Source organism: Pseudomonas lurida (assembly GCF_002563895.1).
GTDB lineage: Bacteria > Pseudomonadota > Gammaproteobacteria > Pseudomonadales > Pseudomonadaceae > Aquipseudomonas > Aquipseudomonas lurida.
Window position 1 is genome coordinate 2,108,552 of the sequence record NZ_PDJB01000001.1, and the last position, 115,343, is coordinate 2,223,894.

A 115,343-nucleotide genomic window follows, 5' to 3' on the forward strand; every position below is an offset into this window, starting at 1 on the left:
ATCAGCAGTCCGTCGAATTCCTTCAGCGCCTGGTCATGGTCCTCGCGACCGGCCAGGGCCATTTCCTTGAGCACGAACGGATGGCAACGGATCGCACCCTGACCGAAGATCATCAGGTTGCGCGACAGGATATTCGCGCCTTCCACGGTAATGAAGATCGGTGCGCCTTGCCAGTTGCGTCCCAGGTAATTGTTGGGACCCATGATGATGCCCTTGCCGCCGTGCACGTCCATCGCATGGCTGATGCACTCGCGACCGCGTTCGGTCAGGTGATACTTGAGGATCGCCGAAAGTACCGAGGGTTTTTCCCCCATGTCCACGGCATTGGCGGTCAGCATGCGCGCACTGTCCATCAGCCAGGCGTTGCCGCCGATGCGGGCCATGGCTTCCTGGATACCTTCGAACGCCGACAGGGGCACATTGAATTGTTCGCGCACCTGGGCGTATTGGCCAGTCACCAGGCTGGTGAACTTGGCCGCACCTGTGCCGACCGCAGGCAGGGAAATAGAACGGCCCACCGAGAGGCAGTTCATCAACATCATCCAGCCCTTGCCGAGCATTTCCTGGCCGCCGATGAGGAATTCCAGGGGAATGAACACGTCCTTGCCGGAGTTGGGGCCGTTCATGAACGCCGCGCCCAGGGGCAGGTGGCGACGGCCGATTTCCACGCCGGGGGTGTCGGTGGGGATCAGCGCCAGGCTGATGCCCAGGTCTTCCTCTTCACCCAAGAGGTGGTCCGGGTCATGGGCCTTGAAGGCCAGGCCCAGCAGCGTCGCGACCGGGCCGAGGGTGATGTAGCGTTTTTCCCAGTTCAGTCGCAGGCCGAGGGTTTCCTTGCCTTCCCATTCCCCTTTGCAGATCACGCCGGTATCAGGCATGGCGCCGGCATCGGAGCCGGCCAGCGGGCCGGTGAGTGCAAAACAGGGGATGTCATCACCACGGGCCAGGCGTGGCAGGTAGTGGTTGCGTTGTTCGTCGGTGCCGTAGTGCAGCAGCAGCTCGGCAGGGCCGAGGGAGTTGGGCACCATCACGGTGGAGGCCAGGTCACCGCTGCGGGTGGCGAGTTTCATCGCCACCTGGGAGTGGGCGTAGGCGGAGAAGCCCTTGCCGCCATATTCCTTGGGAATGATCAGGGCGAAGAAGCCATGGGTCTTGATGTGCTCCCAGGCAGCGGGTGGCAGGTCCATGGCTTGGCCGATTTCCCAGTCGCTGACCATGGCGCAGAGTGCTTCGGTAGGGCCGTCGATGAACGCCTGTTCTTCTTCGGTCAGTTGCACCTTGGGGTAGGCCAGTAGCTTGTCCCAGTCGGGGCGCCCACTGAACAGCTCGCCGTCCCACCACACGGTGCCCGCGTCGATGGCATCACGCTCGGTCTCGGACATGGGCGGCAGGACTTTCTGGAACCAACTGAAGAGCGGCTTGGTGAAGTATTGGCGGCGCAGGTCGGGCAGCAGCAGGGGAGCGGCCACGGCGGCGATCAACACCCAGAAGATCAGCAGCAGCCAACCCGGTGCGTGGCTCCACGCGCCCATCGCCAGCAGGTAGACGGCAACCACACCCAACGCGGGCAGGGGGGCGACGCGGCGGTGTGCGAGGTAGGCAATGCCGACCACCAGAACCAGTATCCACAACAACAGCATATTCAATCCTCCGTGAAACCAGGGGCGAAACCACCAGGGAGCTTAGTCGGCATCCGAACAAGCTGGGTGATCAGGGTGTTACAAGTTGTACTGGGAGCACCTGGCTTCAGGCGCCGACATTTGGCCGAATCGTCGTTATCGCTGTGGCAGACCTGTCGTTAAACTCCAGGCTTATCCCGGAGATCACGCGCATGGATACGTACCTGAGTCCCAGCCGCTTCATCGATAGTGACCACCCTGCGGTGGTGGAGTTCGCCGAAAAACACCGCGGAACCCGCGCGGCTGCAAGTGACCAGGCAGTCAGCCTTTATTACGCCGTGCGCGAAGCGATTCGCTACAACCCCTACACTTTCAGCCGTGATCCGGACACGCTGAACGCCAGCTTCGCCCTGGCCACCGGCGAAAGCTATTGCGTGCCCAAGGCCACTTTGCTGGCTGCCTGCGCCCGGCATTGCGGGATCCCGGCGCGCATCGGCCTGGCGGACGTGCGCAATCACTTGTCGACGCCGCGCCTGATCGCCTTGCTCAAGAGTGATGTGTTCGCCATGCACGGTTATACCGAGCTTTACCTCAATGATCGCTGGGTCAAGGCCACCCCCGCGTTCAACCAGCAATTGTGTGCGGTGTTCGACGTGCCACCGCTGGACTTCGACGGCATCCATGACAGTGTCTTCCACGCGTTCAACCGTCAGGGCCAGCGTTCGATGGAGTACGTGGTGGACCACGGGCAATTTCCTGATGTGCCCGAGGCATTTTTCTTCGCCCATATCCAGCAGTGCTACCCCCACCTGTTTGGCGAGGACATGCCCGCGCTGCTCGGCGACATGCAGAGCGATTTAAGCCGCGCGTGAACCGGCGTATGCTGCTGCGTTCATCAAGCCATGTTCATCAACAATAAAAGGCGCGGTCATGCTGAAAATCTGGGGTCGTAAAAATTCATCAAACGTCAGGAAGGCACTGTGGTGCGCCGAGGAGCTCGGCCTGGACTATGAGGCAATTGATGCGGGCGGGGCTTTTGGTGTGGTCGACACGCCGCAGTACAGGGCGTTGAACCCCAACGGTCGAGTGCCGATGATCGAAGACGGCGACTTTGTGCTGTGGGAGTCCAATACCATCGTGCGTTACCTCTGCGCCAAGCAGGCCTCGAGCTGGTACCCTAGCGACCTGAAGGCCCGCGCCAACGCAGAAAAGTGGATGGACTGGACCACTTCCACCTTTGCCGAACCGTTCAAGATCGTGTTCTGGGGCGTGTTGCGCACCCCGGTGGAAAAACAGAACTGGGACACTATCCACGCTGGGCGCCAAGCCTGTATCGATGTGCTCAAGACGGTCGACCAAGCGCTCGCCACACAGCCGTATCTGTCGGGCGAAGAGATCGGCATGGGCGATATCCCCTTGGGCAGTTTCATCTACGCCTGGTTTGAAATGCCCATCGAACGGCCTGCAATGCCCCATCTAGAGGCCTGGTACCAGCGCCTGCAACAACGTCCAGCCTATCGCAAGGCGGTCATGACTGCGTTGACTTAATACCCACTATTAATACGGGTGACTGTACTTGTGCGGCGCGGGCAAGCACCATGCTTGTCATGCGCCGCCGTTGAACTACCTGGGCTGCGCCCCCATCTACTCTTTCTATTCCCTTCTTTGGTGCGTAATCCGATATGAGTTCCGCTCTGTCCATCCGGCAGCTAACCAAAACCTACGGCAACGGTTTCCAGGCCCTGAGTGGTATCGATCTGGACGTTGCCGAAGGTGACTTCTTCGCCTTGCTCGGCCCTAACGGCGCCGGCAAATCCACCACCATCGGTATCCTCTCCACCCTGGTCAACAAGACCAGCGGCTCGGTGAATATCTTCGGCCATGACCTGGACAAATCCCCGGCGGCGCTCAAGCGTTCCATCGGCGTGGTGCCCCAGGAATTCAACTTCAACCAGTTTGAAAAGACCTTCGACATCGTCGTGACCCAGGCGGGCTACTACGGCATCCCGGCGAAAGTTGCCAAGGAGCGCGCCGAGCAGTACCTCACTCAACTGGGCCTGTGGGACAAACGCGATGTGCCTTCGCGTTCGTTGTCCGGTGGCATGAAGCGCCGCCTGATGATCGCCCGAGCACTGGTGCACGAGCCACGCCTGCTGATCCTCGACGAGCCCACTGCTGGCGTGGACATCGAGCTGCGTCGCTCGATGTGGACCTTCCTCACCGAGCTGAACGAGAAGGGCATCACCATCATCCTCACCACCCATTATCTGGAGGAGGCTGAGCAGCTGTGCCGCAACATCGGCATCATCGACCACGGCACCATCGTCGAGAACACCAGCATGCGTAATCTGCTGGGCCAGTTGCATGTGGAAACCTTCCTGCTCGACCTGAAGAACAACCTGTCGGTGTCGCCACAATTGCTGGGCTACCCGAGCCGTCTTGTCGACAGCCACACCCTGGAAGTGCAGGTGGACAAGGCCATGGGCATTACCGCGCTGTTCACTCAGTTGGCGGCCCAGAACATCGAAGTACTGAGCCTGCGTAACAAAACCAATCGCCTTGAGGAGTTGTTCGTGTCCCTGGTGGAGAAAAATCTGGCGAAGGTGGCGGTATGAGTTCCGAACTGCAACCCAACCTCGTCGCGCTGCAAACCATCGTTTATCGCGAAGTGAAACGCTTTACCCGGATCTGGCCGCAGACCCTGCTGCCGCCGGCGATCACCATGGTCTTGTACTTCGTGATCTTCGGTAACCTGATCGGCCGGCAAATCGGTGACATGGGTGGCTTCACCTACATGGAATACATCGTGCCGGGCCTGATCATGATGTCGGTGATTACCAACTCCTACGGCAACGTGGTCTCCAGTTTCTTCGGCAGCAAGTTCCAGCGCTCCATCGAAGAGCTGATGGTGTCGCCGGTGTCGCCGCACACCATCCTGATCGGCTACACCCTTGGCGGCGTGCTGCGTGGCCTGATGGTCGGCGTGATCGTGACCCTGCTGTCGCTGTTCTTCACGCACCTGCAGGTGCATCACCTCGGGGTCACCATTCTGGTGGTGGTGCTGACGGCGACGATCTTCTCGCTGCTGGGCTTCATCAACGCCGTGTTTGCGCGCAACTTCGATGATATTTCGATCATCCCGACGTTTGTGCTGACGCCGCTGACGTACCTGGGCGGGGTGTTCTATTCCATCACCCTGCTGCCGCCGTTCTGGCAGACCGTGTCGCTGGCCAACCCGGTGCTGCACATGGTCAACGCCTTCCGCTATGGCATTCTGGGTGTGTCGGACATCAAGATCAGTGTGGCGATCACTTTCATGATCGTGGCCACCGTGGTGCTGTATGTCGGCTGCGCGCGGTTGCTGGTGAGCGGGCGCGGGATGCGTACGTAAGCGGCGATCCGCAATGAAAAACGGCCTCAAATGAGGCCGTTTTTTATTGTTTCACGACCTGGCGAAGGCGGCCCGACAGCCAACCACTATCTAACTGTCACCCCGCGATCCAAAAATGTGGGAGCGGGCTTGCTCGCGAAAGCGCTCTTACAGCCGACCACTATCTAACTGTCACCCCGCGATCCAACTGTGGGAGCGGGCTTGCTCGCGAAGACGGCCTGACACCCAACCACTGTCTGCCTGTCACCCCGCGATCCAAAATGTGGGAGCGGGCTTGCCCGCGAAAGCGGCCTGACAGCCAACCACTCTCTGCCTGTCACACCGCGATCCAACTGTGGGAGCGGGCTTGCTCGCGAAGGCGGCCTGACAGCCGACCTGAATGTTGGATCAGACCGGGTACATATCCGTTATCTAGGCAACGGCTGCTATGGGTTCCGCTCTTACAGCGGCTCACTTTTGAACAGCGCAAAAGTAAGCAAAACGCTCTTGCCCCAACACTCGGCACCTCGCCTAGGCTCGGTGTGCCCGTAATCCGACAGTGATTTGGGGGGCCGCCGCCACGCGCCCTCCATGGCGCGGGGCGGCTAAACCGGCATCCCTGCCGGTTTACCCCCCAAATCCCTGTCGAATTCCGGCCAGCGTGTTTGATGGGGCGCCTGAGATCAAAAGCAAGATCACGATCAACAGCGGCTCGCTTCGCATCGTGGTTAGGCTTGGTGCTACGCAGTTGTGTAGAGGCCGCCATCTTCCCACCGGGAAGTGTCAGGCGTTGAGCGCCAGTTCGATCAGGGCGTGCAGTTCTTGCACCGTCAGCGGCGCGTTGGAGAACAGGATACGAAACACCGTCGGCGCCGCCAGCAGGTTGATCAGGTGGTCCACGCTCGGTGGCGCCGCGTCTGGATAGCGATCGACGATGGTCTGCAATTGCCCACTCAGGATGCTCACGCAGTACCCTGGCGTGATCATGCACTGCAAGTCGCGCATCATGTTGCGACCCGGCTCCGAACTCATTTCATCCAGGTATTGCTCGGCCCAGGCCTGCAAATCGCCGCGCAGGCTGCCGGTGTTGGCGGGCTCGCTATCGGGGCGCATCCGCGCCAGGGCAACGTCCGCGAGCAACACGGAGAGGTCGCCCCAGCGGCGATAGATCGTCGAGGGCGTGACGCCTGCGCGCGCGGCAATCATCGGCACGGTGACGCTGGAGCGCTCATGGGCTTCCAGCAGTTCTCGCACCGCTGAATGGACGGATTCTTGTACCCGGGCACTGCGGCCTCCCGGGCGAAGGCCTTCTTTTATCGCCATGAGTGTGACCTTAACACAAAGAATTTGCTTTAAGCGCTGGGAGGTCGCACACTCCGCAAAAGCAAAATATTAGCTTTAGCGGAGCGTGCCCATGTCCAGTCCTGTTTCTCATCGTTCCAGCCTGGTGTTCCTCGCGATCACGTTGCTGACGTTTCTCGCGGCCTCCAGTGCACCGACGCCGTTGTACCACCTGTATCAGGAAGGCCTGCATTTTTCGGCAGGCATGCTCACGCTGATCTTCGGTGTCTACGCCTTGAGCCTGCTGGCGGCGCTGTTGACCGTCGGTTCACTGTCGGATCACCTGGGACGCAAGCCGGTGATTTTTGCCGCACTGATCCTGGATATGTTGGCGATGCTGCTGTTTATCAATGAAGACAGCGTGGCCTGGCTGATTGCCGCGCGAACCTTGCAGGGGTTCGCTACCGGTATGGCCACCGCCGTACTGGGCGCCGCATTGCTCGATACCGACCGCCAGCAGGGCCCGCTGGTCAACAGCGTGGCGCCGCTGCTCGGCATGGCCTGCGGCGCGATGGGCAGCAGTATGCTGGTGGAGTTCGCACCATTGCCGACTCAATTGATCTATTGGACGTTGCTGGCCTTGATGCTGGTGCAGGCCCTCTACGTATGGCGCCTGCCGGAAACGGTGAGCCGCATCCCCGGCGCACTGGCGTCGCTGCGCCCGACCTTGCATGTGCCGCCCCAGGCGCGCCGGGCGTTGTGGCTGTCATTGCCGGTGGACGTGGCGGTGTGGGCGATGGGCGGGTTCTACCTGTCCCTGGCGCCGTCGCTGGTGCGGGCAGCCACCGGGTCCACCTCCAACCTGATCGGTGGCGGCCTGGTGGCCGTACTGACCCTGAGCGGTGCGCTGATGATCTTCACCCTGCGCAATCGCCCGGCCGACAAGGTGCTACGTCTCGGCGCCGGGTTGCTGGCCATCGGTGTAGCGCTGATCCTCACGGCGGTGCACAGCGCCAGCCTGCCATTGTTCTTCATCGCCACCCTGATCGCCGGCAGCGGCTTTGGCGCGGGCTTTCTCGGCGCCTTGCGCAGTGTGGTGCCGCTGGCCTTGCCCCATGAGCGCGCGGGGTTGATGTCGGCGTTCTATGTGCTGAGCTACCTGGCCTTCTGCTTGCCTTCATTGCTGGCAGGCAACCTGATTCGCAGCTTTGGCCTGATCGCCACCACCGACGGCTACGGTGCGGTCCTCATGGTGCTGGCCCTCGGCGCATTGCTTGCGTTGCTGCTGCAGGAGTCGGCGCGCGTGCGGGCGACGACAGGCGGCTGATGAGTAATAATCAGTGCCCCGTATCCGCCTGATCGAGATTCGAGCATGAAGATCATCCGCAGCAAGGACTTCACTGGCAGCCGTGCCTGGGAAGCGCTGGACATCGCCACGATGAACGGCATCACCACGCGCCTGCACTGGACCGACCAGCCCTATCGCTGGCATATCAACGACGGTGAAGAAGTGTTTGTGGTGCTGGACGGCCGGGTGCAGATGCACTACCGAGACAATGGTTTCGAACAGGTGGCTGAGTTGGGCGTGGGCGACATCTTCTACGCCAGTGTCGGCACCGAGCACGTGGCCCACCCGCAAGGGCAGGCGCGGATTCTAGTGATCGAATGCGAAGGCAGCGTCTGACGCTATATTGACAAAGTAGATAACAGATAGAGATATTACCCGTTATATAGATATTCGATTCGGTTCTACCATGGTCTCAACCTCATGCGAGGAAGAGGATTGCCATCATGACCTGCTCGAATAGCATCAGCTACAAACCCTTCAGTCACCTGACCCGTCCACGGGAAGTGATACGCCAGTTCACGCCGAACTGGTTTGCCGCCACCATGGGCACTGGTGTGCTTGCACTGGCCCTGGCGCAACTACCGGTCAACCTGCCAGGCCTGCACGCCATCGCCCAAGCGCTGTGGTTGTTCACCATTGGCCTCTTTGTGTTGTTCAGCGTGCTGTACGCGGCCCGTTGGGTGATGTTTTTCCACGAGGCTCGGCGGATCTTCGGGCACTCCACGGTTTCGATGTTTTTCGGCACGATCCCCATGGGGCTCGCGACGATTCTCAACGGCTTGCTGCTGTTCGGCCTGCCGCGCTGGGGCGCCGACGTGATACCGCTCGCCGAGGCCCTGTGGTGGCTGGACGTGGCCATGGCGCTGGCCTGCGGTGTGCTCATTCCGTTCATGATGTTCACCCGCCAGGAACACAGCATCGACCAGATGACCGCCGTCTGGCTGCTGCCCGTGGTCGCTGCGGAAGTCGCCGCCGCCAGTGGTGGCCTGCTCGCACCGCACCTGGCGGATGCCCATTCGCAACTGGTGATGCTGGTGACCAGCTACGTGCTGTGGGCGTTCTCCCTGCCGGTGGCGTTCAGCATCCTGACCATCCTCATGCTGCGCATGGCCTTGCACAAACTGCCCCACGCCAATATGGCCGCGTCGAGCTGGCTGGCCCTGGGGCCCATCGGTACAGGGGCGCTGGGCATGTTGCTGCTAGGGGGCGATGCGCCGGCTATCTTCGCGGCCAATGGTTTGCCCGGTGTCGGCGACATGGCCAACGGCCTCGGGTTGGTGGCGGGCATTACGCTGTGGGGCTTTGGCTTGTGGTGGATGCTGATCGCGGTGTTGATCACCCTGCGTTACCTGCGCGCCGGTATTCCGTTCAACCTCGGCTGGTGGGGTTTTACCTTCCCTCTGGGCGTGTATGCCCTGGCGACGCTCAAGCTGGCGAGCCTGCTGCACCTGGCATTCTTCAGTGTATTGGGCAGCGTGCTGGTGGTGGCGTTGGCGCTGATGTGGCTGATCGTCGCCAAGCGCACCGTGCAGGGCGCCTATAAAGGTGAGCTTTTTGTTTCACCGTGCATTGCGGGACTAGCGAATAAGTAAGCAGGATTAGGTAAAGTCGTGGCCTGAATCGATAACAGGCCACGCAGGAACACGGACGATGAGCCACCCCTCGCAATTCACCTTGCTGCGCACACGGCGCTTCCTGCCGTTCTTCATCACCCAGTTGCTGGGCGCTTTCAACGACAACATCTTCAAGCAATCGCTGATCCTGGCCATTCTCTACAAGCTCACCATCGACGGTGACCGTTCGATCTGGGTCAACCTCTGTGCGTTGTTGTTTATCCTGCCGTTCTTCCTGTTCTCGGCATTGGCCGGGCAGTTTGGCGAGAAATTCAACAAGGATGCGTTGATCCGCGCGATCAAGATCGGCGAAATCGTGATCATGGCCGTGGGCGCGACGGGTTTCCTGACCAACCACCTGGAGCTGATGCTGCTGGCGCTGTTTGCCATGGGCACCCATTCGGCGCTGTTCGGCCCGGTGAAGTACTCGATCATGCCCCAGGCGTTGCACGACGATGAGCTGGTCGGTGGTAACGGCCTGGTAGAGATGGGCACGTTCCTGGCGATCCTGGCCGGCACCATTGGCGCTGGCATCATGATGTCGTCCACCCATTACGCACCCGTGGTGTCAGTGGCGATTGTTGGCGTGGCGGTATTGGGTTACCTGGCCAGCCGCAGCATTCCACGGGCAGCGGCGTCGACCCCGCAGCTGCGGCTGAACTGGAATATCTTCAGTGAGTCCTGGGCCACCCTGCGCCTGGGCCTGGGGCAGACGCCCGCCGTTTCGCGCTCCATCGTCGGTAACTCGTGGTTCTGGTTTGTCGGCGCGATCTACTTGACGCAGATCCCGGCCTACGCCAAGGAATGGTTGTACGGCGACGAGACCGTGGTGACGCTGATTCTCACGGTGTTCTCGGTGGGTATCGCGCTGGGTTCGATGCTCTGCGAAAAGCTTTCCGGGCGTAAGGTCGAAATCGGCCTGGTACCGTTCGGTTCATTCGGCCTGACCGTGTTCGGCCTGTTGCTGTGGTGGCACTCCGGCGGTTTCCCTCAGAACGTCCAGGCCAACGACTGGCTGGCCGTGCTCAGTTACGGCCAGGCCTGGTGGGTGCTGTTCGATATCCTCGGCCTGGGTGTTTTCGGCGGCTTCTATATCGTGCCGCTGTATGCGCTGATTCAGTCGCGTACCGCCGAGAACGAGCGCGCGCGCGTGATCGCAGCCAACAACATTCTCAATGCGCTGTTCATGGTGGTCTCGGCCATCGTGTCGATCCTGCTGCTGAGCGTGGCCAAGCTGTCGATTCCCGAGTTGTTCCTGGTGGTGTCGCTGCTCAACATCGCGGTCAACACCTATATCTTCAAGATCGTCCCTGAATTCACCATGCGTTTCATGATTTGGCTGCTCAGCCATTCCATGTACCGCGTGGAGCATCGCAACCTGGAGGCGATACCGGATGAAGGCGCGGCGTTGCTGGTGTGCAACCATGTGTCGTTTGTCGATGCACTGTTGATTGGCGGCGCGGTGCGTCGGCCGATTCGGTTTGTGATGTACTACAAGATCTACCGCTTGCCGGTGCTCAACTTCATCTTCCGCACCGCTGGGGCGATCCCGATTGCGGGGCGCAACGAAGATATCCAGATCTACGAAAAAGCCTTCACGCGTATTGCGCAGTATCTGAAGGAAGGGGAGTTGGTGTGCATCTTCCCGGAGGGCAAGCTGACCGCCGATGGCGAGATGAACGAGTTCCGTGGCGGCGTGACGCGCATTCTGGAAGAGACGGCGGTGCCGGTGATTCCAATGGCGCTGCAAGGGTTGTGGGGAAGTTTCTTCAGCCGCGATCCGAACAAAGGGTTCTTGCATCGCATCTGGTCGAAGGTGGTGTTGGTGGCGGGTGAGCCGGTGACGGTAGAGGCCGCTACGCCTGCGCAGTTGCAGGAAAGGGTGGGGGTGTTGAGGGGCAGTGTCAGGTAGTTTTTTTACTGGCTTCAAGACCCTCATCGCAGGCAAGCCCGCTCCCACTTCTGACTGTATCTATACATCCAAATGTGGGAGCGGGCTTGTCGGGTCGCCGCATCGCCGCGATAGCGGCAGTGGCTCAGGTGCTGATCTTGAGGCCGATAAGCCCGCAAATGATCAACGCCACACTGGCCAAACGGAACAACGCCATGGACTCTCCAAACAGGATAATCCCCGCAATCACGGTGCCCACCGCACCCACGCCGGTCCAGATGGCGTAGGCGGTGCCCAGCGGCAGTTCTTTCATGGCCAGCCCCAGCAGGCCAAGGCTGATGGCCATGGCGACAATCGTCAGGGCGGTGGGAAGCGGCTTGCTGAAGCCGTCGGTGTACTTCAGGCCAACGGCCCAGCCGACTTCAAACAACCCTGCGAAAAACAAAATGACCCAGGACATGATGACCTCCTAACACTAGGTGGGGTCGTCCCCGGATTAGGCGCTTGAGAGCGTCGCGGGGTCGTCCCCGCGAAGCTCGGTAGAGTGCCGAAAAGTGCTCGGCTGATCAAGTTTGTGGCGTGTTCTCGAGGACGCGACGGTCTTCCTTTTCGCTCATGCGGCGGAAGTAAGTCGACAGCAATGCACCGGAAATGTTGTGCCAGACACTGAACAGCGCACTCGGTACCGCCGCCAGTGGTGAAAAATGTGCACTGGCCAACGCGGCACCCAGCCCGGAGTTCTGCATGCCCACTTCCAGCGCCAGCGACTTGCGCTGCGCCAGCGGCAGCTTGAACACGCGACCGGTGAAGTAACCCAGCAGGTAGCCGAAGCTGTTGTGCAGCATCACCACGGCCATGATCAACAGGCCTGACTCGGCGATCTTCGCCTGGCTGGCGGCAACCACCGCCGCAACGATGATCACGATGCTCACCACCGACACCAGTGGCAGCACCTCGACCGCATGGCGAACCCGATCACCGAGCACGCGTTGCGCCAGTACGCCGAGCACGATCGGCAGCAGCACCACTTGCAGGATCGACCAGAACAACTCCATGAACGAAACCGGCAGCCAGGCCGAGGCCAGTAGCCAGATCAGCGCCGGGGTGAGCAGTGGGGCGAGGAGGGTGGTGACGGCGGCGATGGCCACCGACAACGCCAGGTCGCCTCGGGCCAGCCAGGTCATCACGTTGGACGAGGTGCCGCTTGGGCAGCAACCGACCAGGATCACGCCGACAGCGATTTCCGGGGGGAGATGGAATGCCTTGCACAAAAGCCATGCCACGCCCGGCATGATCACAAAGTGCGCCACCACGCCCAACGCCACCCGCCATGGATGACGGGCGACTTCGGCGAAGTCATCGAGTTTGAGGGTCAGCCCCATGCCGAACATCACCAGGCCCAGCAACGGGACGATGGCGCTTTTGAGGCCGATGAACCAGCCGGGTTCGAGGAAGGCGACGACGGCAAAAATCAACACCCAGTAAGCGAAGGTGTTGCCGACGAAGCGGCTCAAGGCGGCGAGTGCGCGCATGGGGGTGTCCTTGTTATTAGAGAGGTGGTCGGATTGGAAACCGGATCCAATGTGGGCGCGGGCTTGTGTGGGAGCTGGCTTGCCTGCGATAGCATCAACTCGGTTCAACTGAAGACCGAGGTGCCTGCATCGCGGGCAAGCCCGGCTCCCACACAAGCCCGCTCACACACTGACTGTGCCCACTTGGGAGCTGTGTTGCTTAGATACCCTGTGGGGTCTCTTCACCGCCGAGTGCTTCGACCAGCGCAGGGATAAAATCACCAAACGTCAGCATCATCAGGGTAAAGCTCGCATCCAGTTGGCCCAGGGCTTCTTCACCGCCGTCCTGTTCCGCCTGGTCTTGCAGCAGGTCTTCGAACTTCAGGCGCTTGACGGTCATCTTGTCGTCGAGCATGAAGGACAGCTTGTCCTGCCAGGCCAGGGACAGTTGGGTCACGACTTTGCCGGTGGTCAAGTGCAACTGGATTTCTTCGCCGGTCAGGTCCTGGCGCTTGCAGCGCACGATGCCACCGTCTTCGTGGGTGTCGCGCAGCTCGCATTCGTCGAGGACGAAGAAGTCATCGGCCGGCTTCTGGGTGGTAACCCAGTCGGTCATGATCGCTGTCGGTGCGGTCTTCACGGTCAGTGGGCGAACCGGCAGGGTGCCGATCACTTCACGCAGGGTCGACAGCAGGTCTTCGGCGCGTTTCGGGCTGGCGGAGTTGACCAGGATTAGGCCCTGCTTCGGCGCGATGGCGGCGAAGGTCGACGAACGACGGATAAAGGCGCGTGGCAGGAAGGCCTGGATGATTTCATCCTTGATCTGGTCGCGTTCTTTCTTATAGACCTTGCGCATTTGCTCGGCCTCGATCTCTTCGACTTTCTCCTTGAGCGCGTCACGTACCACGCTGCCCGGCAGGATGCGTTCTTCCTTGCGCGCGGCGATCAGCAGGAAGTCACCGCTGACGTGAACCAGGGGAGCGTCTTCACCCTTACCGAAGGGGGCGACGAAACCGTACGTGGTCAACTCCTGGCTGGCACAAGGGCGCGCCAGTTTGGTGGCCATGGCCGCTTCCAACGCCTCGGCATCAACAGGCAGATCTTGGGTCAGGCGATAGATAAGCAGGTTCTTGAACCACATGGGGTGAGTCTCTCCTCTATACAAAGGGGGGCATTATTCTCTTGATAACGTCTCAGGCCAACCCTGCCTAAGCCATTGGAAGCTATCAAAAAAAAGATTTAAGAAAGTGCTTGCCAGACCCAGGGTCGCTCCGTAGAATGCGCGCCACACCGAAACGAAGGGTGATTAGCTCAGCTGGGAGAGCATCTGCCTTACAAGCAGAGGGTCGGCGGTTCGATCCCGTCATCACCCACCATTCGCTTCAAGTGTTACGCGCAGCGGTAGTTCAGTCGGTTAGAATACCGGCCTGTCACGCCGGGGGTCGCGGGTTCGAGTCCCGTCCGCTGCGCCATATTCGGTAACCTGGAACACTGAACGCCAGGTCACCACAGAAAGCCCGCTCATTGAGCGGGCTTTTTGCTGTCTGGGCTTTGCACAAGCCGAAAAAACGCCGCCGATCATTTCCGATGATCGGCGGCGTTTTTTATTGGGAATCTAGAAATCCCAGCGAGTGGTCACCATGAAGTTGCGCGGCTCGCCGTAAGCGGCGGAGTTATAGAAGCCGATGTTGGTGTAGTAGTGCTTGTCGAACAGGTTGTTGACGTTCAGCGTGGCCGACAGGTTCTGGGTGACCTGATACTTGGTCATCAGGTCCACCAGCCAATAGGCGTCCTGGGAGAACTCTTCGTATTGCTTGCGCGGGTTGTTGTAGATGTCCTGCCAGCCCACGCTCTGCCAGCGCACACCACCGCCGACGGTCAACTTGTCCAGGTTGCCCTTGAGTGTGTAGGTGGTGAACAGCTTGACCTGGTCTTCAGGTTCGAAGGTGGAGATCTTCTCGTCCTTGTCGTCGCGCACCACCTTGTGGGTGTAGCCGGCCTGGAGTTGCCAGCCAGGCGCGATCTCGCCGGACATTTCCAGCTCGTAACCCTTGGTGACGGCCTTGCTGCTCTTGTAGGCGTAGTTGTTCGGGATGGGCGTCTGGTTGTTGTACTGGTCATCCGACAGTGCGCGATTGGATTCATGGATTTCGAAGTAGGCTGCGCTCGCGTTGACCCGACCGTCGAGGAAGTCGGCTTTCAGGCCCAGCTCCCAGTTCTGGCCTTCATCCGGCTCAAGCAGCTTGTTGTCGCGGTCGCGGTTGTAATTCTCCTGCGGCATGAAGATGTCGGTGTAGCTGGCGTACACCGAGTACGTGTCGTTGAGGTCGTACACGGCACCGATGTAAGGGACGAAACGCCCGGACTCACGGTAGTTGGGGTTGTAGCCCGTCACCTGGTAGTTGACCACGCGGCCACCCAGCAGCAGCTTGAGGTCGTCGGCGAGGTTCAGGCGCGTGGTCACATAGGCGCCTGTCTGGCGCACGGTGTCATCGGTCAGCGATTGCGCCTGGCCCCAGTCGGGTATCGCGGCGTGGCCGCGCCAGTTGTTGAAGTCGACGATATTCGGGGAGAGGTTCCAATAGCCTTTGCCTTTCCATTCCGAGGCGCTGATGGAGCCGCCCATCACCAGTTCATGTTCGCGACCGCCCAGGCTGAATGGGCCGCTCACGTACAGGTCGGCGGAATCGCTGACGGTTTCCCCGGTGTACTTGCCGGAGGTGAGTTGCGCGGTGCCGTCCGGTTGCGGCTGGTCGCCCTGGATCGAGCCCATCAAGGCGTGGTAGCCGTTGATTTTGTGATCCAGTTGCAGCTTGGTCACCCAGCCATTGCCCAGGTCGTGTTCGAGCATGGCAAATACGGTGCGGGTGTATTGCTCCCAACTGCTCCAGTCGGCAGCGTTGTTGAATGAGCGCTTGACGCTATTGCTGTCGCCTCGGGCGTTGATCAGCGGGAAACTGCCCGACCATGAAGAGCCTTTTGGCAAGGTGTCCTGATAGTCGCCGCCTACGGTCAGCAGGGTATCGGGTGACAGGTCGAACTCCATGATGCCGTAGTAGGTCGGGCTCTGGCGCGAGTAGTGATCCATGAAGGAATGCTTGTCCTGGTAGGCCGCCACGGCCCGGCCACGGACGTTGCCGCTTTCGGTCATCGGGCCGCTGACATCCAGCTCGCTGCGGTAGTTGTCCCAGGAGCCGGCACCGAGGGTCGCGTGCCCCTGGAAGTCTGCGGTGGGCTTCTTGCGCACCAGGTTGATCGTCGCGCCCAACGAGCCGGCACCGGTGAGCAGGCCAGTGGCACCCTTGAGCACTTCGACACGGTCGTAGATCGCCATGTCGCTCAGGGTGTTGCCCGCCGAATAGGCGACGTTGCGCGCCGTGGACGGGATGCCGTCGTACTGGAAGTTGTTGATGGAAAAGCCCCGGGCATAGTAGTTGGTACGCTCGGTGTCGAAGGCTGAAACGGTGATGCCGGGTGTGTGGCGCATCACGTCGTCGACGTTGTTCAGGCCGAAATCATCCATGTGCTGGCGGGTGACCACCGAGACTGACTGCGGGGTTTCCTTGGGCGTCAGCACCAGCCGGGTCGAGGTCGCGATTGTGCCGGGCGTATAGGAGCCGGTGCCTTCGGTGACGTTACCGAGCTGGTTACCGCTGACCTGGGTCGGGCTTAGCTCCATGGTGCCGTCGCCGGTGGTGGGGGCAGGTTGCAGCGCATAGACCTGATCGCCTCTTACCGCGCGGTAGCCGCTGCCCTGCAGCAAGCTGTCGAAACCGTCCTGGAGTGTGTAGGTGCCTTTCAAACCTCGTGCTTTGCGGCCTTCCAGTTCCTGGGACTGGAACACGATGGCCACGCCTGCCTGCTGGGCAAAGCGGTTGAGCGAGCTGCCCAGCGGCCCGGCTGGAATGTCGTAGGTCCGGGTGGTGATGCTGGTGGCGTCTGCCAGGGCCAGGCTGATGTGCAATGGGGTGGCAGTGAGCAGCGCCAGGGACAGCGGCGCGCTTTTCAGTAGCCGAAAGCGTCCGCGCGGGTAGGCAGGGGTGTGCATGGTGAAGGCAGTCCTTTATGTGTCGAATTACCTTCCTTGACGGGCAGCCTCGAAAAAACCGGAAGCAAATGCGAATAATTATTTATTGGGCCGTGGCTCCGGGCTTACCACGATCAGCCATGGGGTAAAGGCCTGCAGGTGGATCGGTAGCGTTTGCGCCAGTAGTTGCAAGGCATGGTCGCTGTTGTCCAGCGGGATGACGGCAGACACTCGCAGGTCTTGCAGCGCGCGCCGATCAAATTGCACGCGGCCGGCGCGATGCCGGGCGATTTCGTCCAGCACTTCGGGTAACGGCCGGTTCTCCACCACCAACTGATGGCGGCGCCACGCCTCGTTGATACTGCTCGGGTCGACAGTGCCGGTCAGGCGTACGTCATCCGAGCGCATCCTGGCCTGCGAGCCTGCGTCGACTTCCAGCGTTTGCTCGCCGTTGGCGCTGTGGGCGGCCACGCGGGACTCGAGCATGCTCAGCACCGTGACATCACCGTCACGCTTGACCACAAACCGTGTGCCCAGTGCACGCAGCGTGCCTTGAGGCGTCTGCACGACAAACGGCCGCGTGCGGTCGTGGGCCACCTCCACCAGGATTTCGCCTTGCAGCAGTTCGATGCGGCGCTGCTTGCCATCGAAATGCAGGTTTGCCGCGCTGATACCGTTGAAGGTCAGCGTTGAGCCATCCGCCAGTTGCAGGGTTTGCCATTGGCCCGGGCCGTTGCGCACGTCGGCCATCCACTGTGGCGGGTAAGGGCTGGCCAGCCATGCCGTTGCAGGAATTGCCAGGCTGCACGCCAATACCAGTGTGCGCACGGCGTTCTTGCCGCGACGGTTTTTGGGCCGCGCAAACGCGGCGCTCAATGCCGCCCGTGCCGGGGCTTTTTTGCCGCGCAAGGCCTGCAGGCTGGAAATGACCGCTTCCATTCGGGCGGCAGCCGCGGCGTGATGCGGGCCTTGCTGTTTCCAGCACTCGAACGCCCGTCGCTGGGCCTCGTTCAGTTCGCCGTCGTGCAGGCGCAGCAGCCATTCGGCGGCTTGTTCTTCGATCTGCTGGTGGGTGTCCGGCATGCTCAGTCAAGTGTCCATACTGTGGCCGCAGTGCATGAGCGCCTGGATCAGGTATTTGCGCACGGTGCGTTCCGACAGGTTGAGTTGCCGGGCGATTTGCTGTTGGGTCATTTCTTCGAGGTAATACAGCACGAAGGCCTGGCGTGAATACTCGTGCATGCCTTCCAGGATAAACGCGATCTGTTCGAGGGCCTCGAGGGTGGTGTGGATCTGCTCCGGGGACTGAAACCCCTCGAGTGCGTCAACCGTGAGGGCCAATGCCTGCAGGTAAGCCTGTTCTATCTGCTTGCGCCGCGCCTGGTCGATGAGCAGGCGCCTGGCCGTGGTGCTCAAATACGCTCGGGGTTCGCGGATGCCGGCGACGGATTCGCGCGCATTCAGGATGCGTGCAAACGTATCCTGCGCCAGGTCGGCAGCATTGTGTCGGCAGCCCAGTTTGCGTCGCAGCCAGGTGAGCAGCCAGCCATGATGCTCGCTGTAGAGCTGGGTAATTTCCCGTTGAAATGGCGGTTCACCCACAGGCATAGGCGTGGCTCAGGCGTTATTGAGAATGGTTTTTAATTGTGCGGCCAAGCCGATGGTAAACGCAATAGACTCGCGTTTAAGGGGGCAGGAGCCCGTTTTTATGGGGGTTTACCCATGACGAGAAAATATTTCAAATAAATTGCATTTAAATCAAGACATTGCGGATTTTTGGTGTATGATGCCGCCCACACCGAAAGTGAAGGGTGATTAGCTCAGCTGGGAGAGCATCTGCCTTACAAGCAGAGGGTCGGCGGTTCGATCCCGTCATCACCCACCATTCGCTTCAAGTGTTACGCGCAGCGGTAGTTCAGTCGGTTAGAATACCGGCCTGTCACGCCGGGGGTCGCGGGTTCGAGTCCCGTCCGCTGCGCCATATTCGGTAACCTGGAACGCTGAACGCCAGGTCACCACAGGAAGCCCGCTCATTGAGCGGGCTTTTTTTCGTCCGCGATTTAGCCTCCCGGTGCCTTGCCGTTGTGCACTGCATGTTCGTCCTGAACTGTGCTGGTGCGCCATGACGTGAGGGAATACCCCCATGCAGATTGGTTGATTGCGCCCTCGGCCGCTTAAACGGTTATCTATAGCCACGCGAAGACTTCCAGGCGAGTGACTGGCAGCAGGATGCTGCCGTACCCGCTCATTCACATAAAAATAGTCTGCAAGGGGAATGGCTCTAGATGAAATATCCACTGCGTCCGTTGGTGTTCTGGCCAACTTTCCTGATCCTGCTGGCGGCGGTGATTGTCAGCTACATCGACCTGAATGCATTCCTTGCAGTCAGCAAACAACTGAACAACCTGATCCTGAAAAACTTCTCATGGCTGTTCAGCGCTGGCTCGTTTGCCATGGTGGTACTGACCGCCATCGTCTACTTCTCTGCGCTGGGCAAGGTGCGCATAGGCGGTGAAGACGCCCAGCCGTTGCTGAGCAAATGGCGTTGGTTCATGGTGGCGCTGTGCACCACGCTGGCGGTGGGTGTGCTGTTCTGGACCACGGCTGAACCGCTCTATCACCTGTACGGCCCACCCACCAGCCAGCCCATCCAGGCGGGCAGTTCGGCGGCCAAGAGCTTTGCCATGTCGACGATGTTCCTGCACTGGACCATCACCCCCTACGCCATCTACCTGGTGCCCTCGCTGGTGTTTGCGCTGGTGTTCTATAACCGTCGCAGCCACTTCTCCATCGGCGCCATGCTCGAGCCGCTATTGGGCGAGGCGCGCGTCAAGCGCTACGCGGGGCTGATCGATACCCTGGCGATGTTCGCCCTGGTGGCCGGCATGGCCTCGTCCCTGGGCACGGGCGCGCTGACCCTGGCCGGTGGCCTGGCCCAGTACATCGGTGGGGAAACCACGCCGTTCCGCCTGGCCATCATCATTGCAATCATCGTCATCACCTTTGTCGCGTCGGCCGCCAGCGGTCTGCAGAAAGGTATTGTAATGCTGTCATCGTTCAACACCTGGATCATGCTGGCCCTGGGGTTGTTCGTGCTGCTGTGCGGGCCGACCTTGTACATGTTCAGCCTCGGCGTCGAATCCCTTGGCGTGTACCTTGACACCTTCTTCAGCCGCAGCCTGTTCACCGGCGCTGCCAGCGGCGACACCTGGCCGCATAGCTGGACGGTGTTCTACTGGTCGGTGTGGTTTGCCTGGGCGCCCGTGAGTGCGCTGTTCCTCGGCAAGATCGGCCGTGGTTACACCGTGCGCGAATTCATCCATATCAACATGTTCTACCCGGCGTTGTTCACCGCGGTGTGGATCTGCATTTTCTCCGGCACCAGCCTGTACTTCGATGCGCTGGGTGATGGCAGCCTCAACCGTGTGCTGAACGAGCAGGGTGTGGAGCACGTGCTTTACCAGATGTTCCAGCAATTGCCGGCCAGTGGCCTGATGATCGCGTTCCTGCTGTTCGTGGCGTTCATCTCTTTCGTCACCGCGGCCGACTCCAGCACCGACGTGATTGCCAACCTGTGCAGCAAAGGCGTGACGGCTGATTCCGACCTCGACGGCAACCCGCTGCTGAAGATCATCTGGGGCCTGATCATCGGCTCGGTGTCGTGGGTGATGGTCGCGTTCGTGGGCATCGACGGCGTGAAGATGCTCTCCAACCTCGGTGGCTTGCCGGGAATGATCCTGGTGTTGCTGGCCAGTACCTCACTCATCTTTTGGCTGAAGAACCCGGCGCTGCTCACTGTGAAAACCGTCGGGCCGGCGACTGAGCCCGAGCCGAGTGGCGCCAGGCCCGTCGCGGAATTCGCCCGCTAGGCGCCACACCCTGTGTGTCTCCCCGCGCTCCCGTCCGGGCGCAGGGGAGCTGTTTGTTCGCAATGAACGTGTTTGGAGTTACCGATGGAAATCGTTACCGAGTTTGCCTACAAGGTCCGCGAAATCGAGCACTGCCTTATCCCCCTCAAAGACGGCACCCAACTGGCCGCCCGCATCTGGCTGCCAGAAGTTGCCGGCCTGCAGACCTTCCCGGCAATCCTGGAGTACCTGCCGTACCGCAAACGCGATGGCACGGCTGTGCGCGATGCGTTGACCCACCCGTGGATGGCGGGGCAGGGCTATGTGTGCGTACGCGTCGATATGCGCGGCAACGGCGAATCCCGGGGGCTGATGGCCGATGAATACCTGCTGCAGGAACAGGAGGATGCCCTCGAGGTGATCGACTGGCTATGCCAGCAACCCTGGTGCGATGGCAACGTCGGCATGATGGGCATCTCCTGGGGCGGCTTCAATGGCCTGCAAGTCGCGGCACGCCAGCCCGAGGCGCTGAAGGCAATCATTACCCTGTGCTCCACCGATGACCGCTTTGCTGACGACATCCATTACAAAGGCGGCAACCTGCTGATGGAAAACTTCGGTTGGGCCGCCACCATGCTCAACTTCAGCGCTGCCGTGCCCGATCCCTTGTTGGTCGGCGATGACTGGAAAACCCTCTGGCACCAACGTCTGGACGCCATGCCGTTGCTTGCCGAAACGTGGCTGCAGCATCAGACCCGCGATGACTACTGGCGCCATGGCTCAGTGTGCGAGGACTACGCGCAGATCAAGGCCGCGGTCTATGCCGTGGGCGGGTGGGGCGATGCCTACCGCAATACCGTTTCGCGCCTGATGGAAAATCTGCCGGGGCCGAAGAAGGCCATGATCGGTCCATGGATCCACAAGTACCCGCATTTCGCTGTGCCTAATCCGGCCATCGGTTTTCTGCAAGAAGCCAAACGCTGGTGGGATCACTGGCTCAAGGGCATCGATAATGGGGTGATGGATGACGCCGCCTGTACTTTTTACCTACAGGATGTTCTGCCGCCAAAGGGCAGTTATGCCGAACGGCCGGGCATCTGGGTGCAGACGGCCGGCTGGCCGGATCCGCAGGTGCAATGGACTGATTTCAGCCTCGGCGAACACGGCCTCAATGCGGGCGCGGACCTTCTGGTCACGCCGCGCAGCATTTGCTCGCCGCTGAATACCGGGCTGCATCAGGGCGAATATTGCGCGATCTGGTTTGGCCCCGATGGCCCGACGGATCAGCGTCGCGATGATGCCCACTCGCTGTGCTTTGACTCTCAACCGTTGACCGAACCTCTGGCACTGCTGGGCGACGCGCGCCTCAAGCTGCGGGTGGCGAGTGACACATCCTGTGGTCAATTGATCGCCCGGTTGAATGCAGTGGCTCCGGATGGGCAGGTCACGCAGATCAGCTATGGCGTGCTCAATCTCACGCTTCGAGAGGATGTTTCCTATGTAACACCTGTAGTTCCGGATGAGCCGATGGACGTGCAATTAAACCTCGACCATATTGGCATGCGCCTGCCCGCCGGCTACCGTTTGCGCCTGGCCCTGAGCACCGCGAGTTTCCCGCTGTTGTGGCCGAGCCGCGAGTTGACCACCCTGACCTTGCTGCCGACCCTGCAAAGCCTGCAACTGCCGGTGTTCAAGGGCGAAGCGGTGGCGTGTCCGTTCGAAGCGCCACAATCGGCGCCTCCGGCCAACCTGGAAGTACTGCGCGCCGCCGCGCCGAAACGCACCCTGGTCGAAGACGTGGGCAGCGGTGCCGTCTGCGTGAAGATCGAAGATGACCTGGGCGCGGTGCGTTTTACCGACCATGGCCTGTCGGTGGATCAGCGTTGCACCGAGCAATATCGCACCCTGCCCTGGGATCCGCTGTCGACGCGTGCTGATATCGAATGGCACTACCGAGTTGGCCGCGATCAGTGGGCGGTAGAGGTGGAGAGTCGCTTGAGCGTGCACGCCGATGCCGAGTGGTTCTACATCGACGCGGAGCAGACCGCCTGGGAAAACGGACAGCTGGAGCACCGCCGGCAATGGAGCAAACGCGTGGCGAGGGTCGCACTGTGAGCGGGCAAATGGCAGGATGCCTGCCAACGTGATCTCTGCGGGCCTGGGGAAACCTGAGCCCGTGACTGCCAATGGAACTGCCCATGTCGCGCCGAAACGTCGATCTTCCACCCCTCAACTGCCTGCAGACCTTCGAGGCGGCGGCCCGTCATTTGAGCTTCACCCAGGCGGCCCATGAACTGAACCTGACCCAGAGTGCCGTCAGCCGCCAGGTCAAGCGCCTCGAGGAAGACCTGGCGCGCCCACTGTTTTATCGGCTGGCCCAGGGCTTGAGCCTGACGCCCGCCGGTGTGCGTTACTTCCGTACCATCCAACGCCTGTTGCGCGAACTCGACCGCGAGTCCGCCGAGTTGCGCCGTCGCGGCGCCGATCGCCAGTTGACCCTGGCCAGCACCCCCACCATCAGTTCGATCTGGCTCGCCGGTCTGTTGCCACAGTTCCAGCGCGAACACCCGGATCTGGATATCCGTATCCTGTGCAGCGAAAGCCCCAGCCACCTGGACGTCAGCGAATATGACCTGGGCCTGTTCTATCACCTGGATGACCTGCCGGCACCACACGGCCTGGAGTTGTCGCCAGTGTTCGATAGCGAGCAGGTCATTACCGTATGCAGTCCCGGCTACGTCGAGCGTCACGGTCCGATTCGCGACCTGCAACACCTGTTGCACGCTCACACCTTGTTGATTGTCGAGGACCATTATCACGACTGGCTGACCTGGACCGACTGGTTCGCTGACGCCGGCGCCGACTACTACACCCCGCGTCATGCGCTGCGTACCAACAGTTATCAACTGCTGATGCAGTCGGCGGTGATGGGGCATGGTGTCGCGTTGGGCTGGAAGAGTCTGCTGGAGGACGACCTCGCGTCCGGCCGCCTGCAAATGGCCTTGCCCCACACCATGCATAGCCGCGGCCGCCTGCATTTGATGCAACCCCATCATCGCAACCCGCCCTTGGCGGTGCGCAGTTTTCGCCAATGGTTGCTCGCCCATGGCGGTCGCATGAACAGCCATGAGCCCGAGCCTACACACCCACCAGCCGGTAACCCACTTGCAGTTCGGTAATGAAATGCTGTGGCTGGGCAGGGTTCGCCTCGAGTTTTTGCCGTAAATGCGCCATGTGCACGCGCAGGTAATGCGCGCGGTCGACGTAATCCAGCCCCCAGACTTCCAGGAGTAACTGCCGGTGTGTCAGCACCCTGCTTTGGCCGCGAATCATGGCGCAGAGCAAGCGGTATTCGATGGGCGTCAGGTGCACTGAGTGGCCTTGGCGTGACACTTCATGGGTCGCCAGGTCAACTTCGATTTCGCCGAATGCCACCTTGCTGGTGGCTACCACGTTACCGGTCTGTCCATGCCGGCGCAGTTGGGCACGGATGCGTGCGAGCAACTCGGGCACGCCGAAAGGTTTGGTCAGGTAGTCATCGGCACCTGCATCCAGGGCGGCGACTTTCTCTTCTTCGCGATCACGGGCCGACAGCACCACAATCGGCACCGACAGCCAGCCACGCAGTTCGCTGATCAGTTGTTTGCCGTCGCCATCCGGCAGGCCAAGGTCGACGATCACCACGTCAGGTTGGCGGCTCGCGGCGTGAATCAAGGCGCGTTTGACGCTGTCGGCCTCGAACACCTGAAAGCCTTCATCCTGCAAGGCGATCCCGACAAAGCGGCGAATATTGGCTTCGTCCTCGACAATCAAAATACGTGCAGTGCTCATAGGGGTTCCATGGAGGGCGGGCTACCCGCCGGTAGCGTGATGATGAAATGCATGCCGCTTTGGTGGCCGGGGCTGGTTTCAATATGGCCGCCGTGTGCCTCGACGATGCGTTTGGCCAGTGCCAGGCCCAGGCCGATGCCCGTGATGGACGACTCCTGCTGGCCGCGTGCAAAGGGTTCGAACAGATGGGTCGGCGCGTAGCCGGGGCCGGTATCGCTGACCTCCAGCACGATGCTGCCCGCCGTCTTGTCGGCGCTGACGGTAATGGCCGTGCCGGGCGGCGTGTACTTGGCCGCATTGTCCAGGAGGTTGACCAGCACCCGTTCGATCATCAGCGCGTCAACCTCCACCAGTGGCAAATGCGCGCTCAGCCTGGTGTGCACGACGTGTCGCGCCAGCGGTTCACGCAACTGGCGCAGTGCGCTGCCGACGATCTCTTCCAGGGAGTGCCATTGGCGGTTCAGGCGCACGCCGCGCTCTTGCATGCGTGCCATGTCCAGCAGGTTTTCGATCAGGCGCTGCATCGACGTGGCTTGTTCGTGAATGCCCTGCAGCAGCTCGGCCAATGGGCCGGGCGGGGCGTGGGGCAGGGCGGTGTCGGCGGCGCCGATCAGGGTGGTCAGCGGTGTACGCAGGTCGTGGGAAATGGCGGCCAGCAGGGTGTTGCGCATTTTTTCACCCTCCATCTGCACCAGGGTGCTCTGGGCGACTTCGACGAAGTGCACCCGCTCCAGAGCGATCGCCAATTGGCTCATGCACGCCTCCAGCAGGCGGCGCTCCTGCGGATCGTTAAGGCGCTCGCTCTGGGCGAGTTCCAGCACCAGCACGCCACGTACACGCATCGGTGCTTTCAGCGGCAAGTAGCAGCCCTGAGCTGCCGACAGCGTGTCGGTGCCGTGACCGGCGGCCTGGCCATGGTCGTAGGTCCATTGGGCGATACTGTCGTCAATCGGCAGCCCGCCTCCGGCGACACTGTGCACGCCATCGGCGGCGTCTGGCAGTGCCAGGCCGACACGCGCCTCGAAAACGCCGCTGAAGGTGCGCAATGCCACTTCGCTGATTTGCTCCACCGTCAGCGCCGCCGACAGGTCGCGGGCCAGGCGGGCCAACGAGGTCGCCCGGCGTTCCCGAGCAGCGGCGGTTCGGGCCTCATGGCGCAGGCGGGCGGTGAGTTGCCCGGTGATCAGGGCGATGCCGAGCATCAGTGCAAAGGTGAAGAAATATTGCGTGTCGTTGACGGTGAACGAGTAGCGCGGCTGCACGAAAAAAAAGTCGAAACACAGCACCGCAAGCATGGCGGCCCACACGCCGGGGCCGCGTCCGTAGCGCAAGGCCACCAGCACGACAGTCAGCAAAAACACCATGACCACGTTGGCCAAGTCGAACACCTGGAGCAGCAGCGCAGCGATGGCGCTGGCAGCGAAACAGGCGAGGCTGGCCCAGAGGTAGGCCAGCCGTGTACCGGGTTGCGGTGCGGGTTTTTCGATCACAGGCGGTTTGCCCGGCAGTACCCCGTGGGCAATCACGATCTGGTCGATTTGCGGATGATGTCGGCTGATCCGATCACTGACCGATTGGTGCCACAGCCGCCACGCCTGGCGCGGGTGATGGCCGAGTACCAGGCGATTGGCGTTGTGCTCGCGGGCACAGGCGGCCAGGGCTTCGGCCACGTCCATGCCCGGCAGCGTCGCAGTGTCGGCACCGAACTCACTGGCCAGGGCCAGGGTTTTCATGGCGGTCAGGTAACGCTTGGCGCCGTGCCCTTGCTGCGTGGCCACATGCACCACGATCCAGTCGGCTTCGAGTTTTTGGGCCAGGCGCGCGGCTTCCCGCACCAGTCGCTCATCGCCGCTGTCGCCGGCTACGCCCACCAGCAAACGCTCGCGGGCCGGCCACAGCGTATTGATCGAGCGTTCGCGGCGGTAGGTGCGCATCTGCATGTCGACACGGTCGGCGGTGCGTCGCAAGGCCAGCTCGCGCAAGGCCAGCAAGTTGCCCTTGCGGAAGAAGTGCCGCGACGCGCGCGCCGCCGCAGGGCCCAGGTACACCTTGCCATCCTTGAGGCGTTGCAGCAGATCATCGGGGGGCAGGTCGATCACCACCACTTCGTGGGCGTTGTCGAACACGTGATCCGGTACGGTTTCACGTACGCGAATACCGATGATCCCGCTGACCAAGTCATTCAAGCTTTCAAGGTGCTGGACATTGAGCGTGGTCCACACGTCGATGCCAGCGCCCAGCAATTCTTCGACATCCTGCCAGCGTTTGGGGTGGCGTGAACCAGGGGCATTGCTGTGGGCGAGTTCGTCGACCAGCACGACAGCGGGATGCCTGTGCAGTGCGGCGTCGAGGTCGAACTCTTCGAGTGGGAACTCGCGGTGCAAGAGGGCGGCGCGGGGCAATTGCTCCAGGCCATGGAGTAGATCAGCCGTCTCCGCGCGGCCATGGGTTTCTACCACGCCCGCCAGTACGTCGCGGCCCTGCGTGACTGCACGTTGCGCCGCCGCGAGCATGGCGCAGGTCTTGCCCACGCCTGCGTTGGAGCCAAAGTAGATACGCAGTTTGCCGCGCAAGGCGGCCTGTTCTTCCTGCTGGACCCAGGCGAGCAGGGCGTCGGGGTCGGGGCGTTCGTCGGGTGGGACGTCGAGTCTTTTGATAGTTGCCATAAACCTGCCTGTATGTCGAAGCCGTTCAAAGTCCTTTTAGGCATCGGCTTGCCGAAGATGAGGCCCTGGAGGACGCCATCGCCGGCAAGCCGAGGCCACAGCGCGCGGTGTTACACCAGGCCCAGCCCCGTCAGCAGCATGTCGATCAGCTTGATCCCGGCAAACGGCACCAGCACTCCGCCCACGCCATAGACGAGCAGGTTGCGGTTGAGCAACGCCGCCGCGCCGATCGCCCGGTAGGTCACCCCGCGCAAGGCCAGTGGAATCAGCGCGATGATGATCAATGCGTTGAAAATCACTGCGCTGAGGATCGCTGAGTTAGGGCTGCCGAGGTGCATCACGTTCAGGGCGCCGAGCTGTGGATAGGTGGCCACAAACGCCGCCGGAATGATTGCGAAGTACTTCGCCACATCATTGGCCACGCTGAAGGTGGTGAGGGCGCCACGGGTCATCAGCATCTGTTTGCCCACCTCGACCACTTCGATCAGCTTGGTCGGGTTGCTGTCGAGGTCGACCATGTTCCCAGCCTCTTTCGCCGCCTGGGTCCCGCTGTTCATCGCCACTGCCACGTCAGCCTGGGCCAGCGCTGGCGCATCGTTGGTGCCATCGCCGGTCATGGCCACGAGCTTGCCCTGTGCCTGGTAGTCGCGGATCAATTGCAGCTTGTCTTCCGGGCGCGCCTCGGCGAGGAAGTCATCCACACCGGCCTCGACGGCGATGGCGGCGGCGGTCAGGCGGTTGTCGCCGGTGATCATCACGGTCTTGATGCCCATGCGTCGCAGCTCGGCGAAGCGCTCCTTGATGCCGCCCTTGACCACGTCCTTGAGCTCGACCACGCCGAGTGCCTTAGCACCGTCCGACACCACCAGTGGGGTACTGCCGCGACGCGAGACTTCGTCGACTTTTGCCTGCAGCGCTGCCGGGAAACTCCCACCCAGAGCTTCAATATGGCTGCGAATCGCATCTGCTGCGCCCTTGCGAATCGCCCGGCCCTGGGGCAGGTCGACGCCGCTCATGCGAGTTTGCGCGGTGAAGTGCACAAAGCTTGCGCCCAATGCGTTGATGTCCCGCGCGCGGATATCGAACTTCTGCTTGGCCAGCACCACGATGCTGCGGCCTTCAGGGGTTTCGTCGGCCAGCGAGGCGAGTTGCGCAGCGTCGGCCAGATCGGCTTCCTTCACGCCCGGTGCCGGCAAAAAGTGGCTGGCCTGGCGGTTGCCCAACGTGATGGTGCCGGTCTTGTCCAGCAGCAGCACGTCGACATCCCCCGCTGCCTCGACCGCGCGGCCTGAGGTAGCGATCACGTTCGCTGACATCATCCGGCTCATGCCCGCCACGCCGATGGCCGAAAGCAGGCCGCCGATGGTGGTGGGGATCAGGCACACCAGCAACGCCACCAATACCGTGGCACTGATCACGCTGCCGCTGCCGCTCATGGCCACGGCGAAAATCGAGTAGGGGCTCAGCGTGGCAATCACCAGCAGGAACAGCAGGGTCAGGCCCACCAGTAAAATCGTCAACGCGACTTCATTGGGGGTCTTCTGCCGCTTGGCTGACTCGACCATCGAGATCATACGGTCCAGGAAGGATTCGCCGGGGTTGACGCTGATGCGCACCACCAGCCAGTCCGACAGCACGCGCGTACCACCGGTGACCGAGGAAAAGTCGCCCCCGGCCTCGCGGATCACCGGGGCCGACTCGCCGGTGATTGCACTTTCATCCACCGACGCGACTCCTTCAATCACCACGCCATCCAGCGGCACCAAGTCGCCGGCCTCGATCAATACCACGTTGTCCTTGCGCAATTGGCTGGCTTCCAACGGCAGCCATGCGCTGCCGTGACGGGGTTGCTGCAGCAATTTGGCCAGGGTCTGGCGCTTCATGCCTCGCAGGCTGGCAGCCTGGGCCCGGCTGCGACCTTCGGCCAGGGCCTCGGCGAAGTTGGCGAACAGTACCGTGAACCACAGCCATAACGTGATGCTGAGGATGAAACCACTGGGTGCTTCACCCTGGCCGCCCAGGGACTGCAGCCACAGCAGGGTGGTGAGGATGCTGCCCAGGTACACCACGAACATCACCGGGTTTTTCCATTGGGCCTGGGGCAGCAGTTTCTTCAGCGCATCGAGACCGGCAGTGAGCAGGATGCGTCGGTCGAACAGGGGTAGACGGGCGTTCTTCATCATCTCTTACTCACTGACCGCGATGGCGGGCTGACGAGCATCCAGCGCCAGGTTGAGTTGCAGTACATTGACCCGTGGCTCGCCGAGCAGCCCCAAGGTGCGGGCGCTGGTGTGCTCGCTGAGCAGTTGCAGCAGTTCGGGTTCCGGGAGGTGCCGCAGGCGAGCCACCCGTGCCAGTTGCAGGCGAGCGTTGGCCACCGAGATATGCGGGTCAAGGCCGGAGGCGGAAGCGGTCACCGCATCGACTGGCACGGGGGCATCGGCGGCGAGGGCGTTTTCCTGGCGATAGGCCTGCGCCCGCGCGGCGACCTGGTCTACCAGTTTCTGGCTGGTCGGGCCTAGGTTGCTGGCGCCGCTGGAACCTGCGTTGTAGGGCTGCGAGATGCTCTTGCTTGGGTCCTGCGGGTCGGCCCCGAGGGTCATGCTCGGGCGGCCATGGAAGTACGCGGGTTGGGTGAAGTGTTGGCCAATCAGGGTTGAACCGATCACCCGCCCGTCGTGTTCAATCAATGAACCGCGGGCCTGAAACGGGAACAACAGCTGGGCGGCAACGGTGGTGAAAGCCGGGTACGCCAGCCCCGTCAGCAGCATGAAAAACACCGCCGAAACCAGCACCGGGCGCAACAGCCCTTTAAATATCGATTGCGTTGTCATCCACATGTCCTCAGTTGTACGTCTGGCCGGACAGCAACTGCAGTTGCTCTACCAGCGGACCGAGCGCGAGCGCCGGCAGGAAGGTCAGGCCACCGACCACCAACACCACGAACACCACCAGCAGCATGAACAATGGTGTGGCGGTCGGGATGGTGCCGGCACCGGCAGGCACGGTCTTTTTCATCGCCAGGGAACCGGCCACGGCCAGCATCGGCAGCATGGTGAAGAAGCGCCCGATCAACATCGCCAGGCCGATGGTGGTATTGAAAAACGGCGTGTTGGCATTCAACCCGGCAAAGGCCGAACCGTTGTTGGCGGTGCCGGAGGTGTAGGCGTAAAGCACTTCGCTGAAACCGTGTGGGCCGAGGTTGTTGAGGCTCGCCAGGGTGTCCGGCCACAGGGCGGCGAGGGCTGTGAAACCAAGGATGCTGATGGGGTGCGCGAGTACCGAGAGCATCACCAGTTTCATCTCTCGGGCCTCGATCTTCTTGCCGAGGAATTCCGGGCTGCGGCCGATCATCATGCCCACCAGGAACACCGTCAGCAGGGCGTACTGGATCAGGTTGATAAAGCCCACGCCGTCGCCGCCGAACACGCAGTTGAGCATCATCTGCGCCAAGGGCACGAAGCCTCCCATGGGGGTCAGCGAGTCGTGCATGGCGTTGACCGAACCGGTGGTTGCCGCTGTGGTGGTCGCGATGAAGAGGCTGCTGTCGGCGATACCGAAGCGCAGTTCCTTGCCTTCCATATTGCCGCCGCTTTGTTCCAGCGACAGGGCCTGGTTTGCGCCGGCCTGGGTCAGCAGCGGGTTGCCACTTTGCTCGGCACCGTACACCAGCGCGAGAAAGCCGATGAACATCACCAGGAAGGTACCGAAAAACACCCAGCCCTGACGGCGTTGCAAGAGCATGCTGCCGAAGGTGTAGGTCAGCGCTGAGGGAATCAGCAGCATGCTGAGGATGTGCAGGATGTTGGTCAGTGGCGTCGGGTTTTCGAACGGGTGTGCAGCGTTCATGCTGAAGAAGCCGCCGCCATTGGTGCCGATATGCTTGATCGATTCAAAGCTGGCGACTGCGCCGACGATCAACTGTTGCTGCGCGCCCTCCAGCGTAGTGGCCAGGGCCTGGGACGCAAAGGTCTGCGGCATGCCCTGCCACACATAGACCAACGCCATGCCGACACACACTGGCAGCATCACACGGTAAAGCGTGCGCGTGAAGTCGACCCAGAAGTTGCCGATATCGGCCGAACTGGAACGACTCAATCCGCGGATGAAGCCCGCAGCCGCGACCACGCCAGAGGTGGCGCCGACAAACATCAGAAAGGTGATGACCGCCATTTGGCTGAAGTTCGACAGGCTGGTTTCACCCGAGTACGCCTGCCAGTTGGTGTTGGTAATAAAGGAGGCGGCGGTGTTGAACGCCAGGTCCGGTGTTTGTGCGGCGAGCCCCAGGGGATTGATCGGCATCACTGCCTGCAGGCGCAGGACCACATAGCCGAGCAGCATCATCGCCGCATTCGCCAGCAACAACGCTGAGCCGTAGCGGGCCCAGCCCATGGTCTCGCGTGGGTCAATACCCAGCAGGCGATAGGTACAACGTTCCGGCAGGGCGTGGTGAACCCCGGTGAACACCCGGGCCAGCCACTTGCCCATCAGCACGGCGAGCCCGGTCATCAACCCCAGGACCAACGTAAATTCCAGCAAAGTGCTTAACATGTCGTGGCTCCGTTCAAATCTTGCCCATGGCGACGATGGCCATGGCAGTCGCTGCAAAAAACATCAGGCAGAGGCCGATAAACATCAGGTCGTACATGGCCAACTCCCTAGAACTTTTCAGCACGAATGAGGGCGTAGCCCAAGTAAGCGAACAGCCCGACAGCACATAAGCCGCTGGCGATGTAAATGAAGGTCAGTGTGAACACGGTGAAACTCCCCTTGATGAATAAGCCGGGGAGGTTAAGCGCTCGGGTATCAAGTCCGGACACTGATTGCGCGGGTCGGTATTAAGACGGCATAGAGATAAAGTGTTGCCCGACAAACAAAAAAAGGGATAGCCCGCCGCCCGGGTATCCCTTTGAAACTGGGGTGCTGCTGATGTTTGACGCGCCGCTTACTTGGCCTTCTTTTTCTTCTCGCTGCGGGTGGCAAGGTGTTCGAAGCAAAACGCAGCCGTGCCGAAGAGCGCAATCATTGACAGGACGACCATGCCTAGAGTTGAACTTTCCACGATGACTTCCTACGGGTGTTGGGGGTAGGAGGTGACGGTAGAGCGTGGAGGGTTAGTTGCTCAATAGGGACGACGTAATCGTTATGGGGAATGAGCGATTTATACGGGTTCTTTACGTGGGGGGCTGCCCGTTAGTTGGGTGATGGCCGCTTACGGTCCCGCCTTGACGGCAGGTTAGTGTGGAAAAGCCGGAAGCCCAGCCTGTTTGAAGGGCACCTGCGATCAAGACCACAAGCACGGCAGCCTGAGTGGTGTATTGCAAAAACGGCTGGGTGTGCGCCGCAGATGGCTGCTCTGTGAGAGCTGGCTTTGACCGAGTTCGATGCTCAGTAACCGGTCGGTTTCAAGGCCGCCGCGCTTGTGCGCTGGATCTCGGACACACTGCGTGTCGGGGTGACTGGGCCGGCATCTCGGCTGTTCAAAAGTGCGCCGCTTCAAGAGCGCAAACCCTACCCGCCATCCCCCAGATAACGGATAGGTGTGCCTCCAAAAACTACAAGTTACGACTATGCCGATAGTCGCTGACCGCCTCATACACCGCCTTGCGCAACCGATTGATCCCCCCGATCGGCCGATGCTCCCCCACCCCAAACCACGGATTGAACGACTGGTTATCGCACGCCAGGTTCTGCTCGGGCGTGTCGAAGTCCTGCGCCGGGATACGCACCTTGGCCACGCTCTCGTAGGGCGCATCGCTCTCTTTCCACTCGATGCTGGTGTCTTCGATGGGCATGAACTTCTGCGGGTTCTGCCGCTGGATCTGCAACACAAAACACGCCGGTACACGGTCGGTAGACAGTTGCTGGCTCAAAGCACTACGCAGAAAATTCGGCAGGTCCTGGTTCTGTTTGGGCAACACATACTCCGGGCAGCTTTGCGGGTCAGGCGCGACACGGAACTTGGCGTTGGCGGCACCGAACTTGTAGGGCGAGACCGAAAAATACGTAGTCTGTGTAGGGCTCGCCGGTGCTGGCGCCAAGGTGGCCAGGGCGATGAACAAGTGGCGTACCTGCCAGGTGCGCGGGTCGGCCTTGGGGAAGAACGCCAGCACTTTCTTGCCATCCGCTTGCGCGCCGATGTTCTGCGCATATTCCGCCACATCGCTGACAAAGAAGTTCGGGTGGCTGAACATCACGAAGTCCTGTTCCGTGCGCGCCTGCTGGTCGGCCAGCAATTGCTTGCCCGGTACGTCCAGCAGCTTGAGCGCCATGCCCCGTGCGTCACGAATGCTGTCGAACTGCGGATAGGCGTTGCCATTGGACAGTCGGATCAGCGCCTGCCAGGTCTTGCCCGGCTCGGCAAACACGCCCTGGCGCAGCGCCGGGTCGAGATCGGCCAGCACGCTGACGTCGGCCTTCACGCAACCATGCGCCTTGGCGTGGGCATCGCGCAGGTAGCGGGTGCCTTCGCGATGCTGGTCAACGATGCGCACCGCTGTCTGGATAATGCCCTGGGTCATCGCCGCTTCGCCTGGCGGGATCTGCTCATTCGGCGATACCGGTCCGCTGTGTTGCCAGGCGTACCAGGCGGTAGCGGCCAGCCAACCGAGCAGGCCGAGGCCTACCAGCCACAGTAGAGTCTTGCCGAGAAACGCGCCGATGCGCAGCCAGAGGCGGGCGAGCAGGGAGGGTTGGTCGTATCGGGATCGAATCATCATGGCAGTTGTTGCTCCAGCGGGCCGCCCAGCACTTTGAGGTATTCCAGCAGCGCCCAGCGTTCCTGCGGCAGCAGGCCACGGCCGATGACGCCGTTGCCACGAGCGCCTGCACGGAATTCGTGGCCGCTGTTGTGGTTGCCGGTGATACGGGTATCGAACAGGAAGGCATTCTTGAACGACGCGGTCTCGAAGCCGAGATGGCGCGGGTCGTAATTGAACGTGCCTTTATAGAAGGTGGTGCTGCGCTCGTCCTGGGGCGAGAGCAACTGATAGATCGTCGGCACCGAGCCGTTATGCAGGAACGGTGGTGTTGCCCACACGCCGGCCAGCGGCCGCGCTTTGTAGGCGCGCAATTCACGCACGCCGATGGGTAGGCCGTAGCCGTCCAGGCGCGGACGTTCGGCCGGGGTCACGCCCGCGGCGCGGTAGGCATGCTCTTCGACGAAGGCGGTGACGTAGGCGAGGCCCTTGGCCACGGACATTTTCTTCAGGTCCAAGGGTTCCGTCGGTGTCGGGTGCAGTTCGACATTGAGCCTGGCCAGTTCTGCCGGGTCCCACTGCAGCGCGCTGAGGTCGTAGCGTTGGTCGGCAATGTTGCTGGCGGTGCCCGGGTCGGTGCCCATGTAGTCCACCGGCAGCATTTTCAGCTGCTGCACTGGACGACCGTTTTCCTGGGTCACGCTGGGCACGTGGCAACCGGCGCAGTTTTCGCTGAACAGGGCGCGGCCCTGGGCTGCAAGGGGTTTGTCAATGGCGCCGAACAGGGCCTCGGGCCAGGTCGGCGGCTTGAGCCGTTGCAGGGTTTCTTCGATGAGATTGAGGTCGCGCACGCGCACGCTGGACGGGTAGCGCGCATCGCCCTGGAGCGGCTGGCCGGCGGCGTCGAAAAAGGTCAGTGTCGCGCCTACACCCAGGGCTTCACCGATGTTGCGGGCCATGGGTTGCTGGGCCGAGCCGTTCCATTGCACCCAGTCGAAGGTCCAGATATCCCACAAGTGCGGGTAGTCCACGGGTGCATTGGCGACGCGATAATTGTCCGGGGAAATGGCGTCGCCAAAGCTGGCGTTGGCGATCCGGCCAAAGGCGTCCGTGCGGCCGGGGCCTTCTTCGGTGGGGTAGAGGCCGCGGTGGGTATCGTTCCAGGCCACTTTCAGAAACTGATTGAGTGACTGCTTGAAGTCCTGGCGCAGGTGTTTGTGTTCCGCGTCGTAGCGCTCGCCCAGTACGTGGCGGGCGAAGCGCTCGAACTTCCATGGGTTGTAATAGGTGGCGGCAAGGCTGGCAACCAGGGCCTGGCCAAAACTGCCGCCGCGCAGGGTCGGTACACTGGAGGGCAATACATGCTGGGCCGAGCCACCGTCGATGCGCAGGGCCTGGCCTTTGAAATGCAGCTCGCCGGTATGGCAGGCGGCGCAGGTGATATCCAGGTAGTCAACGTTGCTGCCGGCGTTCTTGTGCCGGGCGAAACCCACGGGCAGGTTGCCCGGATTCTGCGCGGTAGGCACTTGCTTGGGGTCGACCAGGAAACCGAAGCGCGCCAAGTACTCCGGCGTGGCGAAGCGTTGCTCGGAAAAGGGCAGCTCCAGGGCGGTGAACCAGTCGTAGTGCAGGCCTTTTACTTGAGTGCCCTGGGGCGTGAAGTAGTAGGTCTGGCGGTCGGCGGTACTCCATTGGTCCTGGTAGTGCACCTGTTCCACGGGCACGTAGTCGGGCAACTTGGGGTTGACGGTGTAATAGAGCACCACGGCCAGCAATAGGGCCACCGTGACGAATATCAGGAGTAAAACACGGGAAAAAATGCGCAAGATAACTATCCTTGTCGAGTTGTCGCGTTGTTATGCCACTACGCCACAGGTGCGGCAAGTGGCCATGAGCCTGGTAGTAGGCGGTCCCACGATCCATCGCGGGCCCCCATCATGAATGAAAATGCTTTTAAACACGTGAACTTATCAGAAGTTTCCTGCTCACATGCCGGTAGCCATTGGTCGTGGCCGCCTGATAAGCTCGCGACTTTATTCGAATGCCCTATTGGCGCATGAACAAGGAAATAGCATGAAACAGCATCGGTTGGCGGCGGCGGTGGCCCTGGTTAGCCTGGTACTTGCGGGTTGTGATTCGCAGACCAGCGTAGAGCTGAAAACCCCGGCGCAGAAAGCTTCCTACGGCATCGGCCTGAACATGGGCAAGAGCCTTGCCCAAGAAGGCATGGATGACCTGGATTCCAAAGCAGTAGCCCAAGGCATCGAAGATGCCGTCGGCAAAAAAGAGCAGAAGCTCAAAGACGACGAGCTGGTTGAAGCGTTTGCCGCACTGCAAAAGCGTGCTGAAGAACGCATGACCAAGATGAGCGAAGAGTCGGCAGCCGCCGGCAAGAAATTCCTCGAAGACAACGCCAAGAAAGACGGCGTCGTCACCACTGCTTCCGGTCTGCAGTACAAGATCACCAAGAAAGCCGACGGCCCTCAGCCTAAGCCGACTGACGTGGTGACTGTTCACTACACCGGCAAGCTCACCAACGGCACTACCTTTGACAGTTCCGTGGACCGCGGTAGCCCGATCGACCTGCCGGTCAGCGGCGTGATCCCGGGTTGGGTCGAAGGCCTGCAACTGATGCACGTGGGCGAGAAGGTCGAGCTGTACATTCCTTCTGACCTGGCCTACGGCGCCCAGAGCCCGAGCCCGGCGATCCCAGCCAATTCCGTGCTGGTATTCGACCTGGAACTGCTGGCCATCAAGGACCCAGCCAAGGCAGAAGCACCTGCAGCACCAGCCGCCAAGAAGTAATCGGCGCCTGAACATACAACGCCCCGTCTAGACGGGGCGTTGTTGTTTCTGGGGGCACCGGCTTCAATGTGGGGGCTGGCAAGCCAGCTCTCACATTGAAGCCTGTGCAGATCCAAACGAACGTCTGTGGCGCGTAACAGTCAGATATAAGACTCGAGTACGGGTAGCCGCACATCAACGCCAAGTCAATGAAATCTTGGGTTTTTTTTATGTGCGCAAAAAACGCCCGATCTGACTGTAGGCCTTGTACCACGTGGCTTTCAGCCCGGAAAATAGGCTCTGTTCACAAGGTTATCCACAATTTGTGTGGATAACCTTTTCTGTCGCCTGGAACTGGAGTGACGAATGAAACCACCCTTCAATTTCACCCGTTTTCTGCCCATGGCCGCGCGCTTGCTCGGACGTGGCCGGTTGCCCACCTTGCTGTTTGCAGTGGCTGCCAAGGGCTCGAGCCAGGGCAATCGGTTGGGCAAACTCAAGGATGATCTCAAATTGCTCCAGGCCCTGTGCCTGGCCTACTGGCGCGGCGAGTACCGTGCGATCAGTCCTAAAGCGTTGATCTCGGTGGTGGCGGGGCTGATGTATTTCTTGAGCCCGATCGATGCGATCCCGGACTTCATCCCCATGTTCGGCATGCTTGACGACATCGCAGTGCTGGCGTGGGTCATGAAGACCCTGGAAGGCGAACTGAGCGCCTTTCGTGCCTGGCGTGACGCCCAGCGCCCGGAAAAGCTCGCGGTGGTTGAGCGCTTGCCAGCGACGCCAGCGCTGCTGTCCAAGGAAAATCCGCAAAAAAACTAATGGCACAGGATATCCCCCTGCGACCTTTGTGGCTGTTAGGATTACACTCCTAAGGAAAGGGCTTACATAGTAAGTGTTGTTATCCTACGGGGCAGTCATGGATATTCAGATAATTTCACGGAATGGCGAACCCGAATACGCGGTGTTGCCATGGGATCAGTACCAGGCGCTGCTAAAAGCTGCCGGTCAGCAACAACCCACGCTACCTTCTCCTGCATCGACTGCCCAAGCCGCCCCCGGAGAGGAACTGCGCCCACTCGCAGACCTGCGCGGCTTGCGCGAAGCCAAGGGCCTGGCTATCGAGACCCTGGCGCGCACCGTGGGTATCAGCCCCTCATATCTTGGATTGATTGAAAGTGGTGAACGCCAGCCGGATGCCGCGATCCGCCGCAGCCTGGCCTGGGAATTGGGCGTTGCAGGTTGGAGGGATGAATCTTGAGCCTACGTATCAGCCGTCAACACTGGGATGGGTTACTCAACGAACTGGACCAGGCGCGTCGCCAGCGCCATCTGCTGACCTACCGTGCGCTGTTGGAGCGCCTGCAGTTCCCCACGCCGGCCATGCAAACCTTGGCGGCGGCCCTTGAGCACCTGGCGGCGCTGGACGCCAAGGCCGAGCAGCCATTGCGCAGCTCGCTGGTGATCAGCCAGGGCGCCAGCCGCTTGCCGCGTACCGGTTTTTTTGAATGCGTGGAGCGCCTGGGGCGTTTCAGCGGGCCATCCGATGGTGTGGCCGCTGCCTCCTGGCACGCTTCGGAAGTGGTGCGGGTGTTCGAATACGAATATCCCGAGTCTGCCGAAGCCTAGAGCGCCTGGGTTAGCACGTCCATGCTGTCGATTACATGGATGCTGTAGCCCGCCACATCCTTGGCATGGTGCTTGGCTTTCGACGCCAGTTCCGCCAACTGGCTGGCATCGAGTTGCCCACAGGCCTGTGGGTATAAATGCACCACGCCGATAGACAGCGACAACAGCGCGAATTCCTGCCGCACGCCTTGGCGGTTCAACGCCACGAAACAGCCAGCATCCAGGTGTTCGGCACGGTAGAAGCGCCGGCATTGGGTGTGGAAATCATCCAGCAGTTGGTTGAGCCGCTTGCGCCAATCCTGCGGGCCCAGCACCAGTAGAAAGTCATCACCACCGATATGCCCCACAAAGTCGCGGCTGGGATCGACGCGGTCGTTCAAGCACTGCGCCAGGCACAGCAACACCTCATCCCCACGCCCGTAGCCATAGATATCGTTGAATGGCTTGAAGCTGTCGATATCCACGTAGCAGATCACCGACTCCCGTTGTTGTTGCAACAGGCGTGTAAGGCACTGCTGGATCGGCACGTTGCCCGGTAGCAGGGTGAGCGGGTTGGCGTAGCGCGCCTGCTGGATCTTCAGCTCGGTGATCAGCTTGAGTACGTCGATCACCCGGCCCAGTCCCAGGTAGTCGCCATTGAGCGTGATGATGAAGTCTTCTTCGATGCGTTGCCGTGCGCGACTGGTGAGCAGGCGGCTGACTTGCTGCAGCGACTGGCTCAGTTCCACCGCCAGGAAGTCGGTGCTCATCAATCGGCTGATGGGCTTGCGCGCAAACAGGTCGGTGGCGAACGGCTTGAGCAGCGCATCCGACAACAAGTGCCGGTGGACGATACCGATCGGGCGGCCGCACGGGTCCAGTACCGCCAGGGAATTGAGGTTGGCCTGGCGACGGAACGCTTCGAGCACTTGGGCAGTGGCGGTGTCCTGGTCCACTGCTGGGTGTTCGCTGAGCAGGGCGCTGAGGTCACTGGCTTCGTCGTTGAGTGCCACGCTGGCGCTGTCGGGCTTGGGCAGCATCAGGCGCGCTTCCTGTGGCGGTTGCTCCTGGGGACGGCAGAGCAGGTAGCCCTGGACCAAGTCCACGCCCATCTCCGTCAGCACCGCCAGCTCCTCGGGCAACTCGATGCCCTCGGCAATCACCTGGGCGCGTGAGGCCTTGGCGATTTGCAGGATGGAGCCGACGAACTCGCGCTTGAGCGCATCCTGGTGGATGCCGTCGATGAAGTGACGGTCGATTTTCACGTAATCCGGGCGCAACTCCGACCACAGCCGCAGGCTGGAATACCCGGCGCCCAAGTCATCCAGTGCGATGGCGAACCCCATGTTGCGGTAATGGTGCAGGGCGGTTTGCAGCAGGTCGAAGTCGTCGGTAGGCGTCTGCTCGGTGAGTTCGATCACCACCTGGCTGGGAGGAATGCCAAAGTCGCGCAGCAGTTGCAGTGTACGTCCCGGCTGGTGCGCCGTTTCCATCAGGGATTCCGGCGAGACATTGAGGAACAGCTTGCCCGGCAACTTCTGCTCACTGAAGCGTCGGCAGGCGCTTTCGCGGCAGGCCATCTCCAGTTCACTGAGACGCCCGGCCTGGCTGGCCACCGAGAACAGGGCGACGGGGGAGTGCAGCGGGCTGTTGGAAGGGCCGCGGCTGAGGGCTTCGTAGCCGAGGATGCGCCGTTCGGACAGGCAGATGATCGGTTGGAACAGGCTGTGCAAACTACCTTGAGCCAGGATAGAGCCCAATGCATCCAGCTGTTCGGTCATGGTCATGGCGATCTCGATCGAAAAAAAAGGACCGCAGGCTTGAAACCTGCGGTCCTTCATTTCACGACAGAATGATGTCTATATGATGACACTCTAAGGTGCGATCACATTAAATCGCTATCATTTACTGCTTGGCCACCTGTTTGGTGATCTTCAGGTAGTCCAGCAGGATCCGGCCAGTCTCGGCCAGGTACGCGTCGTCTTCCGGCTTGGTTTTTTCGGCCTCAGCCGGCAGCGCGTCCTCGTCTTCTTTCTTCAGCTCCTTGAGTGGGTCCTCACCCTTGGCCTTGCGGCGGATGTTTTCCAGTACAAGCTGCTTGTTTTCGATGTCGGAATGCTGCGCACGACGGTCCACTTCATTGAGGCTGACCGTTTTTTCTTCCATCAGCTTCTTGGCCAGGGCCAGCTTGTCGCGGATGAACACGAACTCGGCATCCTTGGCGGAGCGGGTGTCGTGGTCAGCCTTCAACTGTGCCAGGAATGGCTTGAACGGATCCGACGCCGGCTTGATGGCAGGGCGGATGGTGTCCCACGGCATGGCTTCCGGCAGGGCGCTTTCGCCGATTTCCTTGGTGTCGATGATCGACGGGAAATCGATGTCCGGCAGTACACCCTGGTGCTGGGTACTCTGGCCGGAAACCCGGTAGAACTTGGCCAGCGTCAGTTTAAGCTCGCCATGGTTCAGCGGCTGGATGGTCTGCACGGTGCCTTTGCCGAAGGTCTGGCCGCCGATGATCAACGCGCGGTGATAGTCCTGCATGGCGCCGGCGAAAATCTCCGAGGCCGAGGCCGAGAGGCGGTTGACCAGCAACGCCATCGGGCCTTTGTAGAAGGCGCCCGGGTTCTCGTCTTCGAGCACGTCGACACGGCCGTCAGCATTGCGTACCAACACGGTAGGGCCCTTGTCGATAAACAGGCTGGTCAGCTCAGTGGCTTCCTGCAGGGAACCGCCGCCGTTGTTGCGCAGGTCGATGACCACGCCGTCGACTTTTTCCTTCTGCAGTTCAGTCAGGATTTTCTTCACGTCGCGGGTGGTGGACTTGTAGTCCGGGTCGCCAGCACGGAACGCCTTGAAATCCAGGTAGAAGGCCGGGATTTCAATCACGCCCAGCTTATAGTCCTTGCCATCCTGCTTGAGGTTGAGGACTTTCTTCTGCACGGCCTGGTCTTCGAGCTTCACCGCTTCACGGGTGATGGACACGATCTTGCTGGTCTGGTCGTTCGGCGCATTGGTGTGCGGAATCACTTCCAGGCGCACCACGCTGCCTTTCGGCCCACGGATCAGCTTGACCACTTCGTCCAGGCGCCAGCCGACCACGTCGACCATCTCTTTGTCGCCCTGGGCAACACCGATGATCTTGTCGGCCGGAGCGACCTGCTTGGTCTTGTCCGCCGGACCTGCCGGCACCAGGCGCACGATCTTGACTTGGTCATTGTCGCTTTGCAGGACGGCACCGATGCCTTCCAGCGACAGACTCATGTTGATATCGAAATTTTCCGCGTTATCTGGCGACAGATAATTGGTGTGCGGATCGTAGGACATCGCGAAGGTGTTGATGTAGGCCTGGAAGATATCTTCGGCCCGGGTCTGGTCCAGGCGCGCCAGCTGATTCTTGTAGCGCTTGGTCAACAGCTCCTGGATGGCCTTCGGCTCTTTGCCAGCGATCTTCAGGCGCAGCACTTCGTCCTTGACGCGTTTGCGCCACAGGTCGTCAAGGGCGGCGGTGCTGGTCAGCCAAGGCGCGTCCTTGCGGTCCACCAGAAGGGTTTCCTTCTGGGTGAAGTCGAGTTTGTCGACGCCTTTGCCCAGTTCACCCAGGGCGAAGTCCAGGCGCGCTTTGACGCGGTCCAGGTAACGCTTGTAGATGGTGAAGCCGGGCTGCAGGTCGCCGCTCTTGAGGAAGTCGTCGAACTGGGTTTTCCACTTGTCGAACTCGGCGATATCGCTGGCCAGGAAATAGCTGCGCGACGGATCCAGCAGCTTGAGGTAGCTGTCGTAGATGATCACCGAGCGAGCGTCATCCAGCGGCGGCTTGCTGTAGTGATGGCGCTTGAGCAATTCGACGACGTTAAGGCTGGCAATCACCTCATCGCGATCCGGCTGAAGGTTGTCCCAGCTGTTGGCTGCGAACGTATTGGTCGACATCGACGCGAAGCCGAGACCAATGAAAAGAGCGAGGGCGGTGCTGGGGAACAAATGCTTCATGCTGATTCGACGCGGGGGCAATTGATAACGCATATTAGGCCGTCTTTGAGGGAGCCGGTTCCATATGGTCCGGTCGCATAATGCAAAAAGCCCGGCGATACAGCTACGGGCTCAGTCCAGACTCACTATGGAGGCACTGTGAAAGCATTGCAAGGCGTTGACGGTCATGTGGAGTGGTTGGAAGAACCCAGTCCTACCTGCGATGTAGGGCAAGTTCGCATCCGCGTGGCCGCTGCGGGCCTCAATCGCGCCGATTTATTACAGCGTGCAGGGCTCTATCCACCGCCACCGGGCGCCAGCCCTGTGTTGGGCCTCGAGTGTTCCGGGGTGATCAGTGAAGTGGGCGCGGGCTCATCCTGGCAAGTGGGTGACCGGGTCTGCGCGCTGCTCGCTGGCGGCGGGATGGCCGAAGAGGTGGTAGTCGATGCTCGCCACGTACTGCCTGCACCAGAAGGCTTGTCGCTGGTGGAAGCGGCAGCGCTGCCTGAGGTGTACAGCACGGCGTGGCTCAATCTGTTCCAGCTGGCGAGCCTCAAGCCGGGTGAGAAAGTGCTGCTGCACGCCGGCGCCAGCGGCGTGGGCTCGGCGGCGATCCAGTTGTGCAAGGCGTTTGGCAGCCCGTGCTGGGTCAGCGTCGGCTCGGCGGAGCGCCTGGCCTACTGCGAGGAACTGGGCGCCCAGGGCGGCGTGGTACGGACCGACGGGATCGAAGGGCTGCGGGATTTCGGGCCGTTCGATGTGATCCTCGACCCCGTCGGTGGCAACTACGCAGCACTGGACCTCAAGCTGCTAGCGCTCGATGGGCGCTGGGTATTGATTGGCTTGATGGGCGGTCGCGACGCACAACTGGACCTGGCACAGGTGCTGGGCAAGCGTATTCAGCTACTGGGCTCGACGCTGCGCAGCCGCAGTGATCAGTTCAAGGCGGACCTGTTCAGCGACCTGAGCCAGCATGTATGGCCGCTGTTCGTTGAAGGGCGGCTGAGCCCGCAACTGGCCAGGACCTTCCCGATCAAGGATGCCGAAGCGGCGTTTGCCGAGTTGGCGACCAATCAGATTTCCGGGAAGCTGGTGTTGGTGATTGACGAAAACCTGAGCTGATCCTGGATTGAAATGCAGTCCATGTGGGAGCGGGCTTGCTCGCGAAGGCGGTGTATCAATGAAGAATATTTCATCTGACACACCGCCTTCGCGATCAGGCCCGCTCCCACATTTTGATCGCACTTCAATCTCTGAAGGGGCTGTGTCAGGTCCAATGGTGGATCGGCCAGCCGGCCTTTTCGGCGTGCTCGCGCAATACCGGGTCCGGGTTTACTACCTGCGGGTGGTCCACCTTCAGCAGCAAGGGCAAGTCATTGCGCGAGTCCGAATAGAAATACGCGCCTTCCAGCGATTCACCTTCCTGCTCCAGCCATTCCAGCAACCGCGTGATCTTGCCTTCACGATACGTCAGCACACCCACGGTTTGCCCGCTGTACACGCCATGGCTGACGTCCAGCTCGATTCCCAACACTTCCTCAATGCCAATCCGTGCCGCGATGGGCGTGACCAGGTGCGTGCCCGACGCGGAGATCACCAGGATCCGGTCGCCATTCGCCCGGTGGCGGGCGATGGTCTTGGTGGCGTCGCTGTAGATCAGCGGTTCGATCACATCCTCGACCCAAGGCTCTACCAAATGCTCGATTTCTTCCGGCGTGCGGCCGATCATCGGCTCGAGGCTGAAGTCCATGAAGTCTTCCATGCGCAGCTTGCCCTGGCTGTAGGCGTCCATCAGTTCGTTGTTCTTGCGCATGAACGACTCAGGGTCGACCCAGCCCAGGCGGCCCATCTGCTCACTCCACAGGGTGGCGCAGTCGCCGTGGATGAGGGTGTCGTCCAGATCAAAAATTACCAATGCCATCCGTCATGCTCTCTCAAATGAAACGTTGCCTCAGGCTACTTCACACAGGGCACTGGGGTCGATGGAAAGTGCCAGGCGTTGCCCGTCCGGGTGCAGGTCGTCGGCCGAGCGGTTGAGCACGTCCACCACCAATTCCACACCGCGCGCTTCGATACGGTAGCGAATCACGTTACCCAACAGGCTGTGGCTGCGCACCAGCGCATCCAGTTCGCCAGTACGGCTCAGCTCGATGGCCTCCGGGCGAATGGCGATACGGCTGTTGACCGGGCGCTGCAGCAGTTGGGTGGCCTTGTCGGCGTCCAGCAGGTTGTAGTTGCCGATGAACCCTGCAGCGAATACATCCACCGGCGCGGTGTAAAGCGTCTCGGCATCGCCGCTCTGCACGATCTTGCCCTGGTTCATCAGGAAGATCCGGTCGGACATGGTCAACGCTTCTTCCTGGTCATGGGTCACGAAGATGGTGGTCAGCCCCAGTTCGCGCTGGATCTGCCGAATCTGTTCGCGCAGGTGCTTGCGAATCCGTGCATCCAGCGCTGACAGCGGCTCATCCAGCAGCAACAGGCGCGGGCGGGTGACCAGGGACCGGGCCAGGGCCACGCGCTGGCACTGGCCGCCGGACATCTGGTGCGGGTAGCGGCCCGCCAGGTCCTTGAGTTCGACCAGTTGCAGCACTTCCTGCACGCGTTTGTGGCTGTCGTCGGCATTGACCTTTTGCATGCGCAGGCCGAAGGCGACGTTCTGTTCCACGGTCATGTTGGGAAACAGCGCATAGCTCTGGAACACCATGCCGATATGGCGTTTCTGCGGGCTCAGCGGCACGATGTCCTGGCCATCCAGGAGGATTTTGCCACTGTCCACCGTGGTCAGGCCGGCGATGCAGCGCAGCAGGGTGGACTTGCCGCAACCAGACGGGCCGAGCAAGGTGACGAACTCGCCCTTGGCGATCTCGCAGTTGATATCACTGAACACCGGGGTGCCGGCGTAGCCTTTTTGCAGGTGTTGGACGCTGACGAAGCTCATTGGCTTTTGTCCTTGTTCAAGATATTGGCGGCCCAGGTCAGCACCAGCACAAAGAAGAAATAGGAAATGACCACGGCACTGGTGAAGTGGCCGCTGCTGTTGCGCATGTTGTTCAGGTAGACCTGCAGGGTTTCGTAGCGGGTGCCCACCAGGATGTTGGCAAACACGAACTCCCCGAACAGGAACGAGAACGACAGCAACAGCGCCACCATCAGGCCTTTGCGCAGGTTGGGCAGTACCACCAGGATCGCTGCCTGCCAGGTGCTGGCACCGAGCAGTTGGGAGGCGTCCATCAGGTCGCGCAGGTTGATCGCCTGCAGGTTGTTGGTGATCGCCCGGTACATGAACGGCAGCGCGACGGTGAAGTAGCAACCGATGAGGATCCACGGGGTGCCCACCATCGCCATCGGCCCGGAGCCATACAGCTGCAGCAGGCCCACCGACGACACCACGGGCGGCACCGCGAAGGGCAGCAGGATCAGGATGTTCATCAGCGCATCGAGCCGGGGAAAGTGGTAATGCACCACGAACAGCAATGGCAGGATCAGCACCACTGACAGCACCAGCGCACCCACGCACACCAGCAGCGATTGCCCGAAGGCGATCAGAAAGCGTGGGTCGCTCCACAGCTGCACGTACCATTTCACGGTGAAGCCGGCGGGCAGGATCGTCGCCGACCAACTGCTGGCGATGGAGTAGACGAAGGTACCGATCAGCGGCAGCACCAGGATCGCAAACAACAGGTACACCACCACGCGGTGGTAGAGGGAGGCCGGGCCGGCTTCAGCGCGAGACATGGTAGCTCCTCTTGAGCAGCAGTTGATGGACCACGGTGACCACGGTCATCAGCACCACCAGCACAACGGCCAGGGCGCTGGCCAGGTTCGGGTCGAGCGATACGTCGCCGGAGACCAGCCCCGCGATACGGATCGGCAGCACGTTGAAGTTGCCGGTGGTCAAGGCGTAGACCGTGGCATAGGCGCCCAGGGCATTGGCCAACAGGATCACGAAGGTACCGAGCAGGGCAGGGGTCAGCACGGGCAGGCCGATATGTCGCCAGAACTGCCAGCCGTTGGCGCCCAGCAGGGACGCCGACTCACGCCAGTCTTCGCGCAGCGCATCGAAGGCCGGGTAAAGCAGCAACACACCCAGCGGAATCTGGAAGTAGGTGTAAAGGATGATCAACCCGGTCTTGGAGTACAGGTTGAAGTCCTGAATGATCCCCGCCTGCTTGAGCATGAGGGTGATGCTGCCGTTGAACCCCAGCAGGATGATGAAGGCGAACGCCAGGGGCACACCGGCAAAGTTGCTGGTCATGTTGGCAAAGGCGGTGACGAAGTTGCGCAGCGGTGAATCCACCCGACGCAACGAGTAACTGCCCAGCACGGCGATGATGATGCCAAAGACGCTCGAGTAGAAGCTGATCTCAAGGCTGAACTGGATCGCTTGCAGGTAGAACTTCGAGCTGAAGATCCGCGTGAAGTTTTCAAGCCCCCAGCCAGCTTCTTCGGTTTGCAGGCTGTTGATCAGCACCCACACCAGTGGGGCGATTTCGAACACGATAAAGAACAGTGCGAAAGGCACCAGGCACAGCAGCGCCAGCCATTTGCCGCGGGTCATTTCAGCAGCTCCCGGCATACAGGTTTGTCGTGGGGCACGCCCAGCAGTTCGCACACGGTGCCGCACAGCTCGGTCTGTTTCGGCGCAGCCGTGGCGTCCAGGCTGAATGCGTCGCCGAGCACAAACAATGGCACCTCGCGTTCTTCCGGCAGCAGGCCGTTGTGGGAGCGGTCGTTGTTCATGCCGTGGTCGGCAGTCACCAGCACCTGGTAACCGGCGTCGAGCCAGGCTTGCAGGTAGTCGGCCAGGATGATGTCGGCCACCCGTGCACTGTTGCGGTATTGCGCGGTATCGAGGCCGTGCTTGTGGCCGGCGTCATCAATGTTCATCGGGTGGGCCACCAGGAAGTTCGGCGCGTGTCTGAGGCGCAGGCTTTCGGCGTCGGCAAATAGGTGGGAATCCGGGTAGTGGTCATTCCAGTAGAAATGCCCATGCTGGATCGCCAGCGCCTTGTCGTCGGTATGACGGTCGCGGGCGGCGAGAAAGGGCGTGCGGTTATACAACTCGCTGACCCAGTGATAAGCTGCCGCCGCCGTGGTAAGGCCGGCGTCGGTGGCGTAATGGAAAATGCTGCGCTGGTTGGACAGGCGCGAGACGTTGTTGTGGACGATGCCGCTCTGGATCGGAGGCACGCCGGTCAGGATGCATTCATACAGCGGGCGGGACAGGGCAGGCAGTTCACATTCCAGCTTGTAGAGGGCTGCGCGTCCTGCGCCGACATAGGCCTGCAAGTGCCCCATGGCGTGTCGGGCAACCTCGAAGTTCAGGCCGTCGAGCACGACAAGGATGACATTGTGCTTCATGGGGGCTGGCGCTCCGCAACAGATGGGCTTGGATCAATTTCCGATTGCCGCCGGATCAACCTGTGGGAGCAGGCAAGCCCGCTCCCACATTGATCACGTTTCGATCAAATAGACCGATTACTTCATTTCAACGATGACCTGCTCGTTCCACAGTTGTGGCAGTTTCTTGGACGTCACTTCCCAGGCATCGGCATCCTTGATCGGCTGCGGGTTGGCTTTGGTGTACTGCTCGCCCGGGATGAGGTTCTTGGCGATGTCGGCCGGCAGTTTCAGGTCGGTTTCAGCGCGGATCGGGCGTGCGTTGCCTTTCGCCAGGTTGAGCTGGCCGGCGTCGCTGAAGATGTACTCACGCGTCAGCTTGGCGGCGTTCGGGTGCTTGGCGTATTTGTTGATGATGGTGGTGTAGCCGGATTTCACCGAGCCATCCGACGGGATCAGCACCACGTAGTCATCCGGGTTGGCCATCTTCGCCTTGTAGCTCAGACCGTTGAAGTCCCAGACCACGCCCACCTCGACTTCGCCTTTTTCCAGGGTGGCGATGGTTGGGTTGGACAGCGAGAGACGGCCTTGCTGGGCGATCTTGGTGAAGAACTGCAGGCCGGGGGCGATGTTCTTTTCGTCACCTTTATTGGCAATGGCTGCTGCGAGTACACCGTTGGCCGCTTGCGCCGCGGTGCTCACGTCACCGATGGAGACTTTGTATTTGCCGTTCTGCAGATCAGCCCAGCTGGTTGGCACTTCAGAACCGTGCAGCAGCTTCTTGTTGACGATAAACGCGATGGTGCCGGTGTAGGCCAGTGCCCAGTGACCATCCTTGTCCTTCGCCCAATCCGGAACCTGCGCCCAGGTGGACGGTTTATACGGCTGGGTGACTTCCTGCTTCACCGCAATCGGGCCGAATGCTGCGCCCACATCGCCGATATCGGCGCTGGCGTTGTCTTTCTCGGCCTTGAACTTGGCGATTTCCTGGGCCGAGCTCATGTCGGTGTCGATGTGCTTGAGGCCGTAGGTCTTGGCGAGGTCTTCCCAGGTGCCTTTCCAGTTGGCCCAGTCATCGGGCATGCCGACGCTGTTGACGGCACCTTCCGCTTTCGCGGCGGCTTCCAGAGTTTTTAGATCGGTATCAGCGGCCATGGCGGCGGTGCACATGGCAATGGTCGAGCCTAACAGTGATGCCAGGAAAAGCTGTTTCATCCGAAGCTCCTTTGGGCGTTTTCAACGCTGCGTTTTTTGTCGACGTTTGCGGGCGGGCGATTCATCACTGATTTCTTTGTGCGCGTTGCGCCTGAAAGCCGGCCAGCTACAAGAAATCAGTGATGAATCGCCCCAGTTGGTCTAGGTCAGCAATACCTGAGCCAATCTAGGCCCGGTGGATGACAGTTTCATGTCGATGTCGTTTTTAAATCGCTGATGTCGCTCGTCGCAGAGTGAGCGTAGACCATGCTCAAGTGCCCGCAGGAATGGGACTTGGCCGATGTATTGCAGGGTGTGCTGAAGGGGATGCACACGGACTGTCATCTGTCGGTCATCTGTAATGCCTAGGCTGGCACGCAACCGTGCAAGCCCATTTACAGAGCGGTTTGTGCACCTTGTCGGTGCTGGTCTAGTCCAGATAGGTAACGTTGATGCGTGATGAGGCAATCAAGGCGGTGACATCCATCGGCCTGGCGCTGCAAGAGCAGATCGACCATGGCCTGTTGCCGCCAGCCAGCAAATTGCCCGCCGAGCGCAAGCTCAGCGAGTTGTTTGGTACCACTCGGATTACGGTGCGGGAAGCCTTGTTACAACTGGAAGCCCAAGGGCAGATCTACCGTGAGGAGCGGCGCGGCTGGTTCGTCTCGCCGCCACGGTTGGCCTACAACCTGATGCAACGCAGCCACTTTCACGCGATGGTCAACGCCCAAGGGCGCGTGGCGTCCACTGAAGTGATCTCTGCGCGGCTGCAACCGGCGTCGGCAGCGGTGTGTGCCTGGTTGCAGTTGCCGGCGCTGTCCAGCGTGATCCAGATCTGCCGGAGCCGGCGCATTGATGGGCGCTTGGTGTTATACGTGGAGCACTACCTGAACCCGCAGTATTTCCCGGGGATCCTGGCGTGCGATTTGAATCAGTCGATGACCGAGCTATATGCCCGCAAATACGACCTGCATTACGGTCGGGTACGCTTTGAAATCGTACCGACGTCACTGCCGGTTGAGGCCGCCGCCGCATTGCGCGTATCGGTAGGCAGCCCGGGCTTGCGTATTGCCCGGGTCAACTACGACCAGCACCAGCGGCTGATCGACTGCGACCTGGAGTTCTGGCGCCATGACGCTATTCACGTTGGCGTAGATGTGATCTGAACGCACATCTCGGAGCTGCCTTGCCGGCAATCCCGACACTTACACCCGTGTACCAACCAACGCTAACCACGATGCGAAGCGAGTCGCTCTTGATCTTGTTTTTTGATCTTGTTTTTGATCTTGCCTTTGATCTCAGGCGCCCCATCAAACACGCTGGCCGGAATTCGACAGGGATTTGGGGGGTAAACCGGCAGGGATGCCGGTTTAGCCGCCCCGCGCCATGGATGGCGCGTGGCGGCGGCCCCCCAAACCCCTGTCGGATTACGGGCACACCGAGCCTGGGCGAGGTGCCGAGTGTTGGGGCAAGAGCCTTTTGGTTACTTTGGGGCTCTTTTCCAAAGTGACCCGCTGTAAGAGCGGAACCCATAGCAGCCGTTACCTAGATAACGGATATGTAACCGGTCTGATCCAACACCCAGGTCGGCTGTCAGGCCGCCTTCGCGGGCAAGCCCGCTCCCACAGTTGGATCGCGGGGTGACAGTTAGATAGCGGGCGGCTGTTGGGGCGTCTTCGCGGGCAAGCCCGCTCCCACATTGTTGGATCGCGGGGGGACAGGCAGATAGCGGTTGGCTGTTAGGCCGCCTTCGCGAGCAAGCCCGCTCCCACATTTTTGGATGGCGGGGTGACGGAGGATGGTGGTTGGCTGTCAGGGCGCTTTCGCGGGCAAGCCCGCGCCCACAGACACGCCTATGGCGTGAGCGCCTTGATCACCTGGTCCACATTGCCCTCCAGTTCCGTGACCGGCTCCGCGCCGTCGACATTCAGCACCAGCAACTGCGCACCACCGGCTGCGACCGCCGCCTTCACCGCCTCACTCGGCTGACGATGATGCAGCACGACCGCTACATCGTTGTCCTTCAATTCGGTACTGAGTGTCAGCAGCGCTTCTGGCGTCCAGTCGGCGTCAGGGCGCGCATCGGTGCTGAGCACTTCCAGGTTCAGGCTGCTGACCAGGTACGCGAAGTGGTCACTCAGGCTGACCACGCTCAGGTTATCCGCCTTGGCCAGTCGCGCCTCGCTGTCGGCGGTGAGTTTGAGCAAGCGTTGCTTGAGGGCGGCGAGGTTGGCATCGATCTTCGGCTTGGCAGAGGGGGCCAGCCGGCTCAGGTCGGCGGCCAGCACATCGGCCATGCGTCCCATGTTGTTGCTCGACTGCCATGGCTGGCTGTTGAGGCCATCGGTGACGCCCGGCTGCACCGCGATGCCCGGCAGGCCGCCGTCTACCGGGCGTGCGGCGTCGACTTCGACGATGCGGATATTGCTGCGCCGCGCCACTGGGTACAGCGGATCATCGGCCCACAGTGAGCGCAGGCCGATGGCCGCATCGGCGTCCAGCGCCAACTTGCTGAGGGCCGGAGCGCCACGGCCGGTGAAGTAGGACACCTGGCGCGAACCCGGCAGGTTGGCCGGGGCAGCGCGCTCGAGTTGTACGTCGGTGCCCTTGAGCAGCACCTCGGCCAGGCCATAGGTGATCGGCAACGAGGCCAGCACTTTGACCGGTTTTGCCGCGTGGGCAGCCGGTTTGGCCGCTTCGGCCGCCATCAACGGCGTGGTGAATAAACAAGCGATGGCGAGGGCCAGAGGATGAAGAACGGAACGCATTATCCAAGATTCCCTTTGAGGCTGGGCACGGTGCCGCGCGCGATGGCGGCCAGGGCGAAGGCGATACCGGCGACCAGGATGATGGCGGCGCCGGACGGCACGGGCAGGTCGAAGATGATCGGCAGCAGGATCCCGCACAGGGTGCTGACGGTGGCAATCGCGACCGAGACCCAGAAGAAACCCTTGAGCGACTGGCTCAACAGGCGCGCCGCAGCGGCCGGAATCACCAGCAGCGCACCGACCAGGATCGCGCCGATGACCTTGACCGCCGCGACGGTGATCAGCGTCACCAGGATCACGAACAGGTAGTCCAGGGTCTTTACGGCGACGCCGCGCACTGCTGCCAGTTGTGGGTTGAAGCTGGCCAGCATGATGCGGTTGTACAGCGGCAAGGCCAGGGCCATCACCAGCGAACCGACGATGGCCAGTACCAGCAGGTCATTGCCGTTGACCGTCAATACCGAACCAAAGAGCACGTTCTCCAGGATGTGCACGTTGATCTTGCCCGCCAGGATCAGCAACAGGCTTGCACCCAGCGCCAGGGACACCGACAGGAACACCCCGATCAAGGTATCCGGCGCCAGACCGGTTCGGTTGCGCAGGTAGTTGAGCAGGATGCCGAACAGCAGGCAGTAGCCGAACAGGGCACCGTACGGACCGGTGTAGGGTTCGCCCAGCAGAATGCCCACGGCGACGCCGGTCAGTGCGGCGTGGCCGACGGCTTCGGAGAAAAACGCGAAGCGCTTGACCACCACCAGCGTCCCCAGGCCGCCCAGCACCGGGCCAATGAGCAAGCCGGCGAGCAGCGCGTTGACCACAAAACCGTAGGCCAGCGCCTCCGGCAGATAGCCGGAAGACGCCCAGCCCTGGACCATCAAGCGAAAGGCTTCATAACTCATTGCGCCGGGCTCCGAGGGTGGGTGGAGAACAGGGTGAGCAGGCGATCTGGGGTCAGCGCCTCCTTTGGCGTGGCATCGAACAGTACGCGACGGTTGAGGCCGGTGACGCGGTCTGCCAGGCGTCCCACGGCTTCCAGGTCATGCTCGATCCACAGCACGGTGATCCCGGCCAGGCGCCAGTCATTGAGCAGGCGTTCGAACACCTGGATACCGGCTTCATCGAGGGCCGACATCGGCTCATCCAGCACCAGCAGGTGCGGTGCCGGAATCAGCCCCTGGGCCAGCAATACGCGCTGGCGTTCACCGCCGGACAGCGCGCCCATGCGCCGCTTGCGTTTGTCCTGCATGCCAACGCGTTCCAGCGCATCCCCAATCGCGCCGGCGTAATGCTTGGACAGTCCAAGAAACGCAGGGCGTCGTTGACACATGGCTGCCATGAAATCATCCACGGTCATCGGCAAGCCACGGTCGAACTCCAGGGCCTGGGGCACATAACCGATGGTGCCGGGCGCGGCCGGCCAGTGCAGGCTCAAGCGCCCCTGATGGGGCGTTTGCCCCAGCAGGGTCTTGATCAGCGAGCTCTTGCCGCCGCCATTGGGGCCGACCAGTGCATGGATGCTGCCCGGCTGTACCTGAAAGCTCACGGCATCGAGGATCACCGTGCGGCCCAGGGTCAGCGAGACCTTGTCGAACTCAAGCGTCGGGCCGACGCTGATCGCATTCAGTCGTTGCGCCGCCGTCATGCCCCCGACTCCTGAATGGCCCGAACCACGGTGTTGAGGTTGCCGGTCATTTCCACTTCGTACTTCTCGGCGCTGTATTCGCCGTAGGAAATATGCGACAGCGGGTACAGCTTGACCCCGGATTCACGCTGGATGGTGTCGACGTACGTGGAGGGGAAGTCCATCTCCGAGAAAATCACCTTCACGTCCAGGGCACGCAGTTCATCGATGGTTTTCTTCAACTGGCTGGGGCTTGGCTCGATCCCGTGGGCCGGTTCGACCACGGCGGTGACTTCCAGGCCGAACTCACGCAGCAGGTAGTCGTAGGCCGCGTGCACGGTGGCCACGCGCAGGTCCGGGTTGGGGGCGCTGGTCAACTTGGCCAGGGCATCGGCGCGCATCTGGCGCAGGCGCTTGCCGTAGGCGCGGGCGTTCTGCGTGTAGGTCTTGGCGTTTTCGGGGTCGAGCTTGCCCAGCTCGCGCGCGATGTTGTTGACCTGGGCAATCGACGCACTGATCGACAGGAAGGTATGCGGGTTGACCACCTTGCCTGCACCGCGCGCGGCGTTGCCGGTGGCGGCGAGCAGCGGCACGTTGGCGTTGGCCTCGATGACCGGGATGTCCGGGCGTTCACTGGTGGCGATCATGCGGTCGGCGAAATCATCATGGCCGACGCCGTTGAGCACGATCACGTCCAGGGTGCCGATGCGCTTGATGTCTTCGGCGCGGGGCTCGTAGGCATGAGGGTTGAAGCCGGCCGGAATCAGCGGTACCACCTCGGCCTTGTCGCCGACGATATTGGCCACGTAGCTGTAATAAGGGTGCAGGGTGATGCCGATACGCAGGCGTTTAACCGGCTCCTGATTAGGAAGTGCGTTCGCGAGGGGGGCGAGCATCAGGCTGAACAGGCCAACCAGCAACAGGCGTAACAGGGGCGATGAAATAGACATGGGCAATCGGTCTTCTCGTTCAGTGACGGTGCTGGCGGGTCACGCCGGCATCGAATTGCGCGACCACCTGCTGCCAGCCGGCTGCGATCAGCGCCTGGTCAGAGAGGTCGGAGGGAACTGCGAGGTTGGCTTGGCGGTTGAGCCAGATGTCCGGCTCGGCAGCGTCCACGCGCATCAGCAGCGAACCACTGGTGCCGGGCGCCTGGCTCAAGCCCAGGTAAGCCGAGGGTTGGAGCAATTGCCAGCGATGATCGCCACGGCTGACCGAGCTGGCGTCCTGGGCAAACGGTGCGAAGCCTTCTTCGGCCAATTGTGCTGGGCTGGGCAGCGCGCTTTGCTCCTGCTGCAATAGCTGGATCTCATCCAGGGTCACGCGCAGGTCGGCGTAGATGCCTTGTTCAGCGGCGCTCAGGTCGCGGCGGGCGTCCAATTGATGGCTGGGCACCGCTGCAACGTCCTGGGTTTCGCCGTGCAAGGCCACCACCGTGCCGGCCACCGCGAGGATGACCAGGCACAACAGCAGCACGTAGAGGGTTTCATGACCGGCCCCGGCGGGGCGTACAACCTGTGTGGTACTCATTGTGGCTGGATATCCGCTTGGTCGATTTCCACCACGTGGCCCGGGCCTGCGTCGAACAGCACATAGAATTCGGCGGACGGCTTCTTGAAGGTCAGGGTCGAGTCCTCGCCCAGCTTGCCGGGCACCAGGATGGTTTCGTCGTAGCCGATCACGTCCAGCGTCACGCCGGGTGCGCCGCTGCCGTCGGAGAAGCCGCCTTTGCACTGGATCTGCTCGCCGGGGATTTCCTTGCACTCGCACATCGGGTTGTGGGCCAGGGCAACAGTGCTGAAGCCGGCGCCCAGCAACAGAACGCTACAGGCGCGGGTCAGGCGCATCAAAGTCATGGTTTAACTCCTTGCTTGTTCAGCCAGGCAATAGTGGCAGGCGAGGCCTGGCTCAGCGGGATGGAACCCTGGTGCATGCTGCCGTCCCAGCCTTCCATGGTGACCCACAGTTCGGCATCGGCTGGCGTGCGTTCCGGAATCGGCAGGCCGGCGCCCATGCGATACGGCGTACCGAAGAAGATCACCCCGGCGGCGCGCAGGCTACGGGGCTTGCCGATACGCAGGTAGGTGGCCTTGACCTGATTGGCGCAGGTGTCGCACAGGGCGGCGTTGAAAAACTTCATCGGGCCGGCCGGGTCCGGGCGTGGGGCCTCATTGCGAAATTCAGCGAGGGTCAGGCTCCACGGCCCGACCTGCACTTCGCCAGCCACTCGCTCGCCGATACCGGTGTCGCCGCGAAACAGCGCGGCATCAGCGAAATACTTGGGCATGAAGCCCAGGGGTATCAGCAACAGCAGCACGTTGATATGGAAGCGCCATTTCAGCCAGAAGGCTCGCAGTGGCGACGTCGGTACAGCCGCAACCTTGCTCATGAGTTGGCCTCCGAGGTTTCAGCCTGCATGGCCGGGATGGAAACGGGCTTATTTTGGGTCTTGGCTTCGCGCTTGAGGGCATTGAGCGTGGCCAGGGCGGTGCGCTTGGTCCAGATAAGCAGGCCGCTGAGCACCATCATGCTCATGACCAGGCCGAAGAACGCCCAGATCAGCTTGATCCATATCCCGCCAAAGTCGCCGGTGTGCAGTGGGCGCATGGACTCGGTGACGAACTCCAGTTTCGAGCGGTCGGACAGCAGGTGTGCCGCAGCGACTTCACCGTCATAGGGGTTGATCTGCGCGGTCTGGAACATCAACGGGTACCAGCCCCGTCCGCCGATCTGCAGATGACTGTAGGCGTTGAGCGGCAGGCTGATGAAACTCGCCTCCAGGCCAGGAATACGCTGGGTGGCGATCTTGATGGCCTCGTCGACCGGAATCATCGGGGCCGGTACGCCGGGCGCCGACATCGGCACCTTTTCACGCGCAATCACCGGGATGACCGGTTCGGTGGAGATCGAAATCTGGTTGTCGCCCAGGATCGCCCGGATCAGGAACCAGATGCCGGTGACGGAAATGACCGCGATGAACCAGATCGACCAGATACCGCTCAAGCGGTGGAAGTCACCCCAGAATATCCGCGCGCCGTGGCGGATGCGCAGGGTAGGGCGCAGGAAGCCCTTCCAGAAACGCTTGTACACCACCAGCCCGGTGACCAGCGACGCCAGCAACGGGATGCCGAGTGCCGACACCAGGTACCAACCCCAGCTGTAGCCATTGGTAAACGGCACCAGCCACCAGCCGTGCAGGGCGCGGGTGAATTGCTGGAAGTTGAAGGATGGGCTGATGCCCTGGATCGCACCGGTGTAGGGGTTGACGTAGACCTCCACCGAACGCCCGTCGGGGTAACTGAGGTCGACGCTGAGGGCGAAATGGGACTCGTCGGGACGGCTGATCGACTGGACGAACACCTGCGGTTCCTCGCGCTTGATGGCGGCGATCACCTGGTCATAGCTCAGGGGTTCGGCGTCGTCCGTCGGCTTGCTTGCGCGGATATCCGGGTTGGCCAGCCAGACGATCTCCTGGCTGACCACCGCCAGGGTCCCGGTGACGCAGACGATCAGTACAAAGAACCAGATGGGCAACGCCAGCCAGCTATGTACGAGAAACCAGAGTTTGGAGCGTGACTTCTTCGACATGTGAATGAGGGTCTTGATCGGAGGGGGGCAGTGAAGGCCCGGAAAAGGCCAGTCGTAGCTTTTGCTGACGCGACAGGCTGTATCTAAGTTAAGACGGATGAGAATGAGAAATCCCTAACCCGGATATGAAAGAAAATGTTTCAGGTTCACATTCAAGCGTCTTTAACGCCTGGATCGAACACGAAACATGTTCCAAGCCATCACCCAGGCGCCATTGATGGGGCGGGGCGGCTGCGTAGGATGGGCTCATGCCGTTGAGTGAGCCCCATCCCAAGCGAGCCCTAAGAAAAATGACTGCCAGAACCCTCTATGACAAACACATCGATTCCCACACGGTGTGCCCCCTTGATGATCAGGGCCATGTCCTGCTCTATATAGACCGCCAGGTGATCAACGAATACACCAGCCCGCAGGCCTTCAGTGGCCTGCGTGACGCCGGGCGTAAGGTTTGGCGCCCCGGCACGGCGTTGGCCGTGGTCGATCACGTGAACCCCACTACCCCTGAACGTATCGCGGCGATGCCGGACGCAGGCGGCGCACGGCAGGTGTCCTACCTGGCCGAGAACTGCCGGGACTTCGGCATCGAGTTGCTGGATATCCTCGACAAGCGCCAAGGCATCGAACACGTGATCGCCCCGGAACAGGGGTTTATCCTGCCGGGCATGGTGATTGCCGCCGGTGACAGCCACACCACCACCTATGGTGCCCTCGGGGCCTTCGGTTTCGGCATCGGCACGTCGGAAATCGAACACCTGCTGGCTTCACAGACCCTGGTCTACAAGCGACTGAAGACGATGCGCGTGAGCGTAGACGGCGAGCTGGCGCCAGGCCTGACCTCCAAGGACGTGATCATGGCGCTGATCGGCAAGATCGGTGCTTCGGGCGCGACCGGCTACGCCATTGAATTTCGCGGCTCGACCCTCGATGCGCTGAGCGTCGAGGCGCGCATGACCATCTGCAATATGGCGGTGGAAGCCGGTGCACGGGGCGCGTTCATGGCGCCGGACGAAAAAGTCTTCGCCTACCTCAAGGGCAAGCCGCGCGCGCCAAAAGGCGAGTTGTGGGACCAGGCACTGGTAGGCTGGCGGCAGTTGCACTCGGATGCCGACGCAGTGTTTGACCGAGAGGTGCAACTCGACGCCACCACCCTGGAACCCATGGTCACCTGGGGCACCAGCCCCGACCAGGCTGCGCCCATCGGCGCCCGTGTGCCGGACCCGCAGGACGTCAGCGACCTGATTCTGCGCCAGGACATGCGCCGCGCCCTCCACTACATGGGCCTGCAAGCCGGCATGCCGCTGAGCGAAATCGTCATCAGCCATGCGTTTATCGGCTCCTGCACCAACGCCCGCATCGAGGACCTGCGTGACGCCGCCCGCGTGGTGCGCGGCAAACACGTGGCCGACCACGTGCGCGCGATGATCGTGCCCGGCTCCACCGAAGTGCGCGACCAGGCCGAAGCCGAAGGCTTGGCGACGATTTTTATCGACGCCGGTTTTGAGTGGCGCCAGTCGGGCTGCTCGATGTGCCTGGCGATGAACGACGATGTGCTGGCCCCCGGCGATCGCTGCGCTTCCAGCACCAATCGCAATTTCGAAGGCCGCCAGGGCGCGGGCGCACGCACTCACTTGATGAGCCCGGCGATGGTCGCGGCCGCCGCCATTACTGGCCGCCTCACTGATATCCGCCACTTTGGAGCGCGCCCATGAGCCAGCTACCGTTTACCTTGGTCACCGGCAAGGCCGCGCCGATGCTGGCGGCCAACATCGACACCGATGTGATCATGCCCAAGCAGTTCCTCAAGGGCATCGACCGCAGCGGCCTGGACCGTGGGCTGTTCTTCGACTTGCGCTTCTTGCCGTCCGGCGAGCCCAACCCCGCTTTCGTGTTGAACCAGCCGGCCTGGGAGGGCGCGAGTTTCATGGTGGTCGGGTCTAACTTCGGCTGCGGTTCCAGCCGTGAACACGCGGTGTGGGGGCTGAAGCAGATGGGCATCCGCGCGTTGATCGGCAGCAGCTTTGCCGGGATTTTCTATGACAATTGCCAGCGTAACGGGGTGTTGTTGATCACCCTGGACGAGGCCGTGCTGCAGCAGTTGGGCAAGACGGTCAGCCAGGCGGACCAGGCGCAGATCAGTGTGGACCTTGACGCCCAAAAGATTTACCTGGCGGATGGCCAGGTGATCCCGTTCCAGATCGATACGTTGCGCAAGACCGCCCTGCTGCTGGGCCTGGATGCCATCGGCAGTACCTTGCAGCGCAGTGACGAGATCAAGGCCTTCGAACGTCGACACCTGCAAGCCAACCCCTGGCTCAACTGACACACCCAGCTCCAAAAAAGGTGGAGCGAGCCCGCTCCCACCTTTTTGATTGGGTTTGCAACGCTATGGGCTAGATCGAGAGCCCTTTGAAGTGCTCCTGCAAGAACTCCACGCAGGCGCGCAGTTTCCCGGAATACGCCAGCCGTGTCGGGTACACCGCCCACACATTCGCGCTCTGGGTATATCCGTGCAGTACCTGCACCAGCTTGCCCTGTTCCAGCAGTGGCTTCACATCCCACATCGAACGCAGCAGCACCCCGCGCCCATCCAATGCCCACTGCAACACAATCTCGCCATTGTTCGACGACAGCGGGCCACGCACGCGCACGCTTTCCTGGGCGCCGTCGTGCTCCAGGTTCCAGATGCCAAACGCGTTATCGCGCTCCTTGAGCACCAGGCAGTCGTGCTGCTCCAAGTCGCTCAATTGGTGCGGTGTCCCGCGTCGCTGCAGATAAGCCGGCGCGGCGCACAGTACGCGGCGGTTGCTCACCAGCCGGCGACCGATGTGCTGGCCGGGGATGTCGTCACCCACGCGGATCTCCAGGTCGAAGCCTTCGCTGACGATGTCTACCACGCGGTCGAACAGGTCCAGGCGGATTTCCAGGTCCGGGTACTGCTCTGCCAGCAACGACAGGGCCGGGGCCACATGATTGCGGCCGAAGCCGAAGCTGCTGCACAAGTGCAGGCGGCCGCGAGGGCTGTCATGGGCGTCGGAGAGTTCATCGGAGAGTTGCTGGAAGTCTTCCAGGATGCGCACGGCCCAGCGCTGTACCCGTTCACCGTCTTCGGTCAGGGCGATGCGTCGGCTGGTGCGATGTAGCAGGCGGGTGGCCAGGGTGGTTTCGAGGATCTGGATGCGCTTGCTGACGTAGGCCGGCGACAGCCCGAGCTCATCGGCAGCCGCTGCGAAGCCGGCCTTGCGGATCACGGTCAGGAACACCCGTAGGTCTTCGGGTAGGGGCACGGTATCTTTCTTGTTAGTCATCAGAAACAAGCGTGGCGGCATGAGCCGCCAGAATAGCACCGGTTGGGCATGCCTTCCGGCACGCCCAGGTGTTGTCGCTTACTCGGTGGCCACCTTGGCCTGGGCCGCCGTCTCGGCCGCGCGGGCATGGCGGCCACGCTTGAGCGCGATGGGCGCCATTTTTTCGCGGTCCAGTTCACCTTCCCACGCGGCCACCACCAGGGCGGCCACCGCGTTGCCGATGATATTGGTCAATGAGCGGCATTCGGCCATGAACCGATCGACGCCGAGGATCAACACCATCGCCGCCACCGGCACCGTCGGCACCACCGCCAGGCTGGCAGCCAGCGCCACAAAGCCTGCGCCGACTACCGCACCTGCGCCTTTGGAGGTCAGCATCGCCACCGCCAGCAGGGTCAACTGCTGCTCCAGCGGCAAGTGGATGTTGGTGGCCTGGGCCAGGAACAGCACCGCCAGGGTCATATAGATGTTGGTCCCGTCGAGGTTAAAGGTGTAGCCGGTCGGCACCACGATGCCCACCACCCCTTTGGAGGCGCCCAGGCTTTCGAGTTTCTGGATCAGCTGCGGCAATGCCGACTCCGACGAACTGGTGCCGAGCACGATCAACAACTCCGACTTGATATAGCCCATCAACTTGAAAATGCTGAAGCCGGCATAGCGGGCGATGCTGCCGAGCACCACGGCAACAAAGAAAAACGCAGTGACATAGAAGGTGCCCACCAGTTTGAGCAGCGGCAGCAACGAACCGACACCGTATTTTCCGATGGTGAACGCGATCGCGCCAAAGGCGCCGATCGGCGCGACGCGGCTGATAATGCCGACGATGCGGAAGAATACTTCGCTGGCCTGGTTGATCACGCCCACCAGCGGCCGACCCTTTTCACCGACCATCACCAGGCCCACGCCAAACAGCACGGAGACGAACAGCACCGGCAGGATTTCGCCCTTGGAAAACGCATCGAAGAACGTTGCGGGGATCACGTGCAACAGGAACCCGGTGACGCCTTCGCCATGCTCAGCCTGACCGACAAAACCGGCGATGGCCGAACTGTCGAGAGTCTTCACATCGATATTGAAGCCCACGCCCGGATGCAGCAGGTGCGCAGCAAGAATGCCGATCAACAGGGCGATGGTCGAGACCACCTCGAAGTACAGCAGCGCTTTGCCGCCGACCCGGCCCACCTGTTTTACGTCGTGCATGCTGGTGATGCCGGAGACCACCGTGCAGAAGATGATCGGGCCGATGATCATCTTGATCAGCTTGATAAAGCCATCGCCGAGGGGCTTGAGGTCGATGCCGATCTGCGGCCATTGATGGCCGATCAACACGCCCAGCGCAATCGCGATGAGCACCTGGATATACAGGGTTCCCAGCAGTTTTCTGATTGTCATTGTTATTATCTCGGTACGTTTCTTGGGGCAAAGCGAACCCGTCGCAGGCGTTTGCAGCCTGCGAGGTGGGTGGGTCAGGTCACGGGGTTACTGAGTGGCTCAGCGAAGGAAGGTCAGGACTTCGCCCAGCAATAATTCGGGGGCTTCTTCGGCGATGTAGTGGCCGGCCGGCAGGGCTTTGCCGCGTACGTCGGTGGCAACTTTCTGCCATTCCTTGAGCGGCTCGAAACAGCGGCCAACGGTGCCTTCGGCACCCCACATCACCAGTAATGGCAGGGTCAGGTGATGGCCGGCGTCGATGTCCGCCTGGTCGTGCTCAAGGTCGATACCGGCAGCGGCACGGTAGTCCTCGCAGATGCCGGTGGCGGCGCCCGGCAGTTTCAGGCAGCGCAGGTATTCGGCGAAGGCCTCGTCGGTGAACGGCTTGAGCCCGGCGCTGCGGCTGCCCATGACGCTGCGCAGGTACAGTTCCGGGTTGCTCTCGATCAAGGCTTCCGGCAACGGCGCCGGGCGGATCAGGAAGAACCAGTGCCAGTAGGCGCGGGCAAACGCTTCGTCAGTCTGTGCATACATCGACAGGGTGGGGGCGATGTCCAGCAGCACCATGCGCTGCACGGCGGCGGGATGGTCCAGGGCCAGGCGATGGGCCACGCGGGCGCCACGGTCATGGGCCAGCACCGAGAACTGTTCGAAGCCCAGCGCACTCATCAGCTCGACGCCGTCCCGGGCCATTTCCCGTTTCGAATAGGTGGAGTGATCGTCATTGGCCGGTGGCTTGCTGCTGTCGCCATAACCACGCAGGTCGGCAGCCACGACGGTAAAGTGTTCGGCCAGTTGTTCGGCGACTTTGTGCCAGATGACGTGGGTTTGCGGGTGCCCGTGCAACAGGAGCAGACCGGGACCTGTGCCGCCTTTGCGGTAGCTGATGTCCACGCCGTTGACGTGGCACTGGTCTTTCTGGAATCCGGCGAACATGGAATGACTCCTCTTTGTAATGGCTTGCATCCTGGAATCACACAGCGCTGGGGGCAAGGGCGAAAACGTGGAGGGGTTGTTCATGAAGTGTGATGCAGCAGCGTAAAGGCCGGGCCCTGTTTCTCGATCAACAAAGGCTCACGTGGGCGCAGGCAAGCCAGCTCCCTCACTGATTGGGGTGTTACTTCAGGGCTGGGTGGTTGGCTCCAACAGCTGTGCCCCCGGCCCATGCTCACCCAACTGATCATCCTGATTGCGCAACGGACATGCCTCCAGCGACAAGCACCCACAGCCAATACAGCCGCTGAGCTTGTCGCGCAGCAGCATCAACTTGTTGATGCGTTCATCCAGGTCCTCCTGCCACAGCGCTGACAAGCGCTCCCAATCCTGGGCGTTCGGCGTTCGCCCATCCGGCAGCGTCTGCAGCGCCTGGCCAATCGTCGCCAGCGGAATGCCCAAACGCTGCGCGATCTTGATCACCACCACCCGCCGCAATACATCCCGTGGATAGCGGCGCTGGTTGCCGGCATTGCGATTGCTCTTGATCAGCCCCTTGGCTTCATAGAAATGCAGGGCCGTGACCGCGACGCCGCTGCGGGCGGCGAGCTGGCCGACGGTGAGTTGCTTGTTGAGCATGAAAAAACTCCAAGACAGCGCTTGACCTTGACTTAACTAGAGGTTTTACCCTGCGTGGCATCGAATCGCAATATCTTGCCTACAGAGAAAGGGGAGTGTTCATGCAGGTATCAGAGAAAAATCGCAGCTTCACTCAATTGATCGAGTTTCAGATCGAGCCCCAGCAACAACTGGCCCTGGTGGCTGCATTGAGCACCCAAAGTGAACGCCTGGCCCAGCGCCATGGTGGCTTCATCAATGCGAGCGTGCAGGTCAGTGATGACGGGCGGCGGGTGCTCAATTACCTGCAATGGCGCTCGCGTGAAGATGGCGAGGCGGCGTTCAAGTGTTTTGAACACGGCGAGGAAGATTTCTGGACGCTGATCCGCGCCCACCAGGCCACGGCCGTGACCTTTGGTTCGTTCCAGGTGTTGCGCAGTTTCGAGCGCAGCCATGACAACGCGTTGCACTGCCGCCTAAATGGATAGGTGCAACATGCGCTCGCCCTGCACGTTTTCGCCTGGACGACGCTTGTTCACTGCCAGCTCGCCTATCTTGATCAGGCGCGTGCGCGTGACGTTGCGGCTCAAGCCGAGCAGGTTGGCGGTGTGCACCTGGTTGTAATGGCTGAAACGATAGGCCGCGCGTAACAGGGCGTCCTCGACCTTTTCATGCAGGGCGCCGGCCTGTTCTTCGAACAGCTTCTGGAAGGCCCGTGCGAGCAAGGCTTCGGCGCTGTTGTCGGTAGCGTACTGGCTGTCGTCCTGACGCTCGATGCGCATGTTCGACAGGCGCAGATCGTCGCGTTCGATCACGCCGTTGCGGCAGATCAACAGGGTATGGTGGATCACGTTTTCCAGCTCACGGATGTTGCCGGGCCAACTGTAGCTTTTGAGTTTGTGCTCGGCCTCGCGGCTGATCGTGATCGGGCCGTAGCCCAGGCGCTGGCTGTAGGCTTCGATGAAGTGCCGGGTCAGCGGCAGGATATCGCCGGGGCGCTCGCGCAACGGGCTGAGTTCCAGGCTGACCACGTCGAGACGGTAGTAGAGGTCCTCGCGGAAATGTCCGGCGTTGATGGCTTTTTCCAGTTGCACATTGGTCGCGGCAAGCACGCGCACATCAATCGGAATGCTCTTGCGCGAACCCAGGCGCACCACCTCGCGTTCCTGTAGGACGCGCAGCAACTTGACCTGGATCGCCATCGGCAAATCGCCGATCTCATCCAGGAACAAGGTGCCGCCGTCGGCTTCTTCGAACCAGCCTGCCTTGGCACTCAAGGCGCCGGTGAAGGCGCCTTTTTCGTGGCCGAACAACTCGGCTTCCACCAGTGATTCGGAGAACGCCCCGCAGTTCACCGCCACGAACGGCCGGTTGCGCCGCGCGCTGAGGTTGTGGATATGCCGAGCCACCAGCTCTTTACCGGTCCCGGTCTCGCCGATGATCAGCACGCTGGCTTCGCTGGGCGCCACTTGCTGGATGTGGTCGAGCAGCGCCTGGGATTTCGGGTCTTCGAAGACCTGGGCCGTGGCGCGGATCGACGTCGCGAGGGCGGGCGAGGGCGGTAGGGTCAAAAGCTGCATGGGCACCTCTCTTAGGAATAGAACGTCGGGATCGGCAGGGATTGGTTCAACGCCCAGTCCCCCAGTTCATGAAGCTTGTAGTCCACCGGGTCGTGCAGGGTTTGCGTGCGCAGGTTGCGCCAGTGACGGTCCAGGCGCAGCGACGCATGGGTGGAGCGTGCGCCGGTGACTTCGAACAGGCGGCTGCACAGGTCCAGGCCCTGGCGGGTCGCGGCGACCTTGGCGGTAGCGATTGCGATAGCCAGTTGGCCGCGTTCGCTTTCGCTGAGGTTCGGGCCCTTGGCCCACGCCTGGTCGAGCAACTCGGCGGCGCGTTCCACCAGCAGGCGCACACCTTCCAGGGCGACCCAGAATTCGCCGTAGTGATGCAGCACGTAAGGGTCCTGGCGCACGTCTTCGGCGCTGGATTTGTGCCACGAGCGGGTTTCGGTGAGTGTGTAGTTGCGCGCCTCTTCGAAGGCGCCTTCGGCAATACCCAGGAACATATGCGTGAAGGTCAACTGGGCGATCAACGGGCGCAGGCAGGCGAAAGGCGTACTCAGCGGGCCGGGGTCGAGCAGCAGTTCTGATTCCTCGACGCGTACTCGCTCGAAGCTGGCGCTGCCACTGTCGGTCTGGCGCTGGCCAATATTGTTCCAGTCGTTGTGCAGCGTAATGCCGCTGCGACCGCTGGGGATGGCCGCGATCAGCAACTTGCCGCCGGCGGTTTCATCCACCGCCGAGGCGATCAGCATTTCCGAGTCGCTGGCACCAGAGCAGAAGCTCTTTTTGCCGGAGAACTCGCGCCAGCCGCCGAAGTCCTTGACCACCGTGCGCGTGTCCAACGGGTTGAGGGCGTTGCCCCAGAACCAGTTCTTACGTGCGGTCTGTTCGAACCAGGGTTGCCATTGATCCGGACGCGAAAACAGGCGCACGGTGGCGAGCATCAGGTGGTGAAAGCCGAAGACATGGGCAATGGAGCTGTCGACCTTGGCGAACTCGCGCACGATTGCCAGGGTGTCGCTCCAGCGTGCACCGAGGCCGCCGTATTGGGTGGGAATGCTCAGGGCCAGCAGGCCGCTTTGGCGCAGGGCGTCGCGTTCGGCTTTGGGCGTGCCACCGCGCTCGTCGCGTTCGACAGCGGTGAGGGCGAATTCGGCGGCCAGCATTTTGGCGGTCTGCAATGGGGAGGGCAGGACGCTGTGGGGTTTGGCTGTCACGCGGGGTTCCTCAATGTCTATTTGGCAATGAAGGCCAACTGTAGGAGCGGGCTTGCTCGCAAAAGCGGAGTGTCGGGCGGTAAGTCAATTGACTGAACCGACGCCTTCGCGAGTAAGCCCGCCCCCACATAAAACCGACCTCACTGCACTCAGGCCTTTGTCGTTGGCAATACATCGTTGGCAATCATTTCGCCGAACGGGCCAGTGAGGTTGGTGATGCCGCGCCCGGCAAGGCTGGCATAGGGTTCCGGCAGCAGCGGGAACACCAGTTCCGCGAAGCGATAGGCTTCTTCCAGGTGCGGGTAGCCGGAGAAGATGAAGCTCTCGATGCCCAGGTCCGCGTACTCCTTGATGCGTTCGGCCACTTGTTGCGGGTTGCCGACCAACGCGGTACCGGCACCGCCGCGCACCAGGCCGACACCGGCCCATAGGTTGGGGGCGATTTCCAGGTTGTCGCGGCGCCCGTCGTGCAGGGCGGCCATGCGGCGCTGACCTTCGGAGTCAAAGCGCGAGAAGGATTTTTGCGCCGCGGCAATGGTTTCGTCGCTGATGTGCTCGATCAACGTGTCGGCGGCTTTCCAGGCGTCCTCTTCGGTTTTGCGCACGATCACGTGCAGGCGTATCCCGAACCTCACGGTGCGTCCGCGGCGGGCGGCGCGCTCACGTACATCCGCGAGTTTTTCCGCGACGGCGGCGGGCGGTTCGCCCCAGGTCAGGTACACATCCACCTGCTCGGCGGCGAGGTCATGAGCCGCGTCGGAAGACCCACCGAAATACAACGGCGGATAAGGCTTCTGCACGGGTGGGTAAAGGGCCTTGGCGTTCTGCACGCGCAAGTGCTTGCCTTCGAAATCCACCGATTCACCTTGCAACACGCGGCGCCAGATCTGCAGGAATTCGTCAGAGACCTCGTAGCGTTCACTGTGATCGAGGAAGCTGCCGTCGCCACGGTTTTCGTCAGGGTCACCGCCGGTGACCACGTTGATCAGCAGGCGGCCGTTGGACAGGCGATCCAGGGTCGCGGCCATGCGCGCCGAGACCGTGGGCGAAATGATGCCCGGACGAATCGCCACCAGATAACGCAGGCGCTCGGTCAGCGGCACCAGCGCCGAGGCGATCACCCAGGAGTCTTCGCACGAACGCCCGGTAGGAATCAGCACGCCGTGGTACCCCAGGCTGTCAGCGGCTTGGGCGACTTGCTTCAGGTAATTGAGGGTGACAGGGCGTGCACCTTGAGTGGTGCCCAGGTAATGACCGTCGCCGTGAGTGGGCAGAAACCAGAAAACATCCATGGCAAATCCTTACGCGATTTTCAGCAGAGAGGGGGAGTGCGCAGTGAACAAAGGCGCTGCACGTTCTGCTGCCAGTTGAATACGGGCTTTCAATAATTCGCTGGTTATTTGGTAGTCGGTGAAGTCCGCCTCGGTGGCGTACACGCCGATCGGCAGGGTCAGTGCCTGGAAGAAGCTGAACAGCGGGCGCAACTGATGATCGAGGACCAGTGCGTGGCGTTCGCTGCCGCCGGTGGCTGCGAGCAATACCGGTGTGTTGATCAGCGCGTTGAGGCCGACGAGGTCGAACAGGTGCTTGAGCAAACCCGGGTAGGAACCGCGATAGACCGGCGCGGCGACGATCAGCAGGTCGGCCTGTTCGATGGCCAACAGATGCGCTTCGACGTCAGCGGGCAACTCGTCGCGCGACAGCGCGCCGCCCAGAGGCCGGGCAATGTCGCCCAGTTCGATCAGGGTGGTCTCGATCGGCAGCAAGGTGGCCAGTTCAGCCAGTACAGCCTGGGTCAGTACCAGGGTGCGAGACGGGCGCCAGGTTCCGCCGGAGAGGGCTACGACATTCAGGGGACGGGTCATGAACAGTTCCTTTTCAACAGTGATTCATAGCAGGTGGGGTGCAACCTGTTGAGCAAGAGCTGTACCAACGGGCGCAGGCCTTGATCGGCGTGGGTTGCAGCCTCACTGGTGAAAAAGCTGCTGTTGCCTGCCTGGTGATTTGTTGAATGACTGTTGCCAGGGCAACAGTTGCGTGGGCAACAGTGCCGTTGCGGTGCAGCGCCATTTATAGAGGGTTACATTTATTCCGTAAATGAACGTATTTCCATATTTATAGATCATAAAGAAATATAAAGGTGTCGTTATCGAGAGTGCCAACGTGGTTGATAGCAACTATCACGGGAGGTGATTTTTCACTGCGCAAGGGCGGGAGTAGCCTGTGTTCATTGACTCGAAACCAACTTTGCAGGGCCACTACCGTGAACCGATTCCTCGCTGTTTCCTTATTGATTGTCAGTGCTGTCCTTGGCGGATGCGCGACCCATCCCTCGCCAGAATTGCGCCCTTACACTGCCGCAGAAACCCAACAGTTGGCCCTGGAAGCACTGGGTCGTCGTGGGTTGTCATTTGATGAATATCAACGGCAGCGCGCCGCACTGACCGGACAGCCGCAGAAAGCGTTCGGGTTTGATCAACAGGCTGAGATGAACGCGCAGCGTGCCGCCCAGCGCAGTGGCCGTCCTAGTTGAGCCACCCGACGGCAGGTACGTGTTGCAGTTGACGGCGAGATGTCCGCCAACTAGACCTTACGTGTAGCAAGTCATTTCGCCTGCACAGGCGAGTGATTGAGTCGAGTGTCTATTGGTTCCTGACTCTATGGCTTTACGCCATGTCGTAGTTTCGCAGTGGATTAGCCTTGCAAGACATTCCAAATTGAATCGTCGGGGCTCACTGGCCTTTTCCGGCTGCAGCCCCAGCCAGGCGCTTTCTAACGGGATTGTGAAGCTGTGCAGTCTTTCTTCGATGGAGCGACACCTGGCCTCATAACGAGGCTGTGAGTCATGGAGATGTCGTTCGGGTCAAGTCGTATTGTTTCGCGTTGTGGCTGGTTTCTTTTCGTGTCCCTGCTGGCTTCTGAAGCGTGTGCAGCGGCGTGCACGGCCCCGGCCTATGAACCGGGACAGGTGTACGAGCAGGGCGACCAAGTGCAGAACGTTGGTCGCCATTTTGAGTGTTGGCGGGATGAAGAGGCACCTCTTGGGGTCGGCAGTTGGCAATGGTGCAGGCAAGCGGGCTATAACCCCGGCCTGCCCGCGGGCAACGGCGCCAACATTTGGCCGGACGCCTGGAAAGACCTGGGTGAATGTGGCGGTTTTGAAGGCAATCGCCTCACCTTGAACTTCACCACGCTCCAAGGCCGAGCGTCTATCGCCAAGCCGGTCCCCGGAGTGTCCGACGCCGATCAGGTCGTCACCGGCGTATTGCGCTGCAAGGCCGACGCCATACCGATCAGCGCCAAATCGGGCGAAACAGTCCACCTCGATAACCTGAAGGCATGCGACTACCAATTGGTGATGAACGTCGCCGATGGGTTTGTGCCGTTGAATACCCCGCGCATCATTTCCTTCCAACGTAACGAAGGCGAGGAACAGGCCGTCACCCTGAAATACCGGCCACCGGTGCAGGTGAGCAAATTGAGCGGCCTGCCGGGAATCAAGATCGAACTGTTTGCCCAGGGGTTGATTCAGCCACGGCAAATGGCCATGGGCAAGAACGTGCTCTACGTCGGGTCCAGCGCGATTCCTTCCTACGTCTATGACGGAAAAATCGCGGATATGATCTACGCCTTGCCGCTGGACAGTGCGGGCAAGCCGACAGGCATCTACGTGATCGCCAGTGGGTTGGAGGAGCCCCACGGCGTGGTGTATCGCGACGGTGATTTGTATTACTCGACCACCGGCGGCCTCTATCGTTTGCGCGACGCCGATGCGCACTATCAGGATCCTTCGCCCGAATTGGTGTTCAAGTTCCCGGCCGATGATTCGTTGTTTCCATTGCCGCCCGTGGCGTCCGGTTCCAGCACGCGCATCTGGCACATGAAACACCCTCTGCATTTCAACCCGCTGGACCCCACCGATACAGGCCTTTACACCGCCGTCGGCACGCCTTGCAACCTCTGCATGATCCCGGCTGACCCGCGTTACGGCACGCTGTTGCGTTACGACACGGTGACCGGTAAAGCGCAGATTCTTGCCCGGGGCGTACGTAATTCCGTGGGGTTCGACTGGAACGCGAAGACCGGTGAAATCTGGTTCACCGATAACAATCGCCAGGGCTTTCCCAACCCTGATGAAGTCAACCGGATCAGTGGTCCTGGCCTGCATTTTGGTGTGCCGTATCTATTTGGCAAAGGCACACCGGGCTTTACCGACGAGGAGTTTCGCAACCCGGGCGTGATTCAGCCGCCCTTGGTGCAAGGCGCCATCGTTTCCGATAAATCCCTGGAGCAGGTCGATCCCAAGGACTATGTGCCGGCCGCCTTTGAGTTGGGCACCAACACCGCGCCCTTGGGGTTGAAGTTCTGGGACGGCTACCCCGCGACTGCACATACCCAGCCTATGCTGGTCGCCGTGCACGGCGCCGGCACCGCGGAACGGCCGGGCATGGATATTCGGCTCGTGACTGTCCAGGGCGGTACGCGGGTGGTCAACCAGATCCCGTTGATCAATGGTTTTATCCAGGACCCCGAGCGCTTTGATGTGTATTGCCTGGACAATTCCTGTGTGGGGCGGCCGGTGGATTTCCTGGAACTGCCCGACAAGAGCCTGCTGGTGTCCGATGACGTCGCCGGGGTGATCTACAGGGTCTGGTATGACCCGGTGGGCCTACCTGATACGCAACTGACCTTGCGCCCGATGCTGGCAGCGTCGCCTGAGCTGGAGAGCGAGATGGCCAGCGGTACGTTGATCTCGCCCGATGGCAATACCCGGTTGTTCCACATGTCCCTGAACCCTGGCGACAACGAGGCGGCGTTGGTCCTGCAAGGCCTTCCCTATGGTGTCTACCAGGTAAAACTCGACGATGTGAAGCACTGGATTCCCGAGCAGCGCACGGTGTCGCTGAACCTGTCCGCCGAGAACAACAGGCCGTCTTTCAACATTCAATACCGCGAACGGCCCATCAAGTTGAACATCAAGATCACCGTGATGGCGCCGTCCAAACCGGCATCGGTGGCTGCCGCCAAATGGCACTTCAGCCTCAAGCAAAAAGACCTGCCGGATACAGCGCCAAAGGTGATGGAAGTGCCATGGGGTGAAAGCGTCACTGAGCTGCTGGATTACGGGAAGTACGAGATCATTTATCCCTTCTACCCAGAGGAGAAGCCGCAACCGGAACTGGTGTCGCTGACTATCGATGAAGCGAGCCAGGACCAGCAACTTGCGCTGGTGTCTTATCGTCACGAGGAGAAGTTGGGTGAAACGGTGCTGTCCGAATCGTGCACCAAATGCCATGCAGTAGAGTATTTCAAAAGCTTGCGCATGGCCGTGGCCTGGAGTGCCGCAGGCCAGGATGCCTTGGTGCGCCAGATCCAGAGCATGCCGGTGGCTGGGCATTGCGACAGCACCTGCGCCACGCAGATCAGCAAGCACCTGCTGGAGGTTGTGTGGGCACCGTATCTTAACCCGGCGGACACCCATGGCCAGCGTCAGCTGCGCCTGCTGACACGTGATGAGTACGTCAACAGCGTCAGGGATGTCCTGGCAGTGGAGGTCAACAAAGAGAAGTTGCCGGCGGATAAATCCGACAAAGATTTCAAGTACCCCGGCGAAGCCAGCAAGGGAGTGTTGCAGGCTGAAGATATCAAGAAGCTGTATGACATGGCGCTATTGATCGCTGAGCGGGTGGCTCCCGAACAGCTGCAGCGTCTCAAGGCCGCCAACGGCACGGACTCGACCACGGCTTTGGGTTACCAGTTGTTCCGGCGCCATCTGAACGAGGCTGAGCGTGCCCGTTATCAGGCGCTGTCGGATGAACATGGCGAGCAGGCACTGATCGCCGCGCTGCTGCTGTCGCCCAACTTTCTCTATCGCTCGGAGCTTGGGCAGGCTGTCGACGGGCAATCCGACGTTTACAAGCTGACGCCCTATGAGATGGCGACGGCGTTGTCCTACACCTATCTAGGAACAACGCCAGACGCGCAACTGTTGGCCAAGGCCGAGCGCAACGAGTTGCAAACGCCGCAGCAGATCAGTGCCGAGATTGATCGGATGATGCGCACTGAACGGGGTATCGAGCAGTTCAACCGGTTTATCAGCTACTACATCCGGACCCAGCGCGGCGTTCAGGAAAAACCCGGGCTGGATGAGCAGAAGATCCAACTGATGACGCAGGAGCAGGCCCTGTTGACGCGTGAGGTGATGCTTGGCACTGAGCCTACGCTCGATAAGTTGTTCAACCCGGGTTTCACCTATCTCAATCAGGTATTGGCCGAGCACTACGGCATCAATGGGGTGGCGGGGACTGCAATGCGCAAGGTTGCCGTGGACGATAAGCGCGGAGGCCTGCTGCACCTGGGGCTCTTCCAGGCGTCTACCTCCGACTACGCGGTCACCTCACTGGTCAAGCGCGGTATCACGATTCGCGAACAACTGTTCTGCCGTGAGTTCGGGGCGCCAGTGGAAGCTGAGCCGACGGAGCCGACGTTCCCGCCTCGGGCGATCACCACCCGTGAGCGTTGGGACCTGGTCAACGGCGAACAGGCTTCCGGAGGACGTTGCTGGCAGTGCCACCAGTACATGAACGATACCGGTGCCTCGATGGAGCACTACGACGCTACGGGGCGCTATCGCCAACAAGAGCCGGCCTACAACTACGCGCAGTTTCCGCAAATGCTGCCGATCAAGTCGTCCGGCCCATTTGTTGGCGTTGATGGGACGGTGCCCATCGACGATGTGCGGGATATTTCCAAGCTGATCGCCCACAACTCAGCGTCGCTGTTCTGCATGGCGGACAGCTACTTCCGCTTCGCGTCGGGGAACAAATCCGACGAATCCACTTCCGCGACGGTGAAGGCACTGACTGATGGGCTGAAGAACACAGGCTCATTGCCGTCGATGTTACGCACGCTGGGCACTTCCAACGCGTTCCAATTCAAGGTGCAGAGGGATTGATCATGGATATCTTGAAAAGTCGTCGTCGTTTCCTCGCCGGTCTTGCAGCCGTCGGTATCTATGGTCCGCTCACCCAGTTTGGCTTGGCACGGTTGGCGCTGGCGGGACAAAGCCAGCAGGCGAAGCTCAAAGTCGTGTTTTTCATCGTACCGGACGGCTTGGCCGTCGACTCCTCCAGCGCATACTCGAGTGACGGCCGGGGCCTTTGGCACCCCCAGGCCGCTGCGTTGGATACCTCAGACTTCACGCTCAATGAAGTCAGCCAGGAACTGGCCGCGTACAAGAGCCAGTCCCTGTACCTGCGTGGCACGATCCTTGGGCCGGGTAATGAAGGCCACAATGGATGGACCTGGCTCCTGCGCGATCGCGAGAAGAAAATGGCTTCGATCGATGTGTTGCTGGGGCAGCATATGCCCGGGACGGATCCGACCCTGCGCAGTGTGTTTGCCGGGCCGCATGCGGGCATTGATGGCACTGACTGGTATGTGTCGTGGAATGGTCCGAAGATTCGCAGTGATATTCGCAAGCCTGTACAGGACCCGGAATTACTGGCGCAGTATATCTTTGGCACCGTCAGCAGAGCGGTGCGTGATCGGCAGGTACGAAACCGTCACGTCTTCGACCCGGTGCTGGCCGATATCAATGAGATGCGAGGACGGCTTGCTGGTGCGCAAAAACAGAAGGTCGAGATGCAACTCGATGCTGTCGAGCAGACCCTCAAGGACATGGAAGAGACGCTGCCGCCGATTGGCGAGTGTTCTCCGCTGGAGCTGGAGTCGGTGCCTTTCAAGTCCGCGCAATTTCGCAATCAGATCCAGAACAGCCATCACCAGGTGGTCGCGACGGCGCTGTCGTGCGGCATCACGCGGGTCGCCACGATTCAGGTCGGGCGCTCGGCAGAGTCACTGAATATCCTCGACGTCAGTGACGTCACCAATCCGCATGATTGCGCGCACCGCTATGCGGGGCTGGACGTCTGGAAAAAGTCCCGGCAGTGGTACACCCAACGACTCAAATTGTTTATGGACGAACTGGCGCGTCATGCCGACCCTGATGTGCCGAGTGACAGCCTGCTCAAGCACACGTTGGTGATCTTTACCAGCGAGATGGCCGACGGCGCGCCCGAACACACGCTGGATATGCCGCTGGTATTGATGGGGGGCGCCAGCGGCTTGTTGAAGAGCGGCGCGGGTGCGGGGCGTTATTTCAACATCACGGCCCAGGGTGACCGTCAGCAATATGGCAACCCCGTGATTGGCAATACATTCGTTGACATGCAGCGGATCTGGGCGACTGTTGCCAGGGCGGCGGGGACCAGCGTGCCCTATAATGGAAATATCGACCCGGTGAGTGGCATATTCACCAACGTTTGAGTCGTTTCGCACTGCATCAAAAAGCCGAAAGGTCCGGAGGGCGGACTTTTCGGCTTTTTGCGTTTGCGCCCAATCGATCTAACGGCGGCGCCTTTGAGCCTGTTAAGCTCAAATTCCAGGAGCGTTCCTACGCACATTTACATAAAGTGGTTCTTCTTTCACGGCATGCGATCGGTTAAACCTGACGACCTCTGTCCCGGTCCATGCCCCTGAGACGCTGCTCTCGGGAACCTGCTCTGCGAGTTTCTAACGTTATGAATAAACGTCCGCTGTATTTCGACTACGCCGCCACTACCCCGGTGGATGAACGGGTCATCCAGGTAATGGTCGAGTGTCTGGGCTTCAATGCCAATTTCGGTAACCCCGCGTCCAGTTCCCACGCGTTCGGCCAGGCGGCCCGGCAGACGGTTGAACAGGCGCGTCGCCAGGTGGCCGAGTTGGTCGGTGCCAACCCTGAACAAATCGTCTGGACGTCCGGCGCCACAGAATCCAACAACCTGGCGATCAAGGGCGTGGCGCAGGCGCGGGGCGTGGCGGGTGGGCATGTCATCACCAGCCAGATCGAACACAAGGCCACCCTCGATACCGCGCGGCAACTGCAAGAAGCCGGCGTGGCGGTGACCTACCTGGTGCCGGATGCCGATGGGTTGATCAGTGCCGATGCTGTCAGCGAAGCAATGCGCGAGGACACCTTCCTGGTATCGCTGATGTTGGTGAATAACGAGCTAGGCACCCTCAATGACATCCCCGCCATCGGTGCCCGCGTGCGTGAACACGGCGCGCTGTTGCATGTGGATGCGGCGCAGGGCGCGGGTAAGGTGGCGATCGACCTGGCGCAATGGCCGGTCGACCTGATGTCGTTTTCGGCCCACAAGCTGTATGGCCCCAAAGGTGTCGGCGCGTTGTATGTCGGCCCACGGGCGCAGCAGAAGGTGTTGGCGCAAATTCATGGTGGCGGTCACGAAGGCGGCTTGCGCTCCGGCACCCTGGCGACTCATCAGATTGCCGGTATGGGCACCGCCTTCGCCCTGGCCGCGGCATCTTTTGCTGAAGAAAAAGCCGTCATCGTGGCTTTGCGCCAGCGTCTGCTTGACCAGTTGGCGTCGGTGGCGGGGGTACGCCTCAATGGCAGCCTGACTCAACGTATTCCACACACACTGAGCCTTACGTTCAGTGAAGGCGAATTCAATGCCGCTGCGCTCGGCGCGGGGATCGCTTTTTCCGCGACATCCGCCTGCAACTCGGCGAGCAATGCGCCGTCCCATGTGCTGCTCGCCTTGGGCCATGATGCACGCAGCGCCGGCCGTACCATTCGCTTGAGCCTGGGTCGGTTCACCACCGAGCAGGACATCGACCAGGCTGTGCAGTTGATCAAAACCACCCTGGCCAGTGCACCGGCCTTCTGGGCGGTCTGATTCATTTAACGCAACACATAATAATTATTCGTGGTTAGCAGGAGACACAATGAGTACGCAGCCCTTGACCCATGGAACGGTTCCCCAGCGCCTGGCGCATACCCGTGAACTGATGAGCCGCGAGGGCATCCACGCCCTGCTGGTGCCGTCGGCCGACCCGCACTTGTCCGAATACTTGCCGGGTTACTGGCAGGGGCGGCAATGGTTGTCGGGGTTTCATGGTTCGGTGGGGACGCTGATTGTCACCGCGGATTTCGCTGGAGTGTGGGCCGATAGCCGCTACTGGGAACAGGCGACCAAGGAACTCAAGGGCAGCGGCATCGAATTGGTCAAGCTGCAACCGGGCCAACCCGGTCCGCTGGAGTGGCTGGCCGAGCAAACGCCGGAAGGCGGTGTTGTCGCGGTGGACGGTGCGGTGATGGCCGTGGCATCGGCGCGCACCCTGGGCGGCAAGTTGGCAGAGCGCGGTGCACGCTTGCGTACCGACATCGACCTGCTGGATGAGGTCTGGCAAGACCGTCCGACGTTGCCGAACCAACCGATCTATCAACACCTGCCACCGCAGGCCACCGTGAGCCGTGGTGAAAAACTCGCCTCGCTGCGCGCCGCGTTGAAAGAGAAGGGCGCCGATTGGCACTTCATTGCCACCCTGGATGACATCGCCTGGCTGTTCAACTTGCGCGGTGGTGACGTTTCGTTCAACCCGGTGTTTGTGTCCTTTGCGTTGATCAATCAGCAGCAGGCCACGCTGTTTGTGGCGCTGAGCAAGGTCGATGCCGAGTTGCGGGCTGTGCTGGAGCAGGATGGCGTGACGCTGCGCGACTACAGCGACGTGGCCGATGCATTGCGCGCGGTGCCAGCGGGCGCCAGCGTGCAGGTCGACCCGGCCCGCGTGACCGCCGGTTTGCTGGAAAACCTCAATGCCGGTGTGAAGCTGGTCGAGGGTCTCAACCCGACCACCTTGGCCAAGTCGCGCAAGAGCCTGGCCGACGCGGAACACATCCGCCAGGCCATGGAGCAGGATGGCGCGGCGTTGTGCGAGTTCTTCGCCTGGCTGGAGAGTGCGCTGGGCCGCGAGCGCATCACTGAACTGACCATCGACGAGCACCTGACCGCTGCGCGTACCCGCCGCCCCGGTTATGTGTCGCTGAGTTTCAACACCATCGCTGCCTACAACGCCAACGGCGCGATGCCGCATTACCATGCCACTGAAGAAGAGCACGCGCTGATCGAAGGCGATGGCCTGTTGCTGATTGACTCGGGTGGCCAGTACCTGGGCGGCACCACGGATATCACGCGGATGGTGCCTATCGGCACGCCGAGTGAGGAGCAGAAACGTGACTGTACCCGTGTGCTCAAGGGCGTGATCGCGTTGTCCCGAGCGCACTTCCCGAAAGGAATCCTGTCGCCGTTGCTGGACGCTATAGCTCGCGCGCCGATCTGGGCGGAAGGCGTGGACTACGGCCACGGTACCGGGCACGGCGTAGGCTATTTCCTCAATGTGCATGAAGGTCCGCAAGTGATTGCCTACCAGGCTGCCACTGCTGCGCAAACGGCGATGCAACCTGGAATGATCACCTCTATCGAACCGGGCACTTACCGTCCGGGCCGTTGGGGCGTGCGCATCGAGAACCTGGTGCTGAACCGCGAAGCGGGCAAGACCGAGTTCGGTGAGTTCCTCAAGTTCGAAACCCTGACCTTGTGCCCGATCGATACCCGTTGCCTGGAGCCCTCGTTGCTGACGGCGGACGAGCGCGTGTGGTTCAACGCTTACCACGCTGAAGTACGTTCGCGTCTGAGCCCGTTGCTCAGCGGCGCCGCGCTTGAATGGTTGCAGGTACGCACTGCCGCTATCTGACCGCCTGCAGTTCAGGCGCCTGGGCCAGGGCGTCGGCCATGTAGTCGACGAACGCCTTGACCCGGGCCGACTGGCGACGATTGGGCGCCGCCACCGCATGGATCGGTAGCGACTGTGCGGTGTAGTCCTGTAACAGCGCGACGACGCGTCCGGCTTTCAAATCGTCGTAGAACAGCCACAGGGGCGACAGCGCAATGCCAAGCCCTGTCAACACCATTTCCCGCACCGCTTCGGAGTTGTTGCTCTGGGCGTTGCCTGCGATGCGTACGCTGTGCCGCGCGCCATTCTTTTCGTACACCCACTGGTTCTGGCTGCTGAGCAGGTTGAACAGCAGGCAGTTGTGCTGGCTGAGGTCCTGCGGGCTTTTCGGTGCGGGATGCCTGGCCAGGTAGGCCGGGCTGGCAAGGGTGACACGGTGGGTAGTGCCGATCCGCCTTGCGATCAAGCCGCTGTCGCGCAATTCGCCAATTCGCAAGGTCACGTCCAGGCCTTCGCTGACCATGTCCTGCAGGTGATCGTTGAGTTGCAGGTCCACTTGCACATCAGGGTATTGCAGCAGGAAATCGCTGAGGCGTGCAGCAATCTGCAGGCGCCCGAAACTCACCGACGAACCGACGCGCAAGGGACCGGCGATTGTCTCCTTGCCGGTCTGGAAACTGTGTTCAGCAGCATCTACGGCTGCGAGGATTTCGCGGCAGTGACGGTAGTACCGCTGGCCTTCGTCGGTCAGGGACAGTTGGCGTGTACTGCGGGCAATCAGCTTGCCACCCAGTTCGGTCTCCAAGGCGCGCAGGATTTTGCTGATCGTAGGTTGGGTGGTTTGCAGTTCCCGGGCGACGGCGGAAAAGCTGCCGCGTTCGATCACTCGAACGAAAATCGCCATTGCGTTGAGTTTGTCCATGAGCTGTCCGATTCATGCCGAATGGGCATGGGCACTATAGCTTTTTAGCGCCTTATCGGCATGAGTTGGCACGCGGATGATTGGCCTCATTCTTCTATGACGCGAGATCACTGACATGACTGATATGTACGCCTTGATAGTAGACGCCGCAGATGCTCCGTTTCGGCTGGCGACAATTCCCAAACCGGTAGCAGGCACTGGCCAAGTGCTGGTCCGAATCCGCGCCAGTGGCCTTAACCCGCTAGACGCTAAAATCCGTGCAGGCCAGGCTGCCCATGCCCGGCAACCATTGCCAGCAGTGCTCGGGTTGGACCTGGCGGGCACGGTTGAAGCTGTTGGTCCTGGCGCGGGTGAGTGGCAACCAGGGGACGATGTGTACGCGCTGGCGACCGGGATCGGCGGCGCACAGGGCTCGTTGGCCGAATATGTGGTAGTCGATGCCCGCTTGCTGGCGAAAAAACCGGAGGCCTTGAGCATGCGGGAAGCTGCAGTGTTGCCGTTGGTACTGATTACGGCATGGGAAGGGTTGGTGGACCGGGCTCGTGTCGGTTTCGGACACAGCGTGTTGATCCAGGGTGGCGCGGGGGGTGTAGGACATGTCGCGGTGCAATTGGCGATTGCCTGCGGTGCACACGTGTATGCCACAGGCTCCGCCAAGCATCGCTCGGTCATCGAGGGGCTGGGTGCGACGTTCATTGACTATCAGCATCAGACTGTCGAAGCGTACGTCGCGCAGTACACCGCAGGCGAAGGCTTCGACATTGTGTATGACACCGTTGGCGGGGAAACGCTGGATGCATCTTTCCGTGCAGCCAAGTGCTATCACGGTCATGTGGTGAGTTGCCTGGGATGGGGACAACATAGCCTGGCGCCGCTGTCGTTTCGTGGCGCGACCTACTCGGGTGTGTTTACCTTGTTGCCGTTGCTGACCGGTAAGGGGCGTGAGCATCATGGGCAGATACTGGCTAAGGCGGCACGGTTGATCGACGCTGGCAAGCTCAAGCCGATCATGGATGGGCATCAATTCGATTTGCACAACGCAAACGCCGCTTACGATCTGCTCGCAAGCGGCGCGCAAGGGCGCCTGGCGATCGAGATCTAACTCAGGGCTTCACGCACGAAATCCAGACGGTCCTGACCGAAGAACAACTGGTTGCCTACGAACATACTGGGTGCGCCGAACACGCCGCGTTGAACAGCCTGTTCGGTGTTGTCCTTGAGGGCGGCCTTTACGGTTTCGTCATTGGCCAGAGCCACGACTTCATCAGGGTTAAAACCGTGCTCGGCGAGCACGGCAGCTACCACCGGGGGGTCGCCCAAGTGACGGCTTTCTACCCACAGAGCGCGGAACAGGCAATCAACGAAGTCCTGGAAGCGTTCAGGGTGGTGCAATTGGATGCCGGTGATCGCGCGCATCAACACCAGGGTGTTGATGGGGAAGTGAGGGTTGAACTGGAGGGGAACGTTATAGCGACGGGCATAACGCGCAAGGTCTTCAAACATGTAGCGACCTTTTGCCGGAACGGTGATGGGGGAGGCATTGCCGGTGGCCTTGAACACGCCGCCCAGCAGCATTGGCTTGTAAACCAGTTGCGTCCCGGTTGCCGCACACAGCGCGGGTAGTTGGGTATAGGCCAGGTAGGTGGCGGGGCTGCCGAGATCAAAGAAGAATTCCAGGGTTTTACGCATGGTCGATCCTCGCTGCTTATTATGGAGGCGTGCTTACCAGGGTTCATTCCAGGGGCGCAGGTCCAGTTCAAAGGTCCAGGCATCGCGTGGCTGGCTGTGCAGGTACCAATAGTTATCGGCAATGTGCTCGGGGTTGAGAATGCCGTCCTCGTCCTTGAGCGCGTACTTCTGCGGGAAGTTGTCACGAATGAAGTCGGTGTCGATGGCGCCGTCGACCACCACATGGGCTACGTGGATGTTCCTCGGCCCCAATTCCCGCGCCATGCTTTGCGCGAGCGCCCGAATGCCGTGCTTGGCCCCGGCGAACGCGGCAAAGCCTGCACCACCGCGCAAACCCGCAGTGGCGCCAGTGAACAGGATAGTGCCGCGATTGCGAGTGACCATGCGCTTGGCTACTTCGCGCGCGTTCAAAAAACCAGAGAAACAGGCCATTTCCCAGATTTTGAAATACTTGCGCGCGGTTTCTTCGAGGATGCTGCATGGCACATTGGCGCCGATGTTGAACACGAAGGCTTCGATGGGCCCCAGCTCGGTTTCGATTTGTTCGATCAGTGCGATGACGTCTTCTTCTTTTCGCGCATCGCAGGCAAACCCATGGGCCTCGCCGCCTGCAGCTTGAATACTGTCTACCAGCGGCTGCAATTTGTCGGCACTGCGTCGTGTGACACAGGCCACGTAGCCTTCGCGGGCGAAGCGTTTGGCAATGGCGCCGCCGGTTGCATCGCCGGCGCCCACTACCAATACGATTTTGTTGTTGTGCGTCATGGGAACTCCTATGGCTCAGTGGTCGAGCAGGAGTTTAGACGTAGCGCCGCGAAGGGCTGGATTTGTATCTGGAATTTAATAGGAGCAGTCAGGGGGTGACTGCTCGAGCAACTACTTACAGATAACGATCATGCTGCGGCTGGTGTAGCCGGCAGGGTTGAGGCCGAAGGGATAGTCCCCAGGTTCCTCTGAATTGTCACCGGACTTTGCGATTACCCGATAGCCCTTCGTACCGCAGGAGTTGGTTGCACTCGTGTAGCACTGGTCCCAGGAAGAAGACAGGCCGGAACAGTTGATATGCAGCCCTTTTTTGCCACGTTTTACTTCTGTCTTGGTGGTCGCGGCACAGCCGGCAATGGCCATGACCATTAACAGTATCAAAATTCGCTTCATTCCTATCCTTAATAGCCGCCTCGCAATGCTAGAGGCCGGCTCTACTCGCTCTCGGGTGTAGCGTTCGCGCTGTCCTTGTCGAAACTCTCCATGAATGACATTCGTTTGCGGCTTAAACATGGCCTAAATGCGCGCTAAATGCCAGAGCTACATTCAAACAGACTTCAATCCGCAGGAACCAGCGGTTTTGACTCGCTGCGCATCGTCACCGTGGCCCCTACGGAGGCCAGGATGATGCAGGTGATTGCCAGCCACTGTGCAAGCGACAAGTGCTCATGCAGGAAGAACAGGCCGGAAAGCGCACCGAAAGCGGGTTCGATACTCATGAGGGTGCCGAAGGTGCGGGCGGGGAGGCGCGTCAGGGCGACCATTTCCAGGGTGTAGGGCAGGGCCGTGGACAGAATGGCGACGCCGAGGGCGACTGGGATCAGTGCAGGCGTCAGCAACGCGCTGCCGGCATGGACGATGCCGATGGGGGCGACAAACAATGCTGCGATCATTACCCCAAGCGCAGCGGTCTGGACGCCATTGTCATTACCCGCCTTCTGGCCATAAAGAATGTAGAGCGCCCAGCAGACGCCAGCCCCTAGCGCGTAGGCTGCGCCCAGTAAGTCGATGCCGCTGCTGGCCTCTCCCATGGGGATCAGCAAGAGAAGGCCGATGATTGCCAGTGCGATCCACAGGAAATCCACTGCGCGCCGGGACGCGTAGAGGGCGACGGCGAGCGGTCCGGTGAATTCCAGGGCGACTGCAATTCCCAGGGGTACGCTGCGCAAGGACATATAGAAGAGGAAATTCATGCCACCCAGCGCCATCCCATAGACGATGACGGTGCGCAGGGATTTGCCCGTCAGCTTGGCGCGCCAGGGGCGTAATAGAAGCAGCATGATCACGCTGGCGAAAATCAGGCGAAGGGTCGTGGTGCCTTGTGCGCCAACGATAGGGAACATGCTCTTGGCCAGCGAGGCGCCGGACTGGATGGAGGCCATGGCGATCAACAGCAGGCCGACCGGGAACAATGTCGACGCCAGGCTGCGAGGGGAGGTGGTCATTGGGGGTGTTCGTCCGAAGTCATATTAAGAGAAGCGTGGGCGCTATGATGCTTAACTGTTCGGCGTTGAGCAATATATTGCTCAACTATCCTTTTCGATCACTTATAAAGGCTTGATTTGGACGTTTTCAGATCCTTTGATAGAAAAAGCAAATTAAGGGTTGACGGCAGATTCTGGAAGTCTATAATTCGCCCCACTTCCGGCGCAGTCGAAACGGAAAACTCCTTGGTAAACAAGTGGTTACGCAGAATTCGACAGCGAGTTGCTTCAGTTCATCGAAGCCCAGAAGGAGTTGGTGGAGCGGTGTTGTTTGGCTCTATTAACGTTTCGATCATCTCGGTCGAAAGCGGAGAAAAAGAGGTGTTGACAGCAGCGTTTAACGCTGTAGAATTCGCCTCCCGCTAACGAGAGATCGGAAGCGCAAGTGGTTGAAGTTGTTGAAGAATTCTTCGAAAACTTCTGAAAATAATCACTTGACAGCAAATGAGGCTGCTGTAGAATGCGCGCCTCGGTTGAGACGAAAGATCTTAACCAACCGCTCTTTAACAACTGAATCAAGCAATTCGTGTGGGTGCTTGTGGAGTCAGACTGATAGTCAACAAGATTATCAGCATCACAAGTTACTCCGCGAGAAATCAAAGATGTAACCAACGATTGCTGAGCCAAGTTTAGGGTTTCTTAAAAACCCAAAGATGTTTGAACTGAAGAGTTTGATCATGGCTCAGATTGAACGCTGGCGGCAGGCCTAACACATGCAAGTCGAGCGGTAGAGAGAAGCTTGCTTCTCTTGAGAGCGGCGGACGGGTGAGTAATGCCTAGGAATCTGCCTGGTAGTGGGGGATAACGTTCGGAAACGGACGCTAATACCGCATACGTCCTACGGGAGAAAGCAGGGGACCTTCGGGCCTTGCGCTATCAGATGAGCCTAGGTCGGATTAGCTAGTTGGTGGGGTAATGGCTCACCAAGGCGACGATCCGTAACTGGTCTGAGAGGATGATCAGTCACACTGGAACTGAGACACGGTCCAGACTCCTACGGGAGGCAGCAGTGGGGAATATTGGACAATGGGCGAAAGCCTGATCCAGCCATGCCGCGTGTGTGAAGAAGGTCTTCGGATTGTAAAGCACTTTAAGTTGGGAGGAAGGGCAGTTGCCTAATACGTAACTGTTTTGACGTTACCGACAGAATAAGCACCGGCTAACTCTGTGCCAGCAGCCGCGGTAATACAGAGGGTGCAAGCGTTAATCGGAATTACTGGGCGTAAAGCGCGCGTAGGTGGTTTGTTAAGTTGGATGTGAAATCCCCGGGCTCAACCTGGGAACTGCATTCAAAACTGACTGACTAGAGTATGGTAGAGGGTGGTGGAATTTCCTGTGTAGCGGTGAAATGCGTAGATATAGGAAGGAACACCAGTGGCGAAGGCGACCACCTGGACTAATACTGACACTGAGGTGCGAAAGCGTGGGGAGCAAACAGGATTAGATACCCTGGTAGTCCACGCCGTAAACGATGTCAACTAGCCGTTGGAAGCCTTGAGCTTTTAGTGGCGCAGCTAACGCATTAAGTTGACCGCCTGGGGAGTACGGCCGCAAGGTTAAAACTCAAATGAATTGACGGGGGCCCGCACAAGCGGTGGAGCATGTGGTTTAATTCGAAGCAACGCGAAGAACCTTACCAGGCCTTGACATCCAATGAACTTTCTAGAGATAGATTGGTGCCTTCGGGAACATTGAGACAGGTGCTGCATGGCTGTCGTCAGCTCGTGTCGTGAGATGTTGGGTTAAGTCCCGTAACGAGCGCAACCCTTGTCCTTAGTTACCAGCACGTAATGGTGGGCACTCTAAGGAGACTGCCGGTGACAAACCGGAGGAAGGTGGGGATGACGTCAAGTCATCATGGCCCTTACGGCCTGGGCTACACACGTGCTACAATGGTCGGTACAGAGGGTTGCCAAGCCGCGAGGTGGAGCTAATCCCATAAAACCGATCGTAGTCCGGATCGCAGTCTGCAACTCGACTGCGTGAAGTCGGAATCGCTAGTAATCGCGAATCAGAATGTCGCGGTGAATACGTTCCCGGGCCTTGTACACACCGCCCGTCACACCATGGGAGTGGGTTGCACCAGAAGTAGCTAGTCTAACCTTCGGGAGGACGGTTACCACGGTGTGATTCATGACTGGGGTGAAGTCGTAACAAGGTAGCCGTAGGGGAACCTGCGGCTGGATCACCTCCTTAATCGACGACATCAGCTGCTCCATAAGCTCCCACACGAATTGCTTGATTCATTGAAGAAGACGATAAGAAGCAGCCCGAAATTGGGTCTGTAGCTCAGTTGGTTAGAGCGCACCCCTGATAAGGGTGAGGTCGGCAGTTCGAATCTGCCCAGACCCACCAATTTTGTGTGGGAAACGCCTGTAGAAATACGGGGCCATAGCTCAGCTGGGAGAGCGCCTGCCTTGCACGCAGGAGGTCAACGGTTCGATCCCGTTTGGCTCCACCACTACTGCTTCTGAAAGTTTTGAAAGCTTAGAAATGAGCATTCCACCAAGACGGTGATGAATGTTGATTTCTAGTCTTTGATTAGATCGTTCTTTAAAAATTTGGGTATGTGATAGAAAGATAGACTGAACGTTACTTTCACTGGTAACGGATCAGGCTAAGGTAAAATTTGTGAGTTACTCGTAATTGAGTATTATCGAATTTTCGGCGAATGTCGTCTTCACAGTATAACCAGATTGCTTGGGGTTATATGGTCAAGTGAAGAAGCGCATACGGTGGATGCCTTGGCAGTCAGAGGCGATGAAAGACGTGGTAGCCTGCGAAAAGCTTCGGGGAGTCGGCAAACAGACTTTGATCCGGAGATGTCTGAATGGGGGAACCCAGCCATCATAAGATGGTTATCTTGTACTGAATACATAGGTGCAAGAGGCGAACCAGGGGAACTGAAACATCTAAGTACCCTGAGGAAAAGAAATCAACCGAGATTCCCTTAGTAGTGGCGAGCGAACGGGGACTAGCCCTTAAGTGGCTTTGAGATTAGCGGAACGCTCTGGAAAGTGCGGCCATAGTGGGTGATAGCCCTGTACGCGAAAATCTCTTAGTCATGAAATCGAGTAGGACGGAGCACGAGAAACTTTGTCTGAATATGGGGGACCATCCTCCAAGGCTAAATACTACTGACTGACCGATAGTGAACTAGTACCGTGAGGGAAAGGCGAAAAGAACCCCGGAGAGGGGAGTGAAATAGATCCTGAAACCGTATGCGTACAAGCAGTGGGAGCAGACTTTGTTCTGTGACTGCGTACCTTTTGTATAATGGGTCAGCGACTTATTTTCAGTGGCGAGCTTAACCGAATAGGGGAGGCGTAGCGAAAGCGAGTCTTAATAGGGCGTCTAGTCGCTGGGAATAGACCCGAAACCGGGCGATCTATCCATGGGCAGGTTGAAGGTTGGGTAACACTAACTGGAGGACCGAACCGACTACCGTTGAAAAGTTAGCGGATGACCTGTGGATCGGAGTGAAAGGCTAATCAAGCTCGGAGATAGCTGGTTCTCCTCGAAAGCTATTTAGGTAGCGCCTCATGTATCACTGTAGGGGGTAGAGCACTGTTTCGGCTAGGGGGTCATCCCGACTTACCAAACCGATGCAAACTCCGAATACCTACAAGTGCCGAGCATGGGAGACACACGGCGGGTGCTAACGTCCGTCGTGAAAAGGGAAACAACCCAGACCGTCAGCTAAGGTCCCAAAGTTATGGTTAAGTGGGAAACGATGTGGGAAGGCTTAGACAGCTAGGAGGTTGGCTTAGAAGCAGCCACCCTTTAAAGAAAGCGTAATAGCTCACTAGTCGAGTCGGCCTGCGCGGAAGATGTAACGGGGCTCAAACCATACACCGAAGCTACGGGTATCACGTAAGTGATGCGGTAGAGGAGCGTTCTGTAAGCCTGTGAAGGTGAGTTGAGAAGCTTGCTGGAGGTATCAGAAGTGCGAATGCTGACATGAGTAACGACAATGGGTGTGAAAAACACCCACGCCGAAAGACCAAGGTTTCCTGCGCAACGTTAATCGACGCAGGGTTAGTCGGTCCCTAAGGCGAGGCTGAAAAGCGTAGTCGATGGAAAACAGGTTAATATTCCTGTACTTCTGGTTATTGCGATGGAGGGACGGAGAAGGCTAGGCCAGCTTGGCGTTGGTTGTCCAAGTTTAAGGTGGTAGGCTGGAATTTTAGGTAAATCCGGGATTCTAAGGCCGAGAGCTGATGACGAGTTATCTTTTAGATAACGAAGTGGTTGATGCCATGCTTCCAAGAAAAGCTTCTAAGCTTCAGGTAACCAGGAACCGTACCCCAAACCGACACAGGTGGTTGGGTAGAGAATACCAAGGCGCTTGAGAGAACTCGGGTGAAGGAACTAGGCAAAATGGCACCGTAACTTCGGGAGAAGGTGCGCCGGTGAGGGTGAAGGACTTGCTCCGTAAGCTCATGCCGGTCGAAGATACCAGGCCGCTGCGACTGTTTATTAAAAACACAGCACTCTGCAAACACGAAAGTGGACGTATAGGGTGTGACGCCTGCCCGGTGCCGGAAGGTTAATTGATGGGGTTAGCTAACGCGAAGCTCTTGATCGAAGCCCCGGTAAACGGCGGCCGTAACTATAACGGTCCTAAGGTAGCGAAATTCCTTGTCGGGTAAGTTCCGACCTGCACGAATGGCGTAACGATGGCGGCGCTGTCTCCACCCGAGACTCAGTGAAATTGAAATCGCTGTGAAGATGCAGTGTATCCGCGGCTAGACGGAAAGACCCCGTGAACCTTTACTATAGCTTTGCACTGGACTTTGAATTTGCTTGTGTAGGATAGGTGGGAGGCTTTGAAGCGTGGACGCCAGTTCGCGTGGAGCCATCCTTGAAATACCACCCTGGCAACTTTGAGGTTCTAACTCAGGTCCGTTATCCGGATCGAGGACAGTGTATGGTGGGTAGTTTGACTGGGGCGGTCTCCTCCTAAAGAGTAACGGAGGAGTACGAAGGTGCGCTCAGACCGGTCGGAAATCGGTCGTAGAGTATAAAGGCAAAAGCGCGCTTGACTGCGAGACAGACACGTCGAGCAGGTACGAAAGTAGGTCTTAGTGATCCGGTGGTTCTGTATGGAAGGGCCATCGCTCAACGGATAAAAGGTACTCCGGGGATAACAGGCTGATACCGCCCAAGAGTTCATATCGACGGCGGTGTTTGGCACCTCGATGTCGGCTCATCACATCCTGGGGCTGAAGCCGGTCCCAAGGGTATGGCTGTTCGCCATTTAAAGTGGTACGCGAGCTGGGTTTAGAACGTCGTGAGACAGTTCGGTCCCTATCTGCCGTGGACGTTTGAGATTTGAGAGGGGCTGCTCCTAGTACGAGAGGACCGGAGTGGACGAACCTCTGGTGTTCCGGTTGTCACGCCAGTGGCATTGCCGGGTAGCTATGTTCGGAATAGATAACCGCTGAAAGCATCTAAGCGGGAAACTAGCCTCAAGATGAGATCTCACTGGAACCTTGAGTTCCCTGAAGGGCCGTCGAAGACTACGACGTTGATAGGTTGGGTGTGTAAGCGCTGTGAGGCGTTGAGCTAACCAATACTAATTGCCCGTGAGGCTTGACCATATAACACCCAAGCAATTTGACTACTCTAACGAGCATCAGATTGCGGTGTGTGAAGACGAAATGAACCGAAAGTTCGAATCTCACAAAACACCGAAAGCTATCACATACCCATTTTGCTGAAGCGAGGCCAGCTGGCCGCGACTCAGTACCCGAATTTCTTGACGACCATAGAGCATTGGAACCACCTGATCCCATCCCGAACTCAGCAGTGAAACGATGCATCGCCGATGGTAGTGTGGGGTTTCCCCATGTGAGAGTAGGTCATCGTCAAGATTAAATTCCAGAACCCCTGTTTGCTAACGCAAACAGGGGTTTTGTTTTGGGCGGTCGAAAAGTTCGTAGAGGCCTATTGCAGCGAAGGTTGCCCGCGACAATCGTCAACAATGACGCGAACCCGCTCACGCGCCGATTCCCCCTAACCCCCTCGCATAGTGCACCCCACCCGGCCGACGCCGGACCTTTCTGCGCTATCGATCCTGCAATGCCCAAAAAAAACGCTCATCAACATGCCGTTGGGGAAATCGATGCAAAGTGTTTCTGCATTTTTGGTATGGTGCAGCACATTTTCATAGGGATTGATCTTTCATCCGCAGGACGCGGCGTCGACCTTCTTCAACGAGATGCTGTAGAAATGCCTGAACCGATACCAATCAAGGATCACGAAAAAGAGAACCGCCTGGTCAACAAGCGCCTGCTCGCCTGCGCGCTGTTGGTCATTGGCATCACCTGCGCCCTGGTGGGGCGCATGTACTTCCTGCAGGTCGTACAGTTCGACTACCACTCCACTATTTCCGAGAACAACCGCGTCCACGTGTTGCCCATTACGCCGACGCGCGGGTTGATCTATGACCGCAACGGCGTCGTGCTGGCTGACAACCGCCCCAGCTACAACCTGACCATTACTCGTGAGCGCACCACCGACCTCAAGGGCGAGTTGGACGCCATCGTCAGTTTGCTGCACTTGCCGGCCGAAGACCGTGCTGTATTCGACAAGGCGTTGAAACAAGCGCGTCACCCCTTCGTTCCTGTGACACTGTTTTATGAGCTGACCGAAGAGCAGATCGCGCTGCTGGCCGTGAACGAATTCCGCCTGCCGGGTGTGGACGTAGAGCCGCAATTCGTTCGCCACTATCCCTTGGGCGCCCACTTTGCTCATTCCATCGGTTACGTAGGACGGATCAACGAGAAAGAATCCAAAGCCCTCGACTCGGTGGAGTACCGTGGTACGCAGTCTATCGGCAAGACCGGGATCGAGCGTTTCTACGAGTCCGAATTACACGGCCACGTAGGCTATGAAGAAGTAGAAACCAATGCCCAGGGCCGCGTACTGCGCGTTCTCAAGCACACCGATCCGATTCCCGGCAAAAATATCGTCCTGAGCCTCGACGTTCACCTCCAGGAGGCGGCAGAAGAAGCCTTGGGTGATCGCCGTGGTTCGGTGGTTGCCCTTGACCCGCAAACCGGTGAGGTGCTTGCCATGGTCAGCAAGCCGAGTTTCGATCCGAACCTGTTTGTTACCGGCATCAGTTTCAAGGAATATGCCGCACTGCATGATTCCATTGATCGGCCGCTGTTCAATCGCGTCCTCAGGGGGCTTTACGCGCCTGGCTCGACCATCAAGCCGGAAGTCGCCATCGCCGGCCTCGACAGTGGCGTCGTCACCGCCCAAACCCGCGTGTTCGACCCTGGTTATTACCAACTGCCCGACTTCGACCACAAATACCGCAACTGGAACCACAGCGGCGACGGCTGGGTAGACATGGACGCAGCCATCATGCGCTCCAATGACACCTACTTTTACGACCTCGCCCACAAGCTGGGCATCGATCGCCTGCACGACTACCTGGCCGAGTTCGGCTTGGGGCAGAAAGTGTCGCTGGACATGTTCGAAGAGTCAGCCGGCCTGATGCCGTCCCAGGCCTGGAAGCGCGCCACACGCCGCCAGCCCTGGTTCCCGGGTGAAACCGTGATCCTCGGCATCGGCCAGGGCTACATGCAGGTCACGCCGCTGCAGCTGGCCCAGGCCACCGCCTTGATTGCCAACAAAGGCGTGTGGAACCGGCCTCACTTGGCCAAGACCATCAATGGCGTGCCACCGGTGGATGAGAACCCGATGCCCAACGTGGTCCTCAAGGATCCGCGAGATTGGGAGCAGGTCAACCACGGCATGCAATTGGTGATGCACGATCCACGCGGCATTGCCCGCGCGGCCGCACAAGGCGCGCAATACCGCATCGCCGGCAAGAGTGGTACGGCGCAAGTGGTGGCGATCAAGCAGGGCGAGCGTTACAACCGTGACAAGACCCTGGAGCGTCACCGAGATAACGCTTTGTTCGTCGGCTTTGCGCCAGCCGAACACCCCAAGATCGTGATTTCGGTGATGATCGAAAACGGCGAGGCTGGCGGTCGTGTTGCGGGACCGGTCGTGCGGCAAATCATGGACGCCTGGCTACTCGACCAGGAAGGCCACCTGAAGCCCCAATATGCGACGCCTGCTAAAGCACCCGGTGACCCGAAGGTCTAATCAGGGTTTCCATTCGTCCCATTGCTCTACGCCTTCATAGGCAAGCCAGGGCATATCATGAGCCGTCCAGATGTGCGCGGTGGGCCTGACGCCTGGATCATCATCCAGCGTCGCCACCCTCACAATGACGTGGGGTTGGTGCCCGCGCTCAGCCATCAGATGTGAGCCGCAGCGCGAGCAGAAATGCCTGAGCTTGCCCGGCGACGATTCAAAAAATGCCAACAGGTCCACGCCCTGTGTCCAGCGAAAGTGTTCGCGCATTACGCCTGCCGTCGCGACAAAAGCCGCCGCATGCACCTTGCGGCAGCTGTTGCAGTGGCAGTGGCTGATAGGCATGTCGAGGCGGTCTACCTGATAGCGCACGCCCTTGCAGAAGCAACTTCCATTCAATGGTTCAGTCATAACGTAATGCCGGGTCAAGGAAGGGGTCATCATCATTGCTTACAACCCAAGGTTGCGCATTGTTTGATGTCGCCTACTGTCAATGGAGGAGGTGACTTATGCACGTATTAGATCGCATAGAACGAAAAGTCTTGCTCAACGCTTCACGTAGACAGGTGTGGGAAGCCCTTACCGATGCCGAGCAGTTCGGCAACTGGTTCGGTATCGCCCTAAAAGGCAAAGCCTTCGCTGCTGGGGAAACCATCGAGGCCCCGATCACTTATCCCGGCTACGAGCATGTGATCTGGAAGGCCAAGATCGAACGTATCCTGCCGCAAACGCTGTTCTCGTTCTGGTGGCACCCTTTCGCGGTAGAGAAGGGCGTCGACTACGACCAGGAAACCCCGACACTGGTGGAGTTCACCATTGAGGACCGTGCGCCGGGCATTCTGCTGCGGGTGGTCGAATCAGGCTTTGATACGGTGCCGGAGGCTCGTCGGCAGAAGGCCTTCAAGATGAACTCCAGGGGCTGGGACGAGCAGATGGGCAACATCGAAACCTACCTGAGCCAAGCCCGCCAGGCCTGACCGCAACGGGCATCATGCTCGATGCTTGGCGGCAGCCACCGCCAATACGTGGAGGGCGGCCAGGGCTAACGCGGGGCGCTGAGCGCGGGGTAGCTTTATTGTCAGGACTTCCCTGTGGCAGAAGTCCTGAGTCTGGCGGTGAGTCAGCGATGCACACACCTGCTGGCTCACCTTGCTGTAGCGCGTTTAGAAATCCACAGTCGCCGACAGCTTGGCGACACGTGGATCGCCTTGGCTGAGGAAGCCACCCTGGGCCGATTCCCAATACTTCTCGTTGGCGACGTTCTCCACGGTAGCGCCGAGGGTGACATCACGCTGAGCCACCTTGAAGTTGTAGCGCGCCCCCACGTCGAAGCGGTTCCAGGTCGGCAGGCTCAGGTTGTTGGCGGCGTCGGCATACTGCCCGCCTGTGCGCAGCATCCGGCCGTTGAGCGTCACGCCTTGCAGGCCGGGGACATCCCAATCCACACCGGCGTTGAGCTGGAACGAAGGCACACCGATAGCGCGGTTGCCATCGTTGGCGCCGTTCTGTGTGTCCTTGAGCTCGGTTTTCATCACCGTCACACCGCCCAGCAGGCGCAGGCCGCTTACGGGTTCACCGAATACGTTCAATTCAACGCCTTTGTTGATTTGCTGACCTTCACGCACATAGCGCGCGGTAGTGGCATCAATGACCTGAACGTAACCAGCGCCGGGCTGTTCGATACGGTACACACCCAACGTCGCCCCGTAGGTGCCCATGTCGACTTTCACGCCGGCTTCGATCTGCTTGGAGCGCGCGGGAGCGAACGCCTGGCCGCCACCGATGATAGTGCGGTTGCCCGAGTTGACGGGAGATGTCGGGCCTTGCGCCAGGCCTTCGATGCGGTTGGCGTAGAAAGACACGTGTTCCCACGGCTTGAACACCAGGCCGTAGACCGGCGTGGTAATCGACTCGTCATAGTTGGAGGTACGGGTGCCACTCATATAGTTGTACCCCTGCACCACCATCTGCTGGCGGCGCGCACCGAGCGTGACCAGCAGGCGATCATCGAACACGCCAAGGGTATCGGACACTGCTGCGCTGCGCACAAATGTCTTGGCCGTAATGGTGGGGTCGCTGAAATCAGTCCCTGGCGTATTGCGAGGGTTGTTCAAGGTCGGTGGCGCGCCGGTTACCGGGTCGTAGATATTGGTTGGAGTGGCCGTCGACGAGGCGTTGAACACATAAGCGTTGCGTGCCTGGGTCCAGATACCGGCCAGGCCGAAATTGAGGCGGTGGCTGACAGCGCCGGTCTGGAACTTGCCGTTCAGCCCCCCCATCAAGCTGCGGTTATCTTCTTCGTGGGCAATGGTCGAGCGGCTCGCCTGGGCATTACCGAGGTTATCGGTCAGTGTTACCGACGAGTATTGGCCCATTTCGCGGGTGTGCTTGGCACCGCCTGCGGCATAGGCGGTCCAGTTGTCGTTCAGGTCGTACTCGGCGCGCAGCATCCCCAGGGTGTCTTCGAGGTTGGTGCTGCTCCAGCTCGGCGCGTAGTTGGTGTCTGCCGAAGGCGCATCCGGCACCTGGGTGGCCGTGCCCAGGAACACCGAGTTTCGTCCGCCGTTGATACGCTGCTTTTGATACACAAAGTCACTGGACAGGCGCAATGCATCGCCGCGGTAGTCCAGGCCAACGGTAAACAGTTTCGAGCGCTGGTTCTCATCATCGATGCCGGTATCGCCTTCGCGCTGGGACACGTTCACCCGCGCGCCAAAACGGTTGTCTTCACCGAATCGCTGGCCAATGTCCAGATGCTCGCCAACCCGGCCATCACTGCTGATATCGGTGCTGAAGCGACGCAGCGGCACATCATCGGCCCGCTTGGGTTGCAGGTTCACACCCCCGCCGATCCCTGAGCCGCCTGGCGTTACGCCGTTGATAAAGGCATTGGGCCCCTTGAACACTTCCACGCGCTCCAGGGCGTCAGTAGAGATGATCTGGCGTGGCACGATGCCGTACAGGCCGTTGAAGGAAATGTCGTCACCGTTCAACGGCAGGCCACGAATCATGAAGGTCTGCGCCTGGTTGGCAAAGCCCGACGCCTGGCGCACCGACGAATCATTGAGCAGCACATCACCGACGGTCTCGGCTTGCTGGTCGCGGATCAACTTCTCGGTATAGGAGGACATGCTGAACGGCACATCCATGATGTCCTGGTTGCCCAGCACCCCCAACTGACCGCCGCGTGCCACTTGGCCACCGGCGTATACCGGCGGCAAGGCATTTGGCGCAGGGGCGTCGGCGCTGACAGTGGTCGCACCCAATTCCAATGTGTCGCCATCCTGATGGCTGTTCGCATCCTGCGGGATGGCCGGGGTTGCGGCGAGGGCGGTGAGGCTCAGGGAGCAGCAAAGGGCGAGCAGGGTGGGGCGAAACGGCACAGCGAACGGAGTACGGATGGGCATGGTCGATCCTGACGGCGAACCGTCAATGTGAGGAAAAGGGTAACAGCGTTGCGCGTCCTCACTGCGCGGATACGACTCCGGCGCGAATGATAGTAATTATTATTAACGTCCTGCAACAAATTTGTGAGATTAAGGTCTGCGCGCGCGGATGCCGAGTAGAATCACGCCCTGAAAGCGATTCCTGAGGTGCGGTACGGTGGATTTACAGCAGGGTTTTGTCCTGACCCGGCATTGGCGCGATACCCCGGCGGGCACGGAGGTCAGTTTCTGGCTGGCCACTGACCAGGGCCCGAGGTTTATCCGCCTACCCGTGCAGACCTCGGTGATGTTCATCCCCGAGGCCCATCGCAAGCCGTTGGATTGGCTGCTCAAGGGCGAGCGCGACATCGAGTTGCGCCCGTTGCAGCTGTGCGATTTCCATCATCGCCCGGTGCTGGGCCTGTACACGCGCCAGCACCGCCAGGCGATGGACGTGGAGAAACGCCTGCGTGCCGCCGGCGTCGATGTCTACGAAGGCGACGTGCGCCCACCCGAGCGTTACATGATGGAGCGCTTCATCACTGCGCCCGTGTGGTTTGGCGGCACGCCCGACGCTACCGGCGTGCTCTGCGATGCGCAGATGAAGCCCGCGCCCGACTACCGTCCGCCCTTGAAACTGGTGTCCCTCGACATCGAGACCACCGCCCAGGGCGATCTTTATTCCATTGCCCTCGAAGGCTGCGGCGAGCGCCAGGTGTACATGCTCGGCCCGCCGAACAAAACCGATGCCGTGGACTTCAAGCTCGACTACTGCGACACCCGTGCCCAACTGCTCGAACGCCTCAACCACTGGCTTGCGGTGCACGACCCCGATGCGATCATCGGCTGGAACGTAGTGCAGTTCGACCTGCGCGTGCTCCACGAACATGCCCAGCGCCTCAACGTGCCGCTCATGCTCGGGCGGGGTGAAGAGCCGATGGCCTGGCGCGAACACGGCAGCCGCAACCATTACTTCGCCGCTGCGGCGGGGCGGCTGATCATCGATGGCATCGAAGCCCTGCGCTCGGCCACCTGGAGCTTCGAATCCTTCAGCCTGGAGAACGTCGCGCAGACCCTGCTGGGCGAAGGCAAGGACATCTCCACGCCGTACCAGCGCATGGACGAAATCAACAGCATGTTCGCCGAGGACAAGCCCGCGCTGGCGCGCTACAACCTCAAGGACTGCGAGTTGGTCACGCGGATTTTCGCGAAGACCGAACTGCTCAAGTTCCTGCTGGAGCGGGCCAGCGTCACCGGCTTGCCGGCCGACCGCAACGGCGGCTCCGTCGCCGCGTTCACCCATTTGTACATGCCGTTGATGCACCGCCAGGGCTTTGTCGCGCCGAACCTGGGCGACAAGCCGCCCCAGGCCAGCCCCGGCGGCTTTGTCATGGACTCACGTCCCGGTCTCTACGAATCGGTGCTGGTGCTCGATTACAAAAGTCTCTACCCGTCGATCATCCGCAGCTTCCTGATCGACCCGGTGGGCTTGATCGAAGGCCTCAAGCACACCGATGACAGCGAGTCGGTGGAAGGCTTTCGCGGTGCACGGTTCTCTCGCACCCGGCATTGTCTGCCTTCCATCGTTGCGCGGGTCTCCGAAGGCCGCGAAGTGGCCAAGCGCGAACACAACGCACCGCTGTCCCAAGCCCTGAAAATCATCATGAACGCCTTCTACGGCGTGCTCGGCTCCAGTGGCTGCCGTTTCTTCGATACACGCTTGGCCTCGTCGATCACGATGCGTGGCCACCAGATCATGCGACAGACCCGCGAGCTGGTCGAAGCCCAAGGCTACGAAGTGATCTACGGCGACACCGACTCTACCTTCGTGTGGCTGGGCAGCGCACATTCCCAAGAGGATGCCAGTCGCATCGGCCAAGCGTTGGTGCAGCACGTCAATGACTGGTGGCGTGAGCACCTGCACACTGCGTTCGGCCTGCAAAGCGCCCTGGAGTTGCAGTACGAAACCCACTTCACACGCTTCCTCATGCCGACCATCCGCGGCGCGGAGGAGGGCAGCAAGAAGCGGTACGCCGGCCTGGTCGTACGCAGCGATGGCAGCGAGGAGATGGTCTACAAAGGCCTGGAAACCGTGCGCAGCGACTGGTCGCCCCTGGCCCGCCGATTCCAGCAGGAACTCTACCAGCGCATCTTCCATCGCCAGCCCCACCAGGACTACATACGCGACTACGTGCGCCGCACCCTGAGTGGCGAGTTCGATGAGTTGCTGATCTATCGCAAACGCCTGCGCCGCCAACTGGACGACTACGAACGCAACGTGCCGCCCCATGTGCGCGCCGCGCGCCTGGCCGATGAGTACAACGACCGCCTGAACCGCCCGCGCCAATACCAGCGCGGCGGCTGGATCAGCTACGTGATCAGCGTCAACGGCCCGGAGCCCCTGGAAGTGCGGCAGGCGCCCATCGACTACGACCACTACGTCACCCGGCAATTGCAACCGGTGGCCGATGCGATCCTGCCGTTTGTGAATGATGATTTCAGCACCCTGGTGGGTGGGCAAATGGGCCTGTTTTAAAACGCTTGATTCGTCAGTGCGCGAGCCTGCACTCTCTGTTCCTGACGACCATCCAGACGGCGCAGCCCCATGACCCCACTTACCTTGACCGGCACCACGGTCGAACTCCTGCCCCTGCAAAGGGAACACAAGGCCGCCTTGCTCGAAGCCGCCGCCGATGGCCAATTATGGGACCTCAAGGTCACCCACGTACCGGGCCCGGACACTGTCGATCAATACATCGACACCGCACTGGCGGGACGCGACGCCGGTAGCGTGATCCCGTTCACCCTGGTGCGCCGCGATACCGGCCAGGTGGTTGGCAGCACACGCTTCTGGAAGGTCGACCGGGCCAACCGCAAGCTCGAAATCGGGCATACCTGGCTGGCGCTGTCCACGCAAAAAAGCGGCATCAACACCGAAGCCAAGCTGCTGTTGCTGACCTACGCGTTCGAAGTGCTCGATTGCGTACGCGTGCAGTTCACCACCGATGAACTCAACGAAAAATCCCGCGCCGCGATCCTGCGCCTCGGCGCCGTGCAGGAAGGTATCGTGCGCCACGAACGCATCATGCCCGATGGACGCAAGCGCAACTCGGTGCGTTTCAGCATCATCGATTCGGAATGGCCACAGGTGAAGGCCAACTTGCAGGCCAAACTGCAACGCTAGGAGGAAAAGCCCATGTACACGCTCTACGGTATCGATGAATCCGGTTCCTGCATGATCGAAATCGCCCTGCAGCGGTGTGCGGTGCCGTGGCGGCGAGTGGATGCAGCCTCGTGGGCAGACGGCGAGGGCAGTGTCGAACTGGCGCGTATCAACCCGCTCAAACAGGTGCCGACGCTCGTCACCCCCGACGGCCAAGTACTGACAGAAAGCGCCGCGATCCTGATCCACCTGGGCCTTGAGTTTCCCGACTCCCACCTATTGGCCGACAACCGCGCGCAGATCATTCGCGGCCTGGTGTACATCGCCGCCAATTGCTATTCGGCGATCGGCATCATCGACTACCCGCAGCGCTGGCTTGGCAACGTCAACGACACCGTGCAAGCGCAACTGGTCACCGGCACCCGGCGCTACCTGCATCAGGCCTGGGTAGTGTTCGCCGATCAGTTTGCCGACCAATTGCTTGCCGCGAACAACACGCCGAACGCACTCGGCTTGATGGCTGCCGCGGTGTCGCGTTGGGACGAGGCGCGGGACGCGTTGAGCGGCCTGGCGCCAGGCTTTGCGCAGACACTGGCGCAGGTGGATGCCGATCCCCTTGTAGCGCCTGTATTTGCTCGGCATTGGCCGGAGTGGAAGGTCTCATGATGTTTCCGTAATCAGTGGAAACAATGACGGTCGCCCCCATCAAACCCTTGCGTAGCGGGCGTCCTGACCTACGCTTTCTTAAAGTGGTGTAGGAATCATCCTTGAATTTGACTGTCGCAGACATGAAACTCAAGAACCCTGCATGGAATTCAAAGGAGGTGCGCATGCTCATCCGGTCGCTGACCCTGGCTACCTTGATGGCTTTTACGGGGCCGCTGTTGGCTGCTGATGATATCAACCCGCTCAAGCAGGACTTGGGCAAGGCCCGGCCGCTGGTGGTGGTGGAGCTTGATTCCGGCAACGACACCTTGGCGACCCTCAAGAAACAGTTGGACGAGCCTGCGACCAAGCAGTCCTTTGAAGAACGCAGCATGGTGTTCTACACCGTGAAGTTCGGCAGCATCGGTGCCGAAGGCGAGAAGTTCGCCAAGGACCCAAAAGACAGCAAAAAGCTCACGCCGCCGGAAACCAACGCGCTGATCCGTGCCCTCAAGTTGGGTGCCGGCAGCGGTACCAAAGTGATCCTGGTGGGCAAGGATGGCGAGAAGAAACTCGAGAAGACCGTGCCGCCGGATACCCTCGACCTCAAGGCGTTCTTCAGCGCCATCGACCAGATGCCGATGGCCGAGAAGGAAACCGCCGCACCGGCTGAGCCTGAACCGGCTGCACCGGCGCCAGCCAAGGGCGCCAAGCCTGCCAAGCCAGGCAGCAAGCCAGCGCCTCAGCAACTCGACGACTAACTGGTTTTGGTCGGTACGTGATCAATGTGGGAGCCGGGCTCGCCCGTTCCCACAGTGGATCTTCAGCATGCCTAAGTTGTCGCCTTCTCCCCGGTCGCCTTGCGCACCGGAAACGGAAAGTAGAAAAACCGCAGGAACGCCACTCGCTTGATCACTTCCCCGATCAACAACGGCACCACCACCGCCACCACAAAGCCGATACAGGCCGCGACAAGCGCAGGCAGCCCCAGGCGTTCCATCAGGTCGAACGTCTTGTGTTGGATCTCACCGTGAAAGATCAGCAGGATCAGCGTCGACTGACCAATGTAGGTCATCGCCCGGGTGATCAGTGCCGAGACCATGAGCACCCGCGCCAGCGCCCAGCACGCATACACCCCGATCATCGCCAGCAGGCTGGTCCATAGCCAGTGATCGTAGCGACGCTGCGCCAGGTCCATGGTATCGCCCCGGTACAGGAACACCGCGGCGAACAGCACAATCGACACCAACAGCGTCAGCAGCGACCCCGCATGGGTGCGCAACCAGTCCCGCAACAGGTAGCCATAGATGAAGCAGGTGCTGCTGATCAGGGTGATGTCGAGGCTGAACGGCAAGCCTGGCAGCACCCAGGTTCTGCCGCCCAGGGTGACGGGCAGTTGCCAGAACCAGGGCAGCATCCAGACGCCGACCAGCAACGGCACCAGCATCACTGCACAGCTCACGGGCAGTGGCAGGCGTTGGATCAGTCGCAGCACCACCCAACTGAACAGGATCGACACCCAGAAGTGCGGCAGGAACCACAGCGCCTGCCACGGGATGGTGTCCACCGACGCATACAGCACGCCGCCGACATCGGGCAGCAGCGGCTGGCCACGCAGAATGCTGCGCACGATCACGTAGGTGAGCATGGTGAAGAAAAACGGCTTGAGCAGGCCATCGGCCTTACGTATCGCCATCTCCACGAAGGGCTGCTCCGGCTTGAAGAACACGCCGGACAAAAAGAAGAACAATGGCAAGATGAACGACGCCAGGATCGGGTACAGCAAGTCCGGCGAGGTGGCGACAAACCAGCTGTGGGCATAGACGATCACCAGGATGCCGATGCCTTTGGCGATATCCATTTGAATCCAGCGATGTTTCACCTGATCACCCCTCTATAAAACCCACCGCCCCGGTAGGCGCTGGCGTGTGGCGAGGGCGCTTGCTCGCCACTGTTAATGTCATGCCTTGCGCCACGGCTTCAGCCACAGCCCCATCCCCAGCAACACCACCGCGCCGGCCAGCGTGCTCAGCCCCAGTTGCAGCCACACGCCTTCAACCCGAAACAGCACCAACGCCGCCAGCCCCATCACCCCTGCACTGAGCAGCCACTGCCGCGCCCAGGCCAGGACGCCGAGCAACCCCTGGCGCTGCATCAACAGCAGTGCAGTGCAGATGACCCCGGCCAGCGCGGCCAACGGGATGCCCGCCAGCCCGAACACAAACGGCAGCACGCCCAGCAACAGCACGTTGACCAGGCTGCCGAGCAGCTCGCAGCGCAGTGGCTGGCGCGTGTCACCAGCGGCATAGGCATAACGTGCAAGCAGTGCGTTCCAGGCGCCGAATACCAGCGGTACGGCAAACCAGGCCAACAGCAGTGGCAAAGGCGAGTCCAGCGATTGCCTGGGCAGCAGCAACGCGACCAGGCTCGGGGCCGCCGCCACCAGGCCGACGCCGGCGGGCAGGGTCAGCACGCTGGCGGTTTCCAGGCCACGCTTGAGCAGGGCCAGGCGCTCGTCGCCCTGGCGGCGGCTCATCATGCCCAGCAGCACCTGGTTGAGGCTCATCAGCGCAATCAGCGGCAGGTTCATCAGCTTGCGCGCCAGGTTGACCCAGGTCACCGCGCCTTCGCCCAGCAACGACGCCACCAGCCGTTCAATGAGGGCCAGGCCCTGGCTGGCGCCATTGCTCAGCAGCAGCGGGCCGATGCGTTGGCCCAGCTCCCGCAGTGGTGCAAACGACCGTTGCCAATGCCACGGCCGCCAGCCCTGGCGCCATACGGACGGCAGCAGCGCCAGCGGCATCAACAGGCTGCCGGCGAGGCAGGCCAGGGCCAATGAGTGAGGTTGAGTGGCGGTGCCGGCGAAGGCGAGGTAGGCCACCGGCGGCAGGTTGAACAACAACGAGCCCAAGCCCGCCAGTACAAAACGTTCGCCGGCCTGCAAGGGAATGCTGAACAGCGCATGCAGTATCAGCCCGGGCACGCACCAGGCGACAATCTGCAAGTTACTGCTGGCGAGCGCCGTGGCACTGGCCGCCAGGCCCGGCCCGAGCAGTTGCACTAGCCACGGCGCCAGCAGCGTCAACAGCAGGCTGGTAACCAGTGCGATCAGCAACAGCGCCGGAAACAGTACCGCCAGCCAACCGAGGCGTTCATCGTCTTTGCGCGCCAGGTACAGCGGCAGCGCAGCGGCGCTCAGCACGCCGCCGGCCAATGACATGCGCAACGCCTCTGGCAGAAACAAGGCGATCAGGAATGCATCGCTGCGTTCTCCGGCGCCCCAGGCCGCCACCAGCAGCCATTCGCGGGCAAAGCCCAGGCACAGGCCGAGCAGCGTCGCCAGCGTCAGCCAGACGGCAGAGCCCAGCATCAGGGCCGCGCGCCATCAAGCATGGATTTGCGATAGGCCACGCTTTTCACCTGCGGCAGGCGCGCCGGAAACAGTCGGCGGGCCTCCAGCACATTGATTCCAACCATTAGCCAGAACAGCGCGACCATCACCACCGCAAAGCTGAAGTAGTGGTCGAACAGGCCGCTGACCAGAGCCGAGAGGATCCCGGCGGTGGTGCCCAGCCACAGCGCATTGTCCTTGGTCAGGCGGATTGGGCCGCTGTCCGGGCGCGCTTCCCGCCACCAGCGTACGGTCACCGCGACAAAGAAGAGCATGCCGACGATGCCGGTCTTGTAGATGAAGTTCAGCCACAGGTTGGAGATGCCCAGCAAGTGCGTGCCGGGCACTGGCGGGTCCACCTTGAAGCCGATGCCGAACGGATACGACACCACCGCCTGCGGGAACATGCGGTATTCGTCGAAACGCACTTCGGTACTGGCGTTGTCCGAGGAAAAAATCGTCGCCAGGCGTTCCTGTAACGGCGGATAAGCGATCACCAGCGCCACGGTCAGCGCCGCGCCGATCATCAGCAGGCGTCCGGTGTACGGCACTCGGCGCGTGGCCATCCACAGCAGCACCAACGCCAGGCTGACCATCGCACCGCGGCTACTGGCCAGCAACAAGGCGGCCGCGCCCAGGCACGCCACACTCAGGCCGAGCGCGCGTTTCCAGCCTTGCTCGGTCATGCCGAAACAGAAGGCCAGGGGCAGCAGCAACGCCATGATCCCGCCGATGGCATTCGGGTGCATCCAGGGTGAGCCCATGCGTGAAGACATGGCTTCCAGGCCGAATTTCAACATGTCGAAGTTGCCGTAGTTGAACAGCGCCAGGATCGGCGCAATGCCGGCCCCGGAGCGCGTGCGCACAAACACCGCAATCGACAGCACCAGCATTGCCAGGCTGCCCAGCAGCAGGGCGATCACCAGGGATTCGCGGTGCTTGTGGTCCACCAGCAACTTGGCGCAGAGGAACACCGACGACAGGCTCAGCAGCCAGCGCAACCAGTTGGCTACGCCGCTGGTGTCGGCGTGGATGGTGACCTGGCCGACGATAAAGGGGAACACGCTGAACAGCATCAGCCACAAGAGCATCTGGTCGGTGGGCCGGCGGGTGAGGCTTGGTGTGTCGGGCAGGCGCGACAAGAAGTTGTGCCACAGCACCGCGCCCCAGGTCAGCGCCAGGATGGCTTCGCTGACGGTACTGCGGATGCCCAGGTTGACGGTGGAGTAGGGCATGAACGTGGCGACCAGGGCAAACAGCAACAGCCCCCAGAATGGAAAGCGCAGGATGGTCATCGCCCCGGCCAGGCCGATCACGGCCAGGAACGCCTTGGCCGGTGACAGCAACAGGGCGAGGGCGCCAAACAGCAGGCCGAAAAGGATCGCAACGAGGCCGGACAGGTTCACGTTCACTTCAGCTCCTCGATCAGTTCGGCCAGGCGCCGACGGTAGGCGTGATGGTTGAAGCGTTCCGCCCATTGCCGGCGTTGCTCGGGCGATTCTTCATCGGCCCGTTCGCCCAGGCTCACCATCAACTGCGTCAGCGCCGGGCCATCGGTGGGGGAAAAACGCGGTGCCGACGGCGGAGTGATTTCATCCAGCGACGTGCCGCTGGCCACCGCCACCGGGGTACCGACGCTCAGGGCCTCGATCACCGGCAGGCCGAAGCCTTCGGCATACGAAGGTTGCCACAGGCGCGAGGCCTGGCGGTACAGCGCGTGCAATTCGGCATCTGACACGCCACTCAGCGCGCGTATACCTGGCAGCGTACGCTGGGTTTCGGGCAAATGATCGAGGCTGCCCACCAGCACCAAGTCCGGCACGGCGGGGGACTGGCGCCGCGCCTGTTGCCACGCGTCCACCAGGAACGGCACGTTCTTGCGCAGCTCGCGGGTGCCCACCAGCAGCCAATAACGCGCGGGCAGTTGGCGTTTACTGAGGTCCGCCGCCAGTTCGAAAAAACCCTCGACCTGGTTGGGCAGCACGCGAATCTTGCCCGCAGCCTTGGGGAATAGCCGCGCGGTTTCATCGGCGCTGTACTGCGACGGCGTCCACACCCGGTCGGCGCTGTGCACCGCGTAGGCAATCGACAGGCGATCGCTGGTCTTGTAGATCAGCGCCTTCAAACGGTTGGCGTGGTAATTGTTCAGGGTGATCTGGAACAGGTCATGCAAGAGCACCACGGTGCGCAGCCCCTTCGGCTTGGGCGGCAACGGCAGGCCCATGTTGAAGGTGCTGATGTACAGGTCGATCCGCTCCTCACGCAAGGCCCGCGGTAGAAAACCGGCCTCGAAACGCAGGCGATTCTGCGGCTGGTGCATGGCGGTCTTGGCGCATCCCCAGGCCGGGCAGTGGGCCTGCAACCGGGTTTCATCGCCCAGGGGCGCCACGGTGAACCGCTCCAGTTCGATACCAGGCAGGCTGTGCAGGGCGCTTTCCAGCGCGTACACCTGGCGGCTGATGCCCGATTGCGGCGAGGTGCCGACGGTGCGGTAATCCAGGCCTACACGCATGCGGGCTCCTTCTGATTCAACGGCGAAAGGGTGGCGTACACCTGCTCCAGCTGGCTGGCAGCGACGCTCCAGTCATGGGCCCGACGCACATAGGCACGGCCCGCTTCACCCATGGGCGCGGCGGCATCGGGAAATTGCAGCAGGCGCACCACGGCGTCCGCCAGGTGGGTGGCGGTTTGCCCGCCGAGGTAGTCCAGGCCTTCCACCAGGTCCAACCCCGAGACGCCTTGCTCGGTACTTGCCAGCGGCAAGCCGGCGGCCAGTGCTTCGAGCACCTTGAGCTTGGAACCGCCGCCATGGCGCAACGGCGCCAGAAACACCGAACAACTCGACTGCAGGTTCAGCAGGTTGGGCACGAAACCCTGCCACTCGATGCGCGGGTCCTGCCAGCGTTCACGCCAACTGTCCGGCATGCCGAAACCACACACGCTCATGCGCGCATCCGGGCAACGTTCCCAGACCTTGGGCAGGATTTCATCCAGGGCCCACTCGATAGCGTCCACGTTGGGGGCGTATTCATAGTTGCCCAGGAATAGCACGCGGCGTGTCGATGGGTCGGGCCGGGCGGCAGCGAAGTGATCGCAATCCACGCCATTGACCACCACCGACACCGGTTTGCCGGCGATTTTATTGAGGGTCTGCGCGTCACTGTCGGTCACCGCCACCACACGCGCAGCCTGGCGCATCACCCGCCGTTCCCAGCGGGCGTAGCGCCACTGGTCATAGCGAATGAACGGCAGCGACCAGCCCGGCAGGCGGTCATAGGTGGCCGCGCCCAGGGCCGATTCGACGTTGTGTTCGGTCAGCACGAAGGGCTGGGATTTACGCGCCAGCGCCTCTTCGTAAGGCTGGAAGCTGTAGCTGTGCTCGATCTGCACCACGTCCCACTGTTCGTCGAGCAGTTGGTTGAACCTGTCCTGCAATGCGCCCGACAAGCCATTCACACTGGCCAGCAGCGGGTAGGGTGCAAACAGCCCCGCGACCAGCGTCTTCACGCTGCGCAAGGGGCGGCGTGGCAGGATGATCAGTTGTTCCACAAACGCCTCGAGCACCTGGCGGTCAGTGAGTGACACCGGATGTTTGTCATGCAGCAGCAGGGTGATCCGGTGCCCCCGCGCGGCCAAGCTGCGCAGCAGGTGGAACTGACGCGTCTTGCCGCCGCTGGTGGCAGGCCAGGGTGAGTAGGGCAGGATCCATAAAATGCGCATGGCAGGCCTCAATCCCATAACAGAATTTGCAGGTTCGACTTGACCGGTACGGTCAGGCCGTCGGTGCCGCTCACCGGGGTTTGTGTGCCGCGCAGCGGGTCGTACAGGGTGGCGCCTGCCAGGTTTGGCAAATGGGCGTTGCCACCCTGGGCGGACCAGAAAAACCATAGCTTGCGGCCGTCGGTACGGGTCCAGCCGATGCTGAACAGGCCGTCGGGCAACGCGTCGGCGGTGGGCGGGTCTGCGGGGGTAAGCTTCGGCCCGCTGACGTCGAGGAAGTTCTTCAGTGCGGTGTAGACGGGCTTGGGGTTGGTGTCGATATCCAGCAAGCCATAAGACTGGTCACGTACGCTGGCGCGCTGGTCGAGGTCGCTCAAGGTAAACAGGAAGATCTTGTCGAAATCCATCGCACTCATCAGCGCAAGGCGGCGAACCACGTAGTCGGCCTGTGCCTGGGGGGTGATGATGTCCTGGGCGTCTTTGGGCCCCTTGTAGGTTGACCAGCCCCACTCGGTGCTCCACAGGGTTTGCACACCGCCGTTGCGCAGCGCCTGGTTGAGCTGGGTGGTCTTGGCGATGAAGTCCAGGTTGGCCGGGTCGTTGCCCTCGGGCAATTGGGTGTAGGGGTGATAGGACACCACCGTGTTCAGGCTGGCCACGCCCAGCGCGCCCAAGGCGTCGAACATGGTCTGGCCGTTGGGCATTTCACTGAAGAACGCCATGCCCGCAGCCACCACCGGCTTGCTCGGGTTCACGGCCCGCAATGCCTGGGTGGTAGCGGTGAGCAGGGTGGCGTAACCCGCCGGGTCCGCCGCCGGGCGCCAGAAGCCCAGCAGGTTAGGTTCGTTCCAGACTTGCCAGGCATCGACGCTGGGGTAGCGCTGGGACAGCAAGGCCATGCGATTGGCGAACACGTTGGGGTCTTTCGGCGGGTACTGGTCCGGGTACATCGACAGCGGCGGGGCGCTGGAGATAAAGCGCGCCGAACCCACCAGGTAAAACACCGACTTGATCTGGTTCTGTTGCAACTTGCCCACCAGTTCATCGAGGGTGGCGAGCTTGTATTGGTTCTGTGCGGTTTCCAGCCGGTCCCAATGCAAATCCAGGCGCACCCACTCAAGGCCCAGGGCCTTGAGGCGGTCGATCTGCTTCTGGTAGCGCTCGGGGCTGAACCACAAGAACTGCGCATTCACCCCCAGGAAATCCTTCCAGACCACCTCCTTGCTACCCTTGAGCACATGGCTCTCGGCATCCGCCTGGCGCCCCCACAGGAACGCGGTCAGCCCCAGGGCTACGACCACTGCGAGGGTCGCGAGAAAGGTAGGTTTACGCGCCATGGGTCGACCCTGCAATGGCTTGTTCGAAGAGCTGCTTGAATTTCTGCGCCGTCAACGGCCACAGGCGCTCGCGACCAATCTCCCCGGCACGCTCCGCCCAATCCCGGGCCAGCAGCGGTGTGCGCGCCAGGCGCAACAGCTGTTCACTGAGCGCTGCCACATCGCCTTCGGGGTAGATCGCGCCGTTGCCGCTGGCGACCTCCTCGGCGAACGCGCGCGCATCGGAGGTGATCGCGCCACGCCCGCAGGCGGTGGCCCAGGACAACGCACCACTGGTGCCGCGCTGGCGTCCCAGCAGGCCGAGTTTTTTCGATTCGCGATAGGGCAGCACCATCACATGGTGGGCCTGGATGGTCTGGGCAATCTCGTCAGCCGGCAGGTTCAGCCGCCAGTAGATCGAACCGGTCAGGCCCAGTGCCGCGATCTGCGCGTTCAACTGCTCCAGGTAGTTTCCGCCCGCGCCAAAGGCCATTTCCGCGGCCGTGCCACCGGCCAGGGTCAGGCGCACGCGATCGCGCAGTTCGGGGGCTTGCTTGAACACCTCCGCCAGGGCCTGCACCAGGTCTTCGATGCCTTTGCCACGGTAGATAAAACCGAAATACAGCACGTGCAGCGTGTCGAGCGACGGCAACGGGGCCGGCGCAATCGCCAGGTTGGCGTGGTTGATCACCGCCACTTTGCCGGCGGGCAATTGCATGCGCTGGCTCAGGCAGTCGGCGCCCAGGCGGGTAAGGGTCACCAGCCGGGTCAGCCCCTTGGCAACCTGGCGCTCTTCGCGCAAGGTCAGTGGGTCGGCCAGCACCACGGCTGCCTGGGGCAAGGGGCTGGGCAGGCGTTCCAGCAGGTTCAGCGGGAACGGCAGGTGCTCACGCCGCCACACGATGCGCTCCGGGTCGTGCACGGTGGCCGTCAAGGGCAACTGTGGGTAAGCCTTGCGCAGTTCACGCAAGGCCAGGAATTCCCCCAGGCGCCCACCGCCCAGCTCGGCGTGCACCAGGTCGACGGCTTGCCAATCGAAGCCGGCGATGGCCTGCTGGATCGCCTCGGAGTTGCCCGCCACACCGGCCAACGGCGTCAGCACCGTCACACCGAGGTGTTCCAAGGCCGTGCGGAAATGGTTCGCGTAGTCGGCGATCCCATTTTTCTCCGGCGGCAAAGGCGCGAGCAGGGCGATACGCATCAGAACGCCCCCCGGTATTTGCCGATGGTCTGCAGCACTTTGCTCGGCACTTCGAACTTGCGACGGTTGATGATGATGCCGTCCACCTTGCCGAACGCGGTATTGAGGATCGACAGCGCATGCTCGACCACCGGCACGGTACTTTTGCGCGCTTCCACCACCAGCCCGATCAGGTCGGCGCGGCGCAGGGTGATAAACGCTTCGCGGTTGTCCAGCAAGGCCGAGGCGTCCAGCAGCACTACTTCACCCGGCGCAGCGTCCTCCGGCCCCCCGACCCGCACATTGACGCCATTCTCACGCAGCAGTTGGCGCAGTTGCTCGACCACAAAGGTCACCCCTTCGCCGTGGCGCGCCGAGGTCAGCCCCAGCACCATGCCCTGTTCGGCAATACGGTCGGGCTGCAGCAGGCTGTACAACCGGTAGATGCTCGCATTGAACGCGTTGGTGCTTTGCGCGGTGGTGGTGTCCAGCTCTGGGAGGGTGGTCCACAGCGGCAGGCCGAACTTGCGTTCCACCAGGCCGCCGTCGTGAATGCGCTGGTCGAGCAGGTAGCACAGGTAGATCACCAGCAAGCCGACGACGATGGCGAACGGGATCGCGAGGATCAGCATCACCAGGGTTTTCGGGAAGATGCGGCCTGGGTTCAGGGTGGCTTCTTCGATCACCGCAATGTTGCTGATCTGGCTGTTGTCCAGCTCGCGGTCAATGCGCGACTTTTCCAGGTTGTCGACGTAGAGCGCGTAGTTGCGCTCAGTGGTGTTCAGTTCGCGGGAAAGACGTGCCAGTTCCGGCTCGATTTCCAGGGCTTGCTTGCGTTGCGCTTCGAGGTTCAGCAGTTGCTTTTGCTGTTCAATCAGCTGGGTACGCAGGGCCTGGTTGTTGCTGGTTTCGTCCAGCAGCACGCGTTGCAAGTGGATTTCCAGGGTGTTCGGCGCGCGGTTCTCCGAGGCTTGCACCGTGTTGCTCTCGTTGGCGACCTGGGCCTGCATCGCACGGATCGAGGCATCCAGGGCTTTGACCGGCGGCGCGTTGTCGGTGTAGGTGCGCATCATGTCAGCCTTTTCCAGCAGCTTCTGGTTAAGCAGGCGACGCAAGTCCTGCTGCTGCGGGTTCAGTGCGATCTGGCGCACCGTGGTGACTTCCTTGGGCTGGCCCTTGAGCTGGGTGCGCGTGCTCTGGATGGCGCTGTCGGACGAGGCGATCAAGCGCGTGGTGTTGAAGGTCTCGCCGCGCAGCACGTTGATGCGCTCGGACAAGTCTTCCAAGCGGTCGGTGATGCTCGCCGCGCCGATCTCATTCAGGTGGGTGAGGATCTGCTGCTTGTAACTCTTGATCTCGGTGGCGCTGTTGGCCGCCTGGCCTTCATAAAAGGCGTACAGGCTCTTGCGACCCAGGGCCTGGGTGCGTTCGTTGATATAGGTTTCGACCCAATCCTTGACCACCGCCTGGGCAATCTCTGGGTCGCTCCACTTGAAGCTGATGTCCATCACCGTGGAGCCGGCGGCATGGCTCACCTCAAAGTTCTTCTCCAGGCCGGCGGCCAGGCGTTCCACCGGGGTGGTCTTTTCAACCACGCCAACGGTTTCCAGCACCACGCGGATGCCGTCGAATATCGCACCCACGCCGCTCTTGACGTAGTACTTGGTGCGCTTCCAGAAACCTTCCGGTGGCGGTGCGTTGTCGATCACTTCCAGGTAATGCTCGGCCACGGCGCGCACGATGGGGCGGCCGGTGAGCAAACGCTCTTCGTCGACAATCGGGTCGCGCTGGGTGCTGGGCATCACCAGCGCCTGGCGGTTGCTGATCTCGATGGGCAGGGTCGAATCACGCCCCGGCTTGACCAACAGACGCGCGGTGGACTCGTATTTGGCCGGCAGCAGGAACGCCCCCAGCAGGATGATCACCAGCGCGGCAATCGCTGCCAGTTTGAACTCGCGCCGGAAGATGAAGAACAAGCGCAGAAGATCACGAAAAGAACGGATCTCGATCATTGGGATGTCGCTCCTTTAGTTGTTGCCGCCGCTGGTTCGGGTGTAGTTGTAGCCAACCCCAATGGACTTGGTGAACGGAATCAGTTGGTTCATGTAGGTGTCGACCCCTTGGATACGCTCGCCCACGTTGGACTTGGGCACGAACACCACGTCGCCACGTTGCAGGCGCACGGGTTTGCGCCCGTTGGCGCCGGTCTTGAGCAGTTGGCTGAAGTCCAGGAAATACGCGCGATACGCGCCCTGGGCGTCTTCGCGCAGCAGGGCGACCATGCTGGCGTTGCCCGCCGGGCTAACCCCGCCGGCACCGATGATCGCTTGTTCCAGGGTGTTGGCCGTGCCGATCTGCACGGCCGTCGGGTTGTTGACCGCACCGCCGACAATGATTGAACTGCTGGGTGCCTGGTTGATGTTCACCGTCACGCGTGGCTCGCGGTAGACCGGGGCGAGCTTGTTGGTCAGCTCCGTGGCCAGCTCCGAAGGCTGGCGACCAGCGACCTGGATCGGCCCCAGGAACGGGTAGTTGATCTTGCCGTCGGTCTGCACGGTGTACAGCGTCAGCTCGTAGATGGTGCTGACGTTGAACGCCGACAGCGTCGGCATCTCGCCGGCATCGCGCACGATGCGCAACTGGTCGCCGATGCGGATACGTTCCACCGCCGGTGGCAGCTGGGCCAGTTGATCGAGGGCGCGCTTGCCTTCCTCGACCGTCTTGTCGTCCGGCGGGACGATACGTGCCGGCGTATTGCAGGCGGCCAAGGCCATCATGGCCACGACAAGCAGGGTTCGTTTCATCAAGGGGGACTTCCTGTAGGGCATGATGCTCACCTCCAATAACCGGGAAACATGCTGATGCGCCGCTTGAGGGCGAGGGGGAGGCGGCGCTCCAGATGGCCCAGCCGATAGCCGAGCAGTTTGAACGCACTGCGTACCAGTACTTCGGGGACACGGTGCAAGGCACCGGCCTTGCGCAGGGCCGCGAGCTCGGCCAGCACGTAGCGCTTGCCTTCGCCCCCCGCGTCGCCAAAGGCCTGTTTGATCCACGGCTCGCGGCCATAGAACACGCCAATGTCGAAGTAGCGGTGAAACTCATCCAAGAGTTTGTAATCGTGGGAGTGATGCACCCATGCGGTGGCGGCGTAGCGCACCTTGTAGCCTTCGAGCAGCATGCGGGCGGCCACATAGGCGTCTTCGCTGCCGATCACGTCAGCGGGGAAACCGCCCACGGCCTCCAGCACGCTGCGCCGGTAGACGGAAAACGAGTCGGAACTGAAACAGGTCTTGATCCCCAGTTCCGGCGCATCGGCCAGGCTCTTGCTGCGGCTCTGCTCCGGGTAGTTGAAGTGCCGCGATTGCGCACCCAGCACGCCGGCATCGGGGTGGGGCAACTGGCGCCCGTAGGCCACGCCATTGAGCGGGTCCTGCTGCAGTTCGTCCAGCAGGTTGGCGAAGGTTTGCGGGGTGGCGGGGATGGCGTCCTGGGTCATCACGATCAGCGCGTCGCCGCCTACCTGTTCGCTGGCCCAGCGCCGAGTGCCGCCGTGATTGAAGTCGCGCGCGTCGATCACCTCGACCCGTGCACCGAACGCGCGAAAGCGCGCCACAGTGTCGTCGCTGGAGGCACTGTCCACCACCAGCGTCTCGTCAGGTTGCAGGGTTTGCATCTGCAGGGCCGGCAACAGGCGCGCCAGGTGGCTGGAGGCGTTACGGGTCGGGATGATCAGTGATGTGCGCATGTCATTTTTTCACTGCTGCGGGCGCGCGCCCGTAGATGTCATCGAAGCGCACAATGTCGTCCTCGCCCAGGTACTCGCCGCTCTGCACTTCGATCATCACCAAATCAATGATGCCGGGGTTGGTCAGGCGGTGTTTGTGCCCGGCGGGGATGTAAGTGGACTCGTTGGCGTTGATCAGGAATTCCCGCTCGCCGTTGGTGATCTGCGCCGCGCCGCTGACCACGACCCAGTGTTCGCTGCGGTGGTGGTGCATCTGCAGCGACAGCGACGCCTGGGGCTTGACCACGATGCGCTTGATCTTGAAGCGGCTGCTTTCCTCCAGCACCGTGTAGGTGCCCCACGGCCGGGTGACGGTGCGGTGCAGGCTGTACGCCGGATGGTTCTGGCGCTTGAGCTCGGCGACGATGTAGCGCACGTCCTGGCTGCGATGGGCGTCGGCGATCAACAGCGCATCAGGGGTGTCGACGATGATCAGGTCGCGCACGCCCACGGCACCGAGTACCCGCTTGGGCGAGTCGATGTAGCAGTTGTGCACGTCATGCAAAATCGCTTCGCCGTTGATCTGGTTGCCATGGGCGTCGCTGGGCGTGAGCTGGCGCAAGGCTTCCCACGAGCCGATATCGCTCCAGCCGATGTCGCAGGGCACCACGGCGACTTGCTTGGACTTCTCCATCAGCGCCACATCGATGGACACATCCGGCGCGCTGCCGAACGCGTCCGAGTCCAGTTCACGCTGGCGCGAGGTTTTGTTTTGCAGGCTCTGGCTGTGTTCCAGCGCAGCCCGGGCGGCTTCGAGTACGTCGGGCGCATGGGTGGCGAGTTCGTCCACCAGGGTGCTGGCCTTGAAGCAGAACATGCCGGCGTTCCACAGGTGCTTGCCGCCGTCCAGGTAGCCTTGGGCGGTGGTCAGGTCGGGTTTTTCCACGAAGCGTTTGACCCGGTTGCCCGTGCCCAGCGGCTCGCCCTGTTCGATATAGCCAAAGCCGGTTTCCGGGTGATCGGGCTGGATGCCGAAGGTCACCAGGTAGCCGGCCTCGGCCAGGTCGCGGGCCTGGGTCACGGCCTCGGCAAACGCCACTTCATTGAGGATCAGATGGTCGGCCGGCATCACCAGTAACTGCGCCTCGCCGCCGAAATGCTCTTGCACATGCAGCGCCGCCACCGCGATCGCCGCCGCCGTGTTGCGGCCGAAAGGCTCGAGCAGCAGGTCCAGGGGCAGGTGGGCCTTATTGACCCCGCGGTAGTCATCCAGGGTGCGGAACAGCAGGTCGCGGTTGGTGACCGTCAACACGCTTTCCACGCCGGGCAGTTTGGCGGCGCGTTGGAAAGTTTTCTGCAGCAGGCTCTGGCCGTCACGCATGCGCATGAACGGCTTGGGCATGTTCTGCCGGGACACCGGCCACAGCCGCGTGCCCGAACCACCGGAAATGATGCAGGGAATTAATCCGTTGAGTGTGTTCATCAATAGACTTCCTTGGTGGAAAGGACGGCCGGGACCGTCATGAAGACGATGTACAAGTCGAACCACACCGACCACTTGGAGATGTACTCCAGGTCGTACTCGACACGTTTCTGGATCTTGAACAGGGTGTCGGTTTCACCCCGGTAGCCGTTGATCTGCGCCCAGCCGGTGATGCCCGGTTTTACCCGGTGCCGCGAGCTGTATTCGCTCACCGCCACCTCGAAGGGAACGCCCGCCGCTTTGGTCGCCGTGGCGTGTGGGCGCGGGCCGACCATGGACATGTTGCCCAGCAACACGTTGAACAGTTGCGGCAGCTCGTCGATGCTGGTCTTGCGGATGATGCGGCCCACCCGCGTGATGCGCGGGTCTTCGCGGGTGGTTTGGCGTTCGGCGGTGAAGTCGCTCTGGTCGGTGTACATCGAGCGGAACTTGAACACGCGGATTTCGTTGTCGTTGTAGCCATAACGGTTCTGGCGAAACAGCACCGGGCCCTTGGAGTCGAGCTTGATTGCAATCGCTGTCGCCAGCATCACCGGTGACAGGCACACCAACGCCAGGCTGGCGAGCAGGAAGTCCTCGCAGCGCTTGATCACCGGTGACCAGCCGCGCAGCGGTAACTGCGAAGTATTGAACATCAGGATACCGCCCACATCGGTGATCTTGCTGTGGCCGTAGCGCAGGGCGGCCATGTCCGGCACCAGCATGACGTTCACCGACAGCTGCCGCAGGCGGTTGACCAACCCATGAATGCGTTGCTCGGCGGCCCAGGGCAGGCAGATCATCACTTGGTTGACCTGCTCGGCGCGGATCAGTTTTTCCAGGTCGCGGGTGTTACCCAGCAGCGGCAGGTTGCTCAGCTCCTTGGGAATGCGCTCGGTACGGTCGTCGATGAACCCGATCAGGCCGGAGCGGATGTCACCATTGCGCTGCAAGTGATCGGCAACATGCACGGCGGTATCGGTAAAACCCAGGATCACCGTGCGTTGCAAGTACTTGCCGGCACGCATCAGCTTGCTGTACAGGCGCAGCATCAGCAGGCGCTCAAGGCAAAACAGACCCAGGCTGGCGGCGTACCAGGCCGCCAGGTTGCGCGGGGTCAATTGCGGAAAAAACTGCAAGATCTGGTACATGAACAGCAGGATGCAAAAAGCCGCAGTCCAGGCCTTGATCTTGGTTTTCAAGCGCAGGCGGTTGCTGAACAATTCTTCGGAATAGATGCCCAGGGCCTGGAACAGAATAATCGTCAGGGCCGCGAAAAAAACCAGCAGGCCCAGGAAGTGCGGGCGCAGCTCAGGGTCCATCGGGTCGAGGAAAAGCACCAGGACCAGCGGTGGCAAAATGGCCGTGAGGCCATGGATCAATTTGACGAAAACGACAAAGAACTCAACAAAACCGGCACGCGTTAAAAACAGACTGTCGACGGACGACTTCTCTCGCATAAAAACATCCCTCATTGCACGCCAGACTTCACTGTTCGAATATTTGTTAGAGCAAGCAGCGGGCTGCCTTAGAACAAAGGTCGAACGACTACTCTGGGTAATACGCAACTTTCCAATCCAAATGCACAATCCAAATGCAGCTATCCATTTGAAGGGATTTCGCGGGGGTAGTGGCTAAAGGAGTGTTCCCTGGTGCGCTCAGTCAACTATTTGACTATGGTGCGGAGGCGGCATGCTAGACAGCTTAATCAATCTTTTCTGTGGCATTTTATTGACGTTCCTTGTCCGAACACTCGGTGTTTAGGTGTGTTTTTGAGTGTAGAAACAAATGTGGGATTTTTCCTGCTTAAAGGAAAAACCTTTTTCAATGCGAGGTAGGAAAAGGGGACAAACATGAGGGGGGCGGAGGCACTTAGTGCCCGGCCACCGGGGCTTTCGCCCGATCAGAAGTTGCCTTTTAAACTGATGTTGAAATGGCGCGCTTTAGCGTAAAAGTTGTTCCGTGAGGCTGTACCGACGGTTTTGTATCAGCTTTTATCGTACAAATGGGTACTGTTGAACACCAGGATGAGTTCCGCACTGCAGGCGCGGGTGTGACGTTTCGCGATGCCGCAGCAATGTATCCAGCACAATTTTTTGTCCACCCCAGAGGCACCGACTAATCTGCAGGCTTTTCCCGGCGGAAGGCTTGAGCATGATCGACCTCGCGACCCTGGCGGTTTTTTCCGGTGCTGTCTTGTTATTGCTGTTATCGCCAGGGCCGAACATGGCCTTTGTGATCAGCCATGGCGTCACCCACGGCTGGCGCGGGGGAGTGGCATCAGCCTTGGGGATTGGCGTGGCCGACGCGTTGCTGACCGCACTGACCGCCACCGGGGTAACGGCGCTGGTTGCCAGTTGGCCGCCTTCTTTCGACGTGATCCGGTACGCGGGTGTGGTCTACCTGTTGTGGCTGGTGTTCAAGACTTTGCAGAAAAAACCTGGGCTGGACACTGCCCAGCAGCACCGCGTGCCCCTCGGGCGGGTGTTTCTACAGGCGATGCTCAACAGCCTGCTCAATCCCAAGGCGTTGCTGTTCTTTGTGGTGTTTTTGCCGCAGTTCGTGCGGCCGGAGGCGGGCTCCATCGCTGTGCAATTGATGCTGCTGGGGGGCGTGCTGACGTTGGTCGCAGGCGTGTTTCACGTGCTGCTGGGGATTTTTGGTGGGGCGCTGAGTCGGTTCTTTGCCGGGCGCTCAAAAGGTGCCTGGCTGCAGAAATGGGGCTTGGCGACGGTGCTGACCGTGCTGGCTGTGCGCTTGGCGGTGATGTCTCGCCCGGCCTGACTGAAGCACACATTTTGATCAAAATGTGGGAGCGGGCTTGCTCGCGAAAGCGCTCTTACAGCCGACCACTATCTTCCTGACACCCCGCGATCCAACTGTGGGAGCGGGCTTGCTCGCGAAGACGGCCTGACACCCAACCACTGTCTGCCTGTCACCCCGCGATCCAAAATGTGGGAGCGGGCTTGCCCGCGAAAGCGGCCTGACAGCCGACCTGAATGTTGGATCAGACCGGGTATATATCCGTTATTTAGGTGATGGCTGCTATGGGTTCCGCTCTTACAGCGGCTCACTTTTGAACAGCGCAAAAGTAAGCAAAACGCTCTTGCCCCAACAC

The 115,343-nt window shown here is 60.8% G+C and carries 92 protein-coding genes, 6 tRNA genes and 3 rRNA genes (1 of these 101 cut by a window edge); 42 read left to right on the plus strand and 59 right to left on the minus strand.

Translation table 11 applies throughout. From position 1 onward, the window contains the following. A protein-coding gene (locus ATH90_RS09720) for an acyl-CoA dehydrogenase (RefSeq protein WP_098466159.1) crosses the window boundary here: on the minus strand, window positions 1–1,640 show its 5' portion. It extends 808 nt beyond the left edge of the window; the window shows 1,640 of its 2,448 coding nt (coding positions 1–1,640); it begins with the start codon at window positions 1,638–1,640; its stop codon lies off the left edge, out of view. 191 nt (window positions 1,641–1,831) lie between these two features. On the opposite strand from ATH90_RS09720, the gene ATH90_RS09725 reads away from it, so the two are divergent. The 4 genes from ATH90_RS09725 (at window position 1,832) to ATH90_RS09740 (ending at window position 5,010) form a co-directional block, all read left to right on the plus strand. Then, window positions 1,832–2,491 (plus strand): transglutaminase-like domain-containing protein, encoded by a 660-nt coding sequence (locus tag ATH90_RS09725; RefSeq protein WP_034106507.1) that lies wholly within the window; start codon window positions 1,832–1,834, stop codon window positions 2,489–2,491. A gap of 58 nt (window positions 2,492–2,549) precedes the next feature. Next, entirely contained in the window at window positions 2,550–3,167 is a 618-nt protein-coding gene (locus ATH90_RS09730) for a glutathione S-transferase family protein (RefSeq protein ID WP_034106505.1), read from the plus strand. Between the two features lie 134 nt (window positions 3,168–3,301). Further along, entirely contained in the window at window positions 3,302–4,234 is a 933-nt protein-coding gene (locus tag ATH90_RS09735) for an ABC transporter ATP-binding protein (protein WP_034106503.1), read from the plus strand. Beyond that, window positions 4,231–5,010: an ABC transporter permease gene (locus ATH90_RS09740; RefSeq protein ID WP_034106501.1), complete on the plus strand. Its 780-nt coding sequence runs from the start codon at window positions 4,231–4,233 to the stop codon at window positions 5,008–5,010. The genes ATH90_RS09735 and ATH90_RS09740 overlap by 4 nt, the downstream gene beginning before the upstream one ends. 762 nt (window positions 5,011–5,772) lie before the next feature. Here ATH90_RS09740 and ATH90_RS09745 read toward each other — a convergent pair. After that, window positions 5,773–6,312, minus strand: coding sequence for a TetR/AcrR family transcriptional regulator (locus ATH90_RS09745; RefSeq protein WP_098466160.1), 540 nt, complete (start codon window positions 6,310–6,312; stop codon window positions 5,773–5,775). 91 nt (window positions 6,313–6,403) lie between these two features. Between ATH90_RS09745 and ATH90_RS09750 the strand changes: the two genes are divergently transcribed. The 4 genes from ATH90_RS09750 to ATH90_RS09765 all read left to right on the plus strand — a co-directional run bounded on the left by ATH90_RS09750 (window position 6,404) and on the right by ATH90_RS09765 (window position 11,143). Continuing rightward, window positions 6,404–7,597, plus strand: coding sequence for an MFS transporter (locus tag ATH90_RS09750; protein ID WP_098466161.1), 1,194 nt, complete (start codon window positions 6,404–6,406; stop codon window positions 7,595–7,597). Window positions 7,598–7,642: 45 nt separating this feature from the next. Further along, window positions 7,643–7,954 (plus strand): cupin domain-containing protein, encoded by a 312-nt coding sequence (locus ATH90_RS09755; RefSeq protein ID WP_034103021.1) that lies wholly within the window; start codon window positions 7,643–7,645, stop codon window positions 7,952–7,954. Window positions 7,955–8,061: 107 nt separating this feature from the next. Continuing rightward, on the plus strand, window positions 8,062–9,210 hold the full coding sequence (locus ATH90_RS09760) for a TDT family transporter (RefSeq protein WP_069022663.1): 1,149 nt from the start codon (window positions 8,062–8,064) through the stop codon (window positions 9,208–9,210). A gap of 58 nt (window positions 9,211–9,268) precedes the next feature. Next, entirely contained in the window at window positions 9,269–11,143 is a 1,875-nt protein-coding gene (locus tag ATH90_RS09765; protein WP_034103025.1) for an MFS transporter, read from the plus strand. A gap of 124 nt (window positions 11,144–11,267) precedes the next feature. On the opposite strand, the gene sugE is transcribed toward ATH90_RS09765, so the two are convergent. The 3 genes from sugE to rdgC form a co-directional block, all read right to left on the minus strand. Further along, window positions 11,268–11,582: a quaternary ammonium compound efflux SMR transporter SugE gene (sugE, locus tag ATH90_RS09770; protein ID WP_034103027.1), complete on the minus strand. Its 315-nt coding sequence runs from the start codon at window positions 11,580–11,582 to the stop codon at window positions 11,268–11,270. Window positions 11,583–11,688: 106 nt separating this feature from the next. Continuing rightward, entirely contained in the window at window positions 11,689–12,654 is a 966-nt protein-coding gene (locus ATH90_RS09775) for a bile acid:sodium symporter family protein (RefSeq protein WP_098466162.1), read from the minus strand. A 199-nt stretch (window positions 12,655–12,853) separates the two neighbouring features. Beyond that, window positions 12,854–13,774: a recombination-associated protein RdgC gene (rdgC, locus tag ATH90_RS09780; protein WP_034103031.1), complete on the minus strand. Its 921-nt coding sequence runs from the start codon at window positions 13,772–13,774 to the stop codon at window positions 12,854–12,856. A 159-nt stretch (window positions 13,775–13,933) separates the two neighbouring features. On the opposite strand from rdgC, the gene ATH90_RS09785 reads away from it, so the two are divergent. Both ATH90_RS09785 and ATH90_RS09790 read left to right on the plus strand, forming a co-directional pair. Then, window positions 13,934–14,009: transfer RNA gene (locus ATH90_RS09785), tRNA-Val, on the plus strand. Window positions 14,010–14,028: 19 nt separating this feature from the next. Then, a tRNA-Asp gene (locus ATH90_RS09790) sits at window positions 14,029–14,105 on the plus strand. Window positions 14,106–14,248: 143 nt separating this feature from the next. Here the strand turns inward: ATH90_RS09790 and ATH90_RS09795 are convergent. From ATH90_RS09795 to ATH90_RS09805, 3 genes are all read right to left on the minus strand, one after another. Next, the gene (locus ATH90_RS09795) at window positions 14,249–16,681 is read right to left on the minus strand and encodes a TonB-dependent siderophore receptor (protein ID WP_098466163.1); all 2,433 of its coding nucleotides are present in this window, start codon (window positions 16,679–16,681) and stop codon (window positions 14,249–14,251) included. Window positions 16,682–16,759: 78 nt separating this feature from the next. After that, window positions 16,760–17,743: a FecR family protein gene (locus tag ATH90_RS09800; RefSeq protein ID WP_098466164.1), complete on the minus strand. Its 984-nt coding sequence runs from the start codon at window positions 17,741–17,743 to the stop codon at window positions 16,760–16,762. A gap of 6 nt (window positions 17,744–17,749) precedes the next feature. Then, window positions 17,750–18,268 carry a sigma-70 family RNA polymerase sigma factor gene (locus ATH90_RS09805; RefSeq protein WP_098466165.1) on the minus strand — a complete coding sequence of 173 codons (519 nt, stop codon included), beginning with the start codon at window positions 18,266–18,268 and terminating at the stop codon, window positions 17,750–17,752. A gap of 201 nt (window positions 18,269–18,469) precedes the next feature. Between ATH90_RS09805 and ATH90_RS09810 the strand changes: the two genes are divergently transcribed. The 5 genes from ATH90_RS09810 (at window position 18,470) to ATH90_RS09830 (ending at window position 23,687) form a co-directional block, all read left to right on the plus strand. After that, a tRNA-Val gene (locus ATH90_RS09810) sits at window positions 18,470–18,545 on the plus strand. A gap of 19 nt (window positions 18,546–18,564) precedes the next feature. After that, window positions 18,565–18,641 (plus strand) — tRNA-Asp (locus ATH90_RS09815). Between the two features lie 304 nt (window positions 18,642–18,945). After that, entirely contained in the window at window positions 18,946–20,529 is a 1,584-nt protein-coding gene (locus tag ATH90_RS09820) for a BCCT family transporter (protein ID WP_034103039.1), read from the plus strand. 84 nt (window positions 20,530–20,613) lie between these two features. Beyond that, window positions 20,614–22,623, plus strand: coding sequence for a CocE/NonD family hydrolase (locus ATH90_RS09825; RefSeq protein WP_098466166.1), 2,010 nt, complete (start codon window positions 20,614–20,616; stop codon window positions 22,621–22,623). Between the two features lie 83 nt (window positions 22,624–22,706). Then, window positions 22,707–23,687: a LysR substrate-binding domain-containing protein gene (locus ATH90_RS09830; RefSeq protein ID WP_052211072.1), complete on the plus strand. Its 981-nt coding sequence runs from the start codon at window positions 22,707–22,709 to the stop codon at window positions 23,685–23,687. Here ATH90_RS09830 and ATH90_RS09835 read toward each other — a convergent pair. The 8 genes from ATH90_RS09835 to ATH90_RS09870 form a co-directional block, all read right to left on the minus strand. Then, on the minus strand, window positions 23,647–24,339 hold the full coding sequence (locus ATH90_RS09835; RefSeq protein WP_034103043.1) for a response regulator: 693 nt from the start codon (window positions 24,337–24,339) through the stop codon (window positions 23,647–23,649). The two genes, ATH90_RS09830 and ATH90_RS09835, sit on opposite strands and share 41 nt — an antisense overlap. After that, window positions 24,336–27,005, minus strand: a complete 2,670-nt coding sequence (locus ATH90_RS09840; protein WP_098466167.1) for a sensor histidine kinase — start codon at window positions 27,003–27,005, stop codon at window positions 24,336–24,338. Before ATH90_RS09840 ends, ATH90_RS09835 begins: the two co-directional genes overlap by 4 nt. 110 nt (window positions 27,006–27,115) lie before the next feature. Next, window positions 27,116–29,188, minus strand: a complete 2,073-nt coding sequence (gene kdpB, locus ATH90_RS09845; RefSeq protein ID WP_034103047.1) for a potassium-transporting ATPase subunit KdpB — start codon at window positions 29,186–29,188, stop codon at window positions 27,116–27,118. A gap of 3 nt (window positions 29,189–29,191) precedes the next feature. Then, entirely contained in the window at window positions 29,192–29,839 is a 648-nt protein-coding gene (gene kdpC / locus ATH90_RS09850; RefSeq protein ID WP_034103050.1) for a K(+)-transporting ATPase subunit C, read from the minus strand. Between the two features lie 10 nt (window positions 29,840–29,849). Continuing rightward, the gene (gene kdpA / locus ATH90_RS09855) at window positions 29,850–31,556 is read right to left on the minus strand and encodes a potassium-transporting ATPase subunit KdpA (protein WP_034103053.1); all 1,707 of its coding nucleotides are present in this window, start codon (window positions 31,554–31,556) and stop codon (window positions 29,850–29,852) included. Between the two features lie 107 nt (window positions 31,557–31,663). After that, window positions 31,664–31,825 (minus strand): K(+)-transporting ATPase subunit F, encoded by a 162-nt coding sequence (gene kdpF / locus ATH90_RS29770; RefSeq protein WP_316249715.1) that lies wholly within the window; start codon window positions 31,823–31,825, stop codon window positions 31,664–31,666. 735 nt (window positions 31,826–32,560) lie between these two features. Further along, a complete protein-coding gene (locus ATH90_RS09865; RefSeq protein WP_034103056.1) occupies window positions 32,561–33,724 on the minus strand; it encodes a catalase family protein in 1,164 nt (387 codons plus the stop codon). Further along, window positions 33,721–35,529: a di-heme-cytochrome C peroxidase gene (locus tag ATH90_RS09870; protein WP_098466168.1), complete on the minus strand. Its 1,809-nt coding sequence runs from the start codon at window positions 35,527–35,529 to the stop codon at window positions 33,721–33,723. The genes ATH90_RS09865 and ATH90_RS09870 overlap by 4 nt, the downstream gene beginning before the upstream one ends. A 247-nt stretch (window positions 35,530–35,776) precedes the next feature. Between ATH90_RS09870 and ATH90_RS09875 the strand changes: the two genes are divergently transcribed. The 4 genes from ATH90_RS09875 (at window position 35,777) to ATH90_RS09890 (ending at window position 38,116) form a co-directional block, all read left to right on the plus strand. Next, window positions 35,777–36,508 (plus strand): BamJ family beta-barrel-assembly machinery protein, encoded by a 732-nt coding sequence (locus ATH90_RS09875; RefSeq protein WP_012723274.1) that lies wholly within the window; start codon window positions 35,777–35,779, stop codon window positions 36,506–36,508. A 345-nt stretch (window positions 36,509–36,853) separates the two neighbouring features. Further along, a complete protein-coding gene (locus tag ATH90_RS09880; protein WP_034103060.1) occupies window positions 36,854–37,309 on the plus strand; it encodes a YkvA family protein in 456 nt (151 codons plus the stop codon). 97 nt (window positions 37,310–37,406) lie between these two features. Continuing rightward, window positions 37,407–37,748: a helix-turn-helix domain-containing protein gene (locus ATH90_RS09885; protein WP_098467661.1), complete on the plus strand. Its 342-nt coding sequence runs from the start codon at window positions 37,407–37,409 to the stop codon at window positions 37,746–37,748. Continuing rightward, window positions 37,745–38,116, plus strand: coding sequence for a hypothetical protein (locus ATH90_RS09890; protein ID WP_005786715.1), 372 nt, complete (start codon window positions 37,745–37,747; stop codon window positions 38,114–38,116). The genes ATH90_RS09885 and ATH90_RS09890 overlap by 4 nt, the downstream gene beginning before the upstream one ends. Here ATH90_RS09890 and ATH90_RS09895 read toward each other — a convergent pair. Together ATH90_RS09895 and ATH90_RS09900 are read right to left on the minus strand one after the other, a co-directional pair. Beyond that, window positions 38,113–39,882: a bifunctional diguanylate cyclase/phosphodiesterase gene (locus ATH90_RS09895; protein ID WP_034103134.1), complete on the minus strand. Its 1,770-nt coding sequence runs from the start codon at window positions 39,880–39,882 to the stop codon at window positions 38,113–38,115. The two genes, ATH90_RS09890 and ATH90_RS09895, sit on opposite strands and share 4 nt — an antisense overlap. A gap of 118 nt (window positions 39,883–40,000) precedes the next feature. After that, window positions 40,001–42,082, minus strand: coding sequence for a carboxy terminal-processing peptidase (locus ATH90_RS09900; protein WP_174555851.1), 2,082 nt, complete (start codon window positions 42,080–42,082; stop codon window positions 40,001–40,003). 138 nt (window positions 42,083–42,220) lie between these two features. Between ATH90_RS09900 and ATH90_RS09905 the strand changes: the two genes are divergently transcribed. Next, window positions 42,221–43,183 carry a zinc-binding dehydrogenase gene (locus ATH90_RS09905; RefSeq protein ID WP_098466169.1) on the plus strand — a complete coding sequence of 321 codons (963 nt, stop codon included), beginning with the start codon at window positions 42,221–42,223 and terminating at the stop codon, window positions 43,181–43,183. A 145-nt stretch (window positions 43,184–43,328) separates the two neighbouring features. Here the strand turns inward: ATH90_RS09905 and ATH90_RS09910 are convergent, their stop codons facing one another. From ATH90_RS09910 to ATH90_RS09935, 6 genes are all read right to left on the minus strand, one after another. After that, a complete protein-coding gene (locus ATH90_RS09910) occupies window positions 43,329–43,982 on the minus strand; it encodes an HAD family hydrolase (protein ID WP_034103066.1) in 654 nt (217 codons plus the stop codon). A gap of 30 nt (window positions 43,983–44,012) precedes the next feature. Continuing rightward, a complete protein-coding gene (locus ATH90_RS09915) occupies window positions 44,013–45,002 on the minus strand; it encodes an ABC transporter ATP-binding protein (protein ID WP_069022671.1) in 990 nt (329 codons plus the stop codon). Beyond that, window positions 44,999–45,799 carry an ABC transporter permease gene (locus ATH90_RS09920; protein WP_034103070.1) on the minus strand — a complete coding sequence of 267 codons (801 nt, stop codon included), beginning with the start codon at window positions 45,797–45,799 and terminating at the stop codon, window positions 44,999–45,001. The genes ATH90_RS09915 and ATH90_RS09920 overlap by 4 nt, the downstream gene beginning before the upstream one ends. Beyond that, window positions 45,786–46,622 carry an ABC transporter permease gene (locus tag ATH90_RS09925; protein WP_034103072.1) on the minus strand — a complete coding sequence of 279 codons (837 nt, stop codon included), beginning with the start codon at window positions 46,620–46,622 and terminating at the stop codon, window positions 45,786–45,788. Before ATH90_RS09925 ends, ATH90_RS09920 begins: the two co-directional genes overlap by 14 nt. Next, window positions 46,619–47,425: an alkaline phosphatase family protein gene (locus tag ATH90_RS09930; protein WP_098466170.1), complete on the minus strand. Its 807-nt coding sequence runs from the start codon at window positions 47,423–47,425 to the stop codon at window positions 46,619–46,621. Before ATH90_RS09930 ends, ATH90_RS09925 begins: the two co-directional genes overlap by 4 nt. Before the next feature lie 117 nt (window positions 47,426–47,542). Next, window positions 47,543–48,619, minus strand: a complete 1,077-nt coding sequence (locus ATH90_RS09935) for an ABC transporter substrate-binding protein (protein WP_034103075.1) — start codon at window positions 48,617–48,619, stop codon at window positions 47,543–47,545. A gap of 431 nt (window positions 48,620–49,050) precedes the next feature. Here ATH90_RS09935 and ATH90_RS09940 point away from each other — a divergent pair, with 431 nt between their 5' ends. Beyond that, complete coding sequence (locus ATH90_RS09940) at window positions 49,051–49,764, plus strand: UTRA domain-containing protein (RefSeq protein ID WP_034103077.1); 714 nt, start codon at window positions 49,051–49,053, stop codon at window positions 49,762–49,764. Window positions 49,765–50,451: 687 nt separating this feature from the next. Here ATH90_RS09940 and ATH90_RS09945 read toward each other — a convergent pair. Genes ATH90_RS09945 through ATH90_RS09980 form a run of 8 tightly spaced genes read right to left on the minus strand, consistent with a single transcriptional unit; the run spans window position 50,452 to window position 56,575 of the window. Then, complete coding sequence (locus tag ATH90_RS09945) at window positions 50,452–51,366, minus strand: metal ABC transporter solute-binding protein, Zn/Mn family (protein WP_069022712.1); 915 nt, start codon at window positions 51,364–51,366, stop codon at window positions 50,452–50,454. Further along, on the minus strand, window positions 51,366–52,265 hold the full coding sequence (locus ATH90_RS09950; RefSeq protein WP_034103083.1) for a metal ABC transporter permease: 900 nt from the start codon (window positions 52,263–52,265) through the stop codon (window positions 51,366–51,368). The genes ATH90_RS09945 and ATH90_RS09950 overlap by 1 nt, the downstream gene beginning before the upstream one ends. Further along, window positions 52,262–53,008 carry a metal ABC transporter ATP-binding protein gene (locus tag ATH90_RS09955; protein WP_034103085.1) on the minus strand — a complete coding sequence of 249 codons (747 nt, stop codon included), beginning with the start codon at window positions 53,006–53,008 and terminating at the stop codon, window positions 52,262–52,264. Before ATH90_RS09955 ends, ATH90_RS09950 begins: the two co-directional genes overlap by 4 nt. Further along, window positions 53,005–53,937, minus strand: coding sequence for a metal ABC transporter substrate-binding protein (locus ATH90_RS09960; protein WP_098466171.1), 933 nt, complete (start codon window positions 53,935–53,937; stop codon window positions 53,005–53,007). Before ATH90_RS09960 ends, ATH90_RS09955 begins: the two co-directional genes overlap by 4 nt. Before the next feature lie 19 nt (window positions 53,938–53,956). Continuing rightward, complete coding sequence (locus tag ATH90_RS09965; protein WP_034103090.1) at window positions 53,957–54,517, minus strand: DUF6162 family protein; 561 nt, start codon at window positions 54,515–54,517, stop codon at window positions 53,957–53,959. Next, complete coding sequence (locus tag ATH90_RS09970; RefSeq protein WP_098466172.1) at window positions 54,514–54,843, minus strand: hypothetical protein; 330 nt, start codon at window positions 54,841–54,843, stop codon at window positions 54,514–54,516. Before ATH90_RS09970 ends, ATH90_RS09965 begins: the two co-directional genes overlap by 4 nt. Then, window positions 54,840–55,376 carry a hypothetical protein gene (locus ATH90_RS09975; RefSeq protein WP_034103094.1) on the minus strand — a complete coding sequence of 179 codons (537 nt, stop codon included), beginning with the start codon at window positions 55,374–55,376 and terminating at the stop codon, window positions 54,840–54,842. Before ATH90_RS09975 ends, ATH90_RS09970 begins: the two co-directional genes overlap by 4 nt. After that, on the minus strand, window positions 55,373–56,575 hold the full coding sequence (locus ATH90_RS09980) for a PepSY-associated TM helix domain-containing protein (protein ID WP_034103095.1): 1,203 nt from the start codon (window positions 56,573–56,575) through the stop codon (window positions 55,373–55,375). Before ATH90_RS09980 ends, ATH90_RS09975 begins: the two co-directional genes overlap by 4 nt. A gap of 290 nt (window positions 56,576–56,865) precedes the next feature. Here ATH90_RS09980 and leuC point away from each other — a divergent pair, with 290 nt between their 5' ends. Then, window positions 56,866–58,284, plus strand: coding sequence for a 3-isopropylmalate dehydratase large subunit (gene leuC / locus ATH90_RS09985; protein WP_034103096.1), 1,419 nt, complete (start codon window positions 56,866–56,868; stop codon window positions 58,282–58,284). Then, window positions 58,281–58,895, plus strand: a complete 615-nt coding sequence (gene leuD, locus ATH90_RS09990; protein ID WP_034103097.1) for a 3-isopropylmalate dehydratase small subunit — start codon at window positions 58,281–58,283, stop codon at window positions 58,893–58,895. The genes leuC and leuD overlap by 4 nt, the downstream gene beginning before the upstream one ends. A gap of 70 nt (window positions 58,896–58,965) precedes the next feature. Here leuD and ATH90_RS09995 read toward each other — a convergent pair whose 3' ends face one another. From ATH90_RS09995 to soxR, 4 genes are all read right to left on the minus strand, one after another. Beyond that, on the minus strand, window positions 58,966–59,880 hold the full coding sequence (locus ATH90_RS09995) for a LysR substrate-binding domain-containing protein (protein ID WP_197984510.1): 915 nt from the start codon (window positions 59,878–59,880) through the stop codon (window positions 58,966–58,968). Window positions 59,881–59,958: 78 nt separating this feature from the next. Further along, complete coding sequence (locus ATH90_RS10000; RefSeq protein WP_034103101.1) at window positions 59,959–61,272, minus strand: dicarboxylate/amino acid:cation symporter; 1,314 nt, start codon at window positions 61,270–61,272, stop codon at window positions 59,959–59,961. A 99-nt stretch (window positions 61,273–61,371) separates the two neighbouring features. After that, window positions 61,372–62,247 (minus strand): alpha/beta fold hydrolase, encoded by an 876-nt coding sequence (locus ATH90_RS10005; protein WP_034103103.1) that lies wholly within the window; start codon window positions 62,245–62,247, stop codon window positions 61,372–61,374. Window positions 62,248–62,433: 186 nt separating this feature from the next. After that, the gene (gene soxR / locus ATH90_RS10010; protein WP_034103105.1) at window positions 62,434–62,883 is read right to left on the minus strand and encodes a redox-sensitive transcriptional activator SoxR; all 450 of its coding nucleotides are present in this window, start codon (window positions 62,881–62,883) and stop codon (window positions 62,434–62,436) included. Between the two features lie 101 nt (window positions 62,884–62,984). Between soxR and ATH90_RS10015 the strand changes: the two genes are divergently transcribed. Further along, window positions 62,985–63,350 (plus strand): antibiotic biosynthesis monooxygenase, encoded by a 366-nt coding sequence (locus ATH90_RS10015; protein WP_034103108.1) that lies wholly within the window; start codon window positions 62,985–62,987, stop codon window positions 63,348–63,350. Here ATH90_RS10015 and ATH90_RS10020 read toward each other — a convergent pair. From ATH90_RS10020 to msuE, 4 genes are all read right to left on the minus strand, one after another. Then, window positions 63,339–64,442 (minus strand): sigma-54 interaction domain-containing protein, encoded by a 1,104-nt coding sequence (locus ATH90_RS10020; RefSeq protein ID WP_034103109.1) that lies wholly within the window; start codon window positions 64,440–64,442, stop codon window positions 63,339–63,341. The genes ATH90_RS10015 and ATH90_RS10020 overlap by 12 nt on opposite strands. Before the next feature lie 11 nt (window positions 64,443–64,453). Next, window positions 64,454–65,590: an acyl-CoA dehydrogenase family protein gene (locus ATH90_RS10025; protein ID WP_164441143.1), complete on the minus strand. Its 1,137-nt coding sequence runs from the start codon at window positions 65,588–65,590 to the stop codon at window positions 64,454–64,456. A 200-nt stretch (window positions 65,591–65,790) separates the two neighbouring features. Continuing rightward, window positions 65,791–66,933: an FMNH2-dependent alkanesulfonate monooxygenase gene (gene ssuD, locus ATH90_RS10030; protein ID WP_069022699.1), complete on the minus strand. Its 1,143-nt coding sequence runs from the start codon at window positions 66,931–66,933 to the stop codon at window positions 65,791–65,793. A gap of 9 nt (window positions 66,934–66,942) precedes the next feature. Next, entirely contained in the window at window positions 66,943–67,506 is a 564-nt protein-coding gene (gene msuE, locus ATH90_RS10035; protein ID WP_069022697.1) for an FMN reductase, read from the minus strand. A gap of 398 nt (window positions 67,507–67,904) precedes the next feature. Here msuE and ATH90_RS10040 point away from each other — a divergent pair, with 398 nt between their 5' ends. The 5 genes from ATH90_RS10040 to ATH90_RS10060 all read left to right on the plus strand — a co-directional run bounded on the left by ATH90_RS10040 (window position 67,905) and on the right by ATH90_RS10060 (window position 77,242). Further along, on the plus strand, window positions 67,905–68,174 hold the full coding sequence (locus ATH90_RS10040) for a hypothetical protein (RefSeq protein ID WP_098466173.1): 270 nt from the start codon (window positions 67,905–67,907) through the stop codon (window positions 68,172–68,174). A gap of 369 nt (window positions 68,175–68,543) precedes the next feature. Beyond that, complete coding sequence (locus ATH90_RS10045; protein ID WP_244905982.1) at window positions 68,544–72,596, plus strand: DUF1592 domain-containing protein; 4,053 nt, start codon at window positions 68,544–68,546, stop codon at window positions 72,594–72,596. Window positions 72,597–72,598: 2 nt separating this feature from the next. Next, complete coding sequence (locus ATH90_RS10050; protein WP_098466175.1) at window positions 72,599–73,969, plus strand: DUF1552 domain-containing protein; 1,371 nt, start codon at window positions 72,599–72,601, stop codon at window positions 73,967–73,969. A gap of 254 nt (window positions 73,970–74,223) precedes the next feature. After that, window positions 74,224–75,384 (plus strand): cysteine desulfurase family protein, encoded by a 1,161-nt coding sequence (locus tag ATH90_RS10055; protein WP_098466176.1) that lies wholly within the window; start codon window positions 74,224–74,226, stop codon window positions 75,382–75,384. A gap of 49 nt (window positions 75,385–75,433) precedes the next feature. Further along, window positions 75,434–77,242 (plus strand): aminopeptidase P family protein, encoded by a 1,809-nt coding sequence (locus ATH90_RS10060; protein ID WP_098466177.1) that lies wholly within the window; start codon window positions 75,434–75,436, stop codon window positions 77,240–77,242. On the opposite strand, the gene ATH90_RS10065 is transcribed toward ATH90_RS10060, so the two are convergent. Further along, window positions 77,235–78,143 carry a LysR family transcriptional regulator gene (locus ATH90_RS10065; RefSeq protein WP_098466178.1) on the minus strand — a complete coding sequence of 303 codons (909 nt, stop codon included), beginning with the start codon at window positions 78,141–78,143 and terminating at the stop codon, window positions 77,235–77,237. The genes ATH90_RS10060 and ATH90_RS10065 overlap by 8 nt on opposite strands. A 124-nt stretch (window positions 78,144–78,267) precedes the next feature. Here ATH90_RS10065 and ATH90_RS10070 point away from each other — a divergent pair, with 124 nt between their 5' ends. Then, window positions 78,268–79,245: a zinc-dependent alcohol dehydrogenase family protein gene (locus tag ATH90_RS10070; protein WP_177431184.1), complete on the plus strand. Its 978-nt coding sequence runs from the start codon at window positions 78,268–78,270 to the stop codon at window positions 79,243–79,245. Here the strand turns inward: ATH90_RS10070 and ATH90_RS10075 are convergent. The 4 genes from ATH90_RS10075 to rhtA form a co-directional block, all read right to left on the minus strand. Continuing rightward, the gene (locus ATH90_RS10075) at window positions 79,242–79,832 is read right to left on the minus strand and encodes a 2-hydroxychromene-2-carboxylate isomerase (RefSeq protein ID WP_098466180.1); all 591 of its coding nucleotides are present in this window, start codon (window positions 79,830–79,832) and stop codon (window positions 79,242–79,244) included. The two genes, ATH90_RS10070 and ATH90_RS10075, sit on opposite strands and share 4 nt — an antisense overlap. A gap of 33 nt (window positions 79,833–79,865) precedes the next feature. Then, window positions 79,866–80,597 carry an SDR family oxidoreductase gene (locus ATH90_RS10080; protein WP_069022683.1) on the minus strand — a complete coding sequence of 244 codons (732 nt, stop codon included), beginning with the start codon at window positions 80,595–80,597 and terminating at the stop codon, window positions 79,866–79,868. Between the two features lie 111 nt (window positions 80,598–80,708). Continuing rightward, on the minus strand, window positions 80,709–80,990 hold the full coding sequence (locus ATH90_RS10085; RefSeq protein WP_034103128.1) for a hypothetical protein: 282 nt from the start codon (window positions 80,988–80,990) through the stop codon (window positions 80,709–80,711). Window positions 80,991–81,154: 164 nt separating this feature from the next. Then, complete coding sequence (rhtA, locus tag ATH90_RS10090) at window positions 81,155–82,042, minus strand: threonine/homoserine exporter RhtA (RefSeq protein WP_034103130.1); 888 nt, start codon at window positions 82,040–82,042, stop codon at window positions 81,155–81,157. Between the two features lie 698 nt (window positions 82,043–82,740). Between rhtA and ATH90_RS10100 the strand changes: the two genes are divergently transcribed. From ATH90_RS10100 to mrdA, 6 genes are all read left to right on the plus strand, one after another. Beyond that, window positions 82,741–84,277 (plus strand): 16S ribosomal RNA (locus ATH90_RS10100). Between the two features lie 82 nt (window positions 84,278–84,359). Then, window positions 84,360–84,436, plus strand: a tRNA-Ile gene (locus ATH90_RS10105). Between the two features lie 30 nt (window positions 84,437–84,466). Beyond that, window positions 84,467–84,542 (plus strand) — tRNA-Ala (locus ATH90_RS10110). A gap of 251 nt (window positions 84,543–84,793) precedes the next feature. After that, window positions 84,794–87,684: ribosomal RNA gene (locus tag ATH90_RS10115) — 23S ribosomal RNA — on the plus strand. Between the two features lie 157 nt (window positions 87,685–87,841). Continuing rightward, a 5S ribosomal RNA gene (gene rrf, locus ATH90_RS10120) occupies window positions 87,842–87,957 on the plus strand. Together the 16S, 23S and 5S rRNA genes with 2 tRNA genes alongside form the textbook arrangement of a ribosomal RNA operon. Window positions 87,958–88,315: 358 nt before the next feature. After that, a complete protein-coding gene (gene mrdA / locus ATH90_RS10125; RefSeq protein ID WP_025857942.1) occupies window positions 88,316–90,208 on the plus strand; it encodes a penicillin-binding protein 2 in 1,893 nt (630 codons plus the stop codon). Here mrdA and ATH90_RS10130 read toward each other — a convergent pair whose 3' ends face one another. Then, a complete protein-coding gene (locus tag ATH90_RS10130; RefSeq protein WP_069022715.1) occupies window positions 90,209–90,610 on the minus strand; it encodes a GFA family protein in 402 nt (133 codons plus the stop codon). It abuts the gene before it with no gap. Window positions 90,611–90,708: 98 nt separating this feature from the next. On the opposite strand from ATH90_RS10130, the gene ATH90_RS10135 reads away from it, so the two are divergent. Continuing rightward, on the plus strand, window positions 90,709–91,176 hold the full coding sequence (locus ATH90_RS10135) for an SRPBCC family protein (protein WP_034106052.1): 468 nt from the start codon (window positions 90,709–90,711) through the stop codon (window positions 91,174–91,176). A 186-nt stretch (window positions 91,177–91,362) separates the two neighbouring features. Here ATH90_RS10135 and ATH90_RS10140 read toward each other — a convergent pair whose 3' ends face one another. Beyond that, window positions 91,363–93,606, minus strand: a complete 2,244-nt coding sequence (locus ATH90_RS10140; RefSeq protein WP_098466181.1) for a TonB-dependent receptor — start codon at window positions 93,604–93,606, stop codon at window positions 91,363–91,365. 196 nt (window positions 93,607–93,802) lie between these two features. On the opposite strand from ATH90_RS10140, the gene ATH90_RS10145 reads away from it, so the two are divergent. The 4 genes from ATH90_RS10145 to ATH90_RS10160 all read left to right on the plus strand — a co-directional run bounded on the left by ATH90_RS10145 (window position 93,803) and on the right by ATH90_RS10160 (window position 98,193). Further along, window positions 93,803–96,160: a DNA polymerase II gene (locus tag ATH90_RS10145; protein ID WP_098466182.1), complete on the plus strand. Its 2,358-nt coding sequence runs from the start codon at window positions 93,803–93,805 to the stop codon at window positions 96,158–96,160. Window positions 96,161–96,229: 69 nt separating this feature from the next. Next, window positions 96,230–96,808, plus strand: coding sequence for a GNAT family N-acetyltransferase (locus tag ATH90_RS10150; RefSeq protein WP_098466183.1), 579 nt, complete (start codon window positions 96,230–96,232; stop codon window positions 96,806–96,808). A gap of 12 nt (window positions 96,809–96,820) precedes the next feature. Continuing rightward, window positions 96,821–97,453, plus strand: coding sequence for a glutathione S-transferase N-terminal domain-containing protein (locus ATH90_RS10155; protein WP_098466184.1), 633 nt, complete (start codon window positions 96,821–96,823; stop codon window positions 97,451–97,453). A gap of 164 nt (window positions 97,454–97,617) precedes the next feature. After that, window positions 97,618–98,193 (plus strand): DUF4174 domain-containing protein, encoded by a 576-nt coding sequence (locus ATH90_RS10160; RefSeq protein WP_034106058.1) that lies wholly within the window; start codon window positions 97,618–97,620, stop codon window positions 98,191–98,193. A gap of 71 nt (window positions 98,194–98,264) precedes the next feature. On the opposite strand, the gene ATH90_RS10165 is transcribed toward ATH90_RS10160, so the two are convergent. The 12 genes from ATH90_RS10165 to ATH90_RS10220 form a co-directional block, all read right to left on the minus strand. After that, window positions 98,265–99,293, minus strand: a complete 1,029-nt coding sequence (locus ATH90_RS10165; RefSeq protein WP_186762119.1) for an acyltransferase family protein — start codon at window positions 99,291–99,293, stop codon at window positions 98,265–98,267. Window positions 99,294–99,392: 99 nt separating this feature from the next. Further along, on the minus strand, window positions 99,393–100,802 hold the full coding sequence (locus ATH90_RS10170) for a lipid II flippase MurJ (protein WP_034106062.1): 1,410 nt from the start codon (window positions 100,800–100,802) through the stop codon (window positions 99,393–99,395). Further along, the gene (locus ATH90_RS10175; RefSeq protein ID WP_034106299.1) at window positions 100,802–102,229 is read right to left on the minus strand and encodes an O-antigen ligase family protein; all 1,428 of its coding nucleotides are present in this window, start codon (window positions 102,227–102,229) and stop codon (window positions 100,802–100,804) included. The genes ATH90_RS10170 and ATH90_RS10175 overlap by 1 nt, the downstream gene beginning before the upstream one ends. A 2-nt stretch (window positions 102,230–102,231) precedes the next feature. Continuing rightward, window positions 102,232–103,335, minus strand: coding sequence for a glycosyltransferase family 4 protein (locus tag ATH90_RS10180; protein WP_034106064.1), 1,104 nt, complete (start codon window positions 103,333–103,335; stop codon window positions 102,232–102,234). Next, the gene (locus tag ATH90_RS10185) at window positions 103,326–104,543 is read right to left on the minus strand and encodes a glycosyltransferase family 4 protein (RefSeq protein WP_034106066.1); all 1,218 of its coding nucleotides are present in this window, start codon (window positions 104,541–104,543) and stop codon (window positions 103,326–103,328) included. The genes ATH90_RS10180 and ATH90_RS10185 overlap by 10 nt, the downstream gene beginning before the upstream one ends. A gap of 8 nt (window positions 104,544–104,551) precedes the next feature. Then, entirely contained in the window at window positions 104,552–105,880 is a 1,329-nt protein-coding gene (locus ATH90_RS10190; RefSeq protein ID WP_098466186.1) for a GH39 family glycosyl hydrolase, read from the minus strand. Then, on the minus strand, window positions 105,870–107,060 hold the full coding sequence (locus tag ATH90_RS10195) for a glycosyltransferase (RefSeq protein WP_098466187.1): 1,191 nt from the start codon (window positions 107,058–107,060) through the stop codon (window positions 105,870–105,872). The genes ATH90_RS10190 and ATH90_RS10195 overlap by 11 nt, the downstream gene beginning before the upstream one ends. After that, complete coding sequence (locus ATH90_RS10200) at window positions 107,060–109,051, minus strand: GumC family protein (RefSeq protein ID WP_034106073.1); 1,992 nt, start codon at window positions 109,049–109,051, stop codon at window positions 107,060–107,062. Before ATH90_RS10200 ends, ATH90_RS10195 begins: the two co-directional genes overlap by 1 nt. A gap of 15 nt (window positions 109,052–109,066) precedes the next feature. Then, complete coding sequence (locus tag ATH90_RS10205; protein ID WP_034106075.1) at window positions 109,067–109,843, minus strand: polysaccharide biosynthesis/export family protein; 777 nt, start codon at window positions 109,841–109,843, stop codon at window positions 109,067–109,069. 29 nt (window positions 109,844–109,872) lie between these two features. Continuing rightward, complete coding sequence (locus ATH90_RS10210) at window positions 109,873–110,784, minus strand: glycosyltransferase family 2 protein (RefSeq protein ID WP_069022729.1); 912 nt, start codon at window positions 110,782–110,784, stop codon at window positions 109,873–109,875. Window position 110,785: 1 nt separating this feature from the next. Continuing rightward, window positions 110,786–112,246, minus strand: a complete 1,461-nt coding sequence (locus ATH90_RS10215; RefSeq protein WP_034106079.1) for a mannose-1-phosphate guanylyltransferase/mannose-6-phosphate isomerase — start codon at window positions 112,244–112,246, stop codon at window positions 110,786–110,788. Beyond that, entirely contained in the window at window positions 112,246–113,685 is a 1,440-nt protein-coding gene (locus tag ATH90_RS10220; protein ID WP_034106081.1) for an undecaprenyl-phosphate glucose phosphotransferase, read from the minus strand. Before ATH90_RS10220 ends, ATH90_RS10215 begins: the two co-directional genes overlap by 1 nt. A gap of 694 nt (window positions 113,686–114,379) precedes the next feature. On the opposite strand from ATH90_RS10220, the gene ATH90_RS10225 reads away from it, so the two are divergent. After that, window positions 114,380–115,009 carry a LysE family translocator gene (locus ATH90_RS10225; RefSeq protein WP_069022732.1) on the plus strand — a complete coding sequence of 210 codons (630 nt, stop codon included), beginning with the start codon at window positions 114,380–114,382 and terminating at the stop codon, window positions 115,007–115,009. Window positions 115,010–115,343 lie beyond the last annotated feature (334 nt).

Bases quoted from the DNA above. Each gene is read 5' to 3' on its own strand.
- ATH90_RS09725 (WP_034106507.1), top strand. From the start codon at position 1,832: ATGGATACGTACCTGAGTCCCAGCCGCTTCATCGATAGTGACCACCCT.
- ATH90_RS09730 (WP_034106505.1), top strand. From the start codon at position 2,550: ATGCTGAAAATCTGGGGTCGTAAAAATTCATCAAACGTCAGGAAGGCA.
- ATH90_RS09735 (WP_034106503.1), top strand. From the start codon at position 3,302: ATGAGTTCCGCTCTGTCCATCCGGCAGCTAACCAAAACCTACGGCAAC.
- ATH90_RS09740 (WP_034106501.1), top strand. From the start codon at position 4,231: ATGAGTTCCGAACTGCAACCCAACCTCGTCGCGCTGCAAACCATCGTT.
- ATH90_RS09745 (WP_098466160.1), bottom strand. From the start codon at position 6,312: ATGGCGATAAAAGAAGGCCTTCGCCCGGGAGGCCGCAGTGCCCGGGTA.
- ATH90_RS09750 (WP_098466161.1), top strand. From the start codon at position 6,404: ATGTCCAGTCCTGTTTCTCATCGTTCCAGCCTGGTGTTCCTCGCGATC.
- ATH90_RS09755 (WP_034103021.1), top strand. From the start codon at position 7,643: ATGAAGATCATCCGCAGCAAGGACTTCACTGGCAGCCGTGCCTGGGAA.
- ATH90_RS09760 (WP_069022663.1), top strand. From the start codon at position 8,062: ATGACCTGCTCGAATAGCATCAGCTACAAACCCTTCAGTCACCTGACC.
- ATH90_RS09765 (WP_034103025.1), top strand. From the start codon at position 9,269: ATGAGCCACCCCTCGCAATTCACCTTGCTGCGCACACGGCGCTTCCTG.
- sugE (WP_034103027.1), bottom strand. From the start codon at position 11,582: ATGTCCTGGGTCATTTTGTTTTTCGCAGGGTTGTTTGAAGTCGGCTGG.
- ATH90_RS09775 (WP_098466162.1), bottom strand. From the start codon at position 12,654: ATGCGCGCACTCGCCGCCTTGAGCCGCTTCGTCGGCAACACCTTCGCT.
- rdgC (WP_034103031.1), bottom strand. From the start codon at position 13,774: ATGTGGTTCAAGAACCTGCTTATCTATCGCCTGACCCAAGATCTGCCT.
- ATH90_RS09795 (WP_098466163.1), bottom strand. From the start codon at position 16,681: ATGCACACCCCTGCCTACCCGCGCGGACGCTTTCGGCTACTGAAAAGC.
- ATH90_RS09800 (WP_098466164.1), bottom strand. From the start codon at position 17,743: ATGCCGGACACCCACCAGCAGATCGAAGAACAAGCCGCCGAATGGCTG.
- ATH90_RS09805 (WP_098466165.1), bottom strand. From the start codon at position 18,268: ATGCCTGTGGGTGAACCGCCATTTCAACGGGAAATTACCCAGCTCTAC.
- ATH90_RS09820 (WP_034103039.1), top strand. From the start codon at position 18,946: ATGAAATATCCACTGCGTCCGTTGGTGTTCTGGCCAACTTTCCTGATC.
- ATH90_RS09825 (WP_098466166.1), top strand. From the start codon at position 20,614: ATGGAAATCGTTACCGAGTTTGCCTACAAGGTCCGCGAAATCGAGCAC.
- ATH90_RS09830 (WP_052211072.1), top strand. From the start codon at position 22,707: ATGTCGCGCCGAAACGTCGATCTTCCACCCCTCAACTGCCTGCAGACC.
- ATH90_RS09835 (WP_034103043.1), bottom strand. From the start codon at position 24,339: ATGAGCACTGCACGTATTTTGATTGTCGAGGACGAAGCCAATATTCGC.
- ATH90_RS09840 (WP_098466167.1), bottom strand. From the start codon at position 27,005: ATGGCAACTATCAAAAGACTCGACGTCCCACCCGACGAACGCCCCGAC.
- kdpB (WP_034103047.1), bottom strand. From the start codon at position 29,188: ATGATGAAGAACGCCCGTCTACCCCTGTTCGACCGACGCATCCTGCTC.
- kdpC (WP_034103050.1), bottom strand. From the start codon at position 29,839: ATGACAACGCAATCGATATTTAAAGGGCTGTTGCGCCCGGTGCTGGTT.
- kdpA (WP_034103053.1), bottom strand. From the start codon at position 31,556: ATGTTAAGCACTTTGCTGGAATTTACGTTGGTCCTGGGGTTGATGACC.
- ATH90_RS09865 (WP_034103056.1), bottom strand. From the start codon at position 33,724: ATGATGATTCGATCCCGATACGACCAACCCTCCCTGCTCGCCCGCCTC.
- ATH90_RS09875 (WP_012723274.1), top strand. From the start codon at position 35,777: ATGAAACAGCATCGGTTGGCGGCGGCGGTGGCCCTGGTTAGCCTGGTA.
- ATH90_RS09880 (WP_034103060.1), top strand. From the start codon at position 36,854: ATGAAACCACCCTTCAATTTCACCCGTTTTCTGCCCATGGCCGCGCGC.
- ATH90_RS09885 (WP_098467661.1), top strand. From the start codon at position 37,407: ATGGATATTCAGATAATTTCACGGAATGGCGAACCCGAATACGCGGTG.
- ATH90_RS09895 (WP_034103134.1), bottom strand. From the start codon at position 39,882: ATGACCATGACCGAACAGCTGGATGCATTGGGCTCTATCCTGGCTCAA.
- ATH90_RS09900 (WP_174555851.1), bottom strand. From the start codon at position 42,082: ATGAAGCATTTGTTCCCCAGCACCGCCCTCGCTCTTTTCATTGGTCTC.
- ATH90_RS09910 (WP_034103066.1), bottom strand. From the start codon at position 43,982: ATGGCATTGGTAATTTTTGATCTGGACGACACCCTCATCCACGGCGAC.
- ATH90_RS09915 (WP_069022671.1), bottom strand. From the start codon at position 45,002: ATGAGCTTCGTCAGCGTCCAACACCTGCAAAAAGGCTACGCCGGCACC.
- ATH90_RS09920 (WP_034103070.1), bottom strand. From the start codon at position 45,799: ATGTCTCGCGCTGAAGCCGGCCCGGCCTCCCTCTACCACCGCGTGGTG.
- ATH90_RS09925 (WP_034103072.1), bottom strand. From the start codon at position 46,622: ATGACCCGCGGCAAATGGCTGGCGCTGCTGTGCCTGGTGCCTTTCGCA.
- ATH90_RS09930 (WP_098466170.1), bottom strand. From the start codon at position 47,425: ATGAAGCACAATGTCATCCTTGTCGTGCTCGACGGCCTGAACTTCGAG.
- ATH90_RS09935 (WP_034103075.1), bottom strand. From the start codon at position 48,619: ATGAAACAGCTTTTCCTGGCATCACTGTTAGGCTCGACCATTGCCATG.
- ATH90_RS09940 (WP_034103077.1), top strand. From the start codon at position 49,051: ATGCGTGATGAGGCAATCAAGGCGGTGACATCCATCGGCCTGGCGCTG.
- ATH90_RS09945 (WP_069022712.1), bottom strand. From the start codon at position 51,366: ATGCGTTCCGTTCTTCATCCTCTGGCCCTCGCCATCGCTTGTTTATTC.
- ATH90_RS09950 (WP_034103083.1), bottom strand. From the start codon at position 52,265: ATGAGTTATGAAGCCTTTCGCTTGATGGTCCAGGGCTGGGCGTCTTCC.
- ATH90_RS09955 (WP_034103085.1), bottom strand. From the start codon at position 53,008: ATGACGGCGGCGCAACGACTGAATGCGATCAGCGTCGGCCCGACGCTT.
- ATH90_RS09960 (WP_098466171.1), bottom strand. From the start codon at position 53,937: ATGTCTATTTCATCGCCCCTGTTACGCCTGTTGCTGGTTGGCCTGTTC.
- ATH90_RS09965 (WP_034103090.1), bottom strand. From the start codon at position 54,517: ATGAGTACCACACAGGTTGTACGCCCCGCCGGGGCCGGTCATGAAACC.
- ATH90_RS09970 (WP_098466172.1), bottom strand. From the start codon at position 54,843: ATGACTTTGATGCGCCTGACCCGCGCCTGTAGCGTTCTGTTGCTGGGC.
- ATH90_RS09975 (WP_034103094.1), bottom strand. From the start codon at position 55,376: ATGAGCAAGGTTGCGGCTGTACCGACGTCGCCACTGCGAGCCTTCTGG.
- ATH90_RS09980 (WP_034103095.1), bottom strand. From the start codon at position 56,575: ATGTCGAAGAAGTCACGCTCCAAACTCTGGTTTCTCGTACATAGCTGG.
- leuC (WP_034103096.1), top strand. From the start codon at position 56,866: ATGACTGCCAGAACCCTCTATGACAAACACATCGATTCCCACACGGTG.
- leuD (WP_034103097.1), top strand. From the start codon at position 58,281: ATGAGCCAGCTACCGTTTACCTTGGTCACCGGCAAGGCCGCGCCGATG.
- ATH90_RS09995 (WP_197984510.1), bottom strand. From the start codon at position 59,880: ATGACTAACAAGAAAGATACCGTGCCCCTACCCGAAGACCTACGGGTG.
- ATH90_RS10000 (WP_034103101.1), bottom strand. From the start codon at position 61,272: ATGACAATCAGAAAACTGCTGGGAACCCTGTATATCCAGGTGCTCATC.
- ATH90_RS10005 (WP_034103103.1), bottom strand. From the start codon at position 62,247: ATGTTCGCCGGATTCCAGAAAGACCAGTGCCACGTCAACGGCGTGGAC.
- soxR (WP_034103105.1), bottom strand. From the start codon at position 62,883: ATGCTCAACAAGCAACTCACCGTCGGCCAGCTCGCCGCCCGCAGCGGC.
- ATH90_RS10015 (WP_034103108.1), top strand. From the start codon at position 62,985: ATGCAGGTATCAGAGAAAAATCGCAGCTTCACTCAATTGATCGAGTTT.
- ATH90_RS10020 (WP_034103109.1), bottom strand. From the start codon at position 64,442: ATGCAGCTTTTGACCCTACCGCCCTCGCCCGCCCTCGCGACGTCGATC.
- ATH90_RS10025 (WP_164441143.1), bottom strand. From the start codon at position 65,590: ATGCTGGCCGCCGAATTCGCCCTCACCGCTGTCGAACGCGACGAGCGC.
- ssuD (WP_069022699.1), bottom strand. From the start codon at position 66,933: ATGGATGTTTTCTGGTTTCTGCCCACTCACGGCGACGGTCATTACCTG.
- msuE (WP_069022697.1), bottom strand. From the start codon at position 67,506: ATGACCCGTCCCCTGAATGTCGTAGCCCTCTCCGGCGGAACCTGGCGC.
- ATH90_RS10050 (WP_098466175.1), top strand. From the start codon at position 72,599: ATGGATATCTTGAAAAGTCGTCGTCGTTTCCTCGCCGGTCTTGCAGCC.
- ATH90_RS10055 (WP_098466176.1), top strand. From the start codon at position 74,224: ATGAATAAACGTCCGCTGTATTTCGACTACGCCGCCACTACCCCGGTG.
- ATH90_RS10060 (WP_098466177.1), top strand. From the start codon at position 75,434: ATGAGTACGCAGCCCTTGACCCATGGAACGGTTCCCCAGCGCCTGGCG.
- ATH90_RS10065 (WP_098466178.1), bottom strand. From the start codon at position 78,143: ATGGACAAACTCAACGCAATGGCGATTTTCGTTCGAGTGATCGAACGC.
- ATH90_RS10070 (WP_177431184.1), top strand. From the start codon at position 78,268: ATGTACGCCTTGATAGTAGACGCCGCAGATGCTCCGTTTCGGCTGGCG.
- ATH90_RS10075 (WP_098466180.1), bottom strand. From the start codon at position 79,832: ATGCGTAAAACCCTGGAATTCTTCTTTGATCTCGGCAGCCCCGCCACC.
- ATH90_RS10080 (WP_069022683.1), bottom strand. From the start codon at position 80,597: ATGACGCACAACAACAAAATCGTATTGGTAGTGGGCGCCGGCGATGCA.
- ATH90_RS10085 (WP_034103128.1), bottom strand. From the start codon at position 80,990: ATGAAGCGAATTTTGATACTGTTAATGGTCATGGCCATTGCCGGCTGT.
- rhtA (WP_034103130.1), bottom strand. From the start codon at position 82,042: ATGACCACCTCCCCTCGCAGCCTGGCGTCGACATTGTTCCCGGTCGGC.
- mrdA (WP_025857942.1), top strand. From the start codon at position 88,316: ATGCCTGAACCGATACCAATCAAGGATCACGAAAAAGAGAACCGCCTG.
- ATH90_RS10130 (WP_069022715.1), bottom strand. From the start codon at position 90,610: ATGACTGAACCATTGAATGGAAGTTGCTTCTGCAAGGGCGTGCGCTAT.
- ATH90_RS10135 (WP_034106052.1), top strand. From the start codon at position 90,709: ATGCACGTATTAGATCGCATAGAACGAAAAGTCTTGCTCAACGCTTCA.
- ATH90_RS10140 (WP_098466181.1), bottom strand. From the start codon at position 93,606: ATGCCCATCCGTACTCCGTTCGCTGTGCCGTTTCGCCCCACCCTGCTC.
- ATH90_RS10150 (WP_098466183.1), top strand. From the start codon at position 96,230: ATGACCCCACTTACCTTGACCGGCACCACGGTCGAACTCCTGCCCCTG.
- ATH90_RS10155 (WP_098466184.1), top strand. From the start codon at position 96,821: ATGTACACGCTCTACGGTATCGATGAATCCGGTTCCTGCATGATCGAA.
- ATH90_RS10160 (WP_034106058.1), top strand. From the start codon at position 97,618: ATGCTCATCCGGTCGCTGACCCTGGCTACCTTGATGGCTTTTACGGGG.
- ATH90_RS10165 (WP_186762119.1), bottom strand. From the start codon at position 99,293: ATGGATATCGCCAAAGGCATCGGCATCCTGGTGATCGTCTATGCCCAC.
- ATH90_RS10170 (WP_034106062.1), bottom strand. From the start codon at position 100,802: ATGCTGGGCTCTGCCGTCTGGCTGACGCTGGCGACGCTGCTCGGCCTG.
- ATH90_RS10180 (WP_034106064.1), bottom strand. From the start codon at position 103,335: ATGCGTGTAGGCCTGGATTACCGCACCGTCGGCACCTCGCCGCAATCG.
- ATH90_RS10185 (WP_034106066.1), bottom strand. From the start codon at position 104,543: ATGCGCATTTTATGGATCCTGCCCTACTCACCCTGGCCTGCCACCAGC.
- ATH90_RS10190 (WP_098466186.1), bottom strand. From the start codon at position 105,880: ATGGCGCGTAAACCTACCTTTCTCGCGACCCTCGCAGTGGTCGTAGCC.
- ATH90_RS10195 (WP_098466187.1), bottom strand. From the start codon at position 107,060: ATGCGTATCGCCCTGCTCGCGCCTTTGCCGCCGGAGAAAAATGGGATC.
- ATH90_RS10200 (WP_034106073.1), bottom strand. From the start codon at position 109,051: ATGATCGAGATCCGTTCTTTTCGTGATCTTCTGCGCTTGTTCTTCATC.
- ATH90_RS10205 (WP_034106075.1), bottom strand. From the start codon at position 109,843: ATGAAACGAACCCTGCTTGTCGTGGCCATGATGGCCTTGGCCGCCTGC.
- ATH90_RS10210 (WP_069022729.1), bottom strand. From the start codon at position 110,784: ATGCGCACATCACTGATCATCCCGACCCGTAACGCCTCCAGCCACCTG.
- ATH90_RS10215 (WP_034106079.1), bottom strand. From the start codon at position 112,246: ATGAACACACTCAACGGATTAATTCCCTGCATCATTTCCGGTGGTTCG.
- ATH90_RS10220 (WP_034106081.1), bottom strand. From the start codon at position 113,685: ATGCGAGAGAAGTCGTCCGTCGACAGTCTGTTTTTAACGCGTGCCGGT.
- ATH90_RS10225 (WP_069022732.1), top strand. From the start codon at position 114,380: ATGATCGACCTCGCGACCCTGGCGGTTTTTTCCGGTGCTGTCTTGTTA.